Source organism: Enterobacter sp. TMH.L2, from assembly GCF_050847315.1.
Lineage (GTDB): Bacteria > Pseudomonadota > Gammaproteobacteria > Enterobacterales > Enterobacteriaceae > Cedecea.
Window position 1 is genome coordinate 4,688,916 of record NZ_CP193791.1, and the last position, 115,343, is coordinate 4,804,258.

Here is a 115,343-nt window from a genome sequence, read left to right on the forward strand (position 1 = left end):
TCGCCAAAATCGCTGTCGACGTTATTAATCTGCTCGGTGAGATAGAGGTTTTCATCCACCAGATTCTCTTTCAGGCGGTTGATTTCCTGGTAGGCGAGGGCGTTATCCACCGCGATGGCAATACGTTCGGCAATCTGGCGCAGCAGCTTGAGGTTGGCTGGCGTAAAGCCCTGCTCGCTGCATTTGGCGAGCTTCAGGACGCCCAGCATATTGGGACCGAATTTCAGCGGCAGCAGGCAAAGCGTCTGCGGTTTGTTGTCCCACATCTCCAGCAGCATCCGCTCATACGGCGCCAGTTTGTCGCCAGGACAAAGATTGAGCAGCAGCATTTCGCCACTTTTAAAGACGCGTTCTGACAGCGTGCCTTCCTCAAGCACGTCGCTTTGATCGTGAATCGGCGAAGCTTCATCCACAAAGTGAGTAGAGTAGAGCGTGAGACGTGACTTGCGGCTGCTTTTCAGCACGATGCTGATGGAATCAATGGCGAAGTGATAGTGAATTTCCCGGGCAATCTCGCTGATCAGTTCGTCCAGGTCCAGCTTCGACAATACCGCGTTGGTGACGGCCACCAGAATGCGAAAATCGTCGCGCTCCCGGCACAATAACTGGTGATCGTGGCTCGAATTGAGCCGGGTCTGAATTTGCTCGGTCACCAGGCCGACAATTTGCGCCAGGGTATAAAGCCGGTTCAGCTCTTTTTCCGTCCAGGCGTCCGCCCGGTTGCGGATAAATTCGCAGCCGCCGAAAATTTTGCCTTCGGAGGCCAGCGGTAAAAGGCAGTAGCGGCCAAAAGGAGCATACAGATCCAGGCTTGCCATTTGCGGCCAGGTTTCATCGAACTCTTGCTGGCTGCAAATCAGCGCCTCCGGGCGCGACAATATGCGGCGCACCGGGCCGCTGGCCAGAGCCATTTCATCTTCGTAGTGCAGTTCCTTGCCGTGTTTATCCTTGCCATAAAAACTCACCCGCTGATGCTGGGGATGGTAAAGCAGAATGTTAACGCGATCGGCCAGCGCGCCCTGTTTCACCAGCTGCGTCAGGCTGCTGGCGAGTTCGTTGAGATCGGGCTGCTGGAGCAGCATGCGGGTGATATCAAACAACCCCTGCTGCCCGAGATCGCTCATCGGCGTGTATGACATTTTTGCTTTCCATTGAAATGCCCTGCGGCGGGCGCAGGGCTAAAAAATATAATTAATATAAATATTGTTTAAGTTTAGTCAGCGTTGCGTGAATGCATACTGGTGCAGGTCAACAAATGCGCGGTAAGGGTTCAAAATGCGGCAGATCGAGCGTGCGTTTTACGCCATAAAGCCCCGCGACGCGCACGCCTTTTCGCTCTACAACCTCACCCACGACGGCCGCCTGTTTGCCGCAGGAGTGCTGCTGTAACGCCTGAATAACGGCCGGGGCAGACTCGGGAGACGCGGCGATAACCAGCTTGCCTTCATTAGCAAAATTTAACGCATCCAGCCCCAGCAGTTCACAGACGCCGCGCACCGCCGGGTTCAGCGGCAGCTTGTTTTCGCTGATTTCCATTCCGCAGCCGCTGGTGTCGGCAAACTCGTGCAGAACGGCATTTACCCCGCCGCGCGTGGCGTCCCGCAGCGCTTTTACGCCGGGAATCTGCAGCAGCGGGGCGATCATCGGCGCCAGCACCGCGCAATCGCTTTGTAGGTCGCCGTCCAGCCCCAGCTTCTCGCGCAGGTTGAGGATGGTTGCGCCGTGGTCGCCGAGCGTGCCGCTCACAATCAGCCGATCCCCTGCTTTGAGCTGAGCCGCGCCCCAGTTAACGCCCGCAGGAATAGCGCCTATCCCGGCGGTATTGATAAACAGCTTGTCCGCCGCGCCGCGCGGTACGACTTTGGTGTCGCCGGTGACAATGGCGATATTTGCCGAGCGCGCGGCATTCGCCATACTGGTGACCACGCGCTCCAGCGTTTCAAACGGCAGGCCTTCTTCAAGGATAAAACCGCACGACAGCCAGCGCGGTGTAGCCCCGCTCACCGCGACGTCGTTGGCCGTGCCGCACACGGCCAGCTTGCCGATATCCCCGCCGGGGAAAAACAGCGGATCGATAACGTAGCTGTCGGTAGAAAACGCCAGCCGGTCGCCGCAGGCGGTCAGCTCTGCCAGCGAAAGCCTCGCCTGATCTTCCTGCTCGGCCAGCCACGGATTATCAAAAGCCCGCATAAACAGGCTGGCGATCAACTGCTGCATCGCCTGGCCGCCGCTGCCGTGGGCCAGCTCAACGGTTTTCATACTTCACACTCCTGAGAACGGTACTGATACCACGCCGCGCAGGCTCCTTCGGAGGAGACCATCAGGGCGCCGAAGGCGTTTTGAGGATTACAGTCGCGGCCAAACAGCGGGCATTGCTGCGGCTTGCAGCGCCCGATAAGCACGTCGCCGCAGCGGGCTTTCGGGTCGTCGTAAACCCGCTGAGGTTTGGGCTGGAAATGGTCTTCGGCATCAAACTGACGGTAGGCTTCGGTGAGCTGCACGCCGGAATCACCGATTACGCCCAGGCCGCGCCATTCCGCTTCGCCGCGCACCGTAAATACGTCGCTTATCGCCTTCTGCGCAAGCAAATTGCCTTCTTCCGGCACGACCCGGCGGTACTGGTTTTCTACCAGGCTGCGCTGCCTGATTTTTTGCTCGACCAGCATCAGCACGCCCTGCAGCAGATCGAGCGGCTCAAAGCCGGCCACCACCAGCGGGCGCTGGTGCTCAGAGGCAATAAAGTCATAGGCTTCGGTGCCAATCACCATGCTGACATGCCCCGGCGCCAGGAAAGCGCCGATGCCGTTGTCGGGCTGGGAAAGCAGGCTGCGCAGCGTCGGGATCAGCGTGATGTGCTGGCAGAAGAAATAGAAATTATCGATGCTCTGCGACTTTGCCTGTTGAAGCGTGATTGCCGTGGCGGGCATGGTGGTTTCAAAGCCGAGGCCAAAGAACACCACTTTGCGCTCCGGGTTCTGGCGAGCCAGCGTCAGCGCGTCCATGGGCGAGTAAATCACCCTGACGTCCGCGCCTCGCGCCTTCGCCTGCATGAGCGAGCCGTTTTTACCCGGCACGCGCATCGCATCCCCAAAGGTACAGAAAATCACTTTCGGGTGGCTGGCTATCTCAATGCAGGTGTCGATTCGCCCCATCGGCAGCACGCAAACCGGGCAGCCGGGGCCGTGAATAAACTCGATATTTTCCGGCAGCAACTGATCGAGGCCGAATTTAAAAATAGCGTGGGTATGGCCGCCGCAAACTTCCATGATGCGCAGCGGGTGGCTCGCCGTGTAGTTCAGCAGCGTGGCGCGGGATTTCAGCGTTTCAATCAGCTGCATCACGCGATCTGGATCGCGGTATTCATCGACATAGCGCATCAGCGACGCTCCTCGCCATAAAGCAGTGCGCCAACGTCCGGCTCAACCTCGAACATGTTTTGCAGGGCATCCAGCGTGTCCCGCGCCTCGGCTTCATCAATCATGCTCATGGCGAAACCGACGTGAACCAAAACCCATTGCCCCACGGCGGCGTCGCCCACCAGCGTTAAATTCACGTCGCGCTGCACGCCGCAGACGTCCACTTTCGCGCTGCCGTCGGCCAGGCGCGCAACAATTTGCCCCGGGATGCCTATGCACATCGCTCCGCCTCCAGCCAGCTAAGCCACTCGTCCATCCCTTCGCCGCTGGTCGCGGAAACCAGAATAATTTTGATGTCCGGGTTGACCTCGCGGGCAAAAGCTAAGCACTTGCTGACGTCGAACTGCAGGTAGGGCAGCAGGTCGATCTTGTTCAGCAGCATCAGTGACGCCGCGGCGAACATATGCGGGTATTTCAGCGGCTTATCTTCGCCTTCCGTCACCGACAGCACCGCGACCTTATGGCGCTCGCCTAAATCAAAGCTCGCCGGGCAAACCAGGTTGCCGACGTTTTCGATAAACAGCACGCCGTCGCGTTCTAGCGGTAGGCGCAGCATGGCATCGCGAATCATCTGGGCATCAAGGTGGCAACCTTTCCCGGTATTCACCTGAATGGCTGGCGTGCCGGTTTCGCGGATGCGCGCGGCGTCGTTCACCGTTTGCTGATCGCCTTCGATAACCGCGCACGGCACTTTGGCATTCAGGCGCTTCAGCGTCTCGGTGAGCAGGGTGGTTTTACCGGAGCCGGGGCTTGAGACCAGGTTCAGCACCAGCTGATTGTGGCTGGCAAAGCGGTCGCGGTTATGGGCGGCGAGCTGGTTATTTTTGTCGAGCACGTCCAGCTCGATCTCCAGCATCTTACGCTGAGTCATCCCCGGCGCGTGGGTGCCTGCCGCGCCGTGACCGTAATGCAGGTCGCCCTGTTCGTCAGCCGTAGGGGCAAACTTGACGCCGGTGATCTGCTGCAGCGGGCGTGCCGCCGGGGCAAACGGGGCACTGCGAAAGCCAGAGTGGGGATTACGTTCGTCCCCTTCAATGTACAGGTTGCCTTCACCGCAACCGCAAGTGCTACACATGAGCTATCTCCTGATCGATTTCCAGACGCTTAATCTGCATGCCGTCATCCGCCACGATGCGCAGGTTGCTGCCGTTACAGTTGGGGCAGCACTTCACGCGCTGGGTCAGCAGAGTGACGAACTGCTGGCAGTCATGGCACCAGCATTCGGCTTCCTGCTGGTGGATATGCAGCTCGCTGCCTTCCGCCAGGGTGCCGCGGCAGACCAGATCAAAGCAAAACTCCAGGGCGCTGGTTTCCACGCACGAGAAGGCGCCGACCTCCAGCCAGACGCCGGTCACGCGACGGGCATTGTTCTGGCGGGCGTGGTTTTCGATAAGTTCGACTGCGCGCTGGCAAAGGGTGATTTCGTGCATGGGGCCTCCGGGGGTAACTGGGGCAGGTAATGCAAGGACGGTGCCAGGCTTTTTCTTTTCCCCTCACCCCGGCCCTCTCCCCGAAGGGGCGAGGGCCGGGGTGAGGGGAAAAAAGTGCCGTCAGCCAAAGTCAAAGATGACGAAATGACATGTCATTCTGCTCGCCAAAGACACTTTTATCGGTTAAATCCATTTAAAAACAATAAATTAAAAACATGGCACGAAAAGTGCCTTACGGAGGGACAAGCACTAACAGAGCGAACAAAACATGAACATTTGGGAACTGAGCGAAAAAGCCGAGTACATCGCCGACAAGCACCAGCGGCTGCTTTCGCAGTGGCATCTGTACGGCAACACCCTGATTCAGGGGATCACCTTATCCAAAGCGAAGCTGCATCACGCCGTGGGCTGCAACCCGGACGAAAGCCTGCGCTTCTTCTTATTTGACCACTTCGTCATTCAAATCAATCTCGCCGAAGGCTTTAACAGCCACACCATCGAGTACAGCATCGAATTGCGCGACGGCAGCGATAACGTGCTGATTGCCAAGGCGACTATCGACGATGACGGACTGATTGATAACGCCGTCAGCAACCGCGATCGCGAGAAAGTGCTGGAACACTACCTCGAGCTGATCCGCCCGGTGTACGACAGCCTTTATCTGGCCGTGCAGCAAAACACCCCGTTATCCATGGCGCTGCTGCAAAAGTCCGCCGTGGCATGAAGATATCTGGGGTGTCGAGAACTGTCGAACCGGCAGCTTTTCGGCATGTTTTCGTCAAAAATGACGATTGTCACCTGAGGAAGAACTGGTGAACCGTTTTGTAATCGCTGACTCAAAATTGTGTATGGGCTGCCATACCTGTGAAGCGGCCTGCGCCGAGACGCACCGCCTGCACGGCCTGCAGTCCATGCCGCGCCTGAAAGTCATGCGCAACCTGAATGAATCTGCGCCGCAGATGTGCCACCACTGTGAAGACGCCCCCTGCGCCGGGGTTTGCCCGGTCAACGCGATAACCCGCGTGGACGGCGCCGTGCAGCTGAATGAAAGCCTGTGCGTAAGCTGCAAACTTTGCGGCATCGCCTGCCCGTTCGGCGCCATTGAATTTTCCGGCAGCCGCCCGCTGCATATTCCCGCCAACGTGAACAGCCCGAAAGCGCCACCTGCGCCTCCGGCCCCGGCTCGCGTTAGCCCGCTGCTGGACTGGGTTCCCGGCGTTCGTGCTATCGCGGTCAAATGCGACCTGTGCAGCTTCGACGAAAGCGGCCCGGCCTGCGTTCGCACCTGTCCGACCAAGGCGCTGCGGCTGATCGACAACCAAGACATCGCCCAGGCCAGCAAGCGCAAACGTGAACTGACGCTTGGCGACCTGACCCTGTTTACCCAGCCAGAGGCGAGAAAATGAATGCTTTTTTACTGATTCACTGGGCGCTTTTGGGGTTTGTCACCAGCGCTGTGTTAGCCGGCGCTCTGGCATTTTCAAAGCCCGTTAGCGGCTTTATCGGCGGCGTTGGCGGCGCAATCAGCGCCGTGCTTTTGCTGATCGCGGGCGTTCAGGCGCTGCTGGGCTTCAGCGGCGATGCTCAAATCTGGCACTGGCACCTGCAGCTCAACGCTTTCAACGGCGTCTGGCTGGTAACGGTGGCCTTAAGCGGCCTGTTTATTTCCGTCTATAACTGCGCCTGGCATCGCCATCCGGCGATAAAAGCCGACGGCCTGCTGATTAACTTAATCCTGGCGGCAAGCGTTGCGGCGCTGGTAGCCGACAACTTTGTCACGCTGGTAGCGATGGCGGAAATCATCTCCCTGGCGGGTTATTTCCTCACCGGCTGCCAGCAGTCCGGGCAGCTGTGGTTTGCCCTTGGTCGTCTGGGTACCGTGCTGCTGGCAATGGCCTGCTGGCTGCTGTGGCAGCGCTACGGCACGCTGGGTTATGGCGATCTGCGTCATCTCCTTGACGGCGCGCCGCTGCCGGCCCCGGTACTGATCCTCGCGCTACTCGGCTTTGGGCTGCTTGCCGGGATTATTCCGCTGCACGGCTGGGTGCCGCAGGCGCATGCGAATGCCTCCGCGCCTGCCGCCGCGCTGTTCTCCGCCGTGGTGTTGAAGATTGGCCTCTACGGCATTATGAGCTTCTCGCTGATCGGTAATACGCTGCCGCTGTGGTGGGGTGTGCTGGTCGTGGTGGTCGGCATGATCACCGCGTTTATCGGCGGGCTTTACGCGCTGATGGAGCACAACATCAACCGCCTGCTGGCTTATCACTCCCTTGAAAACATCGGCATTATTTTGCTGGGCCTGGGCTGCGGCCTGATCGGTATCGCACTGCATGAGCCGGTGCTGGTGGCGCTGGGCATGACCGGCGGCCTTTATCATTTGTTCAACCATAGCCTGTTCAAAACCACGCTGTTCCTCGGCGCAGGTGCCGTCTGGTTCCGCACCGGACACCGCGACATCGAGAAGCTGGGCGGGATCGGCAAACGCATGCCGGTTATTTCGCTGGCGATGCTGGTTGGGCTGATGGCGATGGCCGCGCTGCCGCCGCTGAACGGCTTTGCCGGGGAGTGGGTTATCTATCAGTCGTTCTTCCGCCTTGGCAGCCTGCCGCTGTTTGTGGGCCGTTTTATCGGGCCGCTGCTGGCCGTGGGGCTGGCAATCACCGGCGCACTGGCGGTCATGTGCATGGCGAAAGTCTATGGCGTCACCTTCCTGGGTGCGCCGCGTACTAAAGAAGCGGAAAACGCGACCTCTGCGCCGTGGCTAATGAACGTCTCAGTCGCCCTGCTTGCCGCATGCTGCGTAGTTGCCGGGGTTGCTGCCCCGTGGCTGCTGCCTCTGCTTCAGCACGCCGTGCCGCTGCCGCTTCAACCGGCGCATACCGCCGTGTCTCAGCCGATGATAACGCTGTTGCTGATTGCCTCTCCGCTGCTGCCGTTTATTTTGATGATCGTTTTCCGCGGCGACCGCTTGCCAAACCGCTCTCGCGGCTCGGCGTGGGTCTGCGGCTACGACCACGAACAGGCGATGGTGATCACCGCGACGGGCTTTGCCCAGCCGGTAAAAGCGGCGTTTGCGCCTTTGCTTAAGCTGCGCCAAACCCTGAACCCGGTGAAGTGGATCCCTGGCTGGCAGTGCGAGCGCCTGTCCGGCACGTTCCGCCGCCTGGCGATGGTTGAGCTGGCGGTCTTACTGGTGGCGATGGTTGCCTGAGGAACTGATATGACTACGTTTTTATTCGCTCTTATCCAGGCGCTGGCGCTGTTTTTTGCCGCGCCTCTGCTGGCAGGGATTACCCGCGTGACGCGCGCCCGCCTGCATAATCGCCGTGGTCCCGGCGTGCTGCAGGAATACCGGGATCTGTTCAAGCTGCTGGGCCGCCAGAGCGTGGCCCCCGCCGCCTCTGGCTGGGTTTTCCGCCTGATGCCGTTCGTTATGGTGGGCGTGATGCTCACCATCGCCACCGCGCTGCCGGTGGTGACAATTGCCTCGCCGCTGCCGTCATTAGGCGACCTGATAACCTTAATTTATCTGTTCGCCATCGCCCGCTTCTTCTTCGCCATCGCCGGGCTGGACACCGGCAGCCCGTTCACCGGGATTGGTGCCAGCCGTGAAGCCATGCTTGGTGTGCTGGTCGAGCCGATTCTGCTGCTTGGTTTGTGGGTTGCCGCGCAGGTTGCCGGCAGCACGCACATCAGCAATATCGCCGGGGCTATTCACGCCTGGCCGACGGCGCAAAGCCTGACGCTGGTTCTGGCCTTCGCGGCCTGCGCCTTCGCCACCTTTATTGAAATGGGCAAGCTGCCGTTTGACCTCGCCGAAGCCGAGCAGGAGCTGCAGGAAGGGCCGTTGTCCGAATACAGCGGCGCGGGCTTTGCGGTGCTGAAGTGGGGCATTTCGCTGAAGCAACTGGTTGTGCTGCAAATGTTTGTCGGCGTGTTCCTGCCCTGGGGGCAAATGAGCGCCTTTAGCTGGGGCGGGCTTGTCCTTGCCCTGGTGCTGGCCGTTGTGAAGCTGGTGGCGGGCGTGCTGATTATCGCGCTGTTCGAAAACAGCATGGCGCGCCTGCGAATGCTTGAAACCTCGCGCATTACCTGGGCCGGTTTTGGCTTTGCCTTTTTAGCCTTCGTCTCCTTGCTGGCGGCGTGATTTAAGAGAACCTATCGATGTCTGAAGAAAAAATTGGTCAACACTATCTCGCCGCGCTGCATCAGCAATTCCCGCATGCGGTGATCGACGAAGCCTGGCAGACCAAAGACCAAATCACCGTCACCGTGAAGCTCAACATGCTGCCGGAGGTGGTGGAGTGGCTTTACTACCAGCAGGGCGGCTGGCTTTCGGTGCTGTTTGGCAACGATGAGCGCCAGCTGTGCGGCAGCTACGCGGTGTATTACGTGCTGTCGATGGAAAGCGGCGTGAAGTGCTGGATCACCGTGCGTGTGGAAGTGGATGCCGACAAACCAGAGTTCCCGTCCGTCACGCCTCGCGTTCCTGCCGCCGTTTGGGGCGAGCGTGAAGTCCGCGATATGTACGGCCTGCAGCCGGTTGGCCTGCCCGATGAGCGCCGCCTGGTGCTGCCGGACGACTGGCCTGACGATCTTTATCCGCTGCGTAAAGACAGCATGGATTACCGCCAGCGCCCGGCGCCGACCACCGACAAAGAGACCTACGAGTTCATTAACGAGCTGGGCACGAAAAAGAACAACGTGGTGCCGATTGGCCCGCTGCACGTCACTTCTGATGAACCCGGCCACTTCCGCCTGTTCGTTGATGGTGAAAACATTATCGACGCCGACTACCGGCTGTTCTACGTCCATCGCGGCATGGAAAAGCTGGCGGAAACCCGCATGGGCTATAACGAAGTTACCTTCCTGTCCGATCGCGTGTGCGGCATCTGCGGCTTCGCCCACAGCACCGCCTATACCACCTCGGTGGAAAACGCGATGGGGATTGTGGTGCCGGAGCGCGCGCAGATGATTCGCGCCATTCTGCTGGAGGTTGAGCGTTTACACAGCCACCTGCTGAATCTCGGCCTGGCCTGCCACTTTGTCGGCTTCGACTCCGGTTTTATGCAGTTCTTCCGCGTGCGTGAAATGTCGATGAAGATGGCGGAGATCCTGACCGGGGCGCGGAAAACCTACGGCCTGAACCTGATCGGCGGCATCCGCCGCGATCTGCTGAAAGACGACATGATCCAGACCCGCCAGCTCGCCCAGCAGATGCGCCGGGAAGTGCAAGATCTGGTGGATATCCTGCTGAGCACGCCGAACATTGAGCAGCGCACCGTCGGCATTGGCCGCCTTGACCCACAAATCGCCCGTGATTTCAGCAATGTCGGCCCAATGGTACGTGCCAGTGGCCACGCCCGTGATACCCGCGCCGATCACCCATTTGTCGCTTACGGCCTGCTGCCGATGGAAGTACACAGCCTCGACGGCTGCGACGTGCTTTCCCGCCTGAAAGTGCGGATCAACGAAGTCTTTACCGCGCTGAACATGATTGATTTCGGTCTGGATAACCTGCCGGGCGGCCCGCTCGCCGTGGAAGGCTTTACCTACATTCCAAACCGCTTTGCGCTTGGCTTCTCGGAAGCGCCGCGCGGGGACGACATTCACTGGAGCATGACCGGCGACAACCAGAAGCTGTACCGCTGGCGCTGCCGTGCGGCGACGTACGCCAACTGGCCAACCCTGCGCTACATGCTGCGCGGCAACACGGTGTCCGACGCCCCACTGATTATCGGCAGCCTTGATCCTTGCTACTCCTGCACCGACCGCATGACGGTGGTGGACGTGCGCAAGAAGAAAACCCAGGTGGTGCCGTACAAAGAGCTGGAGCGCTACAGCATTGAGCGCACTAATTCGCCGCTGAAATGATTTTGATGCCTGGCTTTTGAGGGAACCCCCCCTCTCCCTTTCAGGGAGAGGGCCGGGGTGAGGGTCAATCATTCAGGCCAGGCAAACAAGGAAAACGCATGTTTAACTTCATCAAAAAAGCCATCAAGGGCGGCGTGGCAACCGAGTCTTACCCGCTCCAGCCCATTGCCGTCGACCCGAATTTTCGCGGCAAACCGGAGCACAATCCGCAGCAATGTATCGGCTGTGCGGCCTGCGTGAACGCCTGCCCGTCCAACGCCCTGAGCGTTGAGACCGATCTTGCCGCCGGGCAACTGCAGTGGAGCTTTAACCTCGGGCGCTGCATCTTCTGCGGGCGCTGTGAAGAGGTTTGCCCGACGGCCGCCATCAAACTCTCACAGCAGTACGAGCTGGCGGTGTGGAACAAAGCCGACTTCCTGCAGCAGGCCTGCTTCCCGCTGTGTAACTGTCGCGAATGTGGCCGCCCGTTTGCCGTGCAAAAAGAGATCGACTACGCCATTGCGTTGCTTGAGCACAACGGCGATTCCCGCGCGGAAAGCCGCCGTGGGGCATTTGAAACCTGCCCGGACTGCAAGCGCCAGCAAAGCCTGGTGTCGTCCGACCGGATCGACTTTAGCCGTCAGATGAGAGAGGCCAGCTAATGAGTAACCTACTGGGGCCGCGCGACCACAACGGCATTCCGGTGCCGATGACGGTGGACGAATCTATCGCCAGCATGAAGGCGTCGCTGCTGAAAAACATCAAACGCTCAGCCTACGTTTACCGCGTGGACTGTGGCGGCTGTAACGGCTGCGAAATCGAGATTTTTGCTACGCTTTCGCCACTCTTCGATGCAGAACGCTTTGGGATCAAAGTGGTTCCTTCCCCGCGCCATGCCGATATTCTGCTGTTTACCGGGGCGGTAACCCGCGCGATGCGTTCCCCGGCGTTGCGTGCCTGGGAGTCGGCGCCCGATCCTAAAATTTGCATCTCCTACGGCGCCTGCGGCAACAGCGGCGGGATCTTCCACGACCTTTACTGCGTCTGGGGCGGGACCGACAAAATCGTGCCGGTCGATGTGTACATTCCCGGCTGCCCGCCAACGCCCGCCGCCACGCTGTACGGGTTTGCGATGGCGCTTGGCCTGCTGGAACAAAAAATCCATGCGCGCCCGGCAAGCGAGCTGGACGTTGAGCCGGCAAAAATCCTCCACCCGGATATGGTTCAGCCGCTGCGCGTGCGCATTGACCGCGCCGCTCGTCGCCTGGCCGGTTACCGCTATGGCCGCCAGATTGCCGACAGCTACATGACTAACCTGACAACCGGGGGCGATGCCGTTCAGCAGTGGCTGAGCGCGGAAAACGACCCACGCCTGACGGAAATCGTCACTAACCTTGAGCAACTGGTTCATCAGGAGCGCGTGTAATGAGCGAGTCGGTGGTGTTCTGTCAGCTCAGCCGCAAGTTTGTCGATGAGAACGACAACACCCCGGCTGACGCTCAGCAGGTGGTCTACTACAGCCTGGCGATTGGCCACCATTTGGGGGTAATCGACTGCCTGAAAGAGAGCCTGGTTTGCCCGCTGGAAGCCTATCAGGCGTGGATTGCCACGCTTGAAGCTGACGGCGAAGCCCGGCGCAAAATGAACGGCGTGCCGCGCTACGGCGAGATTGTTATCGACCAGAATCACGTGGTGATGCTGGCCCGGGCGCTGGATGCCGCTAAGCCGACGCAGACCCCGGCACAGCAGGCCTGGAGTCAGGCGCTGCTCGACATGCTGCAGGCCATTCAACAAGAACCCGCCATCTACCTGATGGTAAGGAGACGCTATGACTAAGGTACTGCTTTGCGTAGGCAACAGCATGATGGGCGACGACGGGGCTGGCCCGCTGCTGGCCGAGAAGTGTCAGGCTTCTCCGCAGGGTGACTGGGTGGTGATCGACGGCGGCAGTGCGCCTGAAAACGACGTGGTTGCCATCCGCGAACTGCATCCGGAATTGCTGCTGATTGTGGATGCCACCGACATGATGCTCAACCCCGGCGAGATCCGCGTCATTGACCCGGACGACATTGCCGAGATGTTTATGATGACCACCCACAATATGCCGCTTAATTATCTGGTCGATCAGCTGAAAGAGGACGTGGGGGAAGTGGTGTTCCTCGGCATTCAGCCGGATATCGTCGGCTTCTACTATCCGATGACGGAGGCGGTGAAAGCGGCGGTGGAGCAGGTTTATCAGCGTCTGGCGACGTGGACGGGTTTGGGCGGGTATGAGCCCCTCACTATTTCAGAGAGCGAAACGCCTTTCTAGTCTTTCCCCTCACCCTAACCCTCTCCCCATGGGGGAGAGGGGATCAGAACGGCAGTACTTCTTTTCCCCCTCTCCCTTCCAGGGAGAGGGCCGGGGTGAGGGTCATTAATGACTACTGTTACCAAAATGACACCGTCAAAAGTGTCGAATATCCCTCTTACCTCTCGTCAAACCCGCTAACCACGCGGCCTGCAAACCTGGCACGCTTTATGAATAACCCCACGCAATAACACACTTATTGCAGGAGTTCATGATGAACCGCTTCATCATTGCCGATTCGAGCAAATGCATCGGCTGCCGCACTTGTGAGGTGGCGTGCGTGGTCTCTCACCAGGAGAACCAGGACTGTTCGGCGCTGACCCCCCAAACCTTCTTACCGCGTATTCACGTCATCAAAGGCGTGAATGTGTCTACCGCCACCATGTGTCGCCAGTGCGAGGACGCGCCCTGTGCCAACGTCTGCCCTAACGGCGCCATCAGCCGGGACCAGGGCTTTGTCCACGTCATGCAGGAACGCTGCATCGGCTGCAAAACCTGCGTCGTTGCCTGCCCTTATGGCGCGATGGAGGTCGTCGTGCGGCCAGTGATCCGCAACAGCGGTGCCGGGCTAAACGTGATGGCGGAAAAAGCTGAGGCCAACAAATGTGACCTTTGCTACCACCGCGAGGCTGGCCCGGCCTGCCTGGAAGCCTGCCCGACCAACGCCATCCTGTGCGTGGACCGTAACCGGCTGGAACAAATGAGCGCGGAAAAACGTCGCCGTGCCGCGTTAGATGCCCCTGCGGCGCTGACGTTCTAATCCCTTTGCATTTCAACTTTTAACAGGTCTGTTACTGATGAAAAAAATTACCAGCGTCTGCCCTTACTGCGGGGCCGGCTGCAAACTGAAACTGGTCGTTGAGAACAACAAAATTATTCGCGCCGAAGCGGCCGGGGGCGTGACTAACCAAAACGAACTCTGCCTGAAAGGCTACTACGGCTGGGATTTTCTTAACGACACCAAACTGCTGACGCCACGCCTGACGCAGCCGATGATCCGCTACGAGAAGGGCGGCAAACTGCAGCCGGTAAGCTGGGAAGAAGCGATTAGCTATACCGCTGCGCGCCTGAAGGCGATCAAAGAGCAGTTCGGCCCTCGCGCCATTATGACCACCGGTTCTTCGCGCGGAACGGGGAACGAAACCAACTTTGTGATGCAGAAATTCGCCCGCGCGGTGCTGAACACCAACAACGTCGACTGCTGCGCCCGCGTGTGCCACGGCCCAAGCGTGGCCGGGCTGCAGGCAACGCTGGGGAACGGGGCGATGAGCAACTCCATCGGCGATATCGAAAACTCCAAATGCCTGCTGGTGGTGGGCTACAACTGCGCCGACTCTCACCCTATCGTGGCTCGTCGGGTGATTAAAGCCAAAAGCAACGGCGCGAAAATCATTGTCTGCGACCCGCGCCGCATCGAAACCGCCCGCATTGCCGATCAGCATCTGCAAATCAAAAACGGCTGCAACATGGCGCTGGTGAACGCCTTTGGCTATGTCCTGCTGGAAGAGCAGCTGTACGACAAAGAGTACGTCGCCAAATATGCCGAAGGGCTGGAGGCTTACCGCGAAACCGTGAAGGACTACGCGCCGGAGGACGTCGAGCATTTAACCGGCGTACCGGCTCTGCAGGTTCGCCAGGCGATGCGCACCTTCGCCGCAGCGCCATCCGCCACCATCATGTGGGGCATGGGCGTAACCCAGTTCGGCCAGGCGGTAGACGTGGTCAAAGGGCTGTCCAGCCTGGCGCTGCTCACCGGCAACCTGGGGCGTGAAAACGTTGGCGTTGGCCCAGTACGCGGGCAGAACAACGTGCAGGGAGCCTGCGATATGGGCGTGTTGCCTAACCAGTTCCCCGGCTACCAGGATGTGGTTGATCCTGAAGTGCGCGCGAAGTTTGCTAAAGCCTGGGGGATTGACCCGGCGGTGATGGATGACAAAGTTGGCGTGCGTATTACCGAAGTACCGCACCTGGCGATAGAGGGCAAAGTCAAAGCCTACTACATCATGGGTGAAGATCCGCTCCAGACCGAAGCGGACCTGGGCCTGGTGCGCAAAGGATTTGAGGCGCTCGACTTTGTGGTGGTGCAGGACATCTTCATGACCAAAACCGCCGAAGTCGCTGATGTGCTGCTGCCCGCCACGTCCTGGGGCGAGCACGGCGGCGTCTTTACCTGTGCCGACCGGGGCTTCCAGCGCTTCGAGAAAGCCATCGAGGCGAAATACAACGTGAAGCGCGACTGGGAAATCATCAGCCTGCTTTCGACGGCGATGGGCTACCCAATGCACTATGAAAACAACCAGCAAATCTGGGATGAGCTGCGTGAGCTGTGCCCGCTGTTTTACGGCGTCACCTACGAAAAAATGGGCGATATGGGACACGTGCAGTGGCCTTGCCCGACGCTGGACCACCCCGGTACGCCGTATCTCTACAAAGACAGCAAATTCGACACGCCAAGCGGCAAAGGGCAACTGTTTGCCGCCGCCTGGCGTTCGCCCGCTGAAGTGCCTGACGATACCTACCCGCTGGTGCTTTGCACCGTCCGCGAAGTCGGGCACTACTCCTGCCGCTCGATGACCGGCAACTGCGCGGCGCTGCAAACCCTCGCGGATGAACCCGGCTTTGTGCAAATCAACCCGCTGGATGCGGACGCGCTAGGTATCAAAGATCGGCAACTGGTCTGGGTAAGTTCGCGTCGCGGCAAGGTTATCAGCCGCGCGGACGTGAACGAGCGCATTAACAAAGGCTCAGTCTATATGACCTATCAATGGTGGATTGGCGCCTGTAACGAGCTGACGCAGGACAATCTCGACCCGATCTCCAAAACGCCGGAAACCAAATATTGCGCGGTGAACGTTAGCGCGATTGAGGATCAGGCGTGGGCGGAGAGCTATGCGCAAACGACCTATAACAGCATGAAGGCGCGGCTGCGCGAGGCGGTGGAAGCGTGATTTTTACCCTCACCCCGGATGAAGGAATCGTGGAGTCTGAACTCGATTTGTCCCCTCTCCCCTCTGGGGAGAGGGCCAGGGTGAGGGGCACCGAACTCCGCATTCGCGGTAAAGTCCAGGGCGTTGGTTTCCGCCCCTTTGTCTGGCAAATCGCACAGCGGCTGAAGCTGATGGGCGATGTCTGCAACGATGGCGAAGGCGTTGTGGTTCGTCTGGTGGCCAACCCGGAAGCGTTTCTGAGCGAACTGCACGAATACTGCCCGCCGCTGGCGCGCATCGACAGCGTGGCGCAGCAGCCAATTTTCTGGGACGTTTTGCCCCAGGACTTTAGCATTCGCCACAGCGGCCATGGCGCGATGGACACCCAAATCGTACCGGATGCCGCCACCTGCCCGGAATGCCTGCGCGAGCTTAACGATCCGACCGACCGCCGCTACCGCTACCCGTTTATCAACTGCACTCACTGTGGGCCACGTTTCACCATCATCCGGGCGATGCCTTATGACCGTCCGTCCACGGTGATGGCGGCGTTTCCGCTCTGTGCCGCCTGCGAGGAAGAATATCGCAACCCGATGGACAGGCGTTTTCACGCTCAGCCGGTAGCTTGCCCGGACTGCGGGCCGCAGATCTACTGGCAGCAGGGCGCGCAGCGACTGGACGGCGAGCAGGCGGTCGCCCTGGCCGTTGCCGCGCTGCGTGAGGGAAAAATCGTGGCGGTTAAAGGTTTGGGCGGTTTTCACCTTGCCGTGGATGCCCGTAACAATGCCGCCGTTGAACGCCTCCGGGCGCGTAAGCAGCGGCCCGCCAAACCGCTGGCGGTGATGATTGCTACGCCCGAAGGGTTGCCTGATGAGGCCATGGCGCGGCTTGCCACGCCTGCAGCACCGGTGGTGCTGGTGGCGAGTGATGTTTTGCCTGAGCTGAGCGCTGCCGTGGCGCCGGGGCGAAACGAAACCGGCGTAATGCTGCCCGCTAACCCGCTCCAGCACCTGCTGGTTCAGGACTTTGGTGGCCCGCTGGTGATGACCTCCGGGAACCTCAACGGCAGGCCGCCAGCCATCGACAATGCTCAGGCGCTTCAGGATTTGGACGGTATTGCCGACGGTTTTCTGCTGCATAACCGGGACATTCTTCAGCGCATGGACGACTCGGTGATGCGAGCCAGCGGCGAAATGCTGCGCCGTGCGCGAGGTTTTGTGCCGGATGCGCTTCCTTTGCCCGCTGGCTTTAAAGACCTGCCGCCGATTCTGGCGTTGGGGGGCGATCTCAAAAATACCTTCTGCCTGGTTCGCGGCGGGCAGGCGGTGCTGAGTCAGCATTTTGGCGATTTGGCTCAGGAGGGCGTGGAGGCCCAATGGCAAAGCTCGCTGGCGCTGATGAGCGAGATCTACGGCTTTAAGGCAGAGCATGTCGCGCTCGACGCACATCCTTACTACCGCAGCGCGCAGGTGGGGCATGACATGGCGCTTCCTGTTACTGAAGTACTGCATCACCACGCCCATACGGCGGCCTGCCTGGCCGAACACGGCTGGCCGCTGAACGGCGGCAACGTCATTGCCCTTGCGCTGGACGGCATTGGCTATGGCGAAGCTGGCCAGCTTTGGGGCGGCGAATGCCTGCTGGTGAATTACCGGCGCTGTGTCTCTCTCGGCGGATTGCCGGCCGTGGCGTTGCCGGGGGGAGATCTGGCCGCCGTGCAGCCGTGGCGTAACCTGCTCGCTCAGTGCGAGGCGTTTGTGCCCGGCTGGCAGCGTTATCCCGAAACAGAAGCTGTGCGGGCGCAGGCCTGGCGACCTCTGGCAAAAGCGGTGGCTCGCGGAGTTAATGCCCCACTAGCCTCATCCTGCGGGCGGCTGTTTGATGCCGTTGCCACCGCGCTCAACTGTGCGCCTTACCAACAAAGCTATGAAGGCGAAGCCGCCTGTCACCTTGAAGCCCTGGCGCTGGACGCTGGCCCCTGCTCGCACCCTGTCACGCTGCCGTTGGTGAACGGTCATCTCGATCTGGCGGCCTTCTGGCGGCAATGGTTTGGCTGGCAGGGCGAGGCCGGAGCGCGGGCCTGGGCGTTTCACGATGCCCTGGCGAAAGGCCTGTCGGCGCTGGTTCGCCATCATGCCCTGCTCACCGGCGTGACCACCGTGGCCTGCTGCGGTGGCGTGCTGCACAACCGGCTGCTGCGCGAGCGCCTGGCGTTCTATCTCTCCGATTTCACCCCTCTCTTCCCGACGCGGCTTCCCGCCGGTGACGGGGCGCTTTCCCTGGGGCAGGCAGTGGTTGCCGCTGCCCGCTATTTGAATCACCACAAGGATAAAAAAGATGTTAATGCGTGTTCTTCGTGACAACCCGCGCGCCGGCCTGCTGCTGGCGGTTTTAGTGGCTGCTAACTTTGCCGCCTGGGCCTGGGCGCTGGCGGCGTTTAACCACAGCTCGGCGCTGATGGCGGCCAGCCTGTTGGCCTGGTGCTACGGCCTGCGCCACGCGGTAGACGCCGACCATATCGCCGCGATTGATAACGTCACCCGCAAAATGATGCAGCAGGGCAAACGCCCGTTTGGCGTGGGAGCCTGGTTCTCGTTGGGTCACTCCAGCATTGTGATTCTGGCTTCTGTCGCCATTGCAGCTACTGCTGCGGCTTTCCAGCAAAAAATGGACTGGTTCCATGACGTTGGCGGCGTGATCGGCACCGCCGTGTCGGCCTGCTTCCTGCTGGCGATGGCGCTGGTTAACTTGGTCATCCTGCGTGGCGTGCGGCGCAACTTCCGCCAGCTTAAACGCGGTGAACCGCTGGCTGCAGATGCGACGGAAATGACCGGCGGCGGCATGATGAGCTGGCTGTTTAACTCTGTTTTTCGCCTGATCGGCAAAAGCTGGCACATGTACCTGGTCGGCTTCCTGTTCGGCCTCGGCTTTGACACCGCCACCGAAATTGGTGTGTTGGGCATTTCTGCCGCCAGCGCCTCCAGCGGCATGTCCATCTGGTCGATTCTGGTATTCCCGGCGCTGTTTGCCAGCGGCATGGCGCTGGTGGATACCCTCGACAACGTGATTATGGTGGGTGCCTACGGCTGGGCGTTTAACAAACCGCAGCGCAAGCTCTACTACAACATGACGATTACCGGCACTTCTGTGGTGGTGGCGTTGTTTATCGGTGGGCTTGAAGCGCTGGGCCTGCTGGCTGATAAATTCCAGTTAGAGGACGGGATCTGGCAGTGGGTTGGTGCGCTCAACGACAACCTCGGCAACGCCGGATTTGTTGTGGTCGGGCTGTTTATCGCCTGCTGGGGGATTTCGATGCTGAACTACCGCTGGAAAGGCTATGACGCTTTAGTGGTGAGATAAGAAAGCGGGGCATTAAGCCCCGTTTTACATTGTTACTCGTTATTCGGCTTCCGCCCAGGCTCGCTCAATCTCTTCAGCCAGGATTTTCACCCCTGCCTCGATCTTTTCCGGCTCCGGGACATAGTTCATGCGCATGCACTGGTGCGTGTGCGGCCACGGCTTGTCCAGCCCCGGGAAGAAGTAATCGCCCGGCACCATCAGCACGCCGCGCTTTTTCAGGCGCTGGTACAGCAGCTCGGTGGTGATCGGCAGGTCTTTAAACCACAACCACAGGAAGATAGCGCCTTCCGGCTTGTGGATCAGGCAGCGTTCCGGCGACAGATAGCGGCGGAGTACGGCGATAGTCTCCTGCACGCGCTGGTAGTAAAACGGCTTGATAACCGTTTCAGACAGGCGCAGCAGATCGTTCCGCTTAATCATTTCGCAGGCCATGGCTGGGCCAATGCCGCCCGGCGCCAGGCTGATAATGCCGTTCATGTTGCTGATGGCGGAGATGATTTTCTCGTTAGCGATAATGATCCCACAGCGGCTGCCCGGCAGGCCGAGCTTGGACAGACTCATGCACAGGATGATGTTCGGGTTCCACAGCGGGCGGGCTTCGCTAAAGATGATGCCGGGGAAAGGCACGCCGTAGGCGTTATCGATCACCAGCGGAATGCCGTGCTGGTTCGCCAGCGCGTCCAGGTTCATCAGTTCTTCGTCGGTGATTACGTTGCCGGTCGGGTTCGTCGGACGAGATACGCAGATCATGCCGGTATCTTCGCCGATATGCAGGTGTTCGAAGTCAACGTGGTACTTAAACTGGCCTTCCGGCAACAGTTCGATGTTCGGACGGGTGGAGACAAACAGCTCTTCTTCCAGTCCGGCATCCGCGTAGCCAATGTACTCCGGCGCCAGCGGGAAGAGCACCTTTTTGGTGCGACCATCCGCATGACGTCCGGCGAAAAGGTTAAACAAGTAGAAAAATGCACTCTGACTGCCGTTTGTTAGTGCAATATTCTGTGGTTCGATGTCCCAACCCAGTTCATCGCGCAGCATACCGGCAAGCAATTTTAGCAGTTCACTTTTCCCCTGCGGACCGTCGTAGTTGCATAGTGTGTCGGTCAGTTTACCGCTGGCCAGCATCTCGGAAAGCAGCTGCTGGAAGTAGTCGTTCATCGCCGGGATCTGCGCAGGGTTGCCACCGCCAAGCATGATGGCGCCTGGTGTGCGCAGGCCGTCGTTGAGATCCTCCATCAGGCGGGTGATGCCTGCATGGCGGGTGAATTTATCGCCGAAAAGTGAAAACGTCATAACGTGGGTCTGCTGAATACTTTTGAAAAGAGGCTAACCATAGCGCTACAAATAACGCCGTGCAAACCCGGTAAGCATAGTCACTGTTGGCGAATATGCTGTGTGATTTGTGCTGTGCAGCAGGATATGTTGAAGCCGGGCGCTCTTTTCAGGGATGTGGCGTTATTACCCTCACCCTAACCCTCTCCCTCACGGAGAGGGAATAAACCGCTTATTTTCTCCCTTGCTGAGGGGCTTTAACGCCTATGGATTGCCCGCCCACACCACGATCACCTTGTCATCCCCGCTGACCCGGCTAAAGGCATAGCCCTGTTTTATGCTCAACGTGGTTTGTTTTCCTGCGCCGATGGCCTGGTGGCGGGCGCGGAACTGGCTCAGCTTCTGCCAGTGGGCAAGCGTTGTGGCCTGCGGGCCGGTGGCATCCTGCCAGTTCATGTCTGAGCGGGTGCCCTGTAGTGGGTCAGAGCCCGTCGGGCCAAACGGCCTTTGGGTTTCATCCCCGTAGAAGATTTGCACCGCGCCTGGCGTGAGCAGCAACAGCTCCGCCGCTTTTTGTCCACCTTCCCGGAACAGGCGGGTGTCGTGGGAGGAGAGGTAGCTCAGCACGTTGAATTGCTGAAGTTTGTCAGACATTTGCTGCCAGGTCGGGCCAATCGTGGCCAGGCAATCTACGGCTTTGGCCGCCTGTTCCTGATAGTCGAAGTTGATCATCGCGTCGAAGCCGCTGGCGTAGTAGTCGCTTTTCATCACGCCATGCCCCCAGGCTTCGCCCGTCATCCAGAACGGAGCATCGTCAATTTTTTTGTCCGGGTTGACTTGTTTCCATTCAGCCAATGCCGCGCTGGACTGCGTTTTTAATTGCTGCCAGGCCGCTTTTTCGACGTGTTTTGCCGTATCGACCCTGAAGCCATCAATGCCGTAGTCACGCACCCACTGACTTAGCCAGTGGGTCAGGTAATCGCGAACCGTGTAGCCCGGAATCGCCTTTGCAGCGGTATCCGGCTTGCGGCTGTAAAACGCCGGTAATTCTGCTGGCGCGGTCGCTTCGGTTTTCAAATCGGGCAGGAAGGCGAGCGACATGGTTAAATCGTCAAAGCCGGGATTGTCGTAATCGCCAATATCCGTTCTGATCCAGGCTTTGCCCCACCACTTATCCCACGCGGCCTTGTCGCTGAAGTTGATGTAATCGTTAAAGCTGTGCCAGCTTTGGCCCGGGGCTGGCTTCCAGTCAGTCCAGCGCTCGCCGAGGGTTTTTTTAAGTTCATCACCTTTGAGATAGAGGGCACCAAACTGGTATGCCTGCATGTCGGCGAGCGTCGCGTATCCGGTGTGATTCATCACGACGTCAAACAGAATGCGGATCCCGCGCTGATGGGCTTCATCCACCAGTCGGCGGAGATCGGCTTCGTTGCCCATGTTGGCATCAAGCTTCGTCCAGTCCTGGGTGTAATAGCCGTGGTAGGCGTAATGCGGGAAATCACCTTTGGTGCCGCCGCCCACCCAGCCGTGAATTTGCTCCAGCGGGGAGCTTATCCAGAGCGCGTTAACGCCAAGCTGCTGCAGGTAATCCAGTTTGCTGGTCAGCCCGGCAAGGTCGCCGCCGTGGAAGGTGCCTATTTCCTGCATGCCGTCTTTATGGCGGCCATAGCTGTGGTCGTTCGCCGGGTTGCCGTTTTCAAAACGGTCGGTGAGAACGAAATAGACCGTCGCATTCTGCCAGCTAAACGGGGCAGGCTTCGCCACAGTGGCAGATTCCAGCAGCAATAAAGCGCCGCTTCCGGCCGCGGGCATCAGCGTGATGTGGCCTTGCTCAACCTGGGCCGTATTCCCGCTGTAGAAATCCCGCACAACCGATCCTTCAGCAAAAGTGCTGCTGACATCGACGTTGAGCGGCTTTCCATCCCATTTCGGGCACTGCGCCATCACTTGCAGGGGCTGACTGCTGGCCTCCGGCTGAAGGGTCAGCATCAGCGTTGGCGTCCCGCTGCGGGTATCTATTTGCGCCTGGTACTCTCCGGCGCGGAAAACCCGCCACGTCGGGGCATCCCCGGCGCAAGGCGTCAGGGACAGAACCTGATTAAGTTTGATGGCCTCTGAGGGCTGCCAGCATTGATTATCCTGCGTCAGCCTGAGGGGAAGGATACTTTTATCGAGGTGTGTTGCGCTGGTAAACAAGCCCGGATGTGTGGCCTGAAAAGCAGAAAGCCCAGGCGCGTTCCAGCCCGCGAATGCAAGGCAGGGCGTGAACAACAGGCAGAGAGAGAGTCGTGTCATACGCATCATCCAGTGAGGATTTATTGCGCAGTTTGCCATGCCCCTGGAAACATGCGCTCATCCTGCCCGTGTGTTTTACAGGGTGTAGCCGCCGGGGTGAGTGACGGTGTTAACGTTTTTATTTGTTCGTTAACCAGTGGCCGAAGTGGGCGCTCAGCGTGTTGCGGGTGGCGAGCAGCTCATCGATTGTTTTGGTGAGCCTGGCGTTCAGGGTTTCACACTGCTCAAAGCTGTAATGGTTATCGGCGCGCAGATTCTCGAGTTTTTCCTGCAGGATCGCCACTTCCGCTTCCGCTTTGTAGCGCGCTTCCTGCTGGGTTTTAATCAGTTCGTCGGCGGCTTCCAGGCGCTGATGAAGCTCGGCCTTTTCCCGCTGATGTGTCTCCAGCAGCCCGGAGCCGGACTCTTTCTGGCGGTTCAGCAGGCTTTTCAGCTCGTCGATTTCCCGCTGCATCACGCTGCGCACCAGGGCAGATTCTTTCAGGTGCATTTCCTGACTGATATTCAGCGCTTTCTGGAGCTCTGTGACCTGTTTTTCATATCGTTGCAGGCGGGTGGTTGTTTCTACGGTGTTACCCTGAGCGGAGCGCTGCTGGGCTTCTCGCAGCTGGGCAAGCAGGCTGGTGGAGAGTGACTCAGCTTCTCTCAGGCGACGGAGGGTTTCCGGCGAGTCCTGGTAAACCGTTTTGGTTTGCGGCGGTTTTTCACTGATGCGAACAAGATTAACGTTAACTAATGCTGCGCTAACCTCGGCCTGAATTTGCTCTTTATTATGCGCTTTCATACGGTTGCACGCGCTGGCAAGGAAGCTTGCGGCTTCGTTAGCGTTCGCCGTTGCAAAGGCTTTTTTTATCAGGTTCTGCACCAGGCTCATGTTGCCAGTTTTCCTGTATCAAATGTTATTTGAGCGCCTTAACCCCGGTCGTTCCGCCGTCAGGCTATTGCCGCCGCCACCTTAAAAATATAACCAATAATCTCACTCTCTAAATGCGGGAATCATCCTCCGCAGTGCATTTTTTTACTGTGCCGCGAAGTGTGATTAAGCCCCGAATTTTACAATACTTTTTATCACCATAAGAAGTTCATAGGTGACATTGTTTCGGAATAGTACTATTTCTAAAGGTGCTCTGAGCGGTTAATTTTGATATAATTCGCCTCTGTTTTTCTAAAACCTTTTAAAAAATAAGGCACTGGAAACGATCGATCCGACCAGGAGAGCTAATGATATCACCCCCATTTCGACGATTCGGGGCCGCGATACTCATGCTGCTGACCGTGGGCTTTTCAAGTCACGCGCTCGCCAGTAAACATGAGCCTAAATCGCACAGCAAGGCCCATATAACGAAAGTAAGCAGCAAGAAAGCGGTAAGCAGTAAACTGGCAAGTAGTAAAAAAGAGTATTCTCGCAATAGTGAAAATGGTTCGCTTCCTGATTTGCGAAAATACCCTTCCGGGACACCAAGGAAAAAAGCGTTTCTCCGGACGGTCATGCCATATATTACCCGCCAAAATGCAGCGATAACTGCCGACCGTAACTGGTTGATTTCAAAGCAGTACGAAAAGCGCTGGTCGCCGACTGAGCGTGCACGTCTGAAAGAAATTACCCAGCGTTACAAGGTGGCGTGGCGCGGCAATACCAACCGTGTGCCGTGGAACAGCCTGCTGGAAAAAGTCGATATCATTCCTACCAATATGGTGGCGACAATGGCAGCGGCGGAAAGCGGCTGGGGCACATCTAAACTTGCCCGCAGCAACAACAATCTGTTTGGCATGAAGTGCACCAAGCGCCATTGCAACAGCGAGCCCGGTAAAGTGAAAGGTTACCTGCATTACGGCTCTGTGAATGAAGGCGTGAATGCTTACGTCGCTAACCTGAATACCCATCCGGCCTATTCTTCGTTCCGTAAAGAGCGTGCCAAGCTGCGCAAAGCGGATCAGGAAGTGACGGCTAATAATATGATTCACAAGCTGAAAGGGTATTCGGCGAAAGGCTCAAGCTATAATAACTTCCTGTTCGCGATGTATCAGAGCAACCAGCGTTTAATGCTGCCGAATTAATTTTCATTGCCTGAATGAAATAAACAATGCCCTCTTCGGAGGGCATTGTTATTTAGAGGTTTAAACTAAAATTTCGCTAAAGCGATCGCGGTGTTCTTTAGGCGTGGCGTCATACTCTTTTTTAAATACCGAATAGAAATATTGCAAAGACGGGTAGCCGCACATCTGTGATATTTCATTGATAGATAGAGAAGTTGAAATCAGTAGGCTGCGCGCTTTTTCCAGTTTTTCGGCGTGGATTACCGCGTGAATCGTCTCGCCGACCTCTTCTTTAAAACGTTTCTCCAGGTTCGAACGTGAGATCCCGACCGCATCCAGCACTTGTTCGACCTTGATCCCTTTGCAGGCGTGATTGCGGATGTAGTGCATCGCCTGGATTACCGCCGGGTCATGCAGCGAGCGATAATCCGTGGAGCGGCGTTCCACAACCCTCACCGGCGGCACTAGCACACGCTGGAGCGGCAGGATTTCGCTGTCCAGCAGGCGGTGTAGCAGTTTGGCGGCCTGGTAGCCCATCTGACGCGTACCCTGCGCTACTGACGAAAGCGCGACCCGCGATAAATAACGGGTCAGCTCCTCGTTATCGATGCCGATAACGCAAAGCTTTTCCGGGACGGGGATATGCAGGTGCTCGCAGACCTGCAGCAGGTGTCGGGCTCGGGCGTCCGTGACCGCAATAATGCCGGTTTGCGGCGGCAGCGTTTGTACCCAGTCCGCCAGGCGGTTTTGGGCGTGCTGCCAGTTTTCTGGTGCCGTTTCTATGCCCTGATAAATCACGCCCCGGTACTTTTCCTTCGCAACCAATTGACGAAAAGCGTGCTCTCGTTCGGCCGCCCAACGTTTGCCGCTCGAGCCGGGCAACCCATAAAACGCAAAACGCTGCACGCCTTTCTCCTTCAGGTGCAGGAAGGCGCTTTCCACCAGCGCGTGGTTGTCGGTCGCGATGTAATGCACTGCGGGATAGTGCTCCGGCGTGTGGTAGGAGCCACCGACGCCGACAATCGGGACTTCGGCGCCTTCCAGCAAGTGTTCAATCTCCCGATCGTCAAAATCGGCAATCACGCCGTCGCCCAGCCACTCTTTGATATTATCGATCCGGGCGCGAAAGTCCTCTTCGATAAAAATGTCCCATTCTGACTGAGAGGCCTGCAAATATTCCCCCACGCCTTCGACTACCTGACGGTCATAGACTTTATTGGCGTTGAATAGCAGCGTAATGCGATGACGTTTCTCAAACATGCCGATAGTTTCCCGTAGCTAACCAGATGTCTGCATATCACAGCCGCGAGCGAGCCGGGGAACGCCACCCCGGCATTGTGATCGTTTGCACGTTTTGCCCGCCAGGCACATTACGCCCGGCGTTTGGTCGCAGAATCCATCCACACCGCGAGCAGCAAAATGGCGCCTTTCACTATGTACTGCCAGAAGGTCGGGACGTCCATCATGCTCATGCCGTTGTCGAGCGAAGCCATAATAAATGCCCCCATCACCGCACCGGCAACGCTGCCGATACCACCCGCCAGGCTGGTTCCACCAATAACACAGGCGGCAATGGCATCCAGTTCGGCGATGTTCCCGGCGGAAGGTGAGCCTGCTCCGAGGCGCGAGCTAAGAATCAGCCCGGCAATCGCCACCATCAGGCCGTTTATAGCAAACACCGCTAGCTTGGTACGTTCAACGTTGATTCCCGAAAGGCGCGCAGCATCAATATTGCCGCCGATGGCGTAGATGCGGCGGCCAAACGCAGTTCGGGTAGCCATAAACATCCCGGCGAGCAGCAGCAGCGCAAGGATCAGTACCGGCGTGGGAACGCCGCGATAGTCGTTCAACAGCCAGATGGCGCCGAGTACGATCACGGCGGTGATTGCCTGGCGGCCAACAAAGCCACCCGACGCGGGCGCGGCAAGGCCCAGAGCCTGACGGCGAATACGTAGCCGCCATTGCCAGGCAATAAAGCCCATCAAACCGATAACGCCAACGGTAAAGCCAATGCCGTCTGACAGGTAGCTTTGCCCGATTTGCGACATGGCTCCGCTGGTGGGCGACACGGTGGTGCCATTGGTGATGCCGATTAAAATTCCCCGAAACGCCAGCATACCCGCGAGCGTGACGATAAACGACGGCACTTTGCGATAGGCAATCCACCATCCGTTCCATGCCCCGAGAACCAGGCCCAGGGCCAGCGTGACAACAATCGTGAGTGGCAGAGGCCAGCCGAGCCAGACGTCAAAAATGGCCGCTACGCCGCCCAGAAGACCCATCATTGAGCCAACCGAGAGGTCGATTTCAGCCGAAATAATGACGAACACCATGCCCACCGCGAGGATGCCGGTAATGGCCGTTTGCCGAAGGAGGTTGGAGACGTTGCGGGCGCTCAGGTAAGCGCCGTCCGTTTGCCACGTAAAGAACAGCATGATGACCAGGATGGCGGCAATCATGACAAAAACCTGCAAATTCAGCGATTTTAATGCTCTAACGGAGGCGCGGCCTGGTGCCGTCAGTTTCATTTCAGACAAATTGCTTTTCGACATGGGGGTCACTCCTCAGGGCGGCTTCCATGACCTTTTCCTGGGTCAGATTATGGTTAATCAAATCGGCTTTAATGCGGCCTTCGTGCATCACCAGTACGCGATCGCTCAGGCCGAGCACTTCCGGTAGTTCAGAGGAGATGACAATGACGGCGATCCCCTGCTGCACCAGTTGATTGATAAGTTTGTAGATCTCGTATTTCGCGCCAATGTCGATGCCTAGAGTGGGTTCATCGAGTATCAGGATGCGCGGATTGAGCAGCAGGCAGCGGGCAAGAATTGCTTTTTGCTGGTTCCCACCGCTCAGGCGGCCAATCGCCAGGCTGGGCGATGACGTTTTGACTTTCAGGCGTGTCAGCGACTGCAGCATGCAGTGCTGCTCTTGCGCTTCATCTAGGCTGTTTAGTGCGCCAGTAAACTGACTCAATGCGGCAAGCGTGATGTTTTGCCCCACGGCCATGACCGGCACGATGCCGTCCTTCTTACGATCTTCCGGCACCATGGCGATGCCGTGAGCGATAGCCTGCTGACAGTTATTGATACGAACCTGCTGCCCATCGATGTAGATATTTCCTTCCCAGCGCCCCTGCCAAACGCCAAACAGACACTGCACCGCCTCGGTTCTTCCGGCCCCGACCAAACCGGCAATGCCCAGGATTTCCCCTTTTCGCAGAGAAAAAGAGGCATCGTTGACCCGCTTGATGTGCCGGTTGACCGGGTGCCATGCGGTCAGGTGTTCGACGCGGAGGATCTCATCGCCGGTTTGGTGAGGTTCGCTGGGGTACAGCGCCGTCAGTTCCCGGCCAACCATCATGGTGATGATATCGTCCTCGCTCATCTGCTTAGCTTCGCGGGTGCCGATGGGCTGCCCGTCGCGAATCACGCAGATGGTGTCGGAAATGGCTTTAACTTCATTGAGCTTGTGGGAGATATAAATACAGGCGATGCCGTGCGCCTGCAGATCGCGAATTATCCCGAGCAGTACGGCGGTTTCCTGCTCGGTGAGCGAAGCGGTGGGTTCGTCCAGAATCAGCAACCGCACCTGCTTGTTCAGCGCCTTCGCGATCTCAACCAATTGTTGCTGCCCCAGCCCTAAATCTCCTACGTGAGTTTCCGGGGAGTGCGTAAGGTTCACCTGGGCAAGCAGCTTCTGGCAGCGTAACGTCATGGCATCGAAGTCGAGCAGGCCGTGGCGCGTAATTTCTACGCCGAGGAAGATGTTTTCCAGCACCGTAAGATGCTTCACCAGCGCCAGCTCCTGATGAATGATGGCGATGCCTTTGCGCTCAGTGTCGCGAATATGACTCGCCTGCAGCGGCTCACCGGCAAACCAGATCTCACCTTCATAGCTGCCGTGAGGGTAAATACCACACAGCACTTTCATCAGCGTGGATTTGCCCGAGCCATTTTCACCGCACAGCGACATCACTTCTCCAGCGTCCAGGGCCAGACTCACGTTATCCACGGCTTTTACTTGCCCAAAGGATTTGGTGATGTTTTTCATTTCCAACAAATGAGGCATAAGGCTCCTCCTGGTGAAAGAGAAGGCCCGCGTATGCGCAGGCCCGGTGGCTACAGATCGCTCTTTTTGTGGAAACCGTCGGCAATGACGGTGCTGTCGATATTGGTTTTTTCCACCTCAATAGGCGTCAGGAGGCGGGAGGGAACATCTTTCAGGCCATTATTCAATGTGGCATCTGCGGCTGGTTGTTTACCTTCCCCCAGATCGACGGCAATTTCGGCGGCGGTATCTGCCAGTTTGGTAATAGGTTTATAGACGGTCATTGTTTGGGTACCGGCAATAATGCGCTTAATGCCCGCGAGATCGGCATCCTGACCTGAAATAGCCACTTTCCCCGCCAGCCCCTGCGCGCTAAGCGCCTGAATTGCACCGCCCGCAGTGGCGTCGTTGGAGGCGACAACGGCATCAATCTTGTTATTGTTCGCGGTCAGGGCATTTTCCATAATTTTCAGCGCGTTTTCCGGCAGCCAGCCGTCAACCCACTGATCGCCGACGACTTTAATTTTTCCATCGTCGATATAAGGCTTTAATACTTTCATCTGCCCGGCGCGGAATAATTTCGCATTATTATCCACCGGCGAACCGCCCATTAAGAAGTAATTCCCCTGCGGCACTTTACTCACAATGCTTTTTGCTTGTAATTCACCGACTTTTTCATTGTCGAAAGAAATATAAAAATCAATGTCAGCATTATTAATCATGCGGTCGTAGGCGAGCACTTTAATGCCTTCGCGTTTAGCTTCTGCAACCACGTTACTTAATACCTGGCCGTTGTAGGGGATAATCACTAATACATCAACACCGCGGTTAATCATATTTTCAATTTGCGACATCTGGGTTTCTTCGTTGCCATTAGCGGACTGGACAAAAACTTTCGCCCCCAACGATTCCGCCTTTTTCACAAAAATATCGCGATCTTTTTGCCAGCGCTCCAGACGAAGGTCGTCAATCGCCATACCGATTTTCACTTCTTTTGCGATGCCGCTTACGCTGGTCAGGATAAGTGAGGCGCATAGCGTAACTAAGATGTTCTTTATCTTCATGTTATTTACCTGTAGGGGGAAAGTGGCTTATCGGAATAAAGAGTGATTCATATCAGCAGACGGTTTGAATTGTTATCGTTCATGGAGAAAGCATCAATTACTGATTTTTATCTTCGCGTTATGTTTTTTTGTTTAATCGTAAAATTATGATGGCGATCTGATTTCATATTGAATGACCAGCCTGTTGCACTAATTTATGGAAGCAGTTACGCGATGTTTGTTTATTATTTTATTCGTTTTTTGCGAGGTGACGCACATTTGAGTATTCTCTCAATCCCAGAGTGAAATAACGTAATTGAGCAACCGTCAGGGAAAACTCAGGATGAGCTGACCAGCTATCCTGCCGCAGTTTTCTGATGACGGAGTTAACTATGCAAGCTTATTTCGACCAACTCGATCGCGTGCGTTTTGAAGGCCCTAAAACCACCAACCCACTGGCGTTTCGTCACTACAATCCGGATGCATTAATTCTTGGAAAACGCATGGAAGAGCACCTGCGTTTTGCGGCCTGCTACTGGCACACATTCTGCTGGACGGGCGCGGATATGTTCGGCGTGAGTGCTTTCGAACGCCCGTGGCAGCAGGCCGGAGACGCTATGGCGCTTGCGAAGCGCAAGGCCGACGTGGCGTTTGAGTTTTTCCAGAAACTGGGCGTGCCGTATTACTGTTTTCATGATGTTGACGTGTCGCCTGAAGGCTCGTCGCTTAAGGAATACCTGAACAATTTTGCACAGATGACGGAAGTCCTGGCGCAAAAACAACAGGACAGCGGCGTGAAGCTGCTGTGGGGCACGGCTAACTGCTTTACCCACCCTCGCTACGGCGCTGGGGCAGCAACGAATCCCGATCCCGAAGTGTTTACCTGGGCGGCGACGCAAGTCGTGACGGCAATGAACGCCACGCATCAACTGGGCGGGGAAAACTATGTGCTATGGGGCGGGCGTGAAGGGTATGAAACCCTGCTGAATACCGACCTGCGGCAGGAGCGCGAGCAAATTGGGCGCTTTATGCAAATGGTCGTTGAGCACAAGCATAAAATCGGCTTCCGTGGCACGTTGCTTATCGAACCGAAGCCGCAGGAACCGACCAAGCATCAGTACGATTACGACGTGGCGACGGTCTACGGCTTCCTGAAGCAGTTTGGTCTCGAAAAAGAGATAAAGGTTAACATTGAGGCTAACCACGCGACGCTCGCCGGTCACTCATTCCACCACGAAATCGCCAGCGCGATTGCACTGGGTATTTTTGGCTCGGTGGATGCTAACCGGGGCGATCCGCAGCTGGGCTGGGATACCGATCAGTTCCCGAACAGCGTCGAGGAAAATGCGCTGGTGATGTATGAGATCCTGAAAGCTGGCGGGTTCACGACGGGTGGCCTGAACTTTGACGCCAAAGTGCGCCGCCAGAGTACCGACAAATATGACCTGTTTTATGGTCATATCGGCGCCATGGATACGATGGCGCTGGCGCTGAAAGTGGCTGCCCGCATGGTTGAAGACGGCGAGCTTGATAAACGTGTCGCCAAACGCTACGCCGGGTGGAATAGTGAGCTGGGCCAGCAAATTCTTAAAGGGCAGATATCGCTCACGCAGCTGGCGCAGTACGCTGAGCAGCACAAGCTGGCCCCGCAGCATCAAAGCGGGCATCAGGAGCGGCTGGAAAACCTGATTAACCACTATTTGTTCGATAACTAAACTTGCCTGCGCCGCTGAAAAGCGGCGCGATATTAAGGAGCTACCATGTATATCGGCATCGATCTTGGCACCTCAGGCGTGAAGGCGATCCTGCTCAGTGAAGCAGGTGAGGTGATGGCTACATGCAGCGAGCCGCTGACTGTATCCCGGCCTCATTCCCTGTGGTCCGAGCAAGATCCCGAACACTGGTGGCAGGCAACGGACCGTGCAATGCGGGCGTTGGGCGTGAAACATGCACTCAGCGGTGTAAAGGCGATTGGGCTTGCGGGTCAGATGCATGGGGCAACGTTGCTGGACAGCAAACAGCGCGTACTCCGCCCGGCTATCCTTTGGAACGATGGCCGCAGCGGCGAGGAATGTGCGTTGCTGGAGAGCAACGTAGAAGAGGCAAGAGCGATAACCGGCAATCTGATGATGCCCGGCTTTACCGCGCCTAAGCTTTTGTGGGTCGAGCGTCATGAGCCTGAGATCTTTGCGCAAATTAATAACGTGCTGCTGCCGAAGGATTATCTGCGTCTGAGAATGACCGGAGAATTCGCCAGTGACATGTCCGATGCGGCAGGCACGATGTGGCTGGATGTCGCTAAGCGCGACTGGAGTGACACGATGCTCGACGCCTGCCGTCTTTCCCGGCGGCACATGCCTGAATTGTTTGAGGGCAGTGAAATAACCGGGGTACTAACGCGAGAAGTTGCAGAGGCCTGGAAAATGCCTGCTGTGCCCGTTGTGGCTGGCGGGGGCGACAATGCCGCAGGGGCTATTGGCGTCGGCATGGTTGATGCCGGACAGGCAATGCTTTCGCTCGGGACATCCGGGGTTTATTTTGCCGTCAGCGACGGTTTCCGCTGCAGGCCGGAAAGTGCAGTACACAGTTTTTGCCATGCGTTACCCAACCGCTGGCATTTGATGTCGGTGATGCTCAGCGCGGCCTCCTGCCTTGACTGGGCAGCTAAACTCACTGGCCTCGGCAGCGTACCGGCTCTACTGGCGGCGGCGGAACAGGCAAATCAGGACGCCGGTGTGGTTTGGTTCCTGCCTTATCTTTCCGGGGAGCGTACTCCGCATAATAACCCGCAGGCTAAAGGCACCTTTTTTGGTCTGACCCATCAGCACGGCCCCGCCGAGCTTGCCCGCGCGGTGCTGGAAGGCGTGGGCTACGCGCTGGCGGACGGCATGGACGTTGTGCACGAATGCGGTATTACGCCGGACAGCGTCACGCTGATTGGCGGCGGCGCACGTAGCCCGTACTGGCGGCAAATCCTGGCGGATATCAGCGGCCAGGTGCTGGATTACCGCACCGGCGGCGAGGTTGGGCCCGCGCTTGGGGCGGCGCGCCTGGCGCAAATCGCGCTCTCACCGGGCCAGCCTTTACAGACTCTGTTACCTCAGCCGCCGCTGGAGCAAAGGCATCAGCCTGATTTGGCTCGCCATCAGCGCTATGCCGGGCGGCGCCAGGTCTTTAACCAGATTTATCAGCAGCTGCTGCCGCTGATGTCCTGAGTGTCGTGTTCACTTTCCCCTCACCTTATTCCTCCCCTCAAGGTGGCAAGGGGGATCACAAGCTAAGGTTGGCATGATTTATTCCCTCTCCCTTCCAGGGAGAGGGAATAAATTGCGGTTGAAGAAGATGCCGGACGTGCAGCGAGGCGTTCATCGTCTCAAACCAACACTATCCTGTCCGTTTTTGGTATTAGCAACCGTGAAATCCCTTGTCAGAATGGTTTTAACCTCACTAACAAGGAGTCCGAAAATGTCACGTACAGCGCTGATCAATATTGATACCCAGCAGTCTTTCTTTCACCGGGATTATTGGCGGGAGGATGATGTCCCGGCGTTCCAACGGGCGATGCTGGCACTCATTGCAGGCTGCCAGCAGAAAGGCGTGCCGGTGGTGGATATCTTCCATGTGGATGAAGACGATGTCTTTTCGCTGGCCTCCGGGTTTGTTACGCCGATGCCATTTTTACGCCATCAGCCTGCGGTCAGTTTCCAGAAACACGTCCACAACGCGTTTACCGGTACCGGGCTGGATCATTGGCTCCGTGCCCGAGACATCAACCACCTGATTATCTGTGGGATCCGCACCGAACAATGCTGCGAAACCACTGCGCGGGTGGCCTCCGACCTGGGCTACCGGGTTTCTTTTGTTAGCGAGGCGATGCTGACCTTCCCGATGACCTGGAAAGGCGTTACGCTGGACGCCGCCAGCCTGCGCCACCGCACCGAAACCGTGCTGGCAGGGCGGTTCGCCGAAATTCAAACCGTAGCCGAGTGCCTGGAGTCGCTGGAATGAGTGTGGGGGTCTGGTTTGTGGTGCTGCCGGGGGTGTTGTCCCTCGATCTGAGCGGCCCGGCGGAAACGCTGGTGCTGGCGAGGCACGCGTTTGATCTGCACTACATTGGCCCGGACCCTGAGATCGAAACCTCTATCGGCCTGACGTTCAGCGGTATTCAGCCGTTACCTGAGACCCTTCCCGCCGGAAGTCTGCTGGTGCTGCCCGGTGTATGCGATTCAAACCGCTTTTTTGCCACGCCGCAGGCGGAAGAAGTCCGGCGTTGGTTAACCCGGCTGCAGCCGCAAATCCATAGCCAGCAGCTTAATCTGATGTGCGTTTGTTCCGGGGCGCTGCTGGCAGCCCGTGCGGGTTTGATGCACGGCATTCAGTGCACAACGCACCATGACGTGCTTGAAAGACTGAAAGCCGCTGCACCGGGCGCGCAGGTGAAAGATAACCGCATTTTTGTGGAAGATCGCGGTATATGGACCAGCGCAGGGATTACATCGGGGATCGATCTCGCTTTGCATTTGATTAACCGCCACTGCGGGCCACGGATGGCACTCGATGTTGCCAGAGAGATGGTGGTCTGGTTCCGCCGTTCGGGAGACGACCCGCAGCTTTCGCCCTGGCTTCGCTACCGGAACCACATTCACCCGGCGGTGCATCGCGCACAGGATCTGCTTTCGGCTGCACCTGAGGCTGCCTGGCCGATCCCGGAAATTGCTAACCGGGTTCACGTCAGCCCCCGACATTTATCCCGCCTTTTTCAGCATCACCTGGGCATTTCCGTGCGCGACTACCTGGAACAGCTCCGGCTGGCGGTGGCGGAACAGCGGCTGCAGCAGGGGCAGCGTATGGAACAGGCCGCCAGCGCCGCCGGGTTTTCCTCTCCGCGCCAGCTTCATCGGGCCAGAGGCCGCAGCCGCGACGCTTAGCTCACCAGCTTTTTGCGGTCGAGTTTTCCCAGCCCAACGGCCAGCAGCAGGCTGCCCGCCAGCGTCGCGCCGAAGATCCACAGAATATCCAGCACTGGCCAGTGGGTCAGCTCGATATTATGGGTACGCAGGTAATGGATAATCAGCGCATGAAACCCATAAATACCCAGCGAGTAGCGTGAGATAAACGTCAGGCCGGGCAGCGGGCGCTGGTTCAGGCAGTTTTTGGCGACGACCAGCAGGCTGATGGCGGCGATAAACACCAGCGGGCCGCAGTAGACGTAAAAGGTTTCGGCGAAGTTTTTGTTGATTTCCAACTGCTGATGCGTGCCCAGCGCAATGGAGATGACGCAAATCACAAACAGGCCGCCTGCCAGGCCGCTGACGCCTTTTCTTTGGGTTTCGATCATCCCAACCGCCCGGCCAATCAGCCCATAAAGCACGTAATAGAAGGTGTCGCCGTTGATGTAGAGGTTAACGGGCAGCCAGCGCATATTGCCCACCGTCTGCGGCACCGTGTTGGGGTTGGCCACCACGCCAAGCAGCACCATCAGCCCCAGAATTGTCACGGCACTGACTTTCTTCACCTGTATCAGCGGTGAAAGCAGGTAAATCACCATAATCGCGAAGAAAAACCACAGGTGGTAGAACACCGGCTTGACCAGGATGTAGCGTAGCGCAAGGCCGGTGCTGATGGGGGTAAACAGCCAGATATACAGCAGCGCAATGGCGCTATAAAACAGCAGACAGCTGGCTATCCGTAGAAAGTGCCGCTGCTGCGCGCTGCGTTCACCAAAAAACAGGTAGCCGGAAATCATGAAAAACAGCGGGACGCTGACGCGAGAAGCCGAGTTCAGAACGTTTGAAAAGTCCCAGCTAAACGCGGTGACGGTGTGTGGATTCGTGATGTACCAGGTTGTAGTGTGGATCATGACCACCATCAGGCAGGCGATGCCCCGAAGGTTATCTATCCAGTTTATTTTTTGCTGCATTCGTCCCTCTGAACCCGCTTGCTTACCCGTGTCCGGAAATGTCTGAGTTTGCCCGGCGCATCTTGCTATCCCCGTGGCGGCTTCGCAAAATGCCTGCTGCACGAGGAGTTGATATAAGAAACCGAGTTTAACGTACTGGTAGCGAATGATGATGGCAGAAAGAAAAAATAGGCTCCTCTTAACCGCTTTTCTGGCGTTAATGCTCAGCGCCTGCAGTTCTACGCCGCAGGAAGGCCAGGCCGCGCAGAAGTTGCGCCCGGTGGTTCACACCGAAGCAATGGAGCTTGCCTGTAAAAATCAGGCCGCTTATCGCTACAACACCCAGCCGCAGCGTATTAATCTGTCAGATTTTAAGCAGTATCAGGCCAGCTACGAAATGATGGGCAGCACCGCCCGCAAAGAGGGGTTTACCTGTTCGTTTGACGAAAGCGGTCAATTTTCACACCTTTCCAGCCGCGAAAACCTCAACCAACGCGCAACAACCTGACGCCTTTCTCCCTCACGGCCGTTCCGTTGCCGTGTTGATACAACTCGACCGCGTTTGCGTATATACTGGCCGCTTCTCTTAAATCCACCGAACGCGTGCGAATTCAACATGCAAAAGTTTGATACCAAGACCTTTCAAGGCCTGATCCTGACTTTACAGGACTACTGGGCTCGCCAGGGCTGCACCATTGTTCAACCTTTGGACATGGAAGTGGGCGCAGGCACCTCTCACCCGATGACCTGCCTGCGAGCCTTAGGGCCGGAGCCAATGGCCACCGCTTATGTGCAGCCGTCCCGCCGTCCTACCGATGGCCGCTACGGCGAAAACCCGAACCGTTTACAGCACTACTACCAGTTCCAGGTAGTGATTAAGCCTTCTCCGGACAACATTCAGGAGCTGTACCTCGGGTCGCTGAAAGAGCTGGGTATGGATCCGGAGATCCATGACATTCGTTTCGTGGAAGATAACTGGGAAAACCCAACGCTTGGCGCGTGGGGCCTGGGCTGGGAAGTCTGGCTCAACGGCATGGAAGTGACGCAGTTCACCTACTTCCAGCAGGTTGGTGGCCTCGAGTGCAAGCCGGTAACCGGCGAAATCACCTACGGTTTAGAGCGCCTGGCCATGTACATTCAGGGCGTAGACAGCGTTTACGACCTCCTGTGGAGCGACGGCCCGCTGGGGAAAACCACCTACGGCGACGTGTTCCACCAGAACGAAGTGGAGCAGTCCACCTATAACTTCGAATACGCCGACGTGGACTTCCTGTTCACCTGCTTCGAGCAGTACGAGAAAGAAGCGCAGCAGCTGCTGGCGCTGGAAACTCCGCTCCCGCTCCCGGCCTACGAACGTATTCTGAAAGCCGCTCACAGCTTTAACCTGCTGGATGCGCGCAAGGCCATTTCCGTGACCGAGCGCCAGCGCTACATTCTGCGCATTCGCACCCTGACCAAAGCCGTGGCCGAAGCCTACTACGCTTCTCGTGAAGCGCTTGGCTTCCCGATGTGCAATAAGAAAAACTAAGAGGCCGCCATGTCTGAAAAAACTTTTCTGGTGGAGATCGGCACTGAAGAGCTGCCACCAAAAGCCCTGCGCAGCCTGGCTGAATCCTTCGCTGCCAACGTTACCGCCGAGCTGGATGCGGCCAACATCGCCCACGGCGAAGTAAAATGGTTTGCTGCCCCGCGTCGCCTGGCGCTGAAAATTGCTAATCTGGCGGCTTCACAGCCGGATCGCGAAGTCGAAAAACGCGGCCCTGCGGTGTCTGCGGCGTTCGACGCTGAAGGTAAACCAAGCAAAGCCGCCGAAGGCTGGGCTCGTGGCTGCGGGATCACCGTTGACCAGGCCGAGCGTCTGGCTACCGACAAAGGCGAGTGGCTGATGTATCGCGCCCACGTGAAGGGCGAAAGCGTGCAGGCTCTGCTGCCAAACATGATCGCCACTTCTCTGGCGAAGCTGCCGATTCCTAAGCTGATGCGCTGGGGCGCGTCCGATATCCAGTTCGTGCGTCCGATTCACACCGTGACGCTGCTGCTGGGTGACGAACTGATCCCTGCCACTATTCTGGGCATTCAGTCCGCCCGCGTCATTCGCGGCCATCGCTTTATGGGCGAGCCGGAGTTCACCATCGACAATGCCGACCAGTACCCGCAGATCCTGCTGGAGCGCGGGAAGGTCATTGCCGATTACGAAGCGCGTAAAGCCGTCATCAAACGTGATGCCGAAGAAGCCGCCCGTAAAATCGGCGGTCAGGCTGACCTGAGCGAAAGCCTGCTGGAAGAAGTCACCTCGCTGGTGGAATGGCCGGTGGTGCTGACCGCGAAGTTCGAAGAGAAATTCCTGGCCGTGCCTGCTGAAGCGCTGGTTTACACCATGAAGGGTGACCAGAAGTACTTCCCGGTCTACGCGGCCGACGGCAAACTGCTGCCGAACTTCATCTTCGTGGCGAACATCGAGTCCAAAGACCCGGTGCAGATCATCTCCGGTAACGAGAAGGTGGTTCGCCCGCGCCTGGCAGATGCCGAGTTCTTCTTCAATACCGACCGCAAAAAACGGCTGGAAGACAATCTGCCGCGTCTGGAAACCGTGCTGTTCCAGAAAGAGCTGGGCACCCTGCGCGACAAAACCAACCGTATCGAAGCCCTTTCCGGCTGGATTGCGGGCCAGATTGGAGCCGACGTGAACCACGCGACCCGTGCAGGCCTGCTGTCCAAGTGCGACCTGATGACCAACATGGTGTTCGAGTTTACCGACACCCAGGGCGTGATGGGCATGCACTACGCGCGCCACGACGGCGAAGCGGAAGACGTGGCTGTTGCGCTGAACGAGCAGTACCAGCCCCGCTTTGCGGGCGATGCTCTGCCGTCCAACCTTGTAGCCTGTGCGGTAGCGATTGCCGACAAGATGGACACCCTTGCGGGCATCTTCGGCATCGGCCAGCATCCGAAAGGCGACAAAGATCCGTTTGCGCTGCGCCGTGCCGCGCTGGGCGTGCTGCGTATTATCGTCGAGAAAAACCTGCCGCTGGATCTGCAGACCCTGACCGAAGAAGCGGTTCGCCTCTACGGCAGCAAGCTGACCAACACCAACGTGGTGGATGAGGTTATCGACTTTATGCTGGGTCGCTTCCGCACCTGGTATCAGGAAGAAGGCCACGCGGTTGATACCATCCAGGCGGTACTGGCGCGTCGTCCAACCAAACCGGCTGATTTCGATGCTCGCATGAAGGCGGTTTCCCACTTCCGTACTCTGGAAGCGGCGGCGTCTCTGGCGGCGGCGAACAAGCGTGTTTCCAACATTCTTGCCAAGTCTGACGAAGTGCTGAACGACACCGTACAGGCCACCGTGCTGAAAGAAGCCGAAGAAATTCGCCTGGCGACCAACGTTGTCGTGCTGCGCGATAAGCTACAGCCGTACTTCGCCGAAGGCCGTTACCAGGAAGCCCTGGAAGAGCTGGCGAACCTGCGCGAGCCGGTGGATGAGTTCTTCGACAAAGTGATGGTAAACGCAGAAGATAAAGATCTGCGTATAAACCGCCTGACGCTGCTGACCAAGCTGCGCGAGCTGTTCCTGCAGGTGGCGGACATCTCTCTGCTGCAGTAATTGCCTTGTGTTGTGACGCAATCCCAAAACCCGCTTCGGCGGGTTTTTTTATTAATTTTTTTACTTTCAAATATCAATGGATTAACAGAAAGTCGCGTCAGAGGAGGTAAGGGAAATCTGCGCCGAACCGATATATCTCATATCGGCCATTACCTCAGGAACGTTGGGCGCTATGAAAAATATCAAAGTTATCACCGGAATTGTCACTACGCTGGGGATCTTCAGCGTGCTCTTGCTGGTGACCGGGGCTCTGTACTACTCCTCCGTCAGCAGCGATCGCCTTAACTTCCAGAATACCGGCCTGCTGAACTACCAGCAGCAGCAGCTTGGCGGCAGCTTCCAGACGCTGGTTGAAACTCGCGTCACCATCAACCGCGTGGCGATTCGTGTGCTGAAAAATCAGCGTGATCCTGCCTCGCTGGAGGCGATGAACAAGCTACTAACGAATGCCGGTGTGCTGCTGGCCGACGCGCAAAAGCAGTTCTCCAGCTACATGGATTCCGACGATGTGCCGGGTCAGGATAAAGCCCTCGACGACAAAGCGGCGGCCAGCTTCAAGCAAATGCACGACGTCATGGCCCAGTCTATTCAGTTCCTGAAGGCCGATAACTACCAGGCTTATGGCAACCTCGACGCCCAGCAGGCTCAGGACGATTTCAAAGCCGTTTACGGCCAGTGGCTGACTCAGAACACCCGGCTGTTGAAGGCCGCCAGCGCGGAGAACCAAAGCAGCTATACCGGTATGCTCTGGACGCTGGGCACCATTTTACTGATTGTCATCGCGGCGCTGGTGGTTATCTGGCTGGGGTTGCAGCGCGTGCTGCTGCGCCCGCTGAAAAACGTAATGGGGCATATCCAGGCGATCTCTGAGGGGGATTTAACTCGTACGATCGACGCCGAAGGGCGCAGCGAAATGAGCCGCCTGTCTGCCGGGCTTAAATCCATGCAGCAATCGCTGGCGAAGACCGTGAGCGTGGTGCGTGACAATGCGGATTCTATTTACACCGGTGCCAGCGAAATCTCTGCCGGCAGCAGCGATCTTTCCTCCCGTACCGAGCAGCAGGCGGCGGCGCTGGAGGAGACGGCGGCCAGCATGGAGCAACTGACCGCGACCGTGAAACAGAACACCGATAACGCTCGTCAGGCCACCGGTCTGGCGAAAAACGCCTCCGAAACCGCGCAAAAAGGCGGGCGCGTGGTGGATAGCGTGGTCAGCACCATGAACGAAATCGCCGAAAGCTCTGGCAAAATCGTGGATATCACCAGCGTTATCGACAGCATTGCTTTCCAGACCAACATTCTGGCGCTGAACGCCGCGGTAGAAGCTGCGCGTGCGGGTGAGCAAGGGCGTGGATTTGCCGTGGTTGCGGGAGAAGTCAGAACGCTGGCTAGCCGCAGCGCACAGGCGGCGAAAGAGATTAAAGTGCTGATTGAAAACTCGGTATCGCGCATTGATACCGGCTCCAGCCAGGTGCGAGAGGCGGGCGCGACCATGAAAGAGATCGTCTCGGCGGTCACCCGCGTGACTGACATCATGGGCGAAATTGCGTCGGCCTCTGAAGAGCAAAGCAAAGGCATTGAACAGGTGGCGCAGGCGGTATCTGAGATGGATAGCGTGACCCAGCAGAACGCCTCGCTGGTGGAAGAGTCCGCTTCTGCCGCTGCGGCTTTGGAAGACCAGGCGAGCGAGCTACGCCTGGCGGTGGCGGTTTTCCAGCTCCAGCAATCCGGCGGACGCCGTGTGGAGGCGGTGCAGGAAAAACTTCGCCCGCAGCCAGCGACGTTGAAACCGCAAACGGCCTCAGCCTCTGATGCAAACTGGGAAACGTTCTGATTTTTTTCATTGCCAGTGCTGAGCGAAGAGACTCGGGGGGGCCGAAGGTACAGGACTTCCGATTCCACCCTCCGCGAATAGGCATGATTCATCCTGCTGACGGCTGGCAGGATGACACTTTAAATTGTCCGGGCGTCTTGCCAAATCTCAACCGAAACGCCTCTATGTAAGCGCTGATATTGCTGTAGCCGCTTCGCTCGGCGACTTCACTGATGGGTAAACCCGAAGTTATCCACTGGAGTGAGGACACTATTTTCGCCTGTTGCCGCCACTGGCTGAAACTTAACCCGGTTTGCTGATTGAACAAACGGCTGAGATTTCTGACGCTTAGTCCCCATTGCTGAGCAAGCTGCGCCTGATCGAGCCTGGTGGCGGGATGTCTCAATAATTCCTCTGCAACGTTACGCGCCCGGCGATCCGAAGGCAAAGTGAGCTCGAGAGGCCATTGTGGGAGCTGCTTTATTTCATGGCTCAAGAGCGTGAGAAGGCTACATAAATAATCAGATGACAGGGGTTGGTTAACATTAAGTTCTAAACGCGCCAGCAGCGCAAACACAAAATGGTCGGCCCCATAAATCCCCGGTTCAGGTGGGAATAAGGTGCAGGAGGCTGCAGAGAGATAAAGGCTGCTTCCTTTGACGTTGCCCGGAAACCAGGCCCGGTGCTCTATTCCGGTGGGAAACCAACCCAGCGTGCCGGCGGTAACGTGCCACTGCGCCTGTAGCGTTTCAATCACCATCACGCCCTGTTCAAGCCAATAAAGCTGTCCCGAGGTATGTTTGTGCCAGGGCGTTGAGTGTTGACGCAAATAATCAATTTTTTGTGTTTTTATCATATGGCTGATTAACCGTAAAAGTTGTCTTGATACGGATATTATCCAGTTATTAATGCTTTGTAGACTGGGGGCTCCAACAAAAGGAGTTTTCCATGAAATCGCAAAGCCAGAGCGTCATTGACGCATTACAGGAAATTATTTGTAGCCCCGAGCATGATGAACAAAAAATTGCACAGTACTTTGCTGCGGATTACCGGCAAATCGTCGATGGCAAATCACTGAGCTATGATGACTTCATTAATCATATGAGCGCGCTAAAAGTGCAGACCCAAAAAATGCATCTGGCAGTTAAGGCCGCCGTTGGGGAAGGAGACACCGTATTTACGCAGCACTATGTAAAGGTCGAGAAAAATGAGGCTCAATGGAGTGAATTCGAAGTGTTTGCCCGATTTACCTTACTGGCTGGAAAAATTCATCGTTGCGAAGAGGTAACCCGGATGATTCACGGGGTGAGCGAGGACAGTGATTTTGGCAGCAGGCGCTGATTTTCTTTAGTACCCACGATGTTGCCAGAGACAGGAGCTAAGACGGTGGCTTATTAATGACAAACCCCGCGTCATGGCGGGGTTGTTTTCTTGCGGTACAGCGGTTTTCTAACTGATTAACTGTTTACTAAGGCCTGGGTTGGCCTGAATCAGACGCATTAATTTCAGTTCGGTGATGGAGGGTTTGAGTCGTCTGGACTCCCATTCCTGCACCATCGTTACGCTGACCCCCATCACCTGAGCAAAATCATCGATTTTTAGTCCGGTACTTTTACGTAGCTGCTCAAACTCCGAGAAGGCGCTGGGTTTCTGACTCAGGCTAACGGCCTGATTATCTTTAAAAACAATCTGCTCAAGACTGCTAAGCAGCTCAATCATTGGATCTTTATATTCCATTGAGAACTCCTCATAAATCACACAGCGAGAACGTGAACGCAAAGAAGCCTATTAACTGTAGCTGGATTTAAAGCGTGCGTGGGATCACGCTAGTGGCTAAACGTGCTGCAAAAAATGCTTATGCGTTTCAGCTGAATACGCAGTCGAAGTAAGCGCTTGAAAAGCCATAGATGCGGGCTTTTAGTATAAATATGTAAATAGTTATGCGGTTTATGACATCATGCCTGGGGCAGAGGTGTTGACCGCAGCGGGCAAAGATAAAATTTTGCTGGACTGTCTAATGTACTCACATTAAAAAATAACTCATCCGCTGATGCGGTACAAAACCAAATAAAATTAGATCGGCCGTTATTAATTAGATGTCTAATGAATTAATTGTGTATTTTGTTTTGCTGTCGTTTATTTATCCTGCGTTTCACTGTCGGTGCTATACGTTGTATTTTGCGGTATCTGAATATAAAAAGATATGTTTTTAACATTTACCATTAATTCAATGATTTCAATTCCTTAATATATAATCGTGGTTTTAAATAAAGGAACTTAATTTTGAAAAAATCTCTGGCAATCTCGGCATTTGCTTTATCCCTTTTATTTCCTGTATTAGCCCAGGCTGAAGATGGAAAAGCTTATTTAACCGTTGGCGGCGGCGTCGCGTTTGCGCCGGCTTATCAGGGGGCGGATAAATACCGGCCAACGGCGCTTTACGATTTGAGCATCGGCTACAGTCACGGAAGCTGGGGCAGCGTGAGTCTTGGGAATAATGGCCTTAGTTGGGCGCTGCCGCTGGATGAGCCTTTTGGCGTGGCGCTCTTGCTTGATTATGACTCAGGCCGGGATGAAGTTATTAATACGCTTGATGGCAAAGACAGAACGCTTAAGGGCATGGGCGACCTGGGGGGCGCTTTGCAGGCGGGCCTGGAGCTAAGCTATCTGTTGGATCCCTTCCGCAGCTATGTAAAGGTGCTGCAGGCGACGAAGAAAAGGCATTATGGCGGAGAGGATTTAGGCCGCACTTTACTGGCTGAACTGGGGGTTGGCACCGTAACGCCTCTTAACGATCGGTTCTCTATGCAAACAAATCTCTCCACAACATGGGCAAACAGCGGCTATCAACGCGGCTATTTTGGCGTGACTCCCGAGCAGGCGCAGCGCACGGCCTTTTCTACCTGGCGACCAGGCAGTGGTTTTAAGGATGTCACGCTGACCGCAGCGCTAAATTATGAATGGACCCAAAATATTGCGCTACAGGCGGGGGCGGGAGTCACCGCCTTAGTGGGTGATGCCGCCGGCAGCCCAATTGTTGCAAAGAAAGTGGCCACGCTGAGTTTTGTCAGCGCCAGCTACAGTTTCTGATATTGGTCCTGGACGAGGATGTGTTTGCATAAGCGGCCAGATTAGCGGCCGCTTTATTATTTACTCTGTATGACTAAACCTGGCTAAGTAGAAGGGCTTTGTTATTCCTCAGCCAGTGCCTTGCCAAAGTTCAGGCAGAGAGGCAAAGCTTGCTCAGAGCGGAAAGAGATTGTTGCGAAAGGGTATCTTGCGAAGGGCGGTTGGACTATTCTTAGCATCGTTATTGGGTGGCAATTTGCCAGGTAGTGCATTGGTGACAGGAGTAGAAATGATGGCGACAGGTAAGTCCTGGTCTCGCTGGTTTGCGCCGCTGGCGGCGTTATTAATGGTGGTGAGCCTGAGTGGTTGCTTCGATAAAGAAGGCGATCAGCGTAAGGCGTTCATCGATTTTCTGCAAAATACGGCTATGCGTAGCGGCGACCGCCTGCCGACGCTGACGTCCGATCAGAAAAAACAGTTTGGCCCGCTGGTCTCTGACTACGCCATTCTGTACGGCTTCTCCCAGCAGGTGAGCCAGGCCATGGACGAAGGCATGAAGCCGGTTGTGGACAGCGTGAGCAGCATCCGCGCTCCGCAGGATTACATGACCCAGCGCGATGCGCTGCGCCAGGCTAACGGTTCGCTGAACGTTTTAGGTCAGCAGGTTCAGAATGCCAAGATGCAGGCCGACGGTGCGCTTGCAGCGCTGAAGCAGCCTGACGATCTGAAAACCGTTTACTATCAGGTTTACCAGAAAGTCGTCACCGGCCCGGCGAACGCCATGGCGCCGCTGATCCCAGCCGCGCAGACCCTGACCCAGCAGCTGGTGCAGGTGGGTGATTTTATCGCCCAGCAGGGAACGCAAGTTGGCTTTGCTAACGGCGGGATTCAGTTCCCGACTTCCCAGCAGGCAAGTCAGTACAACTCGCTGATTGGCCCGCTGTCCGCTCAGCACCAGGCATTTACTCAGGCCTGGGCCGCAGCGCAGACTGCAACGCAGTAAGTTTTAGGCACTAAGAAAAGGCGGAGCGCTTCACGGCGACTCCGCTTTTTTTATGGCTGATATTCTCGATAAAAGGATGGCCGGCTGGGTTATTTAATAAACGCTTTTTATTTACTTGCCGGATTTTAAAATATACCCTTTTAAAAAGGACTTAATAATTAGCACGGAGCGGCTATGTATGTTTTACAGAAATGACGTTATTAGTTATCTGCAGTCAAATAAAATTCTTGCTCAAAAGCTTGATCGTGCAGTCATTGGGGTTCGGAAAGCAGTCTCACATCAGATTGAAACCATTGGCGCGGGGGCAACGCGGGCTTTGTATTACACATCCTGCTTTACTGAAGAATACCAGGATGTGTGCCAGCAGCAAAAAACTGAAGATATCAGATTTACTAAGGGTGTTATTTATCTGTTAAAGAATGGTGGCGTCATTGGTGATATGTTGGAAATTTATTTTGTTAATCTTATTAAATTTAGGACATCTGAGCAATTACAATACATCCAGAAAAAACTGATGGCTGTAAATGCCCGTATTGCGTCCAACACACTTACCAGCCACGGACTCGCATTAATGGTTGCGAGCACAGTTGCTTTTGGAATGGGCGCAAGACAAGGTGTGAGTATATTTGCTGGGCATACAGCAAATAGAGTGGCGATGGGTGCGACTATGTATGGTGTCGTCCAGAGAGCAGCAGAAAGCGCCCATCGGCTTCGTGCCGCTTATCCAGGTTACTATTCAGCGCTATACGCGCAAGATCTGGAGATGATGTACTTTCTGATTGAGCCATTGTTTCAATATTCTCGTGCACGAGATGTAGTTTGGACATCAGATGACGAAATTATCGACATTATCACTAGCATGGTTCGATAACTATGATGAATATTATAAAAAGACTTCTTAAGCGATTTTTAAAATCTTTATTCTCTCCGTACATCCCAACAGCGGCAACATTCTTGTTTGCCGTGGTTCTTGTCTATTTTTTTCCTGATGGCCCCATCTGGCCTGTTGGTGTTTTCTTTATACTTATGGTTTATATAACTGTTCGTTACTTGAAATGGTAAATTATATTGTATTTTACTTTGCTATTCGATAACTATGATGAATGTGATTAAACGATTTTTTAAACGACTTTTTAGATCTTTATTTTTTCCCTGTATTCCAACAGCATCAACGGCCTTGTTCGCTATTCTCTGGGTCTATTTTTTCCCTGATGGCCCCATCTGGCCTGTTGGTGTTTTTGCCATGTTTATGATTTATATCGTTGCCAGATACTTAAGATGGTGATGTGCAGGGAAATCTATCGTGGCTTATTGATAAAATAATTATATTTATATGCGCGTAAATATAAATACAGGAAATGATTATACGGTATAAGACCGTGGCAGCCTCATACCGGCATAACGTCATTTATTCGACGGGCTAGCGTTTTCTGGCCCGCCGAATAAACTATTTCAGTACCTGCGGGTTCACGCAGTTCACTTCCACCTTGCCGGTCAGCGCGGTAATCAGGTTATCCACCGCGCATTCCGCCATGCCGTAGCGGGTTTCATGGGTAGCGGAGCCGATGTGCGGCAGGGCGACCACATTCGGCATGCCGAGCAGCGGGGACTCCAGCGGCAGCGGCTCCTGTTCGAAGACATCCAGCCCGGCGGCGTGAATTATTCCCTCTTCCAGCGCCTGAATCAGCGCTTTCTCGTCCACCACCGGGCCGCGCCCGACGTTGATTAAAATGGCCGAAGATTTCATTTTCGCAATTTGCTCTGCACCAATCAGGTGACGAGTTTCGTCGCTTAGCGGCAGCAGAATACAAACGAAATCAGACTCGGCCAGCAGGGTGTCCAGGTCGCAGTAGCGAGCGTTAAAGCGCTCTTCCGCTTCCTTATGATGGCGGCGGGCGTTGTACAGAATTGGCATACTGAAGCCGAAGTGCGCGCGCTGTGCCAGCGCCAGGCCGATGCGCCCCATGCCCAGAATACCGAGCGTTTTATGATGCACGTCGATACCAAACCAGTCAGCGCCAATACTGCTTTGCCATTCGCCGACCTTCACGCGCTCGGCGACTTCCACCACGCGGCGTGCGCTGGACAGGATCAGCGCCATGGCGGTATCGGCGACGGTTTCGGTCAGCACCGTCGGGGTGTGCATCAGCACAACGCCGCGTTCGTTCAGGGCGTCCACATTAAAGTTATCGTAGCCGACAGAAACGGTAGAAGCTGCCCGCAGCTTTGGCGTATGCGCGAGAAACGCTGCGTCGACCTTGCCGCCGGAGCCGAGGATACCTTCCGCATTGGCAAACAGCGCTGCGTTCGCTTGCACGGTTTCCGGGCTGATATCGTCAAGCTGGGTGACGGTAAAGTGGCTTTCAAGCCGGGACAGCAGATTGTCAGGCAGTGCCTTGTAGAGGATGACGGACGGCTTCATGAGATTCTCCGTTTTCGGTTAAACGCGAACCGGGCGTCAGAGCGCCCGGCGCGGGGTCAGGCGTGATGTGCGCCGGACGGAATTTGTTGATGATTAGCGGGCTTCACAATCAGAGTAAGCCATACCGAGGCGAGCAGCGCCAGCCCCATAAAGACATAGGACGCCGCCGGGCTGCCGGTGGCGCCGTTCAGGTAGCCCACAAACCAGGAGCCGACGAAGGAGCCCAGCGCGCCCATGCTGTTGATTAAGGCCATCGCGCCGCCGGCAACGTTCTTCGGCAGCATCTCCGGGATAATGGCGAAGAAGGGGCCATAAGGGGCGTACATCGCGGCCCCGGCAATCACCAGCAGCGTATAGGACACCCAGAAATGGTTGGCACCGACCAGCCATGAGCCGAGGAACGCCAGGGCACCAATCAGCAGCAGTGGCCAGACGAACAGCTTCCGATTTTGCATTTTGTCCGACGCCCATGAGACGGCGATCATCGCGATGGTCGCGGCCAGATAAGGCACGGAAGAAAGCCAGCCGACCTCCACCATTCCCATGCCTGACGCGCCCGCGCTGCGAATAATCGACGGCAGCCACAGCACGAAACCGTATACCCCGATGCTCCAGGCAAAATACTGCATGCACAGAATAACCACGTTACGTGACCGGAAGGCTTCACTGTAGTTACGCACGGCTTTGATGCCTTCCTGCTCTTTCTGTAACTGCGCCTGCAGGGCGGATTTTTCACTGTCGGACAGCCAGCCCACCTGAGCCGGTTTATCTTTTACCAGCATCCACCAGGCAAACGCCCAGATAACCGCCGGGATCCCTTCGATGATAAACATCTCACGCCAGCCGAAGGCCTGAATCAGGTAGCCGGAAACGACCGACATCCACAGCACTGTGACCGGGTTGCCGAGGATCAGGAAGGTATTGGCGCGGGAGCGTTCGGATTTGGTAAACCAGTTGCTGATGTAAATCAGCATCGCTGGCATCACCGCCGCTTCAACCACGCCTAGCACAAAGCGGATGGCGGCCAGCATTGGAATGTTGCTCACCACGCCGGTCAGCGAGGCGCAGCCGCCCCACAGAATCAGGCAGACGAAGATAAGCTTACGCACGCTGCGGCGCTCGGCGTACATCGCGCCAGGGATCTGGAAGAAGAAGTAGCCGAGGAAGAACAGGGCTCCCAGCAGCGAAGAAATGCCTTTGGTGATGCCGAGGTCGTCGTTGATGCCTGCGGCGGAAGCGAAGCTGAAATTGGCGCGGTCGAGGTAAGCCAGGCTATACGTGATAAACACGATAGGCATGATGTACCACCAGCGCTTTGGCGCGATTGTCTGGTTTTTCATGAGAGTGCCTCTATCTTGAGGTTAACCGTATCGCTTTGTTTGTAGGGGACAGAGCGATGGATTTGGCGTTATTCGCCCAGTGCGCTTCGGGTAGGTAGCCCTTCGCTGTCACCGATGACCTGTATCGCCAGTGAGCCGATTTTGTTGCCCCGGCTGACTGCCTGATGCAAAGATTTCCCTTCCAGCAGGGCGCTGATCACCCCGACCGCAAAGCCGTCTCCGGCCCCCACGGTGTCCACTACGTTTTCCACTTTTACCGCCGCGACTGCGCCTTTCTCGCCGTCTGCGGTTTTATACCAGGCGCCGTCTGCGCCGGTTTTTAGCACCACGACCTTCACGCCCTGATGCAGATAAAAATCGGCGATCCCTTCAGGTGTGTTTTGACCTGTTAGCACAATGCCTTCTTTTACGCCGGGCAGCACCCAGTCGGCCTGGAATGCCAGCTGATTAAGCTGTTTCACCATTGCGGCTTCGCTGCGCCACAGCACCGGGCGCAGATTCGGATCGAAGGAAAGCGTTTTGCCCAGCTGTTTCATGGTTTTGGCCGCGTGGTTCAGCAGCGCCAGAGACGTGTCAGAGAGTGCCGCCGCCACGCCGCTTAGGTGCAGATGGCGCGCTGAGAGGAAGTACTCCTCGTTGAAATCGGCCACAGATAAGTGGCTTGCGGCGGAGTCTTTACGGAAATACTCCACGATGGGATCGGTTCCATCTTCGACTTTGGATTTGAGCTGAAAACCGGTGCGGTACTGCTCATCGACCGTCACTCCGCGGCTGTTGATGTTTTCTTTCGCCAGCTGTTGCAGCACGTAGCGGCCAAAAGAGTCGTTGCCTACGCGGCTTACCCAGCCCACCTTCAGGCCCAGGCGAGCCAGCCCCGTGGCGACATTTAACTCCGCGCCAGCCGCGCGTTTCACAAAATGTTCGGCGGCGGCAAGGTCGCCGGTTTCGCTGGCGACAAACATCGCCATCGCTTCACCTATCGTGATGACATCCAGCTGATGCATGGTTATTCCTCGCGTAAAAGATTGACGTAATGCCGGGTAACCGCGACCAGGTCTCGCCCTTCCAGCGGAAACTCAATGCCGCGTGGGGCATCTGGCGGCAGCATATTCAGCAGCCCTTTCCAGTCTGAACTGGCGTCATCCAGCGCCACAGCGCGGTAGCGGTTATGCTGGGCGACCGCTGTTTTGACGTGGATATAGCTCACGGAAGGTGCCAGCGTGCGGGCGGCCTGCTGTGGAGAGTCGTCCACCCACAGCCAGTTGGCCATATCGAAGGTGAGCGTCACCGGCAGGTTGTGAACGCCACAGGCGGCCTGGAAGCGCTGCATTGGCGCAAGTTTGCCGCTGTCGGTTTGGTCGTTTTCCACCACCAGTGCCACGGGGCTTTCGCTGAGCCACTGTTTTAGCGTGTCGAATGCCTGGGCGGTGTTGAACTGCCCGAGAGAGAGCTTCAGCCAGCGGGCATTTAGCTGGTGGGCTTCCTGCAGAAGTGAAGGGATCAGCGAGTTTAGCTTGCCGTCGCCCGTGAACAGCGGCTCCGGCGCGGAATAGCAGGCCTCAAGCCCGTGCTGGGTAATTTCTCCGGCCACGGTCGACAGAAAATCCAGCTGTGTGGCGGTGAACAGTTCGCGGCGGATTTCTACGCCGTCGGCCCCCGCTTCAGCAATGATCGGCAGCACCGCCTGCTGGCCACCGAGGGCGGCAAGGCGGTCGTGGCCGTAGGCGGCGGTGACGACAATAATTTTTCGCGGCATGGTGGTCTCCAGGCGATAACAACGAACGACTGATGTTATTTACGCTAGATGGAACCGGTTCCAAAGAAAAGACCCTGCTTGCCAATTTTTGAGCGCCATCACGAACAAAAGATTTAGCGGGAGGTGGAGCCGCGCACGATAAGCTCGCCGGAGAATAGCTGTTCATGTACGGTTTCAGCGGTGCCTTCAATGCGCCTCACAACTTGCTCCAGCGCGGCGTAGCCTATCTGCCAGGTGGGTTGCTTCAGGGTGGTGATGCCGACGCCGGCAAGTTCCGCCCACTCCAGCTCATCAAACCCCAGCAGGCCGATATCGCTGCCCCAGCTCAGGCCGAGGCGGCGCATTGCGCGGGCAACCTGCAGCGTTAGCGCCCCGTTGGCGGAGATCACCGCTTTACGCATACCGCGGTGGCGGGAGTGGAACTCGCGAAGCGTGTTGTCGATCAGTTCGGCTTCATGCAGCGGTGTTTCTGCATTTTCGGCAATTATGCCGGAATGGCGGTCTAATGTGCTGCGAAATGCTCGCAACCGCTCATGGCGGGTATTCACCATTCCAAGCGGTTCGCTCAGGAAAAGGAGAGCTTCGAAGCCCTGCTCGATGAGGTGTTCGGTGGCGGTTGTTGCGGCCTGAATGTTATCCAGCCCGACCATGTCACAGGCAAAGTCCGGGATTTTGCGGTCGATGAGCACCATCGGCAGGGCGGACTGTTGCAGGCGGTTGAGCCCCTCTTCACGCATCCCAACCGCGTTGACCACAATTCCCTCAACCTGATAGCTGCGCAGCAGGTCGAGGTAGTGCAGTTCCTGATCGACTTCGTTGTTGGTGTTACACACCAGCGGCGTAAAACCTTTCTCGCGGCAAGCGGCTTCTATACCGCTCAGCACGTCAACGGAATAAGGATTGGTGATGTCGGCAATGATCAGCCCGATAAGGCGGGTGCGCCCTCGCTTCAGGCCGCGCGCCATCTGGCTTGGGCGGTAGTCGAGTTCGGCAATGGCGCGCTCAATGCGCCCACGAAGGTCATCAGACAGCGCGTTCTGTTCACCGTTAAGGTAGCGGGAAACGCTGGTCTTCCCGGTCTTCGCCGCTTTCGCGACATCGCTTATCGTAGGGCGCGCTGCCTTGCCGTTCATAGCCGTCTCCAGAGGGTTAACCCTGCGGAGAGTAACATATTTTTATGCGGGGAAAAGTGAGGTGGCGTCTTTACACCGGTCAGGCAAACCGCGCCACGGCCCATTCAATAAATACCCGCAGCCTGGCGCTAAGGTGGCGGTTGGAAGGATAAACCAGGTACATCTGTTCCGGCGGCGGTGGGTAAGCCTCAAGCACGCTGACCAGCCTCCCGCTGTCGAGATACGGCTGGGCGGCAAAGCGAACGACCTGGGTTAAGGCCGCCCCGGAAAGCGCGATGGCGAGATGGGCGTTACTTTCGTTGACGCTAATCTGATAGCGGTGCTGCATCTCGATGGTTTTTCCCCGATCGACAAAGCGCAGCGGAGAGATGCGGTCATTGCGCGCGTGGCGGTAATGCGCCAGCGGGTATCCCTGTTCAAGTTCTTCGGGCCGGGAAGGCGTGCCGTAGCGCTGAAAGTAGTCCGGCGTGGCGCAGGTAACCCAGTCCATAGTAAACAGGCGGCGGGCAATGAGCGTGGAATCAACCAGTGGGCCGCTGCGTATCACGCAGTCCGCATTGTCGTTGATTAAATCGACCAGTCGGTCGCTGACGCCAAGATCTATGGAGATACCCGGGTAGCGTTCAAGAAATTCCGGCAGCGCGGGAATCAGTATCTCGCGAGAGAAAGATCCGCCGACATCCACGCGCAGCACGCCCTGAGGCTCGGTTTGTGATTCGGTCATGCTGCCTTCCATCTGCTCCAGGTCGGCCAGCCATTTTACCGTGCGGCGGTAGTAGCATTCGCCCTCTTTGGTGACCGATACGCTGCGGGTTGTGCGCTGAAACAGCTTGGTCTGCAGGTGGTTTTCAAGATTTTGAATCAGTTTAGTGACGGTCGCTTTCGGCATACTCAGAGAGTCGGCGGCACGGGTAAACCCGCCGGTTTCCACCACGCGATTAAACACCCGAATAGCCAGTAAATGATGATCCATAGCCGTCCTCAACGAAAAACCCTGCCTCCGGCAGGGTTTTGTTTATCCACGTAAACAATCATCCACATTGTTTAGCGCTAATCATCCGGCTGCGCAAGGAGAGGCCGAAAACCAGCGTGGCCGAGAGCATCAGCGCCCCGCCAAACAGCATGGCGCTGCTGACGCCGTGCCAGTCTACGACTTCACCGCCGATCAGGGCACCTGATGCCAGGGCAACCTGAATCACCGTGACCATCAGCGCCTGGCCTGCTTCCGGCGCGTCCGGCACCGCTTCAAACATCCAGTTTGTCGCGCAGACCGGCACGGCCCCAAAGGCCAGGCCCCACACCAGCACCATTACCGTGGCGCCCGCAAGGCCGCTAAGCAGTGGGGAAACGAGCAGGATAATGGCCAGCATTGCCGTCGCCAGAATGAAGGTCCCGCGCAGGCTGCGCTCCGCCAGGCGTTCCCCGATAAAGGTACCCAGCAGGCCAACTGCGCCGTAGGCCAGCAGCTGGAAAGTGATCGCCGACGGGCTGAGCACAAAGACCTGCTGCAGCAGCGGACGCAGGTAGGTGTAAGCCGAGAAATGGCCCACAAACAGCAGCACAATGGCGATAAGCCCAATGCGGGCCATAGGCAGGCGCAGCGGAGACAGCAAATCCTGAACGGTGAGCGCCCGGCCAGGCGGCACGGAAGCCAGCAGGCGAAACTGGGCAAGCAGCGTGATGGCGGCTAAACAGGCGCTGGCAAAGAATGCCGTACGCCAGCCGAACAGGTCGCCGATTAATGCCCCGGCGGGGACGCCGCACACCGCGCCGACGGACACGCCGCTAATGATCAGTGCCACGGCGCGTCCCTGGCTCGCTTCCGGCACAAGGTGACGGCCATAGTTCATCGAGAAGGACCAGAACCCGCCGACGGAGATCCCCAGCAGTACGCGGCCCAGCAGCATCATCGGGAAGTTAACGGCCAGGGCGGACACCAGATTTGAGACGACCAACAGCAGCGACAGGCCAAGCATCAGCAGGCGGCGGTCGAGGCTGCCCGAAGCCAGGCTCAGGACCGGGGCCGCGACGGCGGCAACAATGCCCGGCATGGTGACCATCAGCCCGGCGGTGCCGGTGGAAATATTCAGGGAAGGTGCGATGTTGGTTAGCAAACCGATGGGTAGAAACTCGGTGGTAACCATGACAAAGCAGGCCACGGTCAGGGAAAAGACCGCGATCCACGGGGATGTGGCAGGTTTATCTTTATTATTCGACATAGTATTGCGCTTCCGCAGAGACATGCATGAGTGACAGGGATCACAATTTACTCAGTCAGCGGCGGGGGATAAATGCAGGATTTATGATTTCACTGTTTCTGTGGGGGAATAATCGAGGGGTTTATTTGTTCGGTGGGCTTAAGGATATTCCGGGAAGTGCAATAGCGGCTCCATTTTTTGGTGGAGAATGCGCAGGATAAAAATGTCTTTTTCGCGGATGCGATAAAATATGGCGTGCAGGCGATAGTCTATCCGGCGGAGGTCCTGAGCAATCTCAGGGCACTCCCGGCCTAAAAACGGGGAGTGGACAATGGACGTGAGCATATTTTCCATCGCTTCCGTGTAATCATCTGCCTGCTGCATCCCAAAATTGAGTAACGTGTATTCGTAGATGCTGGCAAAGTCCTCCGCAGCCTTCCCTGAAAGTTTATACATTGAGCTCCCGTTTTTTCTTCGCGGCTATTTCGCGCAACGTCAGCGGGCTTTCTCCGCTCTCTTCCCCGGCAGTAATCGCTTGTTTAAGTGCTGTAAGCTGAGCCTCTTTCTGCTCCAGCAACCGAAGAGCAGAGCGCACAACTTCGCTGGTTGAGCCGTAACGGCCATCGTCGATCAGGCCATTCACAAAGGCGTCAAGCTGGTCGCCGATGGTTATGCTGGTTGTTCTTGGCATGGTGCCTCCTGTGTTAATAGATAACACTACTATAGCATTGTGCCTGGTGTGAGTAAAAATGCATCGTTTGGGTGGGGCGGGTAGAGGTTACCCGCCAAAAGACTCAGTGACGTTTTGGGAAACTTATACTGTTGAGCATTGTCAGCCCATCAGCAGTTCTGACAAAACGCGGTGTTTTTAAGTCTTCAGCCAGCAGGTGAATGAGGTCAAACAGCAAACCGGTAATGTGCTGCTGAGTCTCCACTGAGCTTTGCCTGGTTAGCAAAACCATAGTTAATGCCCTGCAATACTCACGTATCAACTCTGAGTCATCGCAAATCGGGTGGGTATTGTTCTCGAAATTATTATCTTCAACCGTGAGCTGCTGGATAAGGTGTTCCGGTAAAGGGGCTTCCAGTGCACTTTTCAGCACTTCCAACCCCGCCAGCAGGCGGCCACAAAGCGCCATACAATCAGTGACATCTTTGCTCTCAACCAGCTCATCAACATAGGCCTGACAGCCTTCCAGCAGCTCGAACAGATCGTGGGAAGCGCCGAGCGGGGCTTTTATTAATCTCACTATTGCGGATTCAGTAACTGGTTGAAAGACCAGATTTTCGGTATTAGCGGTTGTGGTACTATCGGCGTTAGCCATAGCGTTACTCCTTAAAGCGTTAACGTTTGTGGTTAGACGCCCCGGCAGTGTTCCCGCACTCCGGGGCGTTGTTCATTATAGCGCGGCTATGTTAATGTGCCCCCCTATACAGAACAAAACTTACTCAATATGGGGCCCCATGTCAATCGTTAGTCGAGACAAAAAACCGAAAGGTGGTGGTAAGTCACCCCATTTTAAAATGCGTATCGATCCCGCATTGCGTGAGCAGTTAGACGTGGAAGCGGCGGAACAAGGAATGAGCCTGGCGAACTGGCTAAAGAATCTGGCGCGTGAGGCTTTGAAGGCAAAAGGGATTGAGCCGAAAGGTTAAGTTATTTCTGACTATGAAAAATCATTAACACTGGATGTAATAGGCGATGCCATTTGATCAAAAGCATTATGAGAAAGTAGAAAAAGAAATGGAAAGGCACCGTGAAGATACAGAAACGTCGAAGCTTGGCCACTGGTGCGCGGCAGCTAAATATGAAAGGAGGCACAAGCTATACATTGGATTACCAGCTACCACTATATCTATATTTCTGACTTGGCTCCTTTCCTCGGATGCAAAAGATGTACTCGCAGGGACTAGTTATTTACAACCATTATTAGTTTTTTTAGGACTTATTGTTTCTATTCTCAGTGGATTAGGTACTTTCTTAAACTTTAATGAACAAGCATTGAAGCATAGATCAGCAGCTGAAAGCCTGCATGCGTTATGGCGTGATTGTAAAAATTGGGACACCGATTTTCCGGATATGAATTGTTGTAAAGAAGCAGTGCTAGCGGTCCAAAATTATCGAAAACGTCTTAATGATATTAATAGAGATGCACCTCAAATCCCTAAGTGGGCATGGAAAAGTGTAAATAAGCAGCGTGCTGAAGGGTCAACTACTTATAAAAATGAGGAGCTGAAAACAAAAATATCAAAACCTTGATCGGTTACATATCTAGAGATAGATAGCCCTTTAAAAAGGGCCATCCTGAATTAACGCAGTTCCCCGTTCACATCCTGGTCAACCGCGAAACACGCCACCAGCTGGCCATTGCCGTAGTCTTTCAGCTGCGGCTGGAGCTGGGTGCATGGCCCGAAGCGACGGCTGCAGCGGGCGTTAAAGGCGCAGCCCGGCGGCGGGTTCAGCGGGCTTGGCAGCTCGCCGGTCAGCTTGATGCGTTCGCGACGTTCGTCCGGGTTCAGGCGCGGCGTGGCGGACAGCAGCGCCTGGGTGTACGGGTGGCGCGGGTTTGAGAAGATTTGCTCTTTGCTGCCCTTCTCCACGCAGCGGCCGAGGTACATCACCATCACTTCATCGGCGATGTGCTCTACCACCGACAGGTCGTGGGAGATGAACACGTAGGACAGCCCCAGATCCTGCTGCAGATCCATCATCAGGTTCAGTACCTGAGCACGCACCGACACGTCGAGTGCGGAGACCGGCTCATCGGCAATCACCACGTCCGGGTCAAGCATCAGGCCGCGAGCGATAGCGATACGCTGGCGCTGGCCGCCGGAGAACATGTGCGGATAGCGGTCGTAGTGCTCGGTTTTCAGACCCACTTTCGCCATCATCTCCAGCGCTTTTTCACGGCGCTCGGCTTTGCTCAGGCTGGTGTTGATTTGCAGCGGCTCTTCCAGGATCTGCCCCACTTTTTTACGCGGGTTCAGCGAGCCATAGGGGTTCTGGAAGACGATCTGGATTTTCTGCCGGCGCAGCTTTTCCGCCGAGGCGTCCGGGATCAGCAGATCCTGGCCCTGGTAGTAAAGCTCCCCGCCGGTCGGCACTTCGATCATGGTCAGCAGGCGGCCGAGGGTGGATTTCCCGCAGCCGGATTCACCGACGACCGCCAGCGTTTTGCCGCGTTCGAGGGTAAAGCTTACGCCGTCCAGCGCTTTTACCAGGCGTTCAGGAGCGAAAAAGCCCTTCTTCACCGGGTAATGTTTTTTCAGGTCGATGGCCTGCAACAGCGGTTGCGCGGTGGCCTGTGGGGTACTCATAGGGTTGGCCTCCCGGCATCATCGAGTGGGTAGTGGCATTTGGACTGACGCCCGTCTGCCAGCAGGGTTAACGCTGGCTCTTCGCTGCGGCATTTGTCGGTCGCATACGGGCAGCGCGGGTTCAGCAGGCAGCCGTTCGGGCGGTCGTATTTGCCAGGCACTACGCCCGGCAGCGAGGCCAGACGCGCTTTATCCTGAGCAAATTCCGGCAGCGCACGGAGCAGAGCCTGGGTGTACGGGTGGCGCGGCGCGCGGAAGATATCGTGGGACGAACCCGCTTCCACAACCTGCCCTGCGTACATCACGATGATTTTATGGGCGGCTTCGGCAACCAGCGCGAGATCATGGGTGATCAGGATCAGCGCCATGTTCTCTTTTTGCTGCAGCTCCAGCAGCAGTTCGATGATCTGCGCCTGAATAGTTACGTCGAGCGCGGTGGTTGGCTCATCGGCGATCAGCAGCTTAGGACGGCAGGCGATCGCCATGGCGATCATCACGCGCTGGCTCATCCCGCCGGAAAGCTGGTGCGGGTAAATGTCGAGACGTGAAGCCGGGTCAGGAATACCCACCTGGGTCAGCAGGTCGATTGCTCGCTGGCGGCGGGTTTTCTTGTTACCCCCCTGGTGCACCTTAATGGCTTCCATAATCTGGAAACCGACGGTGTAGCACGGGTTCAGGCTGGTCATCGGGTCCTGGAAGATCATCGCCACTTCGGCGCCCACCAGGTTGCGGCGCTCTTTCTCAGAAATGCGCTTCAGATCCCGGCCGTTGAATTCCAGTTTTTCCGGCATCACCCGGCCAGGGAAGTCAATAAGCCCCATAATCGCCAGCGAGCTGACGGATTTACCGGAGCCGGACTCGCCCACGATGCCGACAACCTGCCCCTGATCCACGCTATAGCTGATGCGGTCCACGGCACGGAACGGTGCGTCTTCGTCGCCGAAATGCACCGATAATTTATCTACATTTAATAACGCCATCTCGAACCTCTTACTGCTTCAGTTTGGGATCGAGCGCGTCACGCAGACCGTCACCCATCAGGTTAAATGCCAGCACCGTTAGCAGGATCGCAACCCCTGGGAAGGTCACAACCCACCAGGCACTCTGCGCGAACTGCAACACGTCGGCGAGCATGGTGCCCCACTCCGGTGTTGGCGGCTGCGCACCCATGCCGAGGAAGCCAAGGGCGGCCATATCGAGAATGGCGTTCGAGAAGCCGAGCGACGCCTGAACGATCAGCGGCGCAAGGGTATTCGGGAAGATATTCACAAACATCTGGCGAACCGGGCCAGCGCCCGCCACTCGGGAGGCGGTCACGTAGTCGCGGTTAACTTCCACCAGCACCGCAGCACGCGTTAAACGCACATAGTGCGGCAGCGCGACGAAGGTTAGCGCCAGCGCGGCGTTGCCGATGGACGGGCCGAAGATAGCCACCAGCACCAGCGCCAGCAGCAGGCTTGGCAGTGCCAGCATGATATCGACCACGCGCATGATGATGTTGTCGACCACGCCGCCGAAGTAACCGGCGACCAGGCCCAGCACAATCCCCATCACCAGCGACAGGACAACCACCAGGCAGCCGACCAGCAGCGACAGGCGAGCGCCGTACATCAGGCGGGACAGCACATCGCGACCGACGTCGTCGGTGCCGAGGATGTAGCTCCAGCTCCCGCCTTCCTGCCACACCGGCGGGTGCAACAGCGCGTCGCGGAACTGCTCCGCTGGCGCGTGCGGCGCGAGGAAGTTAGCGAAGACGGCGATGAAGATCATGATGGCGACGTACACCAGGCCGATCACCGCCCCTTTATTGCGTTTGAAGTAGTGCCAGAACTCCTGGAAAGGCGTCATCGGCTTGGGTGCTGCCACCACTTTGTTTTCTGTCAGTTGCGTCATGATGGCCCCTTATTTCTTATGGCGTATACGCGGGTTCACCACGCCGTACAGCAGGTCTACCAGCAGGTTGACGAGGATAATCATCGTCGCCACCAGCAGCACGCCGCCCTGGACTACCGGGTAGTCACGACGCTGCAGGGCGTCGATGAGCCAGCGGCCAAGACCCGGCCAGGAGAAGATCGTTTCCGTCAGGATGGCGCCTGCCAGCAGAGTACCGACCTGCAGGCCGATAACCGTGACGACCGGCAGCATCGCGTTGCGCAGGGCATGAACCACGATCACGCGCATGCGGGTCAGACCCTTGGCGCGAGCGGTACGGATGTAGTCTTCGCCCAGCACTTCCAGCATGGAAGAGCGGGTCATACGCACGATAACCGCTAGCGGAATAGTGCCCAGCACGATGGCAGGCAAAATCATGTGGGCGACGGCGTCAATAAAATCACCCGGCTGGCCCCAGATAGCGGTATCTATCAGCGCAAACCCGGTGAGCGGCAGGGAGTCATCCAGGAACACGGTGTCGCTGATGCGCCCGGACACTGGCGTCAGGTTCCAGTGCACCGATACCAACATGATGAGCATCATGCCCCACCAGAAAATTGGCATGGAATAGCCGGTCAGCGCGAGGCCAACGGCGGTGTGGTCAAAGATTGAACCACGCTTCACGGCGGCCAGAACGCCCACCGGAATGCCGACGGCAACGGCGAAAATCATCGCGCAGATGCCGAGTTCCAGCGTCGCTTTAAAGCGCGGCACGAACTCGTCCCAAACCGGGAGGCGGCTCTTTAATGAAATGCCCAGATCGCCATGCATTACGCCCCAGATGTAATGGAGGTACTGCTGCCACATTGGCTTGTCGAGACCCATCTCGGCCAGCAGTTGGGCATGACGCTCAGGAGAAATACCGCGCTCTCCGGCCATAATCATCACCGGGTCTCCGGGGATCATATGCACGAAAGCGAAGGTGAGTAGGGTAATACCTATAAACGTGGGGATGACTAACCCCAGTCGTCGGAGGATGAACTGCAGCATATCCCGGATTCTCTGTAGTGACGGAAAGCCTGGTAACTGTTCCGTCTGTATTGCTCACAAATGTTTCCCCCTCTCCCTTTGAGGGAGAGGGTCGGGGTGAGGTTGGACAACGCCAATACCCCTCACCCTAACCCTCTCCCCATGGGGGAGAGGGAATAAAGCACGTTACTTTTATTATTCGACGGACACGTTTTCGAAGTGGTGTTTGCCCAGTGGATCAACCACGTAGCCTTTAACTTCTTTACGCACTGGCTCGAACACGGTGGAGTGAGCGATGATCAGCGCTGGCGCCTGATCGTGCATCACAACCTGAGCCTGTTTGTACAGTTCAACACGCTTGTTGTGGTCGTCGGTGGCGCGAGCCGGCTGAATCAGATCTTCAAACGGCTTGTAGCACCAGCGAGAGTAGTTGGAACCGTCTTTCGCCGCGGCGCAGCTGAACAGGGTGGCGAAGAAGTTATCCGGATCCCCATTGTCGCCGGTCCAGCCCATCATTACGGCCTGGTGTTCACCGGCTTTAGCACGCTTCAGGTACTCGCCCCACTCGTAGGTCACGATTTTGGCGGTCACGCCAACTTTCGCCCAGTCAGCCTGAATCATCTCAGCCATGCGGCGAGCGTTCGGGTTGTATGGACGCTGAACTGGCATCGCCCACAGGTCAACGGTGAAGCCTTTGTCCTGACCCGCTTCTTTCAGCAGCGCTTTCGCTTTTTCAGGATCGTAGGTGTAGTCCTTCACGTCATTGTTGTAGCCCCACATGGTTGGTGGGATCAGGTTTTTAGCCGCGGTGCCCGCGCCCTGATAAACGGCTTTAATGATCGCTTCTTTGTTCACCGCGTAGGTCAGCGCCTGACGCACTTTCACGTCGTCAAACGGCTTCTTCTCGGTGTTGAAGGAGAGATAGCCCACGTTCAGGCCAGCCTGTTCCATCAGATTGATGTTCTTGTCTTCTTTCATGCGGGCAATGTCGGCCGGGTTCGGGAACGGCATCACCTGACATTCGTTTTTCTGCAGTTTGGCATAACGCACGGAAGCGTCAGGCGTGATGGAGAAGACCAGGCGATCGATCTGCGGCTTGGTACCCCAGTAGCCCGGGAAGGCTTTATACAGAATACGGGAGTCTTTCTGGTACTGCAGCAGCTGGAATGGACCGGTACCGATTGGGTTCAGGTCTGTTTTTTCCGGGGTGCCGGCTTTCATCATGTTGTCCGCATATTCTTTAGAAAGAATAGAGGCGAAGTCCATGGCCATGTCCGCGAGGAACGGCGCTTCTGGACGCGCCAGCACGAACTGCACGGTGTTATCGTCGACTTTCTTGATCTCGGTGATCAGGTCAGGCAGGCCCATGCCTTCGAAGTATTCGTAGCTGCCGCCAGAGACTTTGTGATACGGGTTATCTTTGTTTTTCTGACGGTCAAAGGAGAATACAACGTCGTCGGCGTTGAAATCGCGAGTCGGTTTGAAGTCTTTATTGTCCTGCCACTTCACGCCTTTACGCAGGTGGAAGGTGTAGGTTTTACCGTCCGGGCTAACGTCCCATTTTTCAGCCAGGCCTGGGATGATTTCGGTGGTGCCGGTTTTAAATTCCACCAGACGGTTATAAATCGGTACGGAGCTGGCATCGTAAGTCGTGCCGGAAGTGAACAGCTGTGGGTTAAAGCCCTCTGGGGAACCTTCTGAACAGTAAACCAGGGTTTTGGCTTGTACGCTTGCTGCAACGGTCATGGCAACCAGGCTCAGACCAAATTTCAGCATCCCTGACTTCTTCAAGGAAATACTCATTATTCTGCTCCAATTATGTGTCGTGTTGTGTTTTGTAACCGTCTGACCATTGTTATTTGTGGGTGGTCGGTACGGTGTGCCCGGAGGCGGTGGTGAGGCTAGCAGTTCCTTTCGCGAGTCATGCATGGAGGTAGCACAGACGGTCCGTAAATAGCCCCTCTCGTCCTACAATCTGTCAACAGATTAAGGAAACGTCAATACAGGTCACGGGGATTTACAAGCAAGGTGGGATTCGGCGGGCAAAGATTAAAAAAACCTTCCGGGGACATTTCCAGCAGGGAAATTTATGCTACAGGCTTGTTACCAGAATATTGCACTGCTTAATTTGCAACCTATAGCGCGAACCGATTGTCCGGAATAGGTAAAATTTTGTGTTAAACGATGAATTGTTGCACGATTTATTTTGTGATCTGCATCGCTCACAGCGGAAAATGCTGTCTGCCATCATAAGCGGCGGCGCAAAAAACCATGCATTTCCATAACCAAATACGATGAATTATATCCCGCATAAAAGCATAACCACGGCAGTAAGTGAGGGGCGGAGGCGGTTCAACCCTTCTTGGCTGGTAATCCCCCCTTATAATTAATAGGGAGTCTGGCGAGGTAAATTTAAAGTATTCATCCAAGTAATTAATTCGTTATATAAATACGTAAGATAATTGGAAAATTCCTAAAAATAACAAATTGACATTAATTTAATATCTTAATAACCTGAAACAATTATTGGCTTCCTACAATTGTTAACGCTCTCATCAATACGCTGCTGTAAATGGAATGCCTGCAATTTTCACCTGTTGATTTATGGACCTCGCGCCAATAATGGCGTGAAAATTAAAGGGAATTTCTGTGCGCGTTCTAAAGTTCTTTGTTTATGGCGGTATTGTTTTACTCTCACTGCTTCATTCTGGATATTCCGCCCCACTGGCTGACGAGCAGCTTATTCGACAACAGGAAAGCCAGCGTGCTCGTGAGGCGCAACTCGCACCGCCGGTGCCGGACGTCAGGCTGTCACCGCAGGCTACGCCTTCGTTCAGCCTTGATTTCCCAAAGGAAACGCCTTGTTTTCCCATTCAGCAGGTTGAATTACAGCAGCGCGAAAAATTACCTCACTGGCTGCCGCTGCAAAAATTAGCCAATCGCGGGGTAGGGCATTGTCTGGGCGGTAAAGGCATTAATAAGTTAATGAGTGTATTACAAAATCGTCTTATTGATAGCAGCTACGTCACGACCCGTGTACTTGCCCCTCAGCAAAATCTTAATTCAGGCAAGTTAATTCTTACTATTTTGCCGGGCACTATCCGGCAGGTGAAATTTACCCCGCAAAGCGGGCATTATGTTTCGTTATTAAATAGTTTCCCGGCAAAACCTGGTGCGCTACTGGATTTACGCGATATCGAGCAAGGCCTGGAGAATTTCCAGCGCGTACCCACCGTTCAGGCCAATATGGAAATTATTCCCGGGGAACAGCCGGGCGAGAGCGATATATTACTGGACTGGAAACAGTCGCGTATGTGGCGGCTTGGCCTGTCGCTGGATGATTCCGGGAGCCGAAGTACAGGGCGCTATCAGGGCGGCGTAACGCTTTATGTTGATAACCCGTTAAGCCTCAGCGACACGCTTTACCTTAACGCCGGCAGTGCGCTGCAGCCTCACGGTGAAAAGGGGACGCATAACTACACCGGGCAATACGCGGTGCCTTTCGGTTACTGGATGACGAGCCTGACGGCCAGCAGCAACGACTACTACCAGACTATCGCCGGGCTGAACGGGGATTACCGCTACCGGGGAAAAAGCAATAACCTCGCCTTTCAGCTAAGCCGCGTTCTGCACCGCAGCGGCAGCCAGAAGACCAGTTTTACCTACGACATTATTACCCGTGAGTCGAAAAACTTTCTCGATGATACCCAGATAGACGCCCAGCGCCGTAAAACCGCTGCCTGGAAAGTGGGGCTACAGCATCGCCACTATATCTACGCCGCTACGCTGGATGCCGGTATCAGCTACCAGCGAGGCACCCGCTGGTTTGGTTCGATCCCTGCTACCGAAGAGTATTTTGGCGAGGCAACGGCGCTGAGCAAAATCCTGCTGATGAACGCCCAGCTTGAGTTGCCTTTCGCGCTGGCAGGGCAAAACTTCCGCTACAACGTGCAGTATATGCGGCAGAAGACCAACACGCCTTTAACACCGCAGGAGCAGTTTTCTATCGGCAGCCGCTGGACGGTGAGAGGCTTCGACGGCGAGCGTACCTTGAGCGCGGATAACGGCTGGACGGTTCGCAATGAATTTGGCTGGTTTACGCCGCTGCCGGGTCAGCAGCTCTATCTCGGCGTGGATTACGGGGAAGTGAGCGGTCACAGTAGCCCTTATCTTGTAGGCAATCACCTGGCGGGCGGTGCGCTCGGGCTACGCGGGCTGTTACTGAGTGCAAGCTACGATATTTTCGCCGGTATTCCACTGTCAAAGCCGCAGGGTTTTACCACCGACCTGGTGACGTTCGGTTTCAATCTGAACTGGCAATATTGAGGACTCAAGGATGAATAAGAATCTCTATCGCATCGTGTTTAACAAAGCGCGTGGCGTGCTGATGGTAGTGCCGGATATTGCCGCCTCGGGTCGAGCTGCGTCCTCTCCATCCGAGGGCGTGGGCCATACTCAGCACCGTTGCATGAGCCGCCTCGGGCGCATTAGCTTCAGTCTTTTACTGGCGATGGGCTGTGTCAGCACGCCGGCCTGGGCAGACATCGTGGCCGACGGCAGCGCGCCAGGCCAGCAGCAGCCGACCATCATAAACAGCGCGAACGGCACACCGCAGATCAACATCCAGACGCCGAGCGCGGCCGGGGTTTCCCAGAATAAGTACAGCCAGTTCGACATCGACCAGAAAGGGGCGATTTTAAACAACTCCCATCAGATGACCCAAACCCAGCTGGGCGGCATGGTGGCGGCTAACCCGTGGCTGGCGAAAGGCGAGGCGAAGGTCATTCTGAACGAAGTGAACTCGCGCGATCCAAGCCAGCTCAATGGGATGCTGGAAGTGGCGGGGCGGCAGGCGCAAATCGTCATTGCTAACCCGGCCGGGATCACCTGTAACGGCTGCGGTTTTATCAACGCCAACCGCACAACGTTGACCACCGGGCAGGTGCAGCTGTCGAACGGCCAGATAACCGGTTACGACGTGAGCCGGGGCACTATTACCGTGCAGGGGCGAGGGATGGACAGTTCGCGCCAGAACACGACCGAACTGATTGCCCGGGCGGTAAAAGTGAACGCCACTATTCAGGCGAGAGAGCTTGAGATAACCACCGGGCGGAATAACGTCCGCGCCAGCGATCGTTCTGCGACGGCGAAATCCGATGATGGCAGCGCGCGCCCACAGTTTGCGGTGGATGTGGCGCAGCTTGGCGGCATGTACGCCAATAAAATCCAGCTGAGAGGGACGGAATCCGGCGTCGGCGTACACAATGCCGGAACAATAGGAGCCTCGGCAGGCGACGTCGTGGTCAATGCCGATGGTTCAATCACCAACAGCGGCCTGATCCAGGCCAGCAACAACGTGCTGCTTGCCTCACGCAATGATATTTCAAGTCACGGCGTGCTTGCTGCAGGGATGAAAGCGGACGGTACCGCCAGCGCGGCGGGCGACCTGGCGATGCAAAGTGAGGGCAAACTCACCGTTAGCGGGCAGAATAGCGCGGTAAACAAGCTGACGGCAAAGGGCACAAGCATTGATTTTAGCGCCAGCCAGAACCGGGCGGGTTCTGTGGAGCTAGCGGCAGCGCAGGGCGATGTTCATACCCAAAAAGCGAATGTCGCGGCGCAGCAGATAACGGTCAGCACCAACGGGATGCTGAACAATGACGGCGGCAGCCTGAGCGCCGATAAACTTAACCTTACCGCCAGCCAGCTTTCCAATCGCCAGGGTTTGTTACAGCAAAGCGGAGATAGCGAACTGACACTGGCTCATGCGGGCGGCATTGATAACCGCGGCGGAAACATTGTCGCAAACAGTAAAAAGCTGACGCTTAGCGGGGCGAAACTTGATAACCAGCAGGGAAGAATTCAGGCAGATGCGGTCGAGGTCAACACCGCGAAGCAAAGCCTGAACAACCAGCAGGGCGTAATCGCCGCCAGCAAAAGCGTGAAGCTGCAAAGCGGCGGGCTGAACAATGACGAGGGGCTGGTTCAGGCTGGGACTGATTTAGCGCTGGACCTGCAGGGCGGCGCGCTCAGCAACCGCAACAGCGGCAAGAAAGGCATTTTCAGCAATGGCTCGCTGACGGTAAACGGTGGTGCGTTAGACAACCAACATGGCGTTATCGCCAGCGCCGGGGGACTCCAGCTCAACGGCAGCCAGCTGAATAACGACGCGGGCTCGCTCCAGTCCGGCTCAACGTTGGACGTTAACGTACAGGGCGGCAGCCTGACAAACCGCAGCGGCGGCAACTTGTCGGGCAAAGGGGCGCTGAGCCTCAAAGGCGGAGCGCTGGATAATAGCAGCGGCGTGATAGCCAGCATGCAGAGCCTCAGCCTGAACGGCAGCCAGCTAAACAATGACGCCGGCCTGCTCCAGGCGGGAGGGGATCTCTCTCTGGATTTAGCGGGCGGTACATTCACCAACCGCAACAGCGGGAAAAACGGCGGCGTTCTGAGCCAGGGCCAGCTTACCGTGCAGAGCGGCGCGCTGGATAACAGCGGCGGGTTTATTGCCTCCGGCAAAGACGCCAGCCTGACCACGCTGGCGCTGAATAACACCTCAGGCACGCTGGCAAGCGACGGCACTCTTTCGCTTATCAATGAGGGCATCAACAACCAGCAGGGCCTGATTCAGGCGGGCAAATCGCTTTCGCTGGATACTCGCGGCGGAGCGCTGGTAAACAGCCATGGCGAGCTGACCTCAGGCAAGCATCTGACCCTGCTGAGTGGCGTATTGCTGAACGACGCCGGGCGGATCGTTGCCTCGGAAGATGCGCGGCTGGACACCCTCGGTAACCCGTTCAACAACCAGGCCGGGACGATTGCTGTCGGAGGTGAAGCGAGCATTACCGCTCACGCGCTCAACAACACCGGCGGGCAGGTTCAGGTGGCGGGTAACCTGCAGCTCACGACGCAGAATGCGCTGGAAAACGGCAGCGGGCTTATCCGTAGCGGGAAAACTGCGACGCTTAACGCCGCCAGCATAGTCAACCGTACCACTCATTCAGACCAGCAAGGCATCGAAGGTCAGTCGGTAACGCTGAATACCGGCTCACTCAACAATATCGATGGCGCCGTTCGCAGCAGCGATACCCTGACGCTTAACTCGGGTGGCGTCCTGGACAATACGCGCGGCCTGCTTTCGTCCGGCAATCAGTTAACGGTGAACGGCGGCCAGAGCCTGGCGCTTACCAACAGCGCGGGCACGCTCATTGCCGGGAAGATGCTTACGCTGGATGCCGGGTCAGCGACCGGCGACGGCAAACTTCTCTCGCAGGATGCAATGGCGCTGAACCTGCAAAAAGCGCTGCTTAACGTCGGCCAGATTATTGCCAACGGCAACGTCAGCTTCACTTTTGCCGAGGGGCTAATTAATGAAGGCCTGGCGAAAGCCGGGGGCGTAATGACTATGAACGTTCCAGCATTGCTCAACCGTTCAAACGGGGAGATAAGCGCCGGGGAAACTCACCTGCTGGTAAGCGGGGCGCTGACAAACTGGGGGCTGCTGGACGGCGGCTTAACCCATATCAGCGCCGGCACGCTTAACAACTACGGCACCGGGCGTATTTATGGCGACCGCGTTGCCCTGCAGGCAGGAACGCTAAATAACGAAGCGAAAGACAGTGTGGCCCCCGTTATCGCTGCCCGTCAGCGCCTGGATTTGGGCGTTGGAACGCTAAATAACGTCGGCCACGCCATGATCTACAGCGCAGGTGATGTGGCTATCGGCGGCAGTCTCAACGATCAATGGCAGGCTCAGGGGCAGGCGCTGACGTTCAATAACCACAGCTCGACGCTGGAATCCGCCGGTAATATGACCCTCAATATTGGCGAGATTAATAACCTCAATGACAACCTGAAAACGCAGGTACTGGAGACGGAAAACTCTGCGCATCACGAAGCGGCGCTGAAAGGTTCTCCGACGCATTACGACTGGAGTAAGGTCGATACCAGTAAAAAGAATAAGTACGGCGTGCATACGGCTAAGATGCCGGACGGTTCACAGAGCGAAGAGTTTTATGAGTACAACTACCAGCGGACGGTGAAAGAGACGCAGGTCGTGGAGACCGATCCGGGCAAAATCATCGCCGGCGGCAACCTGACCATCAACAGCAATCAGCTGAATAACCGCGACAGCACGGTTGTTGCCGGTGGGCTGCTGGGCGGCACGATAGTTCAACTGAATAACCTGGCAACCCTGGGCGAGCGTGTGATTACCGACGTGGGTAGCCAGACGCGCTGGTATGCCAAGAAGAAGAAAAAGAAACTGGGCGGCACCAAAACCAGCCAGGGGAAAGACACCAGCAGTTACAAACCGGCTGTGATTATCCAAAAAATCGACCTGAAGCAGATGGCCTGGCAGGGCAATGCCCTGATTAACGGCAGCGGCACGGCGATCTCAAGCCGTGATACCGGTGGTGTTACAACCCATATAATCGATCCGGGCAAGCTGGATGCGGCGCTGGCGCAGCGTCCTGTTACCGTCCCACCGGGGAAAATCGTCGAGATTGCCAGCGGCCCGGACAGTGCAATTCGCCTCACGCCGCCAGACCTCCGCCTGCCCGATAACAGTCTTTATCAGCTGCACCCGTCGAACGACGTCCCGTTCCTGATTGAGACCGACCCGCGTTTTACCAATCAGAAGCAGTGGCTCAGCAGCGACTATATGCAAAGCCAGTTCGCGCTGGACGGCGGGAACATCCTCAAGCGGCTGGGCGATGGCTTCTATGAGCAAAATCTGATCCGCCAGCAGATAACTGAACTGACCGGGAACCGCTTCCTGAAAGGGTTTGATAACGATGAGAATCAGTATCGGGCGCTGATGGATGCAGGCGTGGCGTTTGGTAAACAATACAACCTCACGCCGGGCGTGGCGCTGACGCCTCAGCAAATGGCGCTGCTGACCAGCGATATGGTCTGGCTGGTGAAACAGGACGTGACGCTGCCTGACGGGTCGGTACAAAGCGTACTGGTGCCGCAGGTCTATGCCCGCGTGCGGCCGGGAGACCTCGACGGCAGCGGGGCGTTGATGTCCGGCGGCAACATTGCGCTGAACGTGAAAAACGATCTCACTAACAGCGGACATATCAGCGGACGCGAAATTACGCAAATCACTGCCGAAAACATCACCAACAGCGGATATCTTGGTGGAAATCGCGTCAGTCTTCAGGCGCGGACCGATATCAATAACATAGGCGGAACGCTGCAGGCCAGCGATGGCCTGATTGCCGTGGCTGGCCGCGACATCAATAGCACCACCACCACGCGTGGAGATGGCACCAACAGCTGGATCGACCGCCCTGCCGGTATCTTCGTGCAGAACGATGGCGGCGAGCTGGGGCTGCAGGCGCTGAACAACATCAGCCTGACCGGCAGCCTGGTCAGCAACAGCGGCGCAAATAGCAAAACGCGGCTGCTGGCCGGCAATGACCTGAGCCTGAACACCGTGACCACCACCCACTCGGAATCCGGCGACTGGGGCGGCGGCAACGACCGGCATGTCGTTCAGACAACGGATGTCGGCAGCCAGATAAACGGTAACGGCACCGTGGCGTTGAGCGCCGGGCACGACGTGAACGCCCGCGCGGCAAGCGTTACTGCGGCAGATAAGCTTGCGGTGGCGGCAGGCAACGATATCAATATCACCAGCGGCGAGTCGTCGTATCAGGTCACCGAAAATAGCCGGCAAAGCTCCGGCGGCTGGCTGTCGAAAAAGACCATCACCACCCATGACGACGTGAAGGTAACGGACGCGCTGGGCAGTACGCTTGATGGCGACAGTATCACCCTGCAGGCCGGAAATAATCTGACCGTGAAGGGCAGCAGCGTGGCGGCAACCCATGACGTTAATCTGTCTGCCGGCAACGACCTGACCTTAACCACGGCTGAAAACACCCGCCAGGAAAATCATCAGTATCAGGAGAAAACCTCCGGCCTGTCCGGCACCGGCGGGATTGGGGTGAGCTATGGCAAGAGTGAGCTGAAAACTACCGACGACGGCAAATCACTGAGCAGCACCGGCAGCACGGTGGGCAGCACCGCCGGGAACGTGAACCTGAGCACCGGTAACGCGCTGACGGTGAAAGGCTCAGAGGTGCTGGCGAAGCAGGATCTGCTGCTGACCGGGAAGGACGTGAGCATTCTTGCGGCGGAAAATCAGAGTACGCAAACCCACATCACCGAGCAAAAAACCAGCGGCCTGACGCTGGCGCTGTCCGGCGTGGTGGGGAGCGCGGTGAATCAGGCGGTGAGCCAGGCAAACTCCGCCAGAAAAGAGAGCAACGGCCGCCTGGCCACGCTACAGGGCGTGCAGTCGGCGCTAAGTGGTGTGGAGGCTTACCAGGGGAATCAGCTGAATAACGCCGAAGGCGGCTCGCCGGGTAGCGTGGTGGGCGTGAATCTCTCCTGGGGCAGCCAGTCGTCGACATCGACCCAAACGCAGACGTCGAACCAGAGCCAGGGCAGCCAGCTTACCGCCGGGAATAACCTGACGATTAAGGCAAGCGAGGGCGACATTCGCGTACAGGGCAGCGAGCTACAGGCAGGCAAAGACATGCTGCTGAACGCGAAGCGTGACGTGTTGCTGGAGTCCGCGCTGAACAGCCAGAAGCTGGACGGCAAAAACGAAAGTCACGGCAGCGCCTACGGCGTGGGGATCAACTTCGGTAGCGGGGCGAACGGCATTTCGGTCAATGCCAGCGCCAATAAGGGCAAAGGCAACGAGAAAGGCACCGGTACCTCGCATACCGAAACGACGCTGAATGCCGGGAATAACCTCAATATCGTCAGCGGGCGCGACACGACGCTGAGCGGGGCGCAGGCGAGCGGTAACAGCGTGAAGATGGACGTGGGCCGCAACCTTCAGCTTACCAGCGAGCAGGACACGGACAATTACGACTCTAAGCAGACCAATATGAGCGCCGGAGGGAGCGCAAGTATGGGCGGTGGTTCGCTGTCGCTCAACGCCTCGCGGGATAAAATGCACAGTACGTACGCGTCGGTGCAGGAGCAGACGGGCATCTTTGCCGGTAAAGGCGGGTTTGATATTACGGTGGGCGAGCATACGCAGCTGAACGGGGCGGTCATCGGCTCGACGGCGGATGCCGGAAAAAATAAACTGGATACGGGGACGCTGGGCTTTAAGGATATTGAGAACAGCGCGGAGTACAAGGTAGAGCACCAGAGCGTGGGCATCAGCTCGGGCGGTAGCGTGGGCAGCCAGTTCCTGGGGAACGTGGCGAGTGGGCTACTGGTGGGGGCGAACGGCTCCGGCAGTGCCAGCTCCACGACGAAGTCGGCGGTGAGCGAAGGCACCATCGTTATCCGCGATAAAGAGAAACAGCAGCAGGATGTGGCTAACCTGAGTCGTGACGCGGATCACGCCAACCAGACGCTAAGCCCGATCTTCGACAAAGAGAAAGAGCAGAACCGGCTGCGTGAGGCGCAGCTTATCGGCGAGGTTGGGGTGCAGGCGGGGAATATTGCGGCGACGCAGGGCAAAATTGAAGCCACCCGGGTGGCGAACGAGAAGATGAAGAGCGTCACCCCGGAGCAGCTTCAGGCGGCGAAAGAGGCGTTGATTAAAGCTAGCCCGGATAAAACGCCGACTGACGCAGAGGTTGCCAGCCATGCTTATCAGTCGTTCTATGACAGGGCGTTTGCCGACTCTGATTTTGGTACGGGCGGGAAAGTGCAGCGTGCCATTCAGGCGGCCACGGCAGCGGTACAGGGTCTGGCAGGTGGCGACCTGGCCAAAGCGGTGGCGGGCGGTTCGGCCCCGTATATAGCGAATATCATCGGCAGCAGCGGGCTGGACGCGGGCGGGAAGGTACTTGCTCACGCGGCAGTGAATGCGGCGCTGGCGGCGGCACAGGGGAATAATGCACTGGTCGGCGCGTCGGGAGCGGCCACGGCAGAGCTGGTCGGGATGGTGGCGACGAATGCCTACGGTAAGCCGGTCAGCGAACTGAGTGAAACGGAGAAGCAGACGGTAAGCGCGCTGGCAACGCTGGCGGCAGGGCTGGCGGGTGGATTAACCGGTAACAGTACAGCAGATGCGGTCGCAGGGGCACAGACCGGGAAAACGACGGTTGAGAATAACTGGCTGAGTGAGAAAGAGGCTCGTCAGCTTGATAAAGAAATGCAGGAATGCAAAAAATCTGGTGGTGACTGTAAAAAGGTGGTCGAAAAATATATCGATATCAGCAATAAAAATAGTAAAGAACTGATTGATGCCTGTACCGGTGGCGGTGTGGCTTGTGTGAGTTGGGAGGAGCTGATTCAGGCAAACACTAACGTTGCTCTGGATGCGAATAAGCATCAGGTAAGGTTAAGCGAGAAGCTGAACGATCCGGATGCAGCGGCAATAGTAAAATATCTTAACGGCTCGGATCTGAAATTCCTGAACGATAATATCACAACCAGTGATAGAGTTATGGATGTGATTATGACACCAACGTCCTGGCCGGTAGCGGTAATGGGGGGCAAAGCGATTATTACTAATGCGGTGAATAACTCCAAAGAGTTGCTTGTTGCTGTGGGTATTACGGGGGCAGCCAGTGCAGGTATTCAATATGGAACAACAGGTGAAGTAAAACTGTCTGACGTAATTGGTTCAGTAATTGTTGGCGGGATTACAGTCGGTAAGGGATATAATCCTACGGTGACATGGAACGCAGCCAGTGGTTATTACCAGGCTGAAATTAGTGGTGATGATCCCTTTATAGGCGCTCTGATGAGTAAGGCTGGTGCATCCGTTGGCTATGTCGCTGGTAACATTATTAAGGTACCGTTTGATAAAAAACTGAATCCAATATCAAAACAGTATGAATGGGTCCCAACAGGAGTATGGACAATTACTAAACCAGTCACTCAAAACCCATTGCCTTCTATAGTGGGTAACGCAGGGGACTCTGCGGCTTCGGGGTTGTTTACCGAGGGTATGAATGAAGCGCTGAAAAATAAAAAGGGAAAATAGTGATGAATATTAAATATAGGTCTGTTATTGCTTTATTTTACCTATGCTCAAGTCTTTTTATTGCTTTGTTCATTATGGCTGTGTTGTTCAGTCTCCTTGGTTACTGGGTTGGGGGAGGGGAGAACATACTGTCATTTTTTATCGCTAAGCTGTTTACTTATTTTAAAGTCGCTCTTGTCGGAATATTGATAGGTTTGCCAGTATGGTTTTTCTATTATCGTGATATGTAGTTGAGAATAACTCGCTGGGTCTGGTTGTACAGGGCGGAAAACTGGCAATTCAGGGGTGTGCTAAAGTCGCCGCCTGTCGTAATGCTCTGGCAGAGAAAGGTCTGGGGGCTTTACTCGGAATTGGTGCAGCGAAAACAGCGCTGGATAATCTGTCGTCAACAGAACAACAGTATGTATTTTCTGTGGCAATGAATGGCGGACGTGCGGACCAGGTGGAAAACTAACACCGGAACAGCGTGCAGCCTATGATTATATTGTTGAGCAAGAATTTATTGCTGTGGGTGTTACAGGTGCAGCTAGTGCAGGTATTCAATATGGAACAACAGGTGAAGTAAAACTGTCTGACGTAATTGCTTCAGTAATTTTTGGCGGTATTACAGTCGGTAAGGGATATAATCCTACGGTGACATGGAACGCAGCCAGTGGTTATTACCAGGCTGAAATTAGTGGTGATGATCCGTTACCATCTATAGTCGGTAATATGGGTGATTCTGCTGCATCAAAACTATTACCGAAATATTTAGAAAAAAATCTGAGGCAAATAAATGATGAAAAGCCTCGTCGTGTTAGCTAAGGTTTTCTTACTAATTGAGCTTGCTATTTGCTCCATTGTCACGGTTTTTTTCCTTTTTTTTGAAGGATTAACTTATCTATCTGAAGGTACTTCTTATTTTTATAACTTATGGAAAGGATTGAGAGGCGCTACTTTTGGATCTATCCCAGCAAGTATTATCCTATGGTTTTTTTACTATGAAGTGCCTGCGCTAAAAAGTAAGTAAGATCTTATCTAGCAATAAATCCCAACCCTCCACGGTTGGGTTCTTTACTTTATACACCAGTCAGTTAGCTCTTTACCGCTTCGGTTTGCCGATCACCTCGATAAGCTTAGTGACCTGCTTTTGCTTGCGGGCGGAGGACTTACAGACCTTCTTCAGCGTCTGCATGTTCTCCGGCTCAGGCTGGGGCGGCTCTCTCCGGTTCAGGCGGCGGAGCCGGAAATGGCTCCCAGGCAGTCAGTATCAGGCAACCGGGCACCACCCGCACCTCGAGCAGCGCCCCTGTCTCAAAATTCGCCTAATCCCTGAACAGCCAGAAACTGGACGGCAAAAACGAAAGCCACGGCATTTCGGTTAACGCCAGCGCCAACAAGGGCAAAGGCAACGAGAAAGGCACCGGTACCTCGCATACCGAGACGACGCTGAACGCCGGGAATACCCTCAGCAGCGTCAGCGGGCGGGAGCTCAAGTCTGGGCGGTAGCTCGCTGTCGCTGAACATGTCGCGGGATAAAAGGCAAAGCACGTATCTCAGCCGTTTTCTTCGCCGCGTTAAGTGCATGCTCTTTTCAGGCCGCAGCGGAAGATTATAGCCGCGTCGATTGCAATCAGGTGGAAGTCATAAAGGCGCTAATTGAAGCTTATAACGACGTGTTGGACTCCAATAACGCTGGGGTAAAAGTGATTGATGCTTACGACCAGGTTACGGTCAAAGCCTGTAAGGATAAGCTCGAGTGCACCGGGACCTACGATTTCTCTGACGGCGATTCTGGTAAAGTAAAATACAGAACCTACCTGAACAGCATGGGCGAGCCGATTGAGGAGTTTGTGCCTGTAGAATAATAACCATGAATGCACCCGCAGGTGCTTTCAGGCAGAAAATAAAGCTCATAACCTTCAGAGGTTTTGAGCTTTTTTTATTCAGTTCGCCGCTTTATCCGGCACGTGGCACCAGTTGTTATTCTCGTTTATGCCGCCGTTAGGCGAGGTGTAGCCCAGGCAACCGAGGATGGTGTCGAACAACTCAACGTGGCGATGCGGCACCTTCATGGCTGCCTGCTCTTGCAGATGTTTAAAGGCGTCGGCAGCCGTTGGATTGGCCAGGTATTTATCCGAGGCCCAAACCAGCAGCGGGACGCGGAATTGTTCCGGTGGTGCCATTTTACGCGGCGTGCCGTGCAGGTGCATGGAGTCGCTGATGGATTCGCCGTGGTCGGCGGCGTAGAAGACTATCGCCTTCTTATCGCGAAGCTGGTCGAGCACGCTGTCTATCATCGTATCGACATACAGGACCGAATTATCAAAGGCGTTAATCAGCATCTCCTTTGAACAGCCTTTGCCAATATCAATGCATTCTGGCGTCCATTTCGCAAAGCTGCGCGGGTAGCGCTGGGCATAGGAGAAGTGGGAACCTTTGGTATGCAGAATGATCAGATGTTTGCCGTCAGGATTCTGCTCGAGAGATTGCTTCATCTCATCAACCAGCAGCATGTCGTCCACGGTTTTACCGCGATTGCGGGGCTCGGCGGCGATTTGTTCGCGGAAGGCAAGGGTGTCCGGCATGGCGTTTTTGTAGAACCAAATTTCGCTCTGCATGGCATAAAGGTCGGCGCTAAACCCCAGCTGTTTTAAGACCGCGAAGATGTTTTGCTCTTTCAGCGTACGCTGAGGGTTATCTTCTGCCCCACCTTCGCGGACGAACATGCAGCGCAGCGAGAGCTTGGTGGCGGTGTCGCAGGACTCCCCGCGGAAAGCGACCAGGTTTTTCTCTTTGGCGAGGTTTGGCGTGGTGTCACGGCCATAGCCCAATATTCCCATATGATCCCAGCGCGTGGTTTCGCCAATAATAAACACCACATAAGCGTCGTGCAGCCCGGGCGGCGTGACGTAGGTGAACTTTTTCGTCGGGTTCATCAGCGAACCGTTGCCGGTGGATTCGTCGGCATTCGCCCAGGCAAAAAGCCCCAGGGAAGAGACCCAGTTGACCGGCACATAGGAGCTTGCCACCACGCCGCCGTAGCTTGCCATATCCGTCGTTGACCCATGCTCGTCGTCGGACTGCATTTCACCCAGCATACGCAACGGGGCCCAGACCAGCAGGCCCGCACAAAGCAGGATAGCGATATTTTTGATGCGTTGGCCGGGGGTTTTCAACTGCTGAAGCAGCGTGTCCTGGGCGCTGTTGAACCAGATAAGGAACAGCGGGATAGCGCTGACCAGCGTCATCCAGATGGCAAAGTGGTAGCCGACAACTTCTTTAGAAAGATCGATATCGGTGGTCATCACCGAGGCAATAATGCCGTAGCCAATCACCACGTTGAAGAAGGTCATGTAGTAGCTGGCGGCCACGGAACACAGCACCACGAAGGAGGCCAGCACCCGCCAGAGATTGCGGCCAAAGAGCGACAGCAGGCGTAACAGGAAAAACGTCACCAGCAGGCAGGCGAAAAACTCTGCCGCGGCGGCCAGGCCCTTCCAGGCGATGAAGAGCTGGGCACGGCTATCAAAACGTTGGTAGAAAACAGAGATATTCAAAAACCAGCCAATGTATACCCCCAGCAAGAGACACAGTTTTTGCTGGGATAATGTTTTTATGTAATTCATGCAGGGCATCCAGGCGATATAAAAATATAAGCGCTATTCAGACCGTGGAGTCGCCAGCTAGTTCTGAAAAGCTTGTGAAACGAAGAGGATTCCTGGTAAGAGGGCAAAATTCGAAGGAAATGGCCGGTTTTTAACAAAAAAAGACCCCAGTTTTAGGCCGGGGTCTTTTTGCCGTCTGCTTAGCGAAGAGAATCAGGGCTTCGAGGCCGCATGCAGTTCATCGTAGACATAATGCCGGTAGCTATTAAACAGCGTTGTGTCCGGGCAATCATTCAGCCTGCCCTGGCACAAATGGCGCATGTCTATATTGGCCTGATAGAACGGCGACACTTTTAGCTGTGCCTGTTCGAGCAACATCCCCCCAAGGAAAGCGATGTCGGTGATGGCGCCCAGGTCAGCCACCGGCGGGGCATTATAATTATCCCGCAGGCTGAATTGTGAAAGATGGACCGGATCATCCTGTTCCGTGGTGTAGCCATTGGCCCAGTCTATGGCTGGCTGGTGGTCGCCAAAGTACATAAACATGGTCGGACGCGGGCGTTGGTCAACAAACTGGAAGAAGTCAGCCAGCGCGGTTTCTGAGTTTTTAATCTTCTCAACGTAATGGCTGAATTTCCCGGCGGCATCCTTGTTCTTCATCGCCGACGTGAGCTGGTAATCATCGGCATGCCCTGCGTCATAAGGGCCGTGTTCATACATCGTTAAGGCATAAACAAACACGGGTTTATCGGTGTGGCTGGCAAGGAGCTTTTTAACATAGCTCAGGACATCTGCGGTGGGAATGTGCCACAGGTTATCTGCCAAATCACCCGGGTAGCCCAACTCCTGCGGCTGGATAATTTTATCCACGCCCATCATGGTGTAGGCGTGGCCGGCGTTATAGGCCGATTTGTTGAATGGCGTCAGAACCACGGTGTAATAACCGTTGTCTTTCATCTGCTTAAACAGGCTGTCGTTGACGTGATCGACCGCGGAATAAAACACCGAATTTTTCAACGCCCCGAAATCATCGCTGCGCATTCCGGTTAAGGCTGCGAACTCAGACAGCCAGGTGCCGCCCCCGAAGGTTTGCACGCGCATCAGCGTGTGGGCTTTCACCTTACTGTCCTGCTCAAACATAGAGAAGTGCGGCAGTAATTGAGGATCAGGCACTTTATACAGGCGCGGATCCACCGTTGATTCCTGCAGCAGCAGAACGATATCAGGCTTCACGCTGGCTGAGGCGGTTGTCTTGTTATTCAGCGCCGCCGCGCGGGAAATAAATTCCTGAGACGTTGCCTGAGGGAACGTTGGCGCGTCATAGCTGGCCTGGATGCCTGACAGCGCCAGGTTTGACAGCACGCCGGTTCCGCCAGGTAGTTTGGTGGCCCAGTCGTGCTGATTCTTCAGTACGCTGTGGCTAAGCGTCGACGCCGAGCCCAGCATCACGCCGAGGGCAATCAGCGGGGCGAGCATTCCTTTCCGCCGCGGTACGGCGCGCCAGCTGATAATAATCGTCAGGATAAGCAGCGCTATCATTGCCGCAACGGCGATACCGGCGGAAGGATAATGTAGCAGCGTGCCCGCATTGGCCGGATCGGCCATCAGGTAAAAATCGCTAAACAGCAGCTGGTCTTTGTAATAGTGGACCTTAAGCTGGTTACAAAATTGCAGCAGGATCACCAGCAGGCTGCTGGTCCCGACGGCAAAAATGACTCTGGCGGAGAGTAAATAAAACAGTCCGCAGGTAAAAATGAAGGCACTTGCCGCGATAACAAGGGGATAGATATCGCGCGGAGAGTTACCCGCAATGATGATCAGGGCTGCAATAAGAAGCAATGTGACATAAAGATATGTCCAGAGCGATTTTCGGCTGGTTTTTTGTACCATAATGCTCGTTTCTCTGTGGGACTGTTCTGGATAGCAAATGTTGTCTTAGGAGAGACATCCCTCTGCTGGCCTGACGCGTGAAAAGAGGATAAGGCGGTTAGAAGGGGATTTATCCTGGCCGGGATAATACAGCTTGTGGTGAAAAAGTCTCCCCAAAGACGGTTATTTCATTGCTGTGGTTGTGTTTTTGTTTGAAGAGGGCAAGCGAGGCGGGGATGAATTGCGTTAAGGCCGCCCTATTCGGCGGCCTTAATATGGGTGTGACGAGGCTATCAGGCGTGGGCGTGCTTGTGATTGAGTACGGCGCGTACCGGCTGGCGAATCGTGGTGGAAATTGCCAGCGACAGAATCAACAGCGCGAAGATAACGCAGAAGGTCACGTAGAAGCCGCCGAACAGCGAGGCGATGATGGAGCCGCAGATACTGCCGATGCCGAAGCCCAGGTAAATCACGCCGTAGTTTTTGGTCAGATTGTTCAGGCCAAAGAATTCGCTGACCAGCGAAGGGTAAACGGTGATGGTGCCGCCAAAGTTAAAGGCAACGCAGGCGATGGCCGCAAAGAAGGTGGCTTCGTTGAGTGGGGCAAACAGCAGGGCAGCCATACCGACCAGAGAAATCACCTGGCCAATAGTTATCACGCGGATACGGGCAATTTTATCGGACAGGATACCGAGCACCAGGCGGCCGCTAAGGTTAGCAATGGAGATAACGGTGACCGCGTTGGCGGCGGACATTGCATCCAGGTGAACCATGCCCTGAGCGATATCTTTTGCAACGCCGATAACGTACAGGCCGCTCATGCAGGCGGTGAGGAACATCAGAGCCAGCATCCAGTATTGCGGCTGGCGCATAGATTCAGCGAGAGTGAAATCGGTTTTTGCCGCGCCGTTTGCGGATTTAGTTTCCTGCAGCGGAGCATCTTTCATCATGGTGGCGCCGAACAGCACCATCACCATCGCCAGGCCACCCCAAATCATAAAGGTGTTTTCCAGGCCGTAGGCCGCCAGCAGGTGGGTATCAATGTATTTAAAACCGAGGCTGCCGAGGCCATAGGCGCCGATGGAGAAGGCAGAAATCAGGCCTTTACGTTCCGGGAACCACTTCACGCAGTTCGACAGCGTCAGCAGGTAGCCAGCGCCGTCCGCCAGGCCAACCAGCACGCCCGCCGTGAGCCAGAGCATCATCAGGTTGTTGGCATGTGCGGTGAAGAACAATCCGGCTCCGAGCAGCACACCCGCCGCCATGGTGACTTTACGCACGCCAAAGCGGTCCTGCAGTTTGCCCGCCACGGAAGAAGAGATGGCGAGGCCAAGGCTCAGCAGGCCGAAGGAGAAGGCGACCTGGCTGATTGGCGCGTCCAGTTTCTGGGACAGCGCGCTGTTGAACAGGCTCCAGGTATAAACGGAACCCAGCGCGAACTGAGTAATGATGGTTCCGATGAGGGTTAACCAGCGAGTACGGTTGTAGGTGGCAGCGTTCATGGCAGATGTCCTGCGAATCTAAGGGAAGTTATCTGCCGCCTACGATAGCGAAGCGCCGTTTATTCCAGGAAAAAACGGCATGAAATGCATGAAGAACGGAATGAAGTGCCTCTGAAACGGTATGAACGGCCTTCCCGTTGCACTTTATGTTTTGTTTGTTAGTGCTCGCTATCGTTGTGTTGTGCGTGTTTGCTGTATATCAAATGTTAAATCATAAATGAGATATAGTTAACATTTTGCAAAATTACCGGTGTTAAGTGCCCTTTCTTTGATCTCATTCAGGGTTGCGAAATATCCCGGATTCACTATTGTCAGAAAGTAAAATTTACCCGCGCTCGGCAGGTTACAGGGAGAGCTAAATGGAACGTTGTGGCTGGGTCACTCAGGATCCGCTGTATCTGGAGTATCACGACACAGAGTGGGGCGTGCCGGTTACCGACGGGCAGAAGCTCTTTGAGATGATTTGCCTGGAAGGCCAGCAGGCCGGGCTGTCGTGGATCACCGTGTTGAAAAAACGCGAAAATTACCGACAGCGTTTCAGGCATTTTGACCCCTATGCCGTGGCGTTGATTCAGCCGGAAGAGGTGGATGTGCTGATGCAGGATGCCGGCATTATTCGCCACCGAGGGAAAATCGAGGCGATCATCACCAACGCCAAAGCTTTCCTCGCGATGGAAGCTAACGGCGAGAGTTTCCCGGATTTTGTCTGGGGATTTGTCGACCATACACCTCAGGTGTCGCATGCCGCTTCACTCCGCGAGGTCCCGGCCTTTACACCGACGTCAGATGCGCTGTCTAAAGCGCTAAAAAAACGTGGGTTTAAGTTTGTGGGGTCGACAATTTGCTATTCGTTTATGCAAGCCTGCGGCCTGGTCAATGACCATGTGACGGGCTGCTTCTGCCACCCTGATGTTCGCCAATGATCCAGCTGTTTAACATTGGGGAAATGGATGCGCTCATGGCGCTCTGGCTGGAAAGTACTATCGACGGCCATCCGTTTATCCCGGAAAGCTACTGGTACGAAAGCCTCAATCTGGTACGAAATGTCTATATTCCTCAGTCAAAAACGTGGGTTTATCTGCACCAGCAGCAGACGGTGGGGTTTATCAGCGTGATGGATCGGCAGTTTATCGGCGCGCTGTTCGTGGCACCTTCTTTTGCCGGGCAGGGGATCGGCGGCGAATTGCTGGCGAAGGTGAAGGCGGAATACCCGGCCTTAAGTCTCGAGGTGTATCAAAAAAATCGCCGGGCGGTGCATTTCTACCACCGCCACGGCTTTCATATCGAAGAGAGCGCCTGGCAGGAAGAAACGCAGCACCCGACGTGGATTATGAACTGGCAGGCGGATCAAACGCCGTCACGACAGGAGCAGGACCAGTAAATTTCTCCGCCCAGACGAGGGAGTTATTTGCCGCGCAGCCGTTGGCCAGCCGCGAAGACGGAATATCCATGGTGAGGACGTTAACCGCGCCGTTTTTACACAGCCGGTCTTCATCCAGGTCGGGCCATGCGCCCTGGTGGATACACACCACGCCGGGCCTGATGCCATCGGTTACCTGAGCGCCAACCAGCACCTGCCCGCGAGCGTTCCATACCCGCACTAAATCTCCGTGAGCGATGCCGCGCGCTTTAGCGTCAATCGGGTGCAGCGTAATAGGCTCTCGCCCGGCGATGGCGTACTGGTCGCGCAGTCCGGCATAGTTCAGCTGACTGTGCAGGCGGTGAGCCGGATGGGATGAAAGTAGCTGTAGCTGGCCGGAGGCAGCATTGCCCTGCCATTCGTCTGGTGGCAGCCAGCTTGGGTGCGGCGGGCAGTCGGCATAGCCAAAGCTGGCGATGCGCTCAGAGTAGATCTCAATTTTACCGCTCGGCGTTTTGAGTGGGTTTGCCTCAGGATCGTCCCGAAAAGCGGCAAAGCGAATAAATTCGGCATTTTTCGCATTTTCTGGCATTTCTATCAGTTGGTTAGCTGCCCAGAACTCATTGAAGTCCGGGAGCTCGATCTGCTGCGTGGCGCCACGCTGACGGGCGATATCATAGAAAGACGCCAGCCATTCAAGCTCATTTTTCCCTTCGCTGAACCGTGCTTCACCGCCGGATTCCCATCGTTCGCTTAGCTCTGCAAAAATATCAAAGTCATTTCTCGCTTCTCCCTGCGGGGCGACGACCTGTTTCATGGGGACCAGATGCTGATTGCTGTAATCACCGGTCATCGTCATGTCGTTCCGCTCGAACGAAGTGGTCACCGGCAGAACGATATCGGCGTGTTTTGCCGCTGCGGTCCAGAAGCATTCGGAGATAACGATCAGCTCAGGCTTTTGCCAGGCTGCGGCCAGGCGGTTGGTGTCCTGATGATGGGTGAAGTTACTGCCGCCGGCCCACCACAGCATACGAATGTCCGGGAAGGTGTGCCGTTGCCCGTTGTGCTGGTAATCCTTGCCGGGGTTTTCCAGCGCCTCGACGATGCGCGCCACGGGGATTTTCTCCACGGCATCGGTGCCGCCTTTAAGAGAGCCCTGCAGGGAACCGAGAACCGCTGCGCTGCGGGTCGGGTTGCCGCCGTTGGCGAAGTGGTAGGAAAGACCAAAGCCGCCGCCCGGGGTGCCAATCTGGCCCAGCATGGCGGCCAGCGTGACCAGCATCCAGTGTTTCTGTTCGCCGTATTGCTGGCGCTGCATACCCCAGCCCGCCATCAGCATGGTGCGCTTGCGGCTGAAAAGATCGGCCAGATTTTCGATGGTTACCGCGGGGATGCCGCAGATCTCAGCCGCCCAGGCCGCGCTTTTAGGCATCCCGTCCGTGTTGCCGAGCAGGTAAGCTTCAAATTTGTCGTAGCCATAGGTGCAGCGGGCGAGGAAAGCGGTATCGTGCCTGCCGCGAATGACCAGCGTGTGGGCAATGCCGAGCATCAGCGCTACGTCGGTGCCCATATGCGGGGCGATCCATTCGGCTCGTTCCCCGAAGAAATCCACCGTTTCAGAGCGCATCGGGTCGATGGCGACGATCGTTTTGCCGCTGTTTTTTAGCTGTTCGAAGAACTTCACGCCCTGTTCGTCGCTGGCATTCCAGGCAATCTTCAGCGTGTTGAGCGGGTTCGCGCTCCAGAGCACCACGACTTCGCTGTTCTCAAGCAGCAGCGGCCAGCTGGTCTGTTGCTGGTAAACCTCGTTAGAGCCCACCACGTAGGGCATGATCACCTGCGCAGCACCGGTGGAGTAGTCGCCGGAATGCCCGGTATAGCCGCCCGCGAGGCTCATGTAGCGCTGAAGCAGCGTGGAGGCTTTGTGCAGCACGCCGTTGGATCGCCAGCCGTAGGAACCTGAGAAAATGGCCGCCGGGCCGTGGCTCTCGCGAATGCGCTTGTGCTGCTGGTGAATCAACGTCAGGGCATCATCCCAACTGATGCGGACATAGTCATCTTTACCGCGAACTCCCTGAGGCTTATCCGGGGAGGCCAGAAACCCTTTCCGGGCCATAGGAAACGCCACGCGAGCTTTGCTGTGAACCTGGTCGGGCACGGCACTTTGTAGCGAGTTTTGATGACCGGTTTCAAGCGCGCCGCGAGAGTGGTAAACCCGTTGCCCGTCGGTTTCGACCAGCATGGGGCCCCAATGTGCGGCGGTGAGGATCTGTTTACGTGCAGGCGATGTATAGGCCAATTTGGGCTCCGCGATGGCAGGTGCTGGGCTGTACGCCCGCGTATTTATGTTAACTATTCAGAATTCTTACCGGAATTTTCTACACGATTTGCCGTCATAATCAATCGCCGGGCGCATATCCGGCAAAGGATGAATAAGGATAGAAGGAAATAAGATGAAAAAACGCGTCATGATTATCGCCGCCGTCGTGTGTGGCACCTTAGCGGTTTCCGGCTGCACCACCAATCCGTACACCGGCGAAAGCCAGGCCGGAAAATCTGGCATAGGTGCCGGGATTGGCTCGCTGGTTGGGGCGGGCGTGGGGGCACTTTCGTCATCGAAGAAAGATCGCGGCAAGGGCGCGCTGATTGGCGCCGCGGCTGGTGCAGCCCTCGGAGGCGGCGCCGGTTACTACATGGATGTGCAGGAAGCTAAGCTGCGCGACAAAATGCGCGGAACCGGCGTGAGCGTGACCCGCAGCGGCGATAACATCGTGCTGAATATGCCGAACAATGTCACCTTCGACAGCAGCAGCGCCACCCTGAAACCGGCGGGTGCCAATACCCTGACCGGCGTGGCGGTGGTGCTGAAAGAGTACCCCAAAACGGCGGTTAACGTGGTCGGTTACACCGACAGCACCGGCAGTAACGAGCTGAATATGCGCCTGTCACAGCAGCGTGCAGACGGCGTAGGAAGCGCGTTGATTACCCAGGGCGTTGAGGCCAGCCGTATTCGCACCACCGGTGCAGGCCCGGCGAACCCGATCGCCAGCAACAGCACCGCGGATGGTAAAGCTCAAAATCGCCGCGTAGAAATTACCCTGAGTCCTTTGGGCTAACGTAATGTCCGGCAGTGGGCTTAGCAGCATCTCGATATGACGTCTTTTTCTTTCAGGAATCCATCTCGCTGAAGATTTAGACTTATTGCAGTTGTTGCACAGTATTTTCGATTTTCGCCATAAAAAAACCGGCGCACCAGGCACCGGTTTTTGGTCGTCTAAACACAAACGTTATTGCGGATACGGTACCCAGTCACCCCCGCTCAGGCGGACATAAGGCTTATCCTGATACTTCAGTACCACTGCCGTTGAGTTTTCCGAAACCGGGGCAGTTTGTGGCAGATTGCTGGTGAGCGCGCTCCAGTCCACCTGGTCGGCAACAAAGTTTTTGCCGTCCACCGAGCGGGAAACCAGTTCTGAAATCGCCAGATAGCTGCTTGGCTGGTTGATTTCAATGGCATCGCCGCTGTGCGGTGCTTTCATGCCGATGAATTTCACGCCTGCCGGCACGTGGGTGATGTCAGGACTCGGGATGTCACGCAGCCCGGAAACCTGCATTTTATCGCCTTTCAACGCCGCGCCGTGCTCCGGCACAATCACCACCATGACTTTGCGGTTCGACTTCTCAAGCTCGGTCAGGAAAGAATCCAGCTCATCGAACAGCTTCTGCGCCCGCGCCTTATAGTCGGCTGTTTTGCTGTTGCCAGGGTAATGGTTACCGTCGTGCAGCGGCACCAGGTTGTAGAAGGTGGCCGTGCGCGGGTTCGCGCCGTCATTTTGCTCACCCTGCAGCCAGCGCTGCAGTACGGCGGTGTCGTCGTAGATTGGCGAATTATCAAATGCCAGCAGATTGCTCGGCAGCCCGCTTTGATCCATCAGTGGGACCTGAATCCCGCCGTTTTCCCGCACTTCTTTCAGGAAGTTACCGAATACCCCGTTGTGGTCCATCATCAGTTGCTGCTTGAAGCCGAGACGGGCCAGGTCATCAAACAGATAGCATTGATTGCCGGCGGGTTCATAAAGCCCTTTGTGAGACGACTGCCCGCAGCTCGCGCGGAGCAGGCGGATAGCCGCCGGGCCGCTGTAGGAGGTCGCCGAGTTGAAGTTCTTGAACAGAATATCGAAGTGTTTCCACAGCGGGTGCGAGCTGAGGCCTACCGCCTCGATGTCGGACCATGAGAGGGAACAAATATTGATGATCAGCAGCTCAAAAGGCTGTGCGTCAGCGGGCAGTGCGTCCGGGAATTTGGTCTGCCGTTTGGCTTCGCTGGCGTAGAAGTTGTTCAGCCAGGCGGTAATATTGTCGCTTGTCGGCGGGGCCGTTTGTGCCGGAATATCACCGGAAGAAGGTGCTGCAGTATTGGCGGCGGCCGTTGACCCGGCGGTACCGCTGGTGTTAACGGAGGCCGTTGTTTGTGAGGCGGAGGGCAGTAAAGAGATAGCCGGGCCGGCCACTGTCAACACGTTGAGCCAGACCAGGATAGCCACGACAAACACCGTGACGCGCAGCCACTGGGAGACAAAAAGCCAGGCAACCAGCAGCACAAACGCCGCGCCGATCATTTGCCAGTTAATAAAGCGGGTTACCAGGTCGAGAAGATAGTCTGCACTGAAGCCAACGACCTGGCTCCCCTGGCTCATCATGCTGTCGAGGCCGGGCAGCCAGGTATCGTGCCAGAAAAGGCCGATCCCCACGGGAAGGGCTATCCAGTTACGCAGTTTGTGCAGCTTCAGCGGCGGCAGCGGGAATAACAAAAAGGCAAGAAAGACCAGGTTCGCCAGCGGGTGAAAATTCAGGTAACCGGTCCATAGCAAACCGAACTTCAACAGGAAGTAGTAGTTCCAGCCACCCAGACCACGCCAGTACTGCAGAAAATGAGCCGGCGATTTTGCCGTTTGAGAGTGATTAGTCATGTTGATGGTCTGCCCTGGCGGAAGGTCGGCGTAGCGTCCCGGCCGGTTTAACGTAGCGTGGTTTTAAAAACATCAGCCGCACCGCGGCGGTAAAGCGGGGAAGCCAGCGATGAGCGGTATAGCCCAGCGGAAAAAAAACTATCGCGCAAAGCACGACGAGCTGAATGATGTCTGTGATGTTCATCATTGTGTCTGTTCCCTCGGGGTGTCATCCAGCAGCGTCACAGGCGTGGGCTGCCTGCGCCAGCTATGCCCTTCGTGGCTGGCATGGCGAACGCTGTTCAGGTCGAGCGTGGCGGCCAGCGGTTTTACCCATTTCTCCGGGCGCATGGCCTGCATTTGGAGTATTTCGGCGGCGATTTGGCTGTCTTCAAACCACACCATGCGGTTGGTGAAAAGGTCGTTCACCGGCAGCGGGAAAATATGGTTCAACGCGGTATCGAGATCGTTAATACGGCAGAAGGAGAGGAACAGCATCAGCCGGTTTTCTCCGATGGTCACGATATCGCCCATGCGGTTTGGACGGCATAACGTCAGCGCCTGCTCAACGCGCAGGCCCGGCACCGGGCGCAGTGCGACCATCACGCCTTTGCCATCCTCCGGCAGCAGGGCGTTGTTCATCAGCGTCCCGATACCGTTGCAGAAAACGTCCCATTTCTGATAACCGCGCAGTTTTAGCGGCTGCATCTGGTCGATGAGCACGGTAATGTCTTCCGGGACATGGCGAGTGAATTTCACACCCTGCACGCTTTCGATCATCGTCAGGCAGCGTGAAAGCGGGGCGTTCCACGGAATAATTAGCGTTGCCCCGCAGCCCAGCAGAAGTCGTTCATCGGTGGCTCGCAGGCTGGCCTGGTTTTCCCGCACGATCAGTTTCAGCGCGCTGCCGCGCTGGCGGCGGAGGGCGTGAATCTGGCGGGCGATACTGTTGATTTGGCTATTCTGGGTGAGCGAGAAAATAATTGTGGCGGCCTGTGCAGTTCGCGCGGCGTCAAACAGTTGCTCATTGTTTTCGAAGAGCTGCCAGTTTTCCGACAGGGCAGGAGCACCTTCCAGAACAGCAATGTGGCTGAGGACGCGTTTTTCATCGCTGCGCGGCTGAGGCGCGCTTTCGGCATCCTCTACAACCTGCCATGCCCCGTTTTGCCAGTGGACGTTGAGCTGCTGATCGGCAGTAACGCCTTTTTCATTACACCAAAAGGCGATGTCATAGCGATGGATATCACTTTGCGCCCGCAGGCTGGCAAGCCCGGAAAGACTGCGATGCTCGCTGACTAATAATGAGAATTGTTTATCATTGTTATTTCCAACATTAACAAAAAGCAGACTGCACTTATTGCGTTTAGTCCATTTTCCCATTACGGCGAGCCAATGACGTAAATCCTCTGGGGAAATATTTTCCCAGACGTTATCTGAGCTTAAAAGTATAAAAAAGTAGTGCTCAGGATTAATACTGCACATGAGATCGCGGCGCAGCGCGTTGAGCCCATTGATGGATGAGGGCATGGTAAAAAGGCGTACTTTTTCTGGCCCTTTAGTCGGATCGAGCTTTATGGCTTGCCCAGACTTTGCTGACATCGAAATGACGGCAACCTTTGCCGTCGATTGTTGGGAAACAACTGTTTGATTAACAATACTTATTGCATCATCCTGACTTTCTACGTTCAGCCACCAGACGCCGCCTGCGGGCATGTGGTTCAATTCGTTCCACAACGAACGGAAGCCAAGCGAAAATATGGGTTCCATGGCGTCCCCTGGAGATAAATTAGTATGTATGTCAGTTTACTAGCGTAAGCTGAGAAAGAAACCTACCATTGAAAATAAACAGCATCAGTTTTAGCATTGTAAAACATTTTTCGTTTTCCTGGCATTTGCCGTTATCACTGCTGACGAAACCTGACCAAGAGATGACAACTAAAATGCAAGATGAAGAGACTGGCAATGCTCAGGAAAACAAGCTTGTTTATGCCTTCCAAAATGATTTTCTGGCGCTGAGTAAAGCATTTTCACTGCCCGAAATAGATTACACCGATATATCGCAGCAGGAACAACTGGCGGCGGCAATTAAACGTTGGCCGCTGCTGGCTGAATTAACGCAACAATAGGGAGTAGGCCTGATGGCTGTCATTGGGTTGCAAGGGCTGCGTGGTGGCGTAGGGACGACGTCTATTACCGCGGCGCTTGGTTGGTCGTTGCAGCAACTTGGGGAATCGGTGCTGGTGGTGGATATCTCGCCAGATAACCTGCTGCGTCTGTTTTATAATATTGATTTCGCAGAGCCAAAGGGCTGGGCGCGGGCCATGCTGGATAACGAAGACTGGCGCAAATGTGCATGGCGCTATACCAGCCATCTCGACGTGCTGCCGTTTGGCCAGCTCAGCCCGGCTGAGCATGAAACGTTCGACACGGTGGAAAAAGCCCTTGGCAACTTCAGCCATTTTCTTGCCGACCTGAAAGCGAGTCAGCGATACCAGTGGATATTACTGGACTTGCCCCACGGCTTTAACGCCCTGACCCGCCAGATTTTAGCGCAAACTGACAGCGTGGTGACGGTGGTTAAACCGGACACCAACTGCCATATTCGTTTGCACCAGCAGGCTTTGCCTCAAGGGGCGCATATTCTGGTGAACTATCTGCAGGTGGCCAGTCAGCTGCAGGATGATATCTACCAAATTTGGCTGCAAAGCCAGCGCACGATGATCCCCATTATTCTTCACCGGGATGAGGCGATGGCCGAAAGTGCGGCGGTAAAACAGCCTCTGGGCGAATACCGTCCGGATTCATTGATTGCCGAGGAAATCATGACGCTCGCCAACTGGTGCCTGTTGAACCTTGCAGGGAAGAAGGCATGAGTCATCTGGCCTCCTGGCTGTTACTCCCCGCTGCCAGCCAGCGGCTGGGTGAGCGTTATCGTACTTTTCGCCGCAACGGTGCCCCGATGTTCAGTGCGACGCTGGGCTGCATCGTCTTGATTCTTGCCTGGGTTTTTCTGCCGCTTGAAGGCCCCCGCTGGCAGCGCATACGCGTCGGGCATGACCAGTTCTACCCGCATATCAATCCAGACAGGCCGCGCCCGCTGGACGTGGTGCGTTACGGTATCCAAAGCCTGTGGCTGTTGCTCCGCGTCAGTAAGCAAGCCGGGCGCCCGCGGGTACGCTCTTTTGGCCGGATGCAGACCTGGCGTGAAAGCTGGCACGGCTGGCTTGATAAACTGCCGGAAAACATTAGCAACCGGACGCAGCATCTAGATGAAAAGAAAGAATTAAGCCATATCAACCACACAACCCGGCGGATCATTCTGGGCGTGATTGTTGTGTTTTCGGCCATTCTTGCCCTGCTTTGTATTACCCAGCCGTTTAACCCGCTGTCACAGTTTATTTTCCTGATGCTGTTGTGGGGCGTGGCCCTGATCGTTCGGCGTTTACCGGGGCGTTTCTCTGCCTTGATGCTGATTGTGCTGTCGCTCACCGTATCCTGTCGCTACATCTGGTGGCGCTACACTTCGACCCTGAACTGGAACGATCCGCTCAGCCTCGTCTTCGGACTGGGGCTGCTGTTTGCCGAGACCTACGCCTGGCTGGTGCTGGTGATGGGGTATTTCCAGGTGGTGTGGCCGCTTAACCGCCAGCCGGTGCCGATGCCAAAAGACATAAGCACCTGGCCGGTGGTGGATATTTTTGTGCCGACCTACAACGAAGAGTTGCACGTCGTGAAGGGGACAATTTATGCCTCACTGGGCATTGACTGGCCGAAGGACAAGCTGAATATCTGGATTCTGGATGACGGCGGGCGAGACGAGTTTAAGCAGTTTGCCGATATGGTCGGGGTCAATTATATCGCCCGTCCGACGCACGAGCACGCAAAGGCGGGGAACATCAACAACGCGCTGAAGCACGCGAAGGGCGATTTTGTCGCTATCTTCGACTGCGACCACGTGCCCACACGCTCCTTCCTGCAGCTAACCATGGGCTGGTTCTTCAAAGAACAATCGCTGGCGATGATGCAGACTCCGCACCATTTCTTCTCGCCCGATCCGTTCGAGCGCAACCTGGGGCGTTTCCGTAAAACGCCTAACGAAGGGACGCTGTTCTACGGCCTGGTGCAGGACGGGAACGATATGTGGGATGCCACGTTCTTCTGCGGCTCTTGCGCGGTGATTCGCCGTGGCCCGTTGGATGAAATTGGCGGTATTGCCGTTGAAACCGTGACCGAAGATGCCCACACATCGCTGCGTTTGCACCGCAGGGGCTATACCTCGGCTTACCTGCGTATTCCGCAGGCTGCGGGGCTGGCAACGGAAAGTCTTTCCGCGCACATTGGGCAGCGTATTCGCTGGGCGCGAGGGATGACGCAGATATTCCGTCTCGATAACCCGTTCTTCGGTAAGGGGCTGAAGTTTGCCCAGCGGCTCTGTTATGCCAACGCCATGTTCCATTTCCTGTCGGGGATCCCGCGGCTTATCTTCCTGACGGCACCGCTGGCGTTCCTGTTGTTACACGCCTATATCATTTACGCCCCGGCCATCATGATTGCGCTGTTTGTTTTGCCGCACATGATCCACGCCAGCCTGACCAACTCCAAAATCCAGGGTAAATATCGCCACTCTTTCTGGAGTGAAATTTACGAAACTGTGCTGGCCTGGTACATCGCTCAGCCTACGCTGGTGGCCTTGTTTAATCCGCACAAAGGGAAGTTCAACGTGACCGCAAAGGGCGGGCTGGTTGAAAACGAATATGTGGATTGGGTCATCACGCGTCCGTACCTGATTTTAGTCCTGATTAACCTGCTGGGCGTTGCCTTTGGGGCATGGCGCTTCTTCTACGGCCCGGAAAACGAAGCGCTAACGGTGGTGGTGAGTCTGCTGTGGGTGTTCTACAACTTGATAATACTGGGCGGCGCGGTGGCCGTTTCCGTGGAAAGTAAGCAGGTCCGGCGAGCGCACCGTGTTGAAATCGCCATGCCGGCCGCGCTGGCGCGTGAAGATGGTCACCTCTTCCCGTGCACCGTGCATGACTACTCAGACGGCGGGGTAGGGATCAAGATTCATGGCCCGACTCAGGTGCTGGAAGGGCAGAAAGTGAACCTGCTGTTGAAGCGTGGGGCGCAGGAGTTCTTCTTCCCGGCTCAGGTGATGCGTGTCTTTGGCGATGAAGTCGGCCTGCAGCTGGCGCAGATGACCACCAAACAGCATATCGATTTTATTCAGTGTACTTTTGCCCGCGCCGATACCTGGGCGCTGTGGCAGGACAGTTTCCCTGAGGATAAGCCGCTGGAAAGTCTGGTGGATATTCTCAAGCTTGGATTCCGGGGTTACCGGCACCTTGCGGAGTTCGCTCCACCGTCATTGAAGTTTGTTTTCCACGCGATCACCACGCTGGTGGACTGGATTGTGTCGTTTATTCCGCACAGCCCGACGGCCAAACCAGCAAAACGGCGGGCTTTGTCTGCCCTGGCTTAACGAAATTGCTCACCAAAAGGGAAAAAGCGTGGTTTTTCCCTCTTTGTAGCCGGCAACTGAAATCACGAATTGATGTTCTCTGGTGTTTCTTCTTTCGCCTGAGGTTTGTCAACAGCTTGATTAATTTGATGATAACGCGATGAAAAGAAAAATATCCTGGTTTTATGCAGCGGCGGTAGGCATCAGCGCCCTGCCTGTTACAGTGGCAAATTCGGCTGATTTGACGCCGGCTCCGACGGTTCCTGCCGTGGCGACGGCAAATCAGGCAGTGGTTACGCCTGCGCCGGGTTCAACCGAGGCGATCGTTCCCGCGACGCCCGCTGGCAGCGCCCCGACGGTTGGGCAAGTCTTACCGGGCGTACCTGGCGCAAATGCGCCCATCGTCGCCGAAAATGTGCCCTCCCGCGATGTGAAACTGAATTTTGCGCAAATTGCGCCGCCGCCGGGCAGCATGGTGTTGACCGGCGTGAACCCGAATGGCGGGGTAGAGTTTGGGATGCGTCGGGATGAAATCGTCTCGAAAGCGCTGCTGAACCTGGAATATACCCCTTCACCTTCGCTGCTGCCGGTGCAGTCGCAGCTTAAAGTCTATCTTAACGACGAGCTGATGGGCGTCCTGCCGGTGACCAAAGAGCAACTGGGCAAAAAGACCTTTGCACAGGTGCCGGTTGACCCGCTGTATATCACCGACTTTAACCGCGTGAGGCTGGAGTTTGTCGGCCACTACCGCGACATCTGCGAGAATCCGGCCAGCACCACGCTGTGGATGGACGTCGGTCGCAGCAGCTCGCTGGCGCTGACCTACCAGCGCCTGCCGGTTCAAAACGATCTGTCGCATTTCCCGGTGCCTTTCTTCGACTCGCGAGACGATCGCCCGCTGACGCTGCCTGTCGTTTTTGCTGCCAGCCCGGATATTGAACAGCAGCGTGCCGCCGGGATTGTCGCCTCGTGGTTTGGTTCCCATACCGCATGGCGTGGGCAGAGCTTCCCGGTGCTCTTCAATCAGTTGCCGGCCAGCAACGGGATAGTTTTTGCGACCAACGATAAGCGCCCGGACTTCCTGCGCGACCATCCTGCCGTGCAGGCGCCAACCGTTGAGATGATGACCCACCCGGATAATCCGTACGTCAAACTGCTGGTGGTGATGGGCCGTGATGATAAGGACCTCGTGCAGGCGGCAAAAGGCATTGCCCAGGGGAATATCCTGTTCCGCGGCAGCAGCGTCACCGTGGATGACGTGAAGCCCTTGCAGCCACGCGAACCTTACGATGCACCAAACTGGGTGAGAACTGACCGGCCGGTAACGCTGGGCGAGATGAAAACTTACCAGGAGCAGCTGCAGTCCAGTGGCCAGGAGCCGAGCGCCATTAGCGTGACGATGAATCTGCCGCCCGATCTCTATCTGCTGCGCAGTAACGGCATCGATCTCAACCTGAAGTATCGCTACACTGCACCGGCGATGAAAGACAGCTCGCGCATGGACATTAGCCTGAACAACCAGTTCCTGCAGTCGTTCAACCTGACGCCGAGCGAAGAGAACAATAAGCTGCTGCTGCGCCTGCCGGTGCTGCAGGGCCTGCTGGACGGCAAAACGGATGTGTCGATTCCCGCGCTGCGTCTGGGCGCCGCCAACCAGCTGCGCTTTGACTTCTCGTATATGAACCCGATGCCTGGCGGCTCGATAGAGAACTGTATTACGTTCCAGCCGGTCCAAAACCACGTCGTGGTGGAAGATGAGTCAACCATCGACTTCTCTAACTATCACCACTTTATTGCCATGCCGGATCTGCGCACCTTTGCGAATGCGGGCTTCCCGTTCAGCCGCATGGCAGATCTCTCGCAAACTATCGTGGTGGTCAGCAAAGAACCTAACCCGGCTCAGGTGACTGCGCTGCTGGACGCGCTTGGCACCATTGGTTCACAAACCGGCTTCCCTGCCGTAAACGTGGGCCTGACGGATGATGGCAGCACCATTCAGGGCAAAGATGCGGATATCATGATCATCGGCACTGTTCCGCCAACGATGAAAGATGACAAACGTATCGATCTGCTGGTTGAAGCCACGCAAAGCTGGGTGAAAACCCCGGTTCGCCAGACTCCGCTGCTGAACGGCGTTTCCGATCCCAAAGATCGCGCGGCGGATACGCAAACGGAGGTCACCTCCAAAGGCGCCATGGCCGCGATCGTCGGCTTCCAGTCGCCGTATAACGACCAGCGCAGCGTCCTTGCTTTACTGGCCGACAGCCCGCGAGGTTACGAGCTGCTGAACAATGCGCTCAACGACAGCGGCAAACGGGCGGCGATTTCCGGCTCGGTAGCGGTGATTCGTGAATCCGGTGTGGATAGCCTGCGCGTCGGCGATATTTACTATGTGGGCCACCTGCCGTGGTTCGAGCGCATCTGGTACGCGCTGTCGAACCATCCGGTGCTGCTGGCTATCTTCGCCGCGATAAGCGTCGTGCTGTTGGCCTGGGTGCTGTGGCGTATCCTGCGCATCCTTAGCCGCCGCCGTATCGATCCAGAAGACGAGTAATTACGATGAAAATCAGCGCCGCACTGCTGATGGTCGGGCTGATGCTGACAACCGTTTCCGGGCAGGCCGCCTGTAGCTGGCCTGCCTGGGAGCAGTTTAAAGCCAGCTATGTCAGCGACCAGGGCCGGGTGATCGATCCCAGCGATGAGCGCAAAATCACCACTTCTGAAGGGCAGAGCTACGCGCTTTTCTTTGCGCTGGTGGCCAACGATCGGGCGATGTTCGACAAGCTGCTGCTCTGGACGGAAAACAACCTCGCTCAGGGGGCGCTGAAAGACCATCTTCCCGCCTGGCTGTGGGGCAAAAACGACAAAGATGCGTGGACGGTTTTAGACAGCAACTCCGCCTCCGATGCCGATATGTGGATTGTCTGGAGCCTGCTTGAAGCGGGGCGTCTGTGGCATGAGCCTGCCTATAGTCGCCTCGGTGAAAAGCTGCTGAAGCGCGTGGCGAAAGAGGAAGTGATTAAAATCCCGGGGCTGGGATTCTCACTGTTGCCGGGGAGAGTGGGGTTTAATCATTCTCCTGACTGGCGGCTGAATCCAAGCTACCTTCCGCCGCAGGTACTGCAGCGAATGGTGCGTTACCGCGGCCCGTGGTCGGCCATGCAGGTGGCAAACCAAAGATTACTGCTTGAAACCGCACCCAAAGGATTTTCACCCAACTGGGCCGACTGGCGTGAAGGCAAAGGCTGGCAGTTCCAGACCGACGACGCCCGCAGCGGCAGCTATGACTCAATCCGCGTCTACATGTGGATTGGCATGATGGCCGACGACGCACCGCACAAAGCCGCGCTGCTGAAGGCCTTCCAGCCCATGGCAGATATCACCATCAAACAAGGTTTGCCGCCGGAAAAAGTCGATGTGCAAACCGGCAGCGTTCAGGGCAATGGCCCAGTGGGATTCTCCGCCGCCATGCTGCCTTTTTTACAGGATAGCGAAGCGCGGGACGTGCAGCGTCAGCGGGTGAAAGATAATTTCCCCCAGGCTGATGCCTATTACAGCTATGTTTTAACGCTCTTTGGTCAGGGATGGGATCAAAATCGTTTTCGCTTCAATTCTCGGGGTGAATTAATCCCTCGCTGGGGTCAGGTATGCGCAAGTTCTCATTAAGTTTCGTCACTCTCTCATTGGGCATGGCGCTGATGCCGATGGCTCAGGCCGCGTTGACGCCCCAGCAGCAGTTGCTGGAGCAGGTGAGGATGGGTGAGGCCAGCAAACGCGAAGATATTGTGCGTCAGTCGCTGTCCAGGCTGGAGCTGATGGCACCGGACGATCCGGACGTGATTGCGGCCCGCATGCGCTACCTGCTGCGCCAGGGGGATAACGCCGGGGCGAAAGCACAGCTTGAGCGTCTGGCAAAACTGGCCCCCGGTTCCGCCGAATATAAACAGTCGCAGGTCACGATGATGCTGACCGGCGCGGATGGCCGCCAGCAGCTGCAGCAGGCCCGTTTATTAGCGACCAGCGGGCATACCGAACAGGCTATTGCCGCCTATGAAAAGCTGTTTGACGGCAATCCACCCGAAGGGGATTTAGCGATTGAATACTGGATGCTGATGGCGAAGCGCCCGGCAACCACCAACCAGGCGATCGATAAACTGAAAGCGCTGGATGCCGCTGCGCCGGGGAACGGCGAACTGCGTGGCAATCTGGCGCGGCTGATGTTTGCCAACGGCCGCAGCGCCGAGGCTTATCAGGTGCTTGAGCAAATGGCGAAATCCAACGGCAGCCGGGAAGACGCGGCGGCTTTATGGTATGGCCAAATCAGCAACTTACCGACAGGGCCACAAAGCGTCGCGGCCCTGCAGCGTTTTCTTAATGTCTTTACCGAAGGCGATACGGTGGCCACCGCGCGTGACAGGCTGGCGCAGCAGCAAAAACAGTTGTCTGACCCGGCTTTCCTCGCCCGGGCAAAAGGGCTGGAAGACGTGGGCGGTGGTCGCGGGAACCAGGCCATTCCGCAGCTGAAAGAGGCGTTAAGCTCGAAGCAAAACGATAGCGAAGTGGTTGGCGCCCTGGGGCAGGCTTATTCTCAGCAGGGAAAACGCGCCCTCGCGGTACAGCAGTTTGAGAAAGCCATTCAGATGGACCCGCAAAGCGACAACCGGGGCAAGTGGGACAGCTTGTTAAAAACCAACCGCTACTGGCTGTTGATTGAACAAGGTGATGCTCAGCTCAAAGCCAATAACCCGGATGCCGCGCTGCAGAAGTACCAGCAGGCGCAGAGGGTGGATAACACCGACAGCTACGCGGTGCTGGGCTTTGGCGATGTGGCCGTTGCCAAAAAAGATGATGCCAGCGCGGAGCGTTATTATCAGCAGGCGCTGCGCATGGATCGCGGGAACAGCAACGCGATTCGTGGCCTGGCGAACGTGTACCGCCGCCAGTCGCCGGCGCGAGCAACGGCGTATATTCAGAGCCTTTCGGCCAGCCAACGCAAAAGTATTGATGATATTGAACGTAGCCTGGCCGGCGAGCGGCTGGAGCAGCAGGCCACCGCGCTGGAAAGCCAGGGGCAGTGGGCAAAAGCGGCAGAGATCCAGCGCCAGCGGCTCAAACTCGACCCGGACAGCGTGTGGATCACCTACCGCCTGTCGAACGATCTCTATGCCGCCGGAAAACACAGCGAGGCAGACAGCCTGATGCGCGGCCTGGCCCAGCGCAAGCCCGGCGACCCGGAGCAGGTCTTCGCTTACGGCCTTTATCTCTCAGGTAATAACCACGATGCGGCGGCGCTAAGCCACCTCAATACGCTGCCCAAAGCGCAGTGGACCGACAATATTCATGAGCTTGCTGACCGGCTGCAGTTTAACGAAGTGATGCAAACGGCTACCCGGCTGCGGGACAGCGGCAAAGAAAAAGACGCCATTACGCTGCTTCAGCAGCAGACGCCGTCCGATCGCGTCGACTTAACGCTGGCCGACTGGGCCGCCGAACGTGGCGATCGCCCCACGGCGAAAGCGCAGTATCAGAAAGTCCTGCAGCGTTCACCCGGCAACGAAGATGCGCTGTTAGGGTTAACCGAGGTGCTGATTGCCGAGGGGGATAAACCTCAGGCCCGCGATCTGCTAGCGAAGCTGCAGAAAGCGCCGGCGGGTGAAACACCGTCCATCAATACGCAACGCCGCGTGGCGAACGCCTGGGCTGCCCTGGGCGACAACGCAAAAGCCGCGCAAACCTACGCGCCAATTCTGGTTGCGGCGAAAAGCCAGCTGCCGTCGATGGAAAGCGCGCTGGTGATGCGTGATGCCGCGCGTTTCCAGGCCGCCAGCGGCCAGCCGCAGCAGGCGCTGGAGACTTACAAAGACGCTATGGTCTCCTCGGGGGTTGCCCAACAGCGCCCGCAGGATAACGACACCTTCACTCGCCTGACCCGCAACGATGAGAAAGACGACTGGCTGAAGCGGGGCGTGCGCAGCGATGCCGCCGATCTTTACCGCCAGCAGGATGTAAACGTGACGCTTGACCACGAATACTGGGGCTCAAGCGGCACGCCAGGTTATTCCGATCTGAAAGCACATACCACGATGCTGCAGGTGGACGCTCCGCTTAGCGACGGACGGATGTGGTTCCGTACCGATCTGGTGAATATGAGTGCTGGCTCGTTCAAAGATAACGGCGGGGGTTACAACGAGCGCTGGGGCACCTGTGCGGAGCACAACTGTTTCGGCAACACAAATCAGAGTGGCAACGGCGCAAGCGTGGCCGTTGGCTGGAAAAACAATACCTGGCAAACGGACATTGGCACCACGCCGATGGGCTTTGACGTCGTGGATGTCGTGGGTGGCGTGAGCTACAGCAACGACCTCGGGCCTATTGGCTATACCGTCAATGCGCATCGTCGGCCTATCTCCAGCTCGCTGCTCTCCTTCGGCGGGCAGCGGGATCCGAATACCAATAAAGTGTGGGGTGGCGTTCGCGCTAACGGCGGCGGTATCAGCCTGAGCTACGACAAGGGCGAAGCTAACGGCGTCTGGTCCAGCCTGAGCGCGGACACGCTGACCGGTAAAAACGTGGCCGATAACTGGCGCGTGCGCTGGATGACGGGCTACTACTACAAGCTGATTAACGAGAATAATCAGCGGCTAACCGTGGGCCTGACCAATATGGTCTGGCACTACGAAAAAGACCTCAGCGACTACTTCCTCGGCCAGGGCGGCTATTACAGCCCGCAAAAATACGTGTCGTTTGCCGTGCCGGTCATCTGGCGTAAACGTACCGAAAACTGGTCCTGGGAACTGGGCGCTTCCGGCTCCTGGTCTTACTCCCACAGCAATGCGGGCCAGCGCTATCCGCTGCGTAACCTCGTGCCAAATAACACGAACCCCTACCCGGACGATCCAGAGGGCTACCCGGACCGCAATGACACCTTCTCGGGCAGCAGCAGCAATGGTTTCGGTTATACGGCCAGAGCGTTGGTTGAACGGCGGATCAACTCGCACTGGTCAATCGGTGCCGGGATTGATATTCAGCAGGCCAAGGACTACACCCCAAGCCACGCGTTGATTTTCGTGCGCTACTCCATGGCGGGCTGGCAGGGCGATATGGATATGCCGCCGCAGCCGCTGGTGCCTTACGCGGACTTCTGATTAGCGGTGACGCAGAGCGGCGGGTTAGCCCGCCGTTTGTGTTTTTTTACTCAGAATTCGGCGCAAAGTTGCCCATAAATGCAGAATTACCCGATTCTCCTGAGGTCAGGATTAAAAAGAGCGGCAATGCAGTATACTCTGCGGGCATAAGAATATCCTGATGCCGGGCGTGGCGCAGGTTAAGCAAAAGCGGAGAGTCAGCTTGCGAGTCAGTCGTTCCCTAACGATAAAACAGATGGCGATGGTGTCAGCCGTGGCCCTGGCGTTTATTTTCATTTTTATCGTCATTCAGCTGTTCCATTTTGTGCAGCAAAACCGCTACGACACCGCCACGCAAATGGAGAAAATCGCCCACTCCGTGCGTCTTCCGCTGTCTGAGGCCATTTTGCGGGCGGATATTCCGCAGGCCGAGGCTATTCTTCAGCAGATCCAACCTTCGGGCATCATCAGCCGAGCCGACGTCGTGCTGCCCAATCAGTTCCAGGCGCTTCGCATTAGCTTTATGCCGGAGCACCAAATCCCGATGCTCATCACCCGCGTGTTTGAGCTGCCGGTGCAGATTTCCCTGCCGCTTTATTCCCTCGAACGCCCGGCAAACCCGCAGCCGCTGGCTTACCTGGTGCTACAGGCTGATTCCTGGCGCATGTACCGCATTATCATCAGCACGATTTCCACTCTGCTGACCACCTATTTGCTGCTGGCGCTGATTTTGACCGTGGCGATCAGCTGGTGCATTAACCGGCTGGTGGTGCATCCGATCCGCAAGATTAGCCGCGAGCTGAGTAACCTGAATCCTCAGCAAGCGGGTGAGCACCAGCTCACGCTGCCGCCGCTGCACCATGACGATGAGATTGGCATGCTGGTACGCAGCTATAACCGCAATCAGCAGGTTGCCCAGCGTCTTCAGCAGCAAATGAACGCGTTGAGTACCCATCATCCGGTCACGGAGCTGCCAAATAAGGCGCTGCTGATGGCGCTGATTGAGCAGATGGTGGCGAACGAGAAACGCGGCGCATTGATGTTAATCGGGAGCGAAACGCTCCAGGATGCGGCCGGCGTGCTGAACGAAGAGCAGCGCGAGATGCTGCTGTTGACGCTGGTCGAGAAAATTAAACCCGTGTTGCCGACCAACGCGGTCCTGGCCCAGCTCAGTCAGAATGATTTTGGGCTGCTGCTCTATGGCGTCAGCGACCCGTGGAATGCCATGACGCTGGCACAGAAAATCATGGAAACGCTCAACGCCCGTTTGCCCGTTCAGGCATTGCAACTGAAACCGACCGCCAGCATTGGCATTGCGATGTTCAGAGGGGGCCTCGATGCAGAACAGCTTTATCGCCGGGCGGCTTCGGCAACGCTTGCGGCTCGCCGCTTCGGGAAAAACCAAATTCAGTTCTTCGACCCCGATCAGATGGAGATAGCCCAGCAGCGCCTGACCGAAGAGCACGATATTTTGAATGCGCTTGAGAAGCATCAGTTTGCTATCTGGCTACAGCCGCAGGTGGATATGCGTGACGGAAGCGTGGTCAGTGCCGAAGTCCTGCTGCGCCAGCGTCAGGCTGACGGTAGCTGGAGCCTGCCGGAAGGGCTGATTGAGCGTATTGAAGCCTGCGGGCTGATGATTACCGTCGGTAGCTGGATCCTCGAGGAGTCCTGTCGCACGCTGTCTGCCTGGCAAAGCCGGGGTGTTACGCTGCCGCTGTGCGTCAACCTCTCCGCGCTCCAGCTGCTGCATGAAGCCATGGTGCCTTCGCTCCTGGAGCTGCTCAGACGTTACCGAATCCAGCCCGGCACGCTGATTCTTGAAGTTACCGAGAGCCGCCGCATTGATGATCCACAGGCGGCGGTCAATATCCTGCGGCCGCTCCGCCAGGCCGGGGTGCGTATTGCGCTGGATGATTTTGGTATGGGTTACGCCAGCCTGCACCATCTGCACCACATGAAAGCGCTGCCGATTGACGTGCTGAAGATAGACAAAAGCTTCATCGAAGGGCTGCCGGAAGATAACGCGATGGTGGGCGTGATTATCGCGATGGCCAAAGCCCTGGATCTGAAAGTGGTGGCTGAAGGCGTGGAACAAGAAGCGCAGCGCGAATGGCTGGTGCAGCAGGGGGTTATCTATGCCCAGGGGTTCCTGTATGCCAAAGCGCGCACCCTCGAGCAGTTTGAACGTGAATTTCTTACTGCGTAAATGAAAAACAATAGTTACAAATGTTAAGAGCTGGATCGGTTCAGTTCAAGTTTTTAACAGTTCCGTTAACAAAATCGATCCAGGCCACTTCTGCGTTTTTTTTAGGGTGATATGTTGAGTGCCGCAGTCATACCGGTTCCTGAGCCGGGGCTGCGGTTACTCTCCGTTCAAGGATACTCTAATGAAAACCTCACTCTTCAAAAGTCTGTATTTTCAGGTGCTGACCGCAATTGCCATCGGCATTTTGCTGGGTCACTTTTACCCGGAATTGGGTGCCCAAATGAAACCGTTTGGCGACGCGTTCGTTAAACTGATTAAAATGATTATTGCGCCCGTCATCTTCTGCACCGTGGTGACCGGGATCGCTGGCATGGAAAGCATGAAAGCCGTAGGCCGTACCGGCGCGGTAGCGTTACTTTATTTTGAAATTGTCAGCACGATTGCGCTGATTATCGGGCTGGTTGTGGTTAACGTGCTGCAGCCAGGCGCCGGCATGAACGTGGACCCGGCGACGCTGGATGCCAAAGCGGTTGCGGTTTACGCTGAACAAGCTCAGCAGCAGGGCGTTATTGCCTTCTTGCTGGACGTGATCCCAGGTAGCGTGATTGGTGCGTTTGCCAGCGGGAATATCCTGCAGGTGCTGCTGTTTGCCGTTCTGTTTGGCTTTGCCCTGCATCGCCTGGGCCACAAGGGGCAGATGATCTTTAACGTCATCGAAAGCTTCTCTCAGGTTATCTTCGGCATCATCAACATGATCATGCGCCTGGCGCCTATCGGGGCGTTTGGGGCCATGGCGTTCACCATCGGTAAGTACGGCGTAGGTTCTCTGGTGCAGCTGGGCCAGTTGATCGTCTGCTTCTACATCACCTGCCTGCTGTTTGTGATTCTGGTCCTGGGCTCCATCGCCCGCGCGACGGGCTTTAGCATCTTCAAGTTCATTCGCTATATCAAAGAAGAGCTGCTGATTGTACTGGGGACATCGTCTTCCGAGTCCGTTCTGCCGCGTATGCTCGATAAGATGGAGAAGCTGGGCTGCCGTAAATCCGTTGTGGGCCTGGTCATTCCAACCGGCTACTCCTTCAACCTGGACGGCACCTCGATTTACCTGACAATGGCGGCGGTGTTTATCGCTCAGGCGACCAACAGCCACATGGATATCTTCCATCAGATCACGCTGTTGGTTGTGCTGCTGCTCTCTTCTAAAGGGGCTGCAGGCGTGACGGGAAGCGGCTTTATCGTGCTGGCGGCAACCATTTCTGCGGTAGGCCATCTGCCGGTTGCGGGTCTGGCGCTGATTCTGGGTATCGACCGCTTCATGTCCGAAGCGCGCGCGCTGACCAACCTGGTCGGTAACGGCGTGGCGACCGTCGTTGTCGCGAAATGGGTAAAACAGCTGGATGAAAAGCAACTTCATCAGCAGCTGGATAATCCAAAATCTGACAAAAAAGTGACCGAAGTCTCCCACTAATCCGACCAATTGCCCGCAGCGACTTGCCCTCGCTGCGGGCGACTCTGCATAATCCCCCTAATACCCGTCATACTTCATCCTGCAGGTGTGTTAATTACCGCCTACCTGCAGCTCGAATTATTTAGGGTCTTTATTCTCTATTTTTCACTTTCTTACGTGACGTTTTCGCAGAAATGCGGTCAAACGGATTGGTGAAACGTCACCTATGTCGGTCTGCGGACGTCGAATGCCGCGCCGATGTGCTACTTTTAACCAGGATTGTTTTTAGGGGTTCACATGCAGGGCACCAAGATTCGACTTTTAGCTGGCGGGTTGCTATTAGCCGCAACGGCCAGCAACGTGCAGGCAGAAGCGCTCCAGCCGGACCCGGCCTGGCAACAGGGAACGCTTTCTAACGGCTTCCAGTGGCAGGTTTTGGCCACCCCCCAGCGCCCAAGTGACCGCGTTGAAATTCGCCTGATGGTGAATAGCGGTTCACTCACAGAGACCGCCCAACAAAGCGGTTACAGCCACTTTTTACCGCGCATGCTGTTGACGCAGACCGGCGGTCTGCCGACGAGCCAGGCGCGTTCGTTATGGCACCAAAGCAGCGACCCGGAGCGTCCACTTCCTCCGGCTATCGTCTCCTATGACTTCACGCTGTTTAACTTAAGCTTGCCTAATAACCGCAATGATTTGCTGAAAGAAGCGCTGACGTTTATGTCGACCAATATCGGGTCACTGGCCGTGACGCCGGCAACCGTCACCGCGGCACTGCATGTGCCGGATATGGTCGCAACCTGGCCGATGAACACCAAAGACAGCTGGTGGCGCTACCGCCTGAAAGGCTCCACGCTGCTTGGCCACGATCCGGCTGATAATCTCAAGCGCCCGGTTGATGCCGCGCAGCTGAAAGCGTTTTACGACAAGTGGTACACCCCGGATGCCATGACCCTCATCGTGGTGGGTAATGTGGATAGCCGCAGCGTGGCGGAGCAAATCAACAAAACCTTCGGTGAGCTAAAAGGCAAGCGCGACACGCCTGCGCCTGTGCCAACGCTTTCCCCGCTTAACCCTGAGCCGGTGAGCCTGATGACCGACAGCGTGCGTCAGGACAGGTTGTCCCTGATGTGGGACAACAGCTGGCAGCCGATTCGTGAGTCTGCGGCGCTGCTGCGCTACTGGCGTGCCGACCTGGCCCGTGAAGCGCTGTTCTGGAATGTGCAGCAAAGCCTGAGCAAAAATGGCGTTAAAGACCTCAATCTGAGCTTTGATTGCCGCGTGCTTTATCTGCGCGCCCAGTGCGGGATCAACATTGAATCCCCGAACGATAAGCTGAACGCCAGCCTTACCAGCGTCGGGCGTGAACTGTTGAGAGTGCGCGATAAGGGGTTGTCTCAGGAAGAATTCGACGCGCTGATAGCGCAGAAAAAGAATGAGCTGACGAAGCTGTTTGCTACCTACGCGCGCACCGACACCGACGTGCTGATAAGCCAGCGTTTGCGTTCGCTGCAGAATCAGGTGGTTGATATTGCACCGGAGCAGTACCAGAAGCTCCGGCAGGACTTCCTCGACAGCCTGACCGTGTCGATGCTCAATCAGGATCTGCGTCAGCAGCTGTCTCAGGAGATGTCGATGGTGCTGCTGCAGCCTAAAGGCGAACCTGAGTACAACATGAAGGAGCTGAAAGAGACGTGGGATAAGGTGATGGTGCCGGCTGCGCCGCCGCCGGTGACGGACGATCCTAAGCCGGAAGTATCGGATATTCCACCGGCTTCTTAGCGGTGGGATTGCCCCTCACCCCGCCCCTCTCCCCGCAGGGATGAGGGGGAACTTGCGCAGACATTTTCTTTTCGTCCCCTCTCCCTTCCAGGGTTAGGGTGAGGGTGAGGGTCATCTTATTGGGGCATTGCATCCAGCGGGATAATCGCCCCGCGATATTGAATCACCGTGCCCGCCGTCAAATGGCCGCGCTTCGCGGCTTCTTCTGCTGTACCCCCGGTTAACCGCACCGCCAGATAACCCGCGCTAAAGGAATCTCCTGCCGCGGTGGTGTCCAAGATTTTTTCTTTTGCCAGACGAAGCGCCGGGACGTCGAGTAGATCCTCGCCGCTGACCGAGACCAGGCAAGACTCAGCGCCTCGTTTGATAACCACTTCTTCTACGCCAGCAGCATGCGTCCGGCGAATCACTTCCTCTGCCGGGACTACGCCCCATAGCGCGTCTTCGTCGTCCAGCGTCAGAAACGCAATATCCGTGCAGGCCAGCATTTGCCGGTAAACACGCTGTGTCTCTTCCGGGCTGGTCCATAAGCGTGGCCGATAGTTATTGTCGAAAATGACTTTGCAGCCGTTCGATCTGGCCTGCTTCAGCATCGCGAAAAGCTTCTCCCGGCTGGCGTTATTGAGGATGGCCAGGCTAATGCCGCTCAGGTAGAGATAATCAAACCGGGCCAGTTCCGCACATATTTCGTCTGAACGCTCGCTTTCCAGCCAGAACCGCGCCGCTGCTTCGTTACGCCAGTAGTAGAACGTCCGCTCACCGTGGCTATCGGTCTCGATGTAATACAGGCCCGGAAGGCGGTGCTCCAGGCGCTGAATCAATGCCGTGTGCAGGTGTTCCCGTTGCCAGGTGTCCAGCATTTGCTGGCTAAAACTGTCCTCGCCGAGCGCGGTGACATAATGCACTTCCAGCGCGCCTTCGCTGACCTGGCGGGCGAGGTAAACCGAGGTATTTAAGGTATCGCCTCCGAAGCCGCGATGCAGCTGGGCCCCACTTTGAGACAGTTCGATCATGCATTCGCCGATCACGGCAATTTTCTGAGTGAGCATAAGATACCTGGCGGTTAAATGAACAAAAACGCTGTTTTTCGCATTCTCCGCTGTGGCGAAAAGTGAGTCAAACATTTTAAAACGGCGTTTTGAAAATATTTGATGTACGCCAGGTTATTGTGATTGTGACAAAAATCGCTCCGGCGCATTTTGCTGCGAAAGCGAGCATAAAGTTCTCTATTCCGACGCCGATAACCTTTCGACGAGCCATGTAGCGTTATCAGGGCAAACAGGATGTACAGATGAAGTTGAAGCAGATCACTCACCGGCTGCATACGCTTGAGGCGAGCGTTGAAAGTTTGCAGGAGCGACGATTCTGGCTGCAATGCCAGCGCCGCTACACCTTTCAGCCGATTTACAAAACAGACGGAAAATTGATGGCAGTTGAACTGCTGACGGTGGTCACGCATCCGGCTGAGGCTGACGTACGTATCCCGCCTGACCGCTATTTCTCTGCGATCCCCAGCCGCCAGCGTCTTGCGGTGGTGGAAGAGCAACTGCGTCTGCTGGAAGACTGGGCGCAGACCTTCATCGGTCACGGCATACTGGCCTCGGTGAACGTCGATGGCCCCACTTTAATTGCCATGAAGCAGCATCAGCCGATTCTTGATCTGATCGCCAAACTGCCGTGGGTACGTTTTGAACTTGTGGAGCACATTAACCTGCCGCAGGCGGCAACGCTGGCCGGCATGCACGAGTTTGGCCCGCTCTGGCTTGATGATTTTGGTACTGGCCTGGCTAACTTCTCCGCGCTGAGCGAAGTCCGCTACGACTATATCAAAGTGGCGCGCGAGCTTTTCATCATGCTACGAAAAAGCGATGAAGGGCGGAATTTATTTACCATGCTGCTGCAATTAATGAACCGCTACTGCAAGGGTGTGATTGTAGAAGGCATTGAAACGGTTGAAGAATGGCGAGATGTTCAATCTTCGCCTGCTTATGCGGCACAAGGTTATTTCCTGTCGCGCCCTGTCCCCTTCGAAAACCTGGAAAACGTTCTGATTCGCCTCCCCTGATGTCGTTTCGGTCACGCTGAACTATCTTTTAGTCAGGTAGACCAACATCAGGAGAGGTAAGAAGGATGACAAAAACGGGTAAAATTAGCAGCACAGTCGCCGGGATTTTCTTGTTGTTGGTTGTCGTAGCGATCGTGGCGATCGCCACGTTTGACTGGAACCGGCTGAAACCAACCATCAACCAAAAAGTCTCGACAGAGCTGAACCGCCCCTTTGCCATTCGCGGCGATTTAGGGGTGGTTTGGGCACGAAATAAAGACGAGCCCGGCTGGCGCAGCTGGGTGCCTTGGCCACACGTTCATGCCGAAGACATCCTGCTTGGTAACCCACCTGACATCCCCGAAGTCACCATGGTTCATCTGCCCAGCGTCGAGGCAACGCTCGCCCCGCTTTCGCTGTTAACCAAAACGGTTTATATCCCCTGGCTTCGCCTGGTTGAGCCGGATGTCCGTATTATCCGGCTGTCGGACAAAAACAATAACTGGACCTTTAACCTTGCCAGTGCTGGCGGCAGCGATCCCAATCAAAAACCCTCCGGCTGGTCCTTCCGGCTCGACAAGATCCTGTTTGATAAAGGCCGGATCGCCGTGGACGATAAAGTGACCAAGGCGGCGCTAACGATCCTGGTTGATCCTTTGGGTAAACCGCTGCCGTTTAGCGAAGTGTCCGGCCAAAAGCCACAGGGCAAAGATGCGGCGAAAGCGGCAGATTACGTTTTCGGCCTGAAAGTGAATGGCCGCTACAACGGCCAGCCGGTGGAGGGCAGCGGTAAAATTGGCGGTATGCTGGCGCTGCGTAGCGAGGGCGATAGCGCATTCCCGGTGCAGGCAGACGTGCGTTCGGGGACATCGCGAGTGGCCTTCGTTGGCACCGTTAACGATCCGATGAAAATGGGAGGCGTCGATCTCAGGCTCAAGTTCTCCGGCGATTCCCTCGGGAATCTTTACGCGCTGACCGGCGTGCTGCTGCCGGATACGCCTCCGTTTGAAACGGACGGCCATCTGCTGGCAAAAATCGACACGGATAAAGGCTCGGTCTTCCGCTATCAGGATTTTAACGGGCGCATTGGCGACAGCGATATCCACGGTTCCCTGACCTACAGCCAGAGTAAACCCCGGCCTAAACTTGAGGGCGATTTAGTCTCTAAACAGCTGCGACTGGCCGATTTAGGGCCGCTGATTGGCGTTGATTCCGGGAAGGATGCCGAAAAGACGAAAAAAGCCAGACAGCAGCGGGGCGACAGGACGGTGCAGCCAGCCGATAAAGTGCTGCCTTACGATCGCTTTGAAACGGACAAATGGAACGTGATGGATGCCGATGTACGCTTTAAAGGGCAGCGCATTGAACACAGCGGCACGCTGCCGCTGAGCGACCTCACCACCCACGTGATCCTGAATAACGCTGACCTGCGCCTGCAGCCGCTGAAATTCGGCATGGCGGGCGGCTCCATCAATGCCAACATCCACCTTGAGGGCGATAAAAAGCCGATGCAGGGGAAAGCGGATATTCAGGCGCGTCGTCTGCAGCTGAAGCAGCTTATGCCGAAGGTTGAGTCGATGCAGAAAACGCTGGGCGAGCTGAACGGCGATGCCAATCTGAGCGGACGCGGTAACTCAGTCGCGGCGCTGATGGGCACCAGTAACGGCAGCCTGAAGCTGTTGATGAACGACGGGCTTATCAGCCGTAACCTGATGGAAATCGTTGGCCTTAACGTGGGCAACTACATTGTCGGCAAGATTTTTGGCGATGATGAGGTGCGGATCAACTGCGCCGCTGCGAACCTGGATTTACGCAACGGAATTGCGACGCCGAGAATTTTTGCCTTTGATACTGAAAATGCGCTTATCAACGTCACCGGCAGCACAAACTTTGCCAGCGAACGTCTGGATCTGACCATCGATCCGGAGAGCAAAGGGATTCGTATTATCACTCTGCGTTCTCCGCTCTATGTGCGCGGCACGTTTAAGAGCCCGGATGCGGGCGTGAAGCCGGGGCCATTGATTATTCGTGGCGCAGTGGCTGCGGCGCTTGCCACGCTGGTCACTCCGGCGGCGGCGCTGGCCGCGCTGATCTCGCCTTCTGAAGGAAGTGATAATCAGTGCCGGACGATTTTGGGGCAGATGAAGAAGTAAGGCTGCCCCTCACCTCGGCCCTCTTCCCAGAGGGGCGAGGGGGCATCGTAATCCCCTCTCCCTTTTAGAGAGAGGGTGAGGGTAAAAATTACAGCGACTGGTGGCGGGTCTCTTTACTCAGCAGCAGCGCAATCAGCGTCAGTGCGGACATCGCCGCCAGATACACGCCGACATAGAACAGGCCATAATTAGCCTGTAGCCAGGTGGCGATATACGGTGCGACAGAGGCGCCAAGAATGGACGCGACGTTGTAAGAGAATGACGCGCCGGTGTAGCGGACTTCCGTCGGGAACATCTCCGGCAGCAGCGCACCCATCGGGCCAAAGGTCAGCCCCATCAGGCTCAGGCCAATCAGCAGGTAGGCCATCACCAGCGCCTGGTTCCCGGAACCCAGCAGCGGCGGGAAGACGAACAGCGCAAACAGAATCATCAGGCTGGTGATCACAATCATGCTCTTGCGGCGGCCAAAAGCATCCGCCAGATAGCCCGCAATCGGCACCATCACGCCAAAGCCAATCACCGCCATCATCAGCATCCACAGCACCTCATTGCGCGAGAAGCCCAGTCCCGCCGGAACGGGCGCGGTGCTGAAGGTCATGGAATAGACCGTCATGATATAGAACAGCGTATAGGTCGCCAGCATGATGAAGGTACCGAGGATCGTCGCCTTCAAATGTTTGGTCAGCAGAGTGCCCAGCGGGACTTTAACCTGCTTCCCGGCTTTGGCAATCTTCGCGAATACTGGCGTTTCATGCAGCGAAACGCGGACATAAAGCCCGATAATGACCAGCACCGCAGAGAGAATGAACGGCACGCGCCAGCCCCAGGACATGAACTGTTCGTCGGTCAGCAGCCATGAAAGCAGCAGGAAGGTGCCGTTGGCGAAGAAGAAGCCTATCGGCGCACCCAACTGCGGGAAAGAACCGTACAGCGCGCGTTTGTGCGGCGGGGCGTTCTCCGTGGCCAGCAATGCCGCGCCACCCCATTCACCGCCCAGGCCAAGACCCTGGCCAAAACGGGCCAGCGCCAGCAGAAGCGGGGCGAAGATACCGATGCTGGCATAGCCCGGCAGCAGGCCGATGACAACGGTCGAGATCCCCATCGTGAGCAGGGAAGCGACCAGCGTGACTTTGCGACCGACGCGGTCACCGAAATGACCGAATAGCGCTGAACCAATCGGACGAGCCACAAAGGCGATGGCAAAAGTGGCGAGAGACTGTAGCGTGGCAGCCGTCGGGTCACCCTGCGGGAAAAAGATGTGCGGGAAGACAATCACCGCCGCGGTGGCATAGATATAGAAGTCGAAGAATTCGATGGCCGTGCCGACCAGCGAAGCAACAACGACTTTTCCGCGTGAGTTTACGGGCGTAGCGTCAGCCCCGGTATCGAGAGTTGTGGCAACGGATGCTTGCATAGATTTTTCTTATTTATGGCGAACGAAAGTCCATTTACGCATAGCAAAAGAAGCATTTCAACGCGCCGCACCGGGCGAAATGGCTCAAAAAACGCGCATTAAGTGGATAATTTTTAAGCCTGCCCGTAACCTTCTATGAAATGCTTCACAAAATTTTCAAAATAGAGAATAAAACTGGTTTTAGGTTAAATAAAAGTTACCAGTTAGATTTATCTGCTGAGTTGGTCGGCTTGTCCCAGCGAGCGCAAAAACTGGCTATCTCACCGGATTGAAATTCCGGCAGGTGCGCCATTAATTTCTCCAGCGGCCAGTCCCACCAGGCGATGCGCCCCAGGCTTTCAGCCACCTCCTGCGGGAAACGGCTGCGAATAGGTTTCGCTGGCACGCCGCCAACGATGGTGTACGGCGGCACATCTTTGCTGACCACCGCGCCCGCGGCCAGTACAGCGCCGTCACCTACTGTCACGCCGGGCAGGACGATAACACCGTGGCCAATCCACACGTCGTTACCAATTATCACCCGGTCCTCGCGGCGATGCGCAAAGAATGAGGTATCCCGACCAACATCAGTGGCGTAGTACTCGGGGCAGTAGGTAAAGCGGTGCTGTGACGGGCGATCCATCGGGTGATTGGGGGCGCCAAGTCGAACGTGGTTGGCAATGGCGGTGAATTTACCGATCTCGCTGTCGGCTACGCAGCAGTGTTCCCCGAGGTAGGAGAAGTCGCCGAGGGTGCTGTATTCCAGCACGCTGTTGGCGAGTACTTCACACTGTTCGCCGATGTGTGTTTCGCGCAGGCGAACGCTGGGGTCAATAACGGTTTTTTGGAGTTTGGGTACGGAGGCAGTTGTCATGGCATGTTCTCTGGTCGGAGGTTTAGACAAGTGGACCTGCTAACCTGAAGGTCGGCAGGTCACCTATCCTGACCGGAAATCATGACAGGATTATTTATGCGTTTTTCCCGGCATCCTCGGGTCGTCTTTGTATTCTGCGGTGGCAATCCAGGCCGCGCAGAACAGCGTCAGGCGGGCGAAGAAGTAGAAGAAGGCCATCAGCCCCAGCACCGAGCCAAAAGCGGCCCCGGAAGGGGAACTGACGAGCTTCGGCAGGCTGTAGGTCATGATGATTTTGATCACCTCAAAGCCGATGGCCGCAATCAGCGTGCCGCGAATCAGCGCCTTGCGGCGTGGGCGATGGCGCGGCAGACGCCAGAAGATCCAGAAGAACAGCAGATAGTTGGCAAAAATAGAAATCGCCAGGCCGACCAGATGCCAGACCGGTTTCAGCCATTCGATATCGCCCAGGTGCAGCAGGCCGATCAGCAGCGTCTGGGCCGAGCCGGAAATCGAGGTAATAGACAGGGTAACGATCAGCGCAATCAGCAGTCCAATCAATGAGATAAAATCACGCAGGTATTTTACCCAGAATTTTTCCTGATCCTGCGGGCTACGTTCCCACTTATCCCGCGACTGAGCGCGCACCGCTTCACGCAGGTTGCCCATCCAGTTAATGCCGGAGTAAAGCGCAATCAGCAGCCCGACCAGGCCAACGGTGGTGCGCTGCTGAACCGCGGTATTGATGGTGTTTTTCAGGGTGGCGGCAAGCGTCGGGTCACTGACGTTCTCAAGGATTTTGGCAAAAATGTCTTCGAGCAGCGTCGGGTGAGAGGCAAGCACATACCCGCCTGCCGCGAAGGCCACCATCATGATGGGGATCAGCGACAGAAACGAGAAGTAGGTAATGGCGGCGCCAAACTGATTCCCCAGCCGGTCGTTAAAGCGTTCTGCGGCGCGGAGCAGGTGGGCAACCATCGGCTGCCTGACCGTTTTGTTGACCGCGGATATGGTGCTGTTCACCGCGGCGTTACTGGTTTTAAGCTTCACCAGCGGTTCATTCTCAGCGGGCTCGCCTGGGGCTTCATCCTGCTGGGTTTCGATAGGTATAACAGGCTCATACTCGAGCTCGTGGGTTGGGCGTTTTTCGCGGTTATCCGGCGTCGTCATCGGGTCAATTTTCCTTTTGCTGTGGCAGGATCTTAAGGAAATTATAGTCATAACGCTAATCAACATAGGCTTTGAGTACGTCAGTGAGCCATTCCATAAACAAATGCACTCGCCGGGAGAGGTTGCGGCGATGCGGATAAAGCAGCGAAATCGGCATCGGCTCGGCGCGGTACTGAGGCAAAATTTCCACCAGAGTGCCCTCTTTGAGCTGGGTTTTCACGCCCACGCGAGGTACCTGAATGATCCCCAGCCCGGCGACACAGGCGGCCTGGTAGGTTTCCGTGCTGTTAACGGTGATCAGGCCACCGGTTTTCACCCACTGCGTTGTTTTATCCAGCCAGACTTCAAAGCCTTGTGGGCGGGTGCCGAGATTTTGAGCGTAATGCACCAGGGCATGCGAAGCCAGGTCGTCCAGGCTTTCGGGATAGCCAAAGCGGCTGAGGTAGTCGGGGCTGGCGCAGTTGATCATGGTGAATTTCCCCAGCGGCCTGGCTACCAGACCTGAGTCTTTGAGGTGGCCCACGCGCACCACGCAGTCAAACCCTTCCCGGACGACATCCACCATTCTGTCGCTGCTGCTAAGCTCTAGCTCTATGCCTGGATATTGCTGCAGAAATCCCGGCAGTTTCGGGATGATCAAGCCGCGCGCCAGCGTAACGGGCATATCGATCCTGATGCGCCCGCTGACGCTGGCGGGATCGGTCTGGAACAGGCCGTCGAGTTCATCGAGGTTAGTTAACAGGTCGCGGCAGCGTTCGTAATAGACCATTCCGTCCTGGGTGAGCTGAACCCGGCGAGTGGTGCGGTGCAGCAGGCGCGTGCCGAGTGAGGTTTCCAGCGCCTGGACCTGACGAGAAACGCTGCCCTTCGGCAGCCCAAGCGTGTCCGCGGCGCGGGTAAAGCTCTCCAGCTCCGCAACCCGCACGAAAAGCTGCATTGCGTGTATTTTATCCATCGTATCACCACATTGTTGCTGAAGATGAAACAGTGATGCGCATTTGGCCATATTTATTGATTTTGTATCAGCTAATAAGCTGTATCTCAATGTCCTGACAGCCAAATAAGAGGTTTATCATGAGTCAACGTATCGCTTTAGTGACCGGCGGCAGCCGTGGTTTAGGCAAAAACGCAGCGCTGAAACTGGCTGCACGCGGAATCGGTATTCTGCTGACCTATAATAGCCAGCGCCAGGAAGCCGAAGATGTTGTGCGCGAAATTGAGCAAAAAGGCGTGAAAGCGGCCGCAATCCAGCTCAACGTCGGTGATTCTTCTACCTTCGCTGGGTTTGTTGAGCAGGTGAAAGAAACGTTGCGCGAGGTCTGGCAGCGAGACACGTTTGATTATTTATTGAACAACGCCGGGATAGGTCTTGAAGCATCGTTTGCCGAGACCACCGAAGCGCAGTTCGATGAAATAATGAACATCCATCTTAAAGGGCCTTTTTTCCTGACTCAGGGCCTGCTGCCACTGATTAAAGACGGCGGCCGCATTCTGAATGTTTCCACCGGCCTGACCCGCTTCTCGCTGCCGGGTAAAGCCGCCTACGCCACGATGAAAGGGGCGATGGAAGTGCTGACCAAGTACCAGGCCAAAGAGCTGGGATCGCGTGGGATTGCGGTGAATATTATTGCGCCAGGCGCTATTGCCACCGATTTCAGCGGCGGTATTGTGCGCGACAACGAACACGTTTCGAAGGCGATTGCAGCACAAACCGCATTAGGGCGTGTAGGTCAGCCGGACGATATCGGCGATGCGATTGCGGCGATTCTTAGTGATGAGACGGGCTGGATGAACGCGCAGCGGATTGAGGTTTCCGGCGGGATGTTCCTTTAGTTTTTTGGCCGCTCCCGGCAGGTGACCCTCACTCTAACCCTCTCTCTAAAAGGGAGAGGGGAACGACCGCCGTCTGCTTCCGTGCAATCGAGCAGCCAGAAGGAAGGGGGGTATTTCCCCCTCGCTCCTTTGGGGAGAGAGCCGGAATGAGGGGCAACTTCTACGCCGTAATTTCCCAGCCGCGCGCTTTCCACAAGCCCGGTAACTCAGCCAAATCGGTAAACGTCGTCACCTTCGGATGGTCGATCGGCTTGTTATGCGGATCGGCACAGAAGTAAAACACCTCCATGCCTGCCGCAATGCCCGACTGCGCACCTGCCATAGAATCATCCACCAGAATGCAGCGCTCTACGTCCATGTTCATCTGTTCCGCCGCGTGGAACATCAGGGCCGGGTCCGGCTTCCAGCGCTGAATGTCGTAGCCGCTGTACAGGGCATCCGGGAAGTAGCCGAGCATTCCGGTCTTGCCGAGAGAGTGCTGCATTTTGCTGACCGGGCCGTTGGATACCACGCACATCGGCTTATTGATTTGCGCCAGCAGCGTGTTCGCCCCGGCGATTGCCTGAAGTTCGCTGTCAAACAGGCGGGCAACTTCGGCGCGGTAGATCACTTCCAGCTCGAGCTTAGGCAGGCTGGTGCCGTACTCAGCGTTGATGGTGTCGATAATTTCGTAGAGTTTGACGCCTTTGAAGGTCTTGAAGACATCTTCGAGCGCAAGTTGAATGCCATATTGCGCAAACATATGTACGTAGGCTTTGGAGCAGATGACCTCGCTGTCGACCAGCGTTCCATCGCAGTCAAAAAACACCGCTTCTATCCGGGACATGCCATTTCCTTTCTCTTTGGTTTAACGTTTACTCTATGCTTTTTGCGCAACGCAATCGATCCCGTTGCGGTAATTTCAGCGAAAAAAGTGGATGATTTGCGTTATCCCCCGCCAATTTTGGTATAGGATAGCGGCGTATTTTTTCCTCTTTTAGTTCGGAAACCGATAATGAGCCAACCACAGTCCACTCCGGAAACAACCCCGGGGCTGCTCGAACGCGCGTTCAAATTACGCGAACACGGTACTAACGCCCGCACCGAGGTGATCGCCGGGTTCACCACCTTCCTGACGATGGTGTACATTGTTTTTGTTAACCCGC

94 protein-coding genes (2 of these 94 cut by a window edge) are annotated in these 115,343 nt (G+C 56.3%); 49 read left to right on the plus strand and 45 right to left on the minus strand.

Annotated features, from left to right (window positions below; genetic code table 11):
• From flhA to hypA, 6 genes are all read right to left on the minus strand, one after another.
• Nucleotides 1-1,139 carry the 5' portion of a formate hydrogenlyase transcriptional activator FlhA gene (gene flhA / locus ACREYP_RS22450; protein WP_008457692.1) on the minus strand. Its footprint begins 946 nt before the window's first position, so only the first 1,139 of its 2,085 coding nucleotides appear in the window; its start codon is at nt 1,137-1,139; its stop codon lies beyond the left edge, outside the window.
• 109 nt (nt 1,140-1,248) lie between these two features.
• On the minus strand, nt 1,249-2,259 hold the full coding sequence (gene hypE, locus ACREYP_RS22455; RefSeq protein WP_008457691.1) for a hydrogenase expression/formation protein HypE: 1,011 nt from the start codon (nt 2,257-2,259) through the stop codon (nt 1,249-1,251).
• Complete coding sequence (hypD, locus tag ACREYP_RS22460) at nt 2,256-3,377, minus strand: hydrogenase formation protein HypD (RefSeq protein WP_336819322.1); 1,122 nt, start codon at nt 3,375-3,377, stop codon at nt 2,256-2,258. The genes hypE and hypD overlap by 4 nt, the downstream gene beginning before the upstream one ends.
• A complete protein-coding gene (locus ACREYP_RS22465) occupies nt 3,377-3,637 on the minus strand; it encodes a HypC/HybG/HupF family hydrogenase formation chaperone (RefSeq protein WP_008457689.1) in 261 nt (86 codons plus the stop codon). The genes hypD and ACREYP_RS22465 overlap by 1 nt, the downstream gene beginning before the upstream one ends.
• Complete coding sequence (gene hypB, locus ACREYP_RS22470; protein ID WP_008457688.1) at nt 3,628-4,491, minus strand: hydrogenase nickel incorporation protein HypB; 864 nt, start codon at nt 4,489-4,491, stop codon at nt 3,628-3,630. Before hypB ends, ACREYP_RS22465 begins: the two co-directional genes overlap by 10 nt.
• Nucleotides 4,484-4,846 carry a hydrogenase maturation nickel metallochaperone HypA gene (hypA, locus tag ACREYP_RS22475; RefSeq protein WP_008457687.1) on the minus strand — a complete coding sequence of 121 codons (363 nt, stop codon included), beginning with the start codon at nt 4,844-4,846 and terminating at the stop codon, nt 4,484-4,486. Before hypA ends, hypB begins: the two co-directional genes overlap by 8 nt.
• Before the next feature lie 268 nt (nt 4,847-5,114).
• Here hypA and hycA point away from each other — a divergent pair, with 268 nt between their 5' ends.
• The 13 genes from hycA to ACREYP_RS22540 all read left to right on the plus strand — a co-directional run bounded on the left by hycA (nt 5,115) and on the right by ACREYP_RS22540 (nt 19,336).
• Complete coding sequence (gene hycA / locus ACREYP_RS22480) at nt 5,115-5,570, plus strand: formate hydrogenlyase regulator HycA (protein ID WP_008457686.1); 456 nt, start codon at nt 5,115-5,117, stop codon at nt 5,568-5,570.
• An 88-nt stretch (nt 5,571-5,658) separates the two neighbouring features.
• On the plus strand, nt 5,659-6,252 hold the full coding sequence (locus ACREYP_RS22485; RefSeq protein ID WP_498881048.1) for a 4Fe-4S dicluster domain-containing protein: 594 nt from the start codon (nt 5,659-5,661) through the stop codon (nt 6,250-6,252).
• On the plus strand, nt 6,249-8,057 hold the full coding sequence (gene hycC / locus ACREYP_RS22490; protein WP_008457684.1) for a formate hydrogenlyase subunit 3: 1,809 nt from the start codon (nt 6,249-6,251) through the stop codon (nt 8,055-8,057). Before ACREYP_RS22485 ends, hycC begins: the two co-directional genes overlap by 4 nt.
• A gap of 9 nt (nt 8,058-8,066) precedes the next feature.
• On the plus strand, nt 8,067-8,993 hold the full coding sequence (locus ACREYP_RS22495) for a respiratory chain complex I subunit 1 family protein (RefSeq protein ID WP_008457683.1): 927 nt from the start codon (nt 8,067-8,069) through the stop codon (nt 8,991-8,993).
• A 17-nt stretch (nt 8,994-9,010) separates the two neighbouring features.
• Nucleotides 9,011-10,720, plus strand: a complete 1,710-nt coding sequence (locus ACREYP_RS22500) for a hydrogenase large subunit (protein WP_008457682.1) — start codon at nt 9,011-9,013, stop codon at nt 10,718-10,720.
• A 98-nt stretch (nt 10,721-10,818) separates the two neighbouring features.
• The gene (locus tag ACREYP_RS22505; RefSeq protein ID WP_008457681.1) at nt 10,819-11,361 is read left to right on the plus strand and encodes a formate hydrogenlyase complex iron-sulfur subunit; all 543 of its coding nucleotides are present in this window, start codon (nt 10,819-10,821) and stop codon (nt 11,359-11,361) included.
• A complete protein-coding gene (locus ACREYP_RS22510) occupies nt 11,361-12,125 on the plus strand; it encodes an NADH-quinone oxidoreductase subunit B family protein (RefSeq protein WP_008457680.1) in 765 nt (254 codons plus the stop codon). Before ACREYP_RS22505 ends, ACREYP_RS22510 begins: the two co-directional genes overlap by 1 nt.
• Nucleotides 12,125-12,535, plus strand: coding sequence for a formate hydrogenlyase maturation HycH family protein (locus ACREYP_RS22515; RefSeq protein ID WP_008457679.1), 411 nt, complete (start codon nt 12,125-12,127; stop codon nt 12,533-12,535). Before ACREYP_RS22510 ends, ACREYP_RS22515 begins: the two co-directional genes overlap by 1 nt.
• Nucleotides 12,528-13,010, plus strand: coding sequence for a hydrogenase maturation peptidase HycI (gene hycI / locus ACREYP_RS22520; RefSeq protein WP_008457678.1), 483 nt, complete (start codon nt 12,528-12,530; stop codon nt 13,008-13,010). The genes ACREYP_RS22515 and hycI overlap by 8 nt, the downstream gene beginning before the upstream one ends.
• A 253-nt stretch (nt 13,011-13,263) precedes the next feature.
• Nucleotides 13,264-13,809, plus strand: a complete 546-nt coding sequence (gene hydN, locus ACREYP_RS22525) for an electron transport protein HydN (protein ID WP_008457677.1) — start codon at nt 13,264-13,266, stop codon at nt 13,807-13,809.
• Nucleotides 13,810-13,846: 37 nt separating this feature from the next.
• Entirely contained in the window at nt 13,847-15,997 is a 2,151-nt protein-coding gene (fdhF, locus tag ACREYP_RS22530) for a formate dehydrogenase subunit alpha (RefSeq protein ID WP_008457676.1), read from the plus strand.
• Nucleotides 15,998-16,077: 80 nt separating this feature from the next.
• Entirely contained in the window at nt 16,078-18,336 is a 2,259-nt protein-coding gene (hypF, locus tag ACREYP_RS22535; RefSeq protein WP_008457674.1) for a carbamoyltransferase HypF, read from the plus strand.
• On the plus strand, nt 18,314-19,336 hold the full coding sequence (locus tag ACREYP_RS22540; protein WP_336819323.1) for a HoxN/HupN/NixA family nickel/cobalt transporter: 1,023 nt from the start codon (nt 18,314-18,316) through the stop codon (nt 19,334-19,336). The genes hypF and ACREYP_RS22540 overlap by 23 nt, the downstream gene beginning before the upstream one ends.
• 39 nt (nt 19,337-19,375) lie before the next feature.
• Here the strand turns inward: ACREYP_RS22540 and avtA are convergent, their stop codons facing one another.
• From avtA to ACREYP_RS22555, 3 genes are all read right to left on the minus strand, one after another.
• Nucleotides 19,376-20,629, minus strand: coding sequence for a valine--pyruvate transaminase (gene avtA, locus ACREYP_RS22545; protein WP_008457670.1), 1,254 nt, complete (start codon nt 20,627-20,629; stop codon nt 19,376-19,378).
• A gap of 243 nt (nt 20,630-20,872) precedes the next feature.
• Nucleotides 20,873-22,903: an alpha-amylase gene (locus ACREYP_RS22550; RefSeq protein ID WP_008457668.1), complete on the minus strand. Its 2,031-nt coding sequence runs from the start codon at nt 22,901-22,903 to the stop codon at nt 20,873-20,875.
• Nucleotides 22,904-23,021: 118 nt separating this feature from the next.
• A complete protein-coding gene (locus ACREYP_RS22555) occupies nt 23,022-23,777 on the minus strand; it encodes a hypothetical protein (RefSeq protein WP_008457667.1) in 756 nt (251 codons plus the stop codon).
• Between the two features lie 347 nt (nt 23,778-24,124).
• Between ACREYP_RS22555 and ACREYP_RS22560 the strand changes: the two genes are divergently transcribed.
• Nucleotides 24,125-24,961 (plus strand): protein bax, encoded by an 837-nt coding sequence (locus tag ACREYP_RS22560; RefSeq protein WP_008457665.1) that lies wholly within the window; start codon nt 24,125-24,127, stop codon nt 24,959-24,961.
• Nucleotides 24,962-25,021: 60 nt separating this feature from the next.
• Here ACREYP_RS22560 and xylR read toward each other — a convergent pair whose 3' ends face one another.
• The 4 genes from xylR to xylF form a co-directional block, all read right to left on the minus strand.
• Nucleotides 25,022-26,200 (minus strand): D-xylose utilization transcriptional activator XylR, encoded by a 1,179-nt coding sequence (gene xylR / locus ACREYP_RS22565; RefSeq protein WP_008457664.1) that lies wholly within the window; start codon nt 26,198-26,200, stop codon nt 25,022-25,024.
• Between the two features lie 110 nt (nt 26,201-26,310).
• Complete coding sequence (xylH, locus tag ACREYP_RS22570) at nt 26,311-27,492, minus strand: xylose ABC transporter permease XylH (protein WP_008457662.1); 1,182 nt, start codon at nt 27,490-27,492, stop codon at nt 26,311-26,313.
• Nucleotides 27,470-29,011: a xylose ABC transporter ATP-binding protein gene (locus tag ACREYP_RS22575; protein WP_336819324.1), complete on the minus strand. Its 1,542-nt coding sequence runs from the start codon at nt 29,009-29,011 to the stop codon at nt 27,470-27,472. The genes xylH and ACREYP_RS22575 overlap by 23 nt, the downstream gene beginning before the upstream one ends.
• A gap of 50 nt (nt 29,012-29,061) precedes the next feature.
• A complete protein-coding gene (gene xylF, locus ACREYP_RS22580; RefSeq protein WP_008457658.1) occupies nt 29,062-30,054 on the minus strand; it encodes a D-xylose ABC transporter substrate-binding protein in 993 nt (330 codons plus the stop codon).
• A gap of 371 nt (nt 30,055-30,425) precedes the next feature.
• Here xylF and xylA point away from each other — a divergent pair, with 371 nt between their 5' ends.
• From xylA to ACREYP_RS22600, 4 genes are all read left to right on the plus strand, one after another.
• A complete protein-coding gene (gene xylA / locus ACREYP_RS22585) occupies nt 30,426-31,748 on the plus strand; it encodes a xylose isomerase (protein WP_336819326.1) in 1,323 nt (440 codons plus the stop codon).
• A 45-nt stretch (nt 31,749-31,793) separates the two neighbouring features.
• Nucleotides 31,794-33,248 (plus strand): xylulokinase, encoded by a 1,455-nt coding sequence (gene xylB / locus ACREYP_RS22590; protein ID WP_336819328.1) that lies wholly within the window; start codon nt 31,794-31,796, stop codon nt 33,246-33,248.
• Nucleotides 33,249-33,498: 250 nt separating this feature from the next.
• Nucleotides 33,499-34,041, plus strand: a complete 543-nt coding sequence (locus ACREYP_RS22595; RefSeq protein ID WP_166994887.1) for an isochorismatase family protein — start codon at nt 33,499-33,501, stop codon at nt 34,039-34,041.
• The gene (locus ACREYP_RS22600; protein ID WP_008457654.1) at nt 34,038-34,961 is read left to right on the plus strand and encodes a GlxA family transcriptional regulator; all 924 of its coding nucleotides are present in this window, start codon (nt 34,038-34,040) and stop codon (nt 34,959-34,961) included. The genes ACREYP_RS22595 and ACREYP_RS22600 overlap by 4 nt, the downstream gene beginning before the upstream one ends.
• Here ACREYP_RS22600 and ACREYP_RS22605 read toward each other — a convergent pair.
• Complete coding sequence (locus ACREYP_RS22605) at nt 34,958-35,953, minus strand: acyltransferase (RefSeq protein ID WP_336819330.1); 996 nt, start codon at nt 35,951-35,953, stop codon at nt 34,958-34,960. The genes ACREYP_RS22600 and ACREYP_RS22605 overlap by 4 nt on opposite strands.
• A gap of 199 nt (nt 35,954-36,152) precedes the next feature.
• Here ACREYP_RS22605 and ACREYP_RS22610 point away from each other — a divergent pair, with 199 nt between their 5' ends.
• The 4 genes from ACREYP_RS22610 to tcp all read left to right on the plus strand — a co-directional run bounded on the left by ACREYP_RS22610 (nt 36,153) and on the right by tcp (nt 41,373).
• A complete protein-coding gene (locus ACREYP_RS22610; protein ID WP_157141404.1) occupies nt 36,153-36,440 on the plus strand; it encodes a YsaB family lipoprotein in 288 nt (95 codons plus the stop codon).
• A 108-nt stretch (nt 36,441-36,548) separates the two neighbouring features.
• Nucleotides 36,549-37,460 carry a glycine--tRNA ligase subunit alpha gene (glyQ, locus tag ACREYP_RS22615; protein ID WP_336819331.1) on the plus strand — a complete coding sequence of 304 codons (912 nt, stop codon included), beginning with the start codon at nt 36,549-36,551 and terminating at the stop codon, nt 37,458-37,460.
• A 9-nt stretch (nt 37,461-37,469) separates the two neighbouring features.
• Entirely contained in the window at nt 37,470-39,539 is a 2,070-nt protein-coding gene (glyS, locus tag ACREYP_RS22620; RefSeq protein WP_008457646.1) for a glycine--tRNA ligase subunit beta, read from the plus strand.
• A gap of 172 nt (nt 39,540-39,711) precedes the next feature.
• A complete protein-coding gene (tcp, locus tag ACREYP_RS22625) occupies nt 39,712-41,373 on the plus strand; it encodes a methyl-accepting chemotaxis citrate transducer (RefSeq protein WP_008457644.1) in 1,662 nt (553 codons plus the stop codon).
• A gap of 88 nt (nt 41,374-41,461) precedes the next feature.
• On the opposite strand, the gene ACREYP_RS22630 is transcribed toward tcp, so the two are convergent.
• Nucleotides 41,462-42,208 carry an AraC family transcriptional regulator gene (locus ACREYP_RS22630; protein WP_008457642.1) on the minus strand — a complete coding sequence of 249 codons (747 nt, stop codon included), beginning with the start codon at nt 42,206-42,208 and terminating at the stop codon, nt 41,462-41,464.
• A gap of 92 nt (nt 42,209-42,300) precedes the next feature.
• Between ACREYP_RS22630 and ACREYP_RS22635 the strand changes: the two genes are divergently transcribed.
• Nucleotides 42,301-42,693: a nuclear transport factor 2 family protein gene (locus ACREYP_RS22635; RefSeq protein ID WP_008457640.1), complete on the plus strand. Its 393-nt coding sequence runs from the start codon at nt 42,301-42,303 to the stop codon at nt 42,691-42,693.
• Between the two features lie 108 nt (nt 42,694-42,801).
• On the opposite strand, the gene ACREYP_RS22640 is transcribed toward ACREYP_RS22635, so the two are convergent.
• Entirely contained in the window at nt 42,802-43,089 is a 288-nt protein-coding gene (locus tag ACREYP_RS22640; protein WP_008457638.1) for an HTH-type transcriptional regulator, read from the minus strand.
• A gap of 546 nt (nt 43,090-43,635) precedes the next feature.
• Between ACREYP_RS22640 and ACREYP_RS22645 the strand changes: the two genes are divergently transcribed.
• The 3 genes from ACREYP_RS22645 to ACREYP_RS22655 all read left to right on the plus strand — a co-directional run bounded on the left by ACREYP_RS22645 (nt 43,636) and on the right by ACREYP_RS22655 (nt 46,295).
• The gene (locus tag ACREYP_RS22645; protein WP_336819332.1) at nt 43,636-44,442 is read left to right on the plus strand and encodes a MipA/OmpV family protein; all 807 of its coding nucleotides are present in this window, start codon (nt 43,636-43,638) and stop codon (nt 44,440-44,442) included.
• Nucleotides 44,443-44,713: 271 nt separating this feature from the next.
• On the plus strand, nt 44,714-45,424 hold the full coding sequence (locus tag ACREYP_RS22650; RefSeq protein WP_336819358.1) for a DUF3053 domain-containing protein: 711 nt from the start codon (nt 44,714-44,716) through the stop codon (nt 45,422-45,424).
• A gap of 178 nt (nt 45,425-45,602) precedes the next feature.
• Nucleotides 45,603-46,295 (plus strand): hypothetical protein, encoded by a 693-nt coding sequence (locus tag ACREYP_RS22655; protein WP_008457632.1) that lies wholly within the window; start codon nt 45,603-45,605, stop codon nt 46,293-46,295.
• A gap of 576 nt (nt 46,296-46,871) precedes the next feature.
• On the opposite strand, the gene ghrB is transcribed toward ACREYP_RS22655, so the two are convergent.
• From ghrB to ACREYP_RS22705, 10 genes are all read right to left on the minus strand, one after another.
• The gene (ghrB, locus tag ACREYP_RS22660; RefSeq protein ID WP_008457630.1) at nt 46,872-47,846 is read right to left on the minus strand and encodes a glyoxylate/hydroxypyruvate reductase GhrB; all 975 of its coding nucleotides are present in this window, start codon (nt 47,844-47,846) and stop codon (nt 46,872-46,874) included.
• 56 nt (nt 47,847-47,902) lie between these two features.
• The gene (locus tag ACREYP_RS22665) at nt 47,903-49,186 is read right to left on the minus strand and encodes an MFS transporter (RefSeq protein WP_008457627.1); all 1,284 of its coding nucleotides are present in this window, start codon (nt 49,184-49,186) and stop codon (nt 47,903-47,905) included.
• A gap of 68 nt (nt 49,187-49,254) precedes the next feature.
• Complete coding sequence (locus tag ACREYP_RS22670; RefSeq protein WP_008457625.1) at nt 49,255-50,190, minus strand: sugar kinase; 936 nt, start codon at nt 50,188-50,190, stop codon at nt 49,255-49,257.
• A gap of 2 nt (nt 50,191-50,192) precedes the next feature.
• Nucleotides 50,193-50,942, minus strand: a complete 750-nt coding sequence (locus ACREYP_RS22675) for a sugar phosphate isomerase/epimerase family protein (RefSeq protein ID WP_336819334.1) — start codon at nt 50,940-50,942, stop codon at nt 50,193-50,195.
• Nucleotides 50,943-51,055: 113 nt separating this feature from the next.
• Nucleotides 51,056-52,075 (minus strand): LacI family DNA-binding transcriptional regulator, encoded by a 1,020-nt coding sequence (locus ACREYP_RS22680; RefSeq protein ID WP_336819335.1) that lies wholly within the window; start codon nt 52,073-52,075, stop codon nt 51,056-51,058.
• Nucleotides 52,076-52,154: 79 nt separating this feature from the next.
• Nucleotides 52,155-53,048, minus strand: a complete 894-nt coding sequence (locus ACREYP_RS22685) for a LysR family transcriptional regulator (protein ID WP_008457619.1) — start codon at nt 53,046-53,048, stop codon at nt 52,155-52,157.
• Nucleotides 53,049-53,106: 58 nt separating this feature from the next.
• Nucleotides 53,107-54,294, minus strand: a complete 1,188-nt coding sequence (locus ACREYP_RS22690; protein ID WP_336819336.1) for an MFS transporter — start codon at nt 54,292-54,294, stop codon at nt 53,107-53,109.
• Between the two features lie 138 nt (nt 54,295-54,432).
• Nucleotides 54,433-54,729: a type II toxin-antitoxin system RelE/ParE family toxin gene (locus tag ACREYP_RS22695; protein WP_336819337.1), complete on the minus strand. Its 297-nt coding sequence runs from the start codon at nt 54,727-54,729 to the stop codon at nt 54,433-54,435.
• Nucleotides 54,722-54,964, minus strand: a complete 243-nt coding sequence (locus ACREYP_RS22700) for a type II toxin-antitoxin system ParD family antitoxin (protein ID WP_336819338.1) — start codon at nt 54,962-54,964, stop codon at nt 54,722-54,724. The genes ACREYP_RS22695 and ACREYP_RS22700 overlap by 8 nt, the downstream gene beginning before the upstream one ends.
• A 103-nt stretch (nt 54,965-55,067) precedes the next feature.
• On the minus strand, nt 55,068-55,598 hold the full coding sequence (locus ACREYP_RS22705; protein ID WP_336819339.1) for a hypothetical protein: 531 nt from the start codon (nt 55,596-55,598) through the stop codon (nt 55,068-55,070).
• A gap of 139 nt (nt 55,599-55,737) precedes the next feature.
• On the opposite strand from ACREYP_RS22705, the gene ACREYP_RS22710 reads away from it, so the two are divergent.
• Both ACREYP_RS22710 and ACREYP_RS22715 read left to right on the plus strand, forming a co-directional pair.
• Entirely contained in the window at nt 55,738-55,929 is a 192-nt protein-coding gene (locus tag ACREYP_RS22710) for a toxin-antitoxin system HicB family antitoxin (RefSeq protein WP_336819340.1), read from the plus strand.
• Nucleotides 55,930-55,975: 46 nt separating this feature from the next.
• Complete coding sequence (locus ACREYP_RS22715) at nt 55,976-56,533, plus strand: SLATT domain-containing protein (protein WP_336819341.1); 558 nt, start codon at nt 55,976-55,978, stop codon at nt 56,531-56,533.
• Between the two features lie 50 nt (nt 56,534-56,583).
• Here the strand turns inward: ACREYP_RS22715 and dppF are convergent, their stop codons facing one another.
• From dppF to dppA, 5 genes are all read right to left on the minus strand, one after another.
• Nucleotides 56,584-57,591 (minus strand): dipeptide ABC transporter ATP-binding subunit DppF, encoded by a 1,008-nt coding sequence (gene dppF, locus ACREYP_RS22720; RefSeq protein WP_166994872.1) that lies wholly within the window; start codon nt 57,589-57,591, stop codon nt 56,584-56,586.
• Nucleotides 57,588-58,571 carry a dipeptide ABC transporter ATP-binding protein gene (gene dppD / locus ACREYP_RS22725; RefSeq protein WP_336819342.1) on the minus strand — a complete coding sequence of 328 codons (984 nt, stop codon included), beginning with the start codon at nt 58,569-58,571 and terminating at the stop codon, nt 57,588-57,590. Before dppD ends, dppF begins: the two co-directional genes overlap by 4 nt.
• Before the next feature lie 10 nt (nt 58,572-58,581).
• The gene (gene dppC / locus ACREYP_RS22730) at nt 58,582-59,484 is read right to left on the minus strand and encodes a dipeptide ABC transporter permease DppC (RefSeq protein ID WP_008457611.1); all 903 of its coding nucleotides are present in this window, start codon (nt 59,482-59,484) and stop codon (nt 58,582-58,584) included.
• Between the two features lie 9 nt (nt 59,485-59,493).
• Complete coding sequence (dppB, locus tag ACREYP_RS22735; RefSeq protein WP_008457609.1) at nt 59,494-60,513, minus strand: dipeptide ABC transporter permease DppB; 1,020 nt, start codon at nt 60,511-60,513, stop codon at nt 59,494-59,496.
• A gap of 174 nt (nt 60,514-60,687) precedes the next feature.
• Nucleotides 60,688-62,295, minus strand: a complete 1,608-nt coding sequence (dppA, locus tag ACREYP_RS22740) for a dipeptide ABC transporter periplasmic-binding protein DppA (protein ID WP_008457607.1) — start codon at nt 62,293-62,295, stop codon at nt 60,688-60,690.
• 846 nt (nt 62,296-63,141) lie between these two features.
• On the opposite strand from dppA, the gene ACREYP_RS22745 reads away from it, so the two are divergent.
• The 3 genes from ACREYP_RS22745 to ACREYP_RS22755 all read left to right on the plus strand — a co-directional run bounded on the left by ACREYP_RS22745 (nt 63,142) and on the right by ACREYP_RS22755 (nt 74,269).
• Nucleotides 63,142-64,818: a ShlB/FhaC/HecB family hemolysin secretion/activation protein gene (locus ACREYP_RS22745; RefSeq protein WP_498881049.1), complete on the plus strand. Its 1,677-nt coding sequence runs from the start codon at nt 63,142-63,144 to the stop codon at nt 64,816-64,818.
• A gap of 10 nt (nt 64,819-64,828) precedes the next feature.
• Complete coding sequence (locus tag ACREYP_RS22750; protein ID WP_336819344.1) at nt 64,829-73,465, plus strand: hemagglutinin repeat-containing protein; 8,637 nt, start codon at nt 64,829-64,831, stop codon at nt 73,463-73,465.
• Nucleotides 73,466-73,972: 507 nt separating this feature from the next.
• Nucleotides 73,973-74,269, plus strand: a complete 297-nt coding sequence (locus ACREYP_RS22755; RefSeq protein WP_336819345.1) for a hypothetical protein — start codon at nt 73,973-73,975, stop codon at nt 74,267-74,269.
• Between the two features lie 277 nt (nt 74,270-74,546).
• On the opposite strand, the gene ACREYP_RS22760 is transcribed toward ACREYP_RS22755, so the two are convergent.
• Nucleotides 74,547-74,639 carry a SymE family type I addiction module toxin gene (locus ACREYP_RS22760; RefSeq protein ID WP_008460576.1) on the minus strand — a complete coding sequence of 31 codons (93 nt, stop codon included), beginning with the start codon at nt 74,637-74,639 and terminating at the stop codon, nt 74,547-74,549.
• A gap of 179 nt (nt 74,640-74,818) precedes the next feature.
• On the opposite strand from ACREYP_RS22760, the gene ACREYP_RS22765 reads away from it, so the two are divergent.
• Both ACREYP_RS22765 and ACREYP_RS22770 read left to right on the plus strand, forming a co-directional pair.
• Nucleotides 74,819-74,953 carry a hemagglutinin repeat-containing protein gene (locus ACREYP_RS22765; protein ID WP_353592082.1) on the plus strand — a complete coding sequence of 45 codons (135 nt, stop codon included), beginning with the start codon at nt 74,819-74,821 and terminating at the stop codon, nt 74,951-74,953.
• Nucleotides 74,954-75,081: 128 nt separating this feature from the next.
• Nucleotides 75,082-75,312: a hypothetical protein gene (locus tag ACREYP_RS22770; RefSeq protein WP_008460578.1), complete on the plus strand. Its 231-nt coding sequence runs from the start codon at nt 75,082-75,084 to the stop codon at nt 75,310-75,312.
• Nucleotides 75,313-75,390: 78 nt separating this feature from the next.
• Here the strand turns inward: ACREYP_RS22770 and eptB are convergent, their stop codons facing one another.
• The 3 genes from eptB to ACREYP_RS22785 all read right to left on the minus strand — a co-directional run bounded on the left by eptB (nt 75,391) and on the right by ACREYP_RS22785 (nt 80,423).
• Nucleotides 75,391-77,073, minus strand: a complete 1,683-nt coding sequence (gene eptB, locus ACREYP_RS22775) for a kdo(2)-lipid A phosphoethanolamine 7''-transferase (RefSeq protein WP_336819346.1) — start codon at nt 77,071-77,073, stop codon at nt 75,391-75,393.
• 192 nt (nt 77,074-77,265) lie between these two features.
• Nucleotides 77,266-78,942, minus strand: a complete 1,677-nt coding sequence (locus ACREYP_RS22780; protein WP_336819347.1) for an LTA synthase family protein — start codon at nt 78,940-78,942, stop codon at nt 77,266-77,268.
• A gap of 272 nt (nt 78,943-79,214) precedes the next feature.
• Complete coding sequence (locus ACREYP_RS22785; protein ID WP_008460583.1) at nt 79,215-80,423, minus strand: L-lactate MFS transporter; 1,209 nt, start codon at nt 80,421-80,423, stop codon at nt 79,215-79,217.
• Between the two features lie 359 nt (nt 80,424-80,782).
• On the opposite strand from ACREYP_RS22785, the gene tag reads away from it, so the two are divergent.
• Nucleotides 80,783-81,346 carry a DNA-3-methyladenine glycosylase I gene (tag, locus tag ACREYP_RS22790; protein WP_336819349.1) on the plus strand — a complete coding sequence of 188 codons (564 nt, stop codon included), beginning with the start codon at nt 80,783-80,785 and terminating at the stop codon, nt 81,344-81,346.
• Nucleotides 81,343-81,804, plus strand: a complete 462-nt coding sequence (locus ACREYP_RS22795) for an N-acetyltransferase (RefSeq protein WP_008460587.1) — start codon at nt 81,343-81,345, stop codon at nt 81,802-81,804. Before tag ends, ACREYP_RS22795 begins: the two co-directional genes overlap by 4 nt.
• On the opposite strand, the gene ACREYP_RS22800 is transcribed toward ACREYP_RS22795, so the two are convergent.
• The gene (locus ACREYP_RS22800; protein WP_498881410.1) at nt 81,752-84,025 is read right to left on the minus strand and encodes a molybdopterin guanine dinucleotide-containing S/N-oxide reductase; all 2,274 of its coding nucleotides are present in this window, start codon (nt 84,023-84,025) and stop codon (nt 81,752-81,754) included. The genes ACREYP_RS22795 and ACREYP_RS22800 overlap by 53 nt on opposite strands.
• 211 nt (nt 84,026-84,236) lie before the next feature.
• Between ACREYP_RS22800 and ACREYP_RS22805 the strand changes: the two genes are divergently transcribed.
• Nucleotides 84,237-84,899 (plus strand): OmpA family lipoprotein, encoded by a 663-nt coding sequence (locus ACREYP_RS22805; RefSeq protein WP_336819351.1) that lies wholly within the window; start codon nt 84,237-84,239, stop codon nt 84,897-84,899.
• Between the two features lie 171 nt (nt 84,900-85,070).
• Here the strand turns inward: ACREYP_RS22805 and bcsG are convergent, their stop codons facing one another.
• The 3 genes from bcsG to bcsE are packed head-to-tail and all read right to left on the minus strand — an operon-like array spanning nt 85,071 to nt 88,499.
• Nucleotides 85,071-86,753, minus strand: coding sequence for a cellulose biosynthesis protein BcsG (gene bcsG, locus ACREYP_RS22810; protein ID WP_336819352.1), 1,683 nt, complete (start codon nt 86,751-86,753; stop codon nt 85,071-85,073).
• Nucleotides 86,746-86,940, minus strand: a complete 195-nt coding sequence (gene bcsF / locus ACREYP_RS22815) for a cellulose biosynthesis protein BcsF (protein ID WP_008460596.1) — start codon at nt 86,938-86,940, stop codon at nt 86,746-86,748. The genes bcsG and bcsF overlap by 8 nt, the downstream gene beginning before the upstream one ends.
• Nucleotides 86,937-88,499, minus strand: a complete 1,563-nt coding sequence (bcsE, locus tag ACREYP_RS22820) for a cellulose biosynthesis protein BcsE (RefSeq protein WP_336819353.1) — start codon at nt 88,497-88,499, stop codon at nt 86,937-86,939. Before bcsE ends, bcsF begins: the two co-directional genes overlap by 4 nt.
• Nucleotides 88,500-88,672: 173 nt before the next feature.
• Here bcsE and bcsR point away from each other — a divergent pair, with 173 nt between their 5' ends.
• The 9 genes from bcsR to ACREYP_RS22865 all read left to right on the plus strand — a co-directional run bounded on the left by bcsR (nt 88,673) and on the right by ACREYP_RS22865 (nt 104,752).
• The gene (gene bcsR / locus ACREYP_RS22825; protein WP_038483072.1) at nt 88,673-88,858 is read left to right on the plus strand and encodes a cellulose biosynthesis protein BcsR; all 186 of its coding nucleotides are present in this window, start codon (nt 88,673-88,675) and stop codon (nt 88,856-88,858) included.
• Between the two features lie 12 nt (nt 88,859-88,870).
• Nucleotides 88,871-89,605: a cellulose biosynthesis protein BcsQ gene (bcsQ, locus tag ACREYP_RS22830; RefSeq protein WP_166878813.1), complete on the plus strand. Its 735-nt coding sequence runs from the start codon at nt 88,871-88,873 to the stop codon at nt 89,603-89,605.
• Nucleotides 89,602-92,211, plus strand: coding sequence for a UDP-forming cellulose synthase catalytic subunit (gene bcsA, locus ACREYP_RS22835; RefSeq protein WP_336819354.1), 2,610 nt, complete (start codon nt 89,602-89,604; stop codon nt 92,209-92,211). Before bcsQ ends, bcsA begins: the two co-directional genes overlap by 4 nt.
• Nucleotides 92,212-92,350: 139 nt before the next feature.
• Entirely contained in the window at nt 92,351-94,744 is a 2,394-nt protein-coding gene (gene bcsB, locus ACREYP_RS22840) for a cellulose biosynthesis cyclic di-GMP-binding regulatory protein BcsB (protein WP_336819356.1), read from the plus strand.
• A gap of 5 nt (nt 94,745-94,749) precedes the next feature.
• A complete protein-coding gene (bcsZ, locus tag ACREYP_RS22845; RefSeq protein ID WP_008460608.1) occupies nt 94,750-95,856 on the plus strand; it encodes a cellulose synthase complex periplasmic endoglucanase BcsZ in 1,107 nt (368 codons plus the stop codon).
• The gene (gene bcsC / locus ACREYP_RS22850; RefSeq protein ID WP_336819357.1) at nt 95,838-99,335 is read left to right on the plus strand and encodes a cellulose synthase complex outer membrane protein BcsC; all 3,498 of its coding nucleotides are present in this window, start codon (nt 95,838-95,840) and stop codon (nt 99,333-99,335) included. Before bcsZ ends, bcsC begins: the two co-directional genes overlap by 19 nt.
• A gap of 202 nt (nt 99,336-99,537) precedes the next feature.
• A complete protein-coding gene (gene hmsP, locus ACREYP_RS22855; RefSeq protein ID WP_034809980.1) occupies nt 99,538-101,523 on the plus strand; it encodes a biofilm formation regulator HmsP in 1,986 nt (661 codons plus the stop codon).
• Nucleotides 101,524-101,704: 181 nt separating this feature from the next.
• Nucleotides 101,705-102,991, plus strand: coding sequence for a dicarboxylate/amino acid:cation symporter (locus ACREYP_RS22860; protein WP_008460613.1), 1,287 nt, complete (start codon nt 101,705-101,707; stop codon nt 102,989-102,991).
• A 276-nt stretch (nt 102,992-103,267) separates the two neighbouring features.
• Nucleotides 103,268-104,752, plus strand: coding sequence for a M16 family metallopeptidase (locus ACREYP_RS22865; RefSeq protein WP_008460615.1), 1,485 nt, complete (start codon nt 103,268-103,270; stop codon nt 104,750-104,752).
• A gap of 116 nt (nt 104,753-104,868) precedes the next feature.
• Here ACREYP_RS22865 and kdgK read toward each other — a convergent pair whose 3' ends face one another.
• Complete coding sequence (kdgK, locus tag ACREYP_RS22870) at nt 104,869-105,801, minus strand: sugar kinase (RefSeq protein ID WP_498881050.1); 933 nt, start codon at nt 105,799-105,801, stop codon at nt 104,869-104,871.
• Between the two features lie 242 nt (nt 105,802-106,043).
• Here kdgK and pdeH point away from each other — a divergent pair, with 242 nt between their 5' ends.
• Complete coding sequence (gene pdeH / locus ACREYP_RS22875; RefSeq protein WP_213713567.1) at nt 106,044-106,817, plus strand: cyclic-guanylate-specific phosphodiesterase; 774 nt, start codon at nt 106,044-106,046, stop codon at nt 106,815-106,817.
• Between the two features lie 65 nt (nt 106,818-106,882).
• A complete protein-coding gene (locus tag ACREYP_RS22880; protein WP_498881051.1) occupies nt 106,883-108,949 on the plus strand; it encodes an AsmA family protein in 2,067 nt (688 codons plus the stop codon).
• A gap of 88 nt (nt 108,950-109,037) precedes the next feature.
• Here the strand turns inward: ACREYP_RS22880 and ACREYP_RS22885 are convergent, their stop codons facing one another.
• The 4 genes from ACREYP_RS22885 to ACREYP_RS22900 all read right to left on the minus strand — a co-directional run bounded on the left by ACREYP_RS22885 (nt 109,038) and on the right by ACREYP_RS22900 (nt 113,320).
• A complete protein-coding gene (locus tag ACREYP_RS22885; RefSeq protein WP_336818924.1) occupies nt 109,038-110,363 on the minus strand; it encodes an MFS transporter in 1,326 nt (441 codons plus the stop codon).
• Between the two features lie 196 nt (nt 110,364-110,559).
• Nucleotides 110,560-111,216 (minus strand): DapH/DapD/GlmU-related protein, encoded by a 657-nt coding sequence (locus ACREYP_RS22890; RefSeq protein WP_008460624.1) that lies wholly within the window; start codon nt 111,214-111,216, stop codon nt 110,560-110,562.
• Between the two features lie 90 nt (nt 111,217-111,306).
• On the minus strand, nt 111,307-112,365 hold the full coding sequence (gene yhjD, locus ACREYP_RS22895) for an inner membrane protein YhjD (RefSeq protein WP_008460626.1): 1,059 nt from the start codon (nt 112,363-112,365) through the stop codon (nt 111,307-111,309).
• 55 nt (nt 112,366-112,420) lie between these two features.
• Nucleotides 112,421-113,320, minus strand: a complete 900-nt coding sequence (locus ACREYP_RS22900) for a LysR family transcriptional regulator (RefSeq protein ID WP_008460628.1) — start codon at nt 113,318-113,320, stop codon at nt 112,421-112,423.
• Nucleotides 113,321-113,439: 119 nt separating this feature from the next.
• Here ACREYP_RS22900 and ACREYP_RS22905 point away from each other — a divergent pair, with 119 nt between their 5' ends.
• A complete protein-coding gene (locus ACREYP_RS22905) occupies nt 113,440-114,198 on the plus strand; it encodes an SDR family NAD(P)-dependent oxidoreductase (protein WP_008460629.1) in 759 nt (252 codons plus the stop codon).
• Nucleotides 114,199-114,358: 160 nt separating this feature from the next.
• Here ACREYP_RS22905 and yieH read toward each other — a convergent pair whose 3' ends face one another.
• Nucleotides 114,359-115,024 (minus strand): 6-phosphogluconate phosphatase, encoded by a 666-nt coding sequence (gene yieH / locus ACREYP_RS22910; protein ID WP_166994834.1) that lies wholly within the window; start codon nt 115,022-115,024, stop codon nt 114,359-114,361.
• A 168-nt stretch (nt 115,025-115,192) separates the two neighbouring features.
• On the opposite strand from yieH, the gene ACREYP_RS22915 reads away from it, so the two are divergent.
• On the plus strand, nt 115,193-115,343 hold the 5' portion of the coding sequence (locus tag ACREYP_RS22915) for an NCS2 family permease (protein ID WP_336706628.1). It continues 1,181 nt past the right edge of the window; the window shows 151 of its 1,332 coding nt (coding positions 1-151); it begins with the start codon at nt 115,193-115,195; its stop codon lies off the right edge, out of view.

Bases quoted from the DNA above. Each gene is read 5' to 3' on its own strand.
- hypE (WP_008457691.1), bottom strand. From the start codon at position 2,259: ATGAAAACCGTTGAGCTGGCCCACGGCAGCGGCGGCCAGGCGATGCAG.
- hypD (WP_336819322.1), bottom strand. From the start codon at position 3,377: ATGCGCTATGTCGATGAATACCGCGATCCAGATCGCGTGATGCAGCTG.
- ACREYP_RS22465 (WP_008457689.1), bottom strand. From the start codon at position 3,637: ATGTGCATAGGCATCCCGGGGCAAATTGTTGCGCGCCTGGCCGACGGC.
- hypB (WP_008457688.1), bottom strand. From the start codon at position 4,491: ATGTGTAGCACTTGCGGTTGCGGTGAAGGCAACCTGTACATTGAAGGG.
- hypA (WP_008457687.1), bottom strand. From the start codon at position 4,846: ATGCACGAAATCACCCTTTGCCAGCGCGCAGTCGAACTTATCGAAAAC.
- hycA (WP_008457686.1), top strand. From the start codon at position 5,115: ATGAACATTTGGGAACTGAGCGAAAAAGCCGAGTACATCGCCGACAAG.
- hycC (WP_008457684.1), top strand. From the start codon at position 6,249: ATGAATGCTTTTTTACTGATTCACTGGGCGCTTTTGGGGTTTGTCACC.
- ACREYP_RS22495 (WP_008457683.1), top strand. From the start codon at position 8,067: ATGACTACGTTTTTATTCGCTCTTATCCAGGCGCTGGCGCTGTTTTTT.
- ACREYP_RS22500 (WP_008457682.1), top strand. From the start codon at position 9,011: ATGTCTGAAGAAAAAATTGGTCAACACTATCTCGCCGCGCTGCATCAG.
- ACREYP_RS22505 (WP_008457681.1), top strand. From the start codon at position 10,819: ATGTTTAACTTCATCAAAAAAGCCATCAAGGGCGGCGTGGCAACCGAG.
- ACREYP_RS22510 (WP_008457680.1), top strand. From the start codon at position 11,361: ATGAGTAACCTACTGGGGCCGCGCGACCACAACGGCATTCCGGTGCCG.
- ACREYP_RS22515 (WP_008457679.1), top strand. From the start codon at position 12,125: ATGAGCGAGTCGGTGGTGTTCTGTCAGCTCAGCCGCAAGTTTGTCGAT.
- hycI (WP_008457678.1), top strand. From the start codon at position 12,528: ATGACTAAGGTACTGCTTTGCGTAGGCAACAGCATGATGGGCGACGAC.
- hydN (WP_008457677.1), top strand. From the start codon at position 13,264: ATGAACCGCTTCATCATTGCCGATTCGAGCAAATGCATCGGCTGCCGC.
- fdhF (WP_008457676.1), top strand. From the start codon at position 13,847: ATGAAAAAAATTACCAGCGTCTGCCCTTACTGCGGGGCCGGCTGCAAA.
- ACREYP_RS22540 (WP_336819323.1), top strand. From the start codon at position 18,314: ATGTTAATGCGTGTTCTTCGTGACAACCCGCGCGCCGGCCTGCTGCTG.
- avtA (WP_008457670.1), bottom strand. From the start codon at position 20,629: ATGACGTTTTCACTTTTCGGCGATAAATTCACCCGCCATGCAGGCATC.
- ACREYP_RS22550 (WP_008457668.1), bottom strand. From the start codon at position 22,903: ATGACACGACTCTCTCTCTGCCTGTTGTTCACGCCCTGCCTTGCATTC.
- ACREYP_RS22555 (WP_008457667.1), bottom strand. From the start codon at position 23,777: ATGAGCCTGGTGCAGAACCTGATAAAAAAAGCCTTTGCAACGGCGAAC.
- ACREYP_RS22560 (WP_008457665.1), top strand. From the start codon at position 24,125: ATGATATCACCCCCATTTCGACGATTCGGGGCCGCGATACTCATGCTG.
- xylR (WP_008457664.1), bottom strand. From the start codon at position 26,200: ATGTTTGAGAAACGTCATCGCATTACGCTGCTATTCAACGCCAATAAA.
- xylH (WP_008457662.1), bottom strand. From the start codon at position 27,492: ATGTCGAAAAGCAATTTGTCTGAAATGAAACTGACGGCACCAGGCCGC.
- ACREYP_RS22575 (WP_336819324.1), bottom strand. From the start codon at position 29,011: ATGCCTCATTTGTTGGAAATGAAAAACATCACCAAATCCTTTGGGCAA.
- xylF (WP_008457658.1), bottom strand. From the start codon at position 30,054: ATGAAGATAAAGAACATCTTAGTTACGCTATGCGCCTCACTTATCCTG.
- xylA (WP_336819326.1), top strand. From the start codon at position 30,426: ATGCAAGCTTATTTCGACCAACTCGATCGCGTGCGTTTTGAAGGCCCT.
- xylB (WP_336819328.1), top strand. From the start codon at position 31,794: ATGTATATCGGCATCGATCTTGGCACCTCAGGCGTGAAGGCGATCCTG.
- ACREYP_RS22595 (WP_166994887.1), top strand. From the start codon at position 33,499: ATGTCACGTACAGCGCTGATCAATATTGATACCCAGCAGTCTTTCTTT.
- ACREYP_RS22600 (WP_008457654.1), top strand. From the start codon at position 34,038: ATGAGTGTGGGGGTCTGGTTTGTGGTGCTGCCGGGGGTGTTGTCCCTC.
- ACREYP_RS22605 (WP_336819330.1), bottom strand. From the start codon at position 35,953: ATGCAGCAAAAAATAAACTGGATAGATAACCTTCGGGGCATCGCCTGC.
- ACREYP_RS22610 (WP_157141404.1), top strand. From the start codon at position 36,153: ATGCTCAGCGCCTGCAGTTCTACGCCGCAGGAAGGCCAGGCCGCGCAG.
- glyQ (WP_336819331.1), top strand. From the start codon at position 36,549: ATGCAAAAGTTTGATACCAAGACCTTTCAAGGCCTGATCCTGACTTTA.
- glyS (WP_008457646.1), top strand. From the start codon at position 37,470: ATGTCTGAAAAAACTTTTCTGGTGGAGATCGGCACTGAAGAGCTGCCA.
- tcp (WP_008457644.1), top strand. From the start codon at position 39,712: ATGAAAAATATCAAAGTTATCACCGGAATTGTCACTACGCTGGGGATC.
- ACREYP_RS22630 (WP_008457642.1), bottom strand. From the start codon at position 42,208: ATGATAAAAACACAAAAAATTGATTATTTGCGTCAACACTCAACGCCC.
- ACREYP_RS22635 (WP_008457640.1), top strand. From the start codon at position 42,301: ATGAAATCGCAAAGCCAGAGCGTCATTGACGCATTACAGGAAATTATT.
- ACREYP_RS22640 (WP_008457638.1), bottom strand. From the start codon at position 43,089: ATGGAATATAAAGATCCAATGATTGAGCTGCTTAGCAGTCTTGAGCAG.
- ACREYP_RS22650 (WP_336819358.1), top strand. From the start codon at position 44,714: ATGGCGACAGGTAAGTCCTGGTCTCGCTGGTTTGCGCCGCTGGCGGCG.
- ACREYP_RS22655 (WP_008457632.1), top strand. From the start codon at position 45,603: ATGTTTTACAGAAATGACGTTATTAGTTATCTGCAGTCAAATAAAATT.
- ghrB (WP_008457630.1), bottom strand. From the start codon at position 47,846: ATGAAGCCGTCCGTCATCCTCTACAAGGCACTGCCTGACAATCTGCTG.
- ACREYP_RS22665 (WP_008457627.1), bottom strand. From the start codon at position 49,186: ATGAAAAACCAGACAATCGCGCCAAAGCGCTGGTGGTACATCATGCCT.
- ACREYP_RS22670 (WP_008457625.1), bottom strand. From the start codon at position 50,190: ATGCATCAGCTGGATGTCATCACGATAGGTGAAGCGATGGCGATGTTT.
- ACREYP_RS22675 (WP_336819334.1), bottom strand. From the start codon at position 50,942: ATGCCGCGAAAAATTATTGTCGTCACCGCCGCCTACGGCCACGACCGC.
- ACREYP_RS22680 (WP_336819335.1), bottom strand. From the start codon at position 52,075: ATGAACGGCAAGGCAGCGCGCCCTACGATAAGCGATGTCGCGAAAGCG.
- ACREYP_RS22685 (WP_008457619.1), bottom strand. From the start codon at position 53,048: ATGGATCATCATTTACTGGCTATTCGGGTGTTTAATCGCGTGGTGGAA.
- ACREYP_RS22690 (WP_336819336.1), bottom strand. From the start codon at position 54,294: ATGTCGAATAATAAAGATAAACCTGCCACATCCCCGTGGATCGCGGTC.
- ACREYP_RS22695 (WP_336819337.1), bottom strand. From the start codon at position 54,729: ATGTATAAACTTTCAGGGAAGGCTGCGGAGGACTTTGCCAGCATCTAC.
- ACREYP_RS22700 (WP_336819338.1), bottom strand. From the start codon at position 54,964: ATGCCAAGAACAACCAGCATAACCATCGGCGACCAGCTTGACGCCTTT.
- ACREYP_RS22705 (WP_336819339.1), bottom strand. From the start codon at position 55,598: ATGGCTAACGCCGATAGTACCACAACCGCTAATACCGAAAATCTGGTC.
- ACREYP_RS22710 (WP_336819340.1), top strand. From the start codon at position 55,738: ATGTCAATCGTTAGTCGAGACAAAAAACCGAAAGGTGGTGGTAAGTCA.
- ACREYP_RS22715 (WP_336819341.1), top strand. From the start codon at position 55,976: ATGCCATTTGATCAAAAGCATTATGAGAAAGTAGAAAAAGAAATGGAA.
- dppF (WP_166994872.1), bottom strand. From the start codon at position 57,591: ATGAGTACCCCACAGGCCACCGCGCAACCGCTGTTGCAGGCCATCGAC.
- dppD (WP_336819342.1), bottom strand. From the start codon at position 58,571: ATGGCGTTATTAAATGTAGATAAATTATCGGTGCATTTCGGCGACGAA.
- dppC (WP_008457611.1), bottom strand. From the start codon at position 59,484: ATGACGCAACTGACAGAAAACAAAGTGGTGGCAGCACCCAAGCCGATG.
- dppB (WP_008457609.1), bottom strand. From the start codon at position 60,513: ATGCTGCAGTTCATCCTCCGACGACTGGGGTTAGTCATCCCCACGTTT.
- dppA (WP_008457607.1), bottom strand. From the start codon at position 62,295: ATGAGTATTTCCTTGAAGAAGTCAGGGATGCTGAAATTTGGTCTGAGC.
- ACREYP_RS22750 (WP_336819344.1), top strand. From the start codon at position 64,829: ATGAATAAGAATCTCTATCGCATCGTGTTTAACAAAGCGCGTGGCGTG.
- ACREYP_RS22760 (WP_008460576.1), bottom strand. From the start codon at position 74,639: ATGCAGACGCTGAAGAAGGTCTGTAAGTCCTCCGCCCGCAAGCAAAAG.
- eptB (WP_336819346.1), bottom strand. From the start codon at position 77,073: ATGAATTACATAAAAACATTATCCCAGCAAAAACTGTGTCTCTTGCTG.
- ACREYP_RS22780 (WP_336819347.1), bottom strand. From the start codon at position 78,942: ATGGTACAAAAAACCAGCCGAAAATCGCTCTGGACATATCTTTATGTC.
- ACREYP_RS22785 (WP_008460583.1), bottom strand. From the start codon at position 80,423: ATGAACGCTGCCACCTACAACCGTACTCGCTGGTTAACCCTCATCGGA.
- tag (WP_336819349.1), top strand. From the start codon at position 80,783: ATGGAACGTTGTGGCTGGGTCACTCAGGATCCGCTGTATCTGGAGTAT.
- ACREYP_RS22795 (WP_008460587.1), top strand. From the start codon at position 81,343: ATGATCCAGCTGTTTAACATTGGGGAAATGGATGCGCTCATGGCGCTC.
- ACREYP_RS22800 (WP_498881410.1), bottom strand. From the start codon at position 84,025: ATGCTGGTCGAAACCGACGGGCAACGGGTTTACCACTCTCGCGGCGCG.
- ACREYP_RS22805 (WP_336819351.1), top strand. From the start codon at position 84,237: ATGAAAAAACGCGTCATGATTATCGCCGCCGTCGTGTGTGGCACCTTA.
- bcsG (WP_336819352.1), bottom strand. From the start codon at position 86,753: ATGACTAATCACTCTCAAACGGCAAAATCGCCGGCTCATTTTCTGCAG.
- bcsF (WP_008460596.1), bottom strand. From the start codon at position 86,940: ATGATGAACATCACAGACATCATTCAGCTCGTCGTGCTTTGCGCGATA.
- bcsE (WP_336819353.1), bottom strand. From the start codon at position 88,499: ATGGAACCCATATTTTCGCTTGGCTTCCGTTCGTTGTGGAACGAATTG.
- bcsR (WP_038483072.1), top strand. From the start codon at position 88,673: ATGCAAGATGAAGAGACTGGCAATGCTCAGGAAAACAAGCTTGTTTAT.
- bcsQ (WP_166878813.1), top strand. From the start codon at position 88,871: ATGGCTGTCATTGGGTTGCAAGGGCTGCGTGGTGGCGTAGGGACGACG.
- bcsA (WP_336819354.1), top strand. From the start codon at position 89,602: ATGAGTCATCTGGCCTCCTGGCTGTTACTCCCCGCTGCCAGCCAGCGG.
- bcsB (WP_336819356.1), top strand. From the start codon at position 92,351: ATGAAAAGAAAAATATCCTGGTTTTATGCAGCGGCGGTAGGCATCAGC.
- bcsZ (WP_008460608.1), top strand. From the start codon at position 94,750: ATGAAAATCAGCGCCGCACTGCTGATGGTCGGGCTGATGCTGACAACC.
- bcsC (WP_336819357.1), top strand. From the start codon at position 95,838: ATGCGCAAGTTCTCATTAAGTTTCGTCACTCTCTCATTGGGCATGGCG.
- ACREYP_RS22860 (WP_008460613.1), top strand. From the start codon at position 101,705: ATGAAAACCTCACTCTTCAAAAGTCTGTATTTTCAGGTGCTGACCGCA.
- ACREYP_RS22865 (WP_008460615.1), top strand. From the start codon at position 103,268: ATGCAGGGCACCAAGATTCGACTTTTAGCTGGCGGGTTGCTATTAGCC.
- kdgK (WP_498881050.1), bottom strand. From the start codon at position 105,801: ATGCTCACTCAGAAAATTGCCGTGATCGGCGAATGCATGATCGAACTG.
- pdeH (WP_213713567.1), top strand. From the start codon at position 106,044: ATGAAGTTGAAGCAGATCACTCACCGGCTGCATACGCTTGAGGCGAGC.
- ACREYP_RS22880 (WP_498881051.1), top strand. From the start codon at position 106,883: ATGACAAAAACGGGTAAAATTAGCAGCACAGTCGCCGGGATTTTCTTG.
- ACREYP_RS22885 (WP_336818924.1), bottom strand. From the start codon at position 110,363: ATGCAAGCATCCGTTGCCACAACTCTCGATACCGGGGCTGACGCTACG.
- ACREYP_RS22890 (WP_008460624.1), bottom strand. From the start codon at position 111,216: ATGACAACTGCCTCCGTACCCAAACTCCAAAAAACCGTTATTGACCCC.
- yhjD (WP_008460626.1), bottom strand. From the start codon at position 112,365: ATGACGACGCCGGATAACCGCGAAAAACGCCCAACCCACGAGCTCGAG.
- ACREYP_RS22900 (WP_008460628.1), bottom strand. From the start codon at position 113,320: ATGGATAAAATACACGCAATGCAGCTTTTCGTGCGGGTTGCGGAGCTG.
- ACREYP_RS22905 (WP_008460629.1), top strand. From the start codon at position 113,440: ATGAGTCAACGTATCGCTTTAGTGACCGGCGGCAGCCGTGGTTTAGGC.
- yieH (WP_166994834.1), bottom strand. From the start codon at position 115,024: ATGTCCCGGATAGAAGCGGTGTTTTTTGACTGCGATGGAACGCTGGTC.